Source organism: Pseudomonas sp. OV546 (genome assembly GCF_900116845.1).
Lineage (GTDB): Bacteria > Pseudomonadota > Gammaproteobacteria > Pseudomonadales > Pseudomonadaceae > Aquipseudomonas > Aquipseudomonas petroselini.
The window spans coordinates 1-110,794 of record NZ_FPCE01000016.1 but is presented as its reverse complement, the minus strand read 5'-3'; the positions used below and the strand labels follow the sequence as shown (position 1 = coordinate 110,794).

Sequence of the window (110,794 nt, the reverse complement as noted above, 5' to 3'; positions counted from 1 at the left end):
AAACGGCGCTCAGCTTAATGCCCCGCCGGCCATTAGCAAGGCGCATATACACAATTAGTGTTCACCTACACGTGTCAAAGTGTATCGTCTGGCTACTATTACCCCGATTCCGACGTTTTTTTCCGACATTTCGTGCCGAGTGATGGCACTTCGGCGATAGGACGGCGGTCATAGCCTGCGAACTTCATTAAGCACGTTTCCTCCTAGGGATTAAGTCATGCTCCGTTCCTTGCGCTGTGCTGCCTTACTGGGCAGCCTTTTTCTGAGTGCGTCAGCACTGGCCGTCGATATCGACCAAGCCAGCTATGGCTACCCTTTGACCAACCCATTTGAAGCGACTATCGCCACCACACCGCCCGACCTTCGGCCCAAATTGCCGAACGATGACGAGATCAACCAATCCGACTACACCTTGAACATGCGCCCCGAGCGCGAGTTCAGCCTGCCGGACAACTTCTGGGCGGTGAAGAAGCTCACCTACCGCATCGCCAAGCAGGATCGCGCCGCGCCGCTGATCTTTCTGATCGCGGGCACCGGGGCAAGATTTGACAGCAGCATCAACGAATACCTGAAAAAGCTCTATTACCAGGCCGGCTACCACGTGGTGCAACTGTCGTCGCCCACCAGCTTCGACTTCATCAGCGCCGCCTCGCGCTTCGCGACTCCGGGGATCACCCAGGAAGACGCCGAAGACATGTACCGCGTGATGCAGGCCGTGCGGGCGCAGAACGCCTCGCTGCCGGTGACCGACTTCTACCTCACCGGCTACAGCCTCGGCGCCCTGGATGCGGCGTTTGTCAGCAAGCTCGACGAGACCCGTCGCAGCTTCAACTTCAAGAAAGTGCTGCTGCTGAACCCGCCGGTCAACCTCTACACCTCGATCACCAACCTCGACAAGCTTGTTCAAACCGAAGTGAAGGGCATCAACAACACCACCACCTTCTACGAGCTGGTGCTGAACAAGCTGACCCGTTACTTCCAGCAAAAGGGCTACATTGACCTCAATGACGCCCTGCTCTACGACTTCCAGCAATCCAAGCAGCACCTGACCAACGAACAGATGGCCATGCTGATCGGCACCTCGTTCCGCTTCTCGGCGGCCGACATCGCCTTTACCTCGGACTTGATCAACCGCCGTGGCTTGATCATCCCGCCGAAGTACCCGATCACCGAAGGCACCAGCCTCACGCCGTTCCTCAAGCGTGCGCTGCAATGTGATTTCGATTGCTACCTCACCGAACAGGTGATCCCGATGTGGCGAGCCCGTTCCGACGGCGGCAGCCTCTTGCAACTGGTCGACCAGGTCAGCCTGTACGCCCTTAAGGACTACCTGCACACCAACCCGAAGATCGCCGTCATGCACAACGCCGACGACGTAATCCTCGGCCCTGGCGACCTCGGTTTCCTGCGTAAAACCTTCGGCGATCGCTTGACCGTCTACCCGCTGGGCGGCCACTGCGGCAACCTTAATTACCGCGTCAACGCCGACGCCATGCTGGAGTTCTTCCGTGGCTAAATATCTTCTGCTGCTTGCCGCCTTGATGTGCGCAGGTGTGGCCAATGCCGACAACAGCAAGGCCCATGAGCCGGTCAACGTGGGTGCCGACGGGTTCAAGGAACCGCTGACCAAGCTCAAGTTCAACCCGGGCCTGGACCAGCGCGAGTTCGAGCGTTCGTCGCTGACCGCACTCAACGTGTACGACCCACTGGAATCGTGGAACCGTCGCGTGTACCACTTCAACTACCGCTTCGACCAGTGGGTGTTCCTGCCGGTGGTCAACGGTTACACCTATGTGACGCCCAGCTTCCTGCGCACCGGCGTGAGCAACTTCTTCAACAACCTGGGCGATGTGCCCAACCTGTTGAACAGCCTGCTTCAGCTCAAGGGCCACCGCTCCCTGGAAACCACCGGGCGCCTGCTGGTCAACACCACTATCGGCATCGCCGGCCTGTGGGACCCAGCCACCGCCATGGGCCTGCCGCGCCAGAGCGAAGACTTCGGCCAGACCCTGGGCTTCTACGGCGTGCCCGGCGGCGCCTACCTGGTGCTGCCGATCTTCGGCCCATCGAACCTGCGCGACACCGGCGGTTTGCTGGTCGATTACACCGCCGAAACCCAGATCAACTTCCTCAACGTGGCCGAAGTCAGCTCCAACCACCCGGAAGTCTGGGCCCTGCGCGCGGTCGACAAGCGCTACCAGACCAGCTTCCGATATGGTCAGATGAACTCGCCGTTCGAGTATGAGAAGGTGCGGTACATCTACACGGAATCACGCAAGTTGCAGATTGCGGAGTAAACGCTCACAAAAAAGGCCATTCAATTGAATGGCCTTTTTTATTGCCGCCCGTATCAGGCCTTCAGCGCTTTCCACGCCTTGCCGACCACGCTGACCACCGCCAGCACCACCGCGCCGGCAATGATCCCCGCTACACCGTTCAGCAACGTCGGCACCAGCCACGCCGCCCCGCCCGCGCCCTGGCTGACCGTCTCGATCCAGTGATGCACCACCGGCACGCCATGGGTGAGAATGCCGCCGCCCACCAGGAACATCGCCGCTGTACCGATCACGGAGAGGCTCTTCATCATGTAAGGCGCCGCCCGCAGGATCGCGCCGCCGATACTGCGGGCCACTTGGCCAGGCTTCTGGGTGAGCCACAGGCCCAGGTCATCCAGCTTGACGATGCCAGCCACCAGCCCGTAGACACCGATGGTCATGACAATGGCAATGCCGGATAACACGACCACCTGCTGCATCAACGGCGCGTCAGCCACAGTGCCGAGGGTGATGGCGATGATTTCGGCCGAGAGGATGAAGTCGGTGCGGATGGCGCCCTTGATCTTGTCCTTTTCAAAGGCCACCAGATCGGTGCCCAGGTCGGCCACGGCCTCGACCAACTGCGCACGTTCAGCCTGGTCTTCGGTCTTGCTGTGCAGGAATTTATGCGCGAGCTTCTCGAAACCTTCAAAACACAGGTAGGCACCCCCGAGCATCAGCAACGGCGTCACCGCCCACGGCGCGAATGCACTGATCAGCAAAGCGGCCGGCACCAGGATCAACTTGTTGACGAACGACCCTTTCGCCACCGCCCACACCACAGGAATTTCCCGCTCTGCGCGCACCCCGGAGACCTGCTGGGCATTGAGCGCCAAGTCATCGCCGAGCACGCCGGCGGTCTTCTTCGCCGCCACTTTTGTCATCAGGGCAACGTCATCGAGTACCGCGGCGATATCGTCGATCAACACCAACAAACTGCTTCCTGCCATGAATCGGGCTTCCATTAGAGAGGGAGGGGCCGAGCATAGCGCGGTGCAACGCTTTACGGGCACATTGTTGAGGCTCGCGGATGGCCGGTGCTACCATGCGCAACCGCCTGTCCTGGCAAGGAAACCTCTGGTTTATGAGCACCATTCGCGAGCGCAACAAAGAAAAAATCCTGCGGGCGGCCAGCGAGGAGTTTGCCGACAAAGGCTTCGCCGCGACTAAAACCAGCGACATCGCCGCCAAGGCCGGGCTGCCCAAGCCCAACGTCTATTACTACTTCAAGTCCAAGGACAACCTCTACCGCGAGGTGCTCGAGAGCATTATCGAGCCGATCCTGGCCGCTTCCACGCCGTTCAATCCGGACGGTGAGCCTTCGGTGGTGCTGAGCAACTACATCCGCTCAAAAATCCGCATCTCCCGCGACCTGCCGTTTGCCTCCAAGGTATTCGCCAGCGAAATCATGCACGGCGCCCCGCACCTCAGTGCCGACCAGGTCGAACAGTTGAACGCCCAAGCCAAGCACAACATCGCGTGCATCCAGCATTGGGTCGATCGCGGCCTGATCGCGGCGATTGACCCCAATCACTTGATGTTCAGCATCTGGGCGGCCACGCAGACGTATGCGGACTTCGACTGGCAGATCTCGGCGGTGACCGGCAAGGCCAAGTTGGATGAAGCGGATTACGAAGCGGCGGCGCAGACAATTATCCGGTTGGTGCTCAAGGGATGTGAGCCGGACTGATAGACCGTGGCGTCTGTGCCAATCGGGGGCAAGTCGAATCGTCGCACCGCCCCTCCCACATTTGACGGTGTTCACAATTCAAGTGTGGGAGGGGCGGTGCGACGATTCGACTTGCTCCCGATGAGGCCCTAACAGTCAACGAAAAATCAAGCAGACACCCCCGCATCCGCCATCAACCCCACCCCCTCGATCGCCGTGATCGCACACTGCTCATCAATATCCGACGTATCCCCGCTGATCCCGATCGCGCCCAGCACCACGCCTGCCTGATTCCGAATCAACACCCCACCCGGCGCCGGCACCACGCTGCCCTGCCCCAGGCTGTTCAGCGCGGCGATAAACGCCGGGCGTTGCTGTGCGTCCAGTGCCAGCAGGCGTGAGCCCTTGCCCAGGGCAATCGCGCCCCAGGCCTTGCCAATGGCGATCTGCGGGCGCAGCAGGCTGGCGCCGTCTTCGCGCTGCAGGGTGATCAGGTGCCCGCCGCTGTCGAGCACCGCAATGGTCAGCGGCGCTGCCGACAGGGTGCGCCCTGCAGTGAGGGCCTGGCTGGCCAGTTGGGTGGCGAGTTTCAAGGTTAAAGCGCTCATGGTGCCGTCCTTCTTTTGTTATTGGGAATGCCGTGGCGGTCTGAATGATCAGATGCTTGATCAAACAAATAGAACACGATGGCTTTTAATTTTGTATACAATATTTTCGCACAAAGGCTCCATACGTCGAAAAAAGCCGTTCCGACGAACGCAAAGGCCAGTCTATAAAATGCATTGACCTATGCCGCTCGCCGTGAATACACTTTGGCCAGACACCACTTGTATACAATTACAAAACGCAAGAGGCACCAAAATCATGAGCAAAATGAGAGCAATCGAAGCCGCCGTCCTGGTGATGCGCCGTGAAGGCGTGGACACCGCCTTCGGTATCCCAGGCGCCGCGATCAACCCGCTGTACTCGGCCTTGCAGAAGGTGGGTGGCATCGATCACGTCCTTGCTCGCCACGTTGAAGGCGCCTCCCACATGGCCGAGGGTTACACCCGGACCAAGGCCGGCAATATCGGCGTGTGCATCGGCACCTCGGGCCCGGCGGGCACCGACATGGTCACCGGCCTGTACAGCGCCTCGGCCGACTCGATCCCGATCCTGTGCATTACCGGCCAGGCCCCCCGCGCCCGTATGCACAAGGAAGACTTCCAGGCCGTGGACATCACCAGCATCGTCAAACCGGTGACCAAGTGGGCGACCACTGTCCTGGAGCCGGGCCAAGTGCCGTACGCCTTTCAGAAAGCCTTCTACGAAATGCGCTCCGGCCGCCCCGGCCCGGTGTTGATCGACCTGCCGTTCGACGTGCAAATGGCCGAGATCGAATTCGACATCGACGCCTACCAGCCACTGCCCCTGGCCAAGCCGTTGGCAACCCGCATCCAGGTCGAGAAAGCCCTGGCCCTGCTGGACCAGGCCGAGCGACCACTGCTGGTCAGCGGTGGCGGCGTGATCAACGCCGACGCCAGCGACTTGCTGGTTGAATTCGCTGAACTCACCGGTATCCCGGTGATCCCGACGCTGATGGGCTGGGGCACCATCCCGGACGATCACCCACAGATGGTGGGCATGGTCGGCCTGCAAACCTCTCACCGCTACGGCAACGCGACCCTGCTCAAGTCGGACGTGGTGCTGGGCATCGGTAACCGCTGGGCCAACCGCCACACCGGTTCGGTCGAGGTCTACACCGAGGGCCGCACGTTCATTCACGTCGACATCGAGCCGACGCAGATTGGCCGCGTCTTCACCCCGGACCTGGGCATAGTGTCCGACGCCGGTTCCGCACTGACGATGTTTATCGAAGTCGCCCGCGAGTGGAAAGCCGCCGGCAAGCTCAAGGACCGCAGTGCCTGGCTGCACGACTGTCAGCAACGCAAAGCCACCCTGCACCGCAAGACTCACTTCGACAACGTGCCGGTCAAGCCACAGCGTGTGTATGAAGAAATGAACCAGGTGTTCGGCAAAGACACCTGCTACGTCAGCACCATCGGCCTGTCGCAGATTGCCGGCGCGCAATTCCTGCACGTGTACAAGCCACGCCACTGGATCAACTGCGGCCAGGCCGGACCGCTGGGTTGGACCATCCCTGCCGCTCTCGGCGTGGTCAAGGCCGACCCGAGCCGCAAGGTGGTGGCACTGTCAGGCGACTATGACTTCCAGTTCATGATCGAAGAACTGGCCGTGGGCGCGCAGTTCAAGCTGCCGTACATCCACGTGGTGGTGAACAACTCCTACCTGGGCTTGATCCGCCAGGCCCAGCGCGGGTTTGAAATGGACTACTGCGTGCAGCTGTCCTTTGACAACCTCAACGCTCCGGAACTCAACGGCTATGGCGTGGACCACGTCGCCGTCGCCGAAGGCCTGGGTTGCAAGGCCCTGCGCGTGTTCGAACCCGGCCAGATCGCACCGGCACTGCGCCGTGCCGAGGCAATGATCGAAGAATTCAAGGTACCGGTGATCGTTGAAATTATTCTGGAACGCGTGACCAACATTTCCATGGGCACCGAGATCAACGCCGTCAACGAATTCGAAGACCTGGCACTGGTCGGCAACGATGCGCCGACTGCCATTTCCCTGCTCGATTAAGGAGAACCTTATGCCGCGTTTCGCCGCCAACCTGTCCATGCTGTTTACCGAACAGGACTTCCTTGCCCGTTTCAAAGCGGCCGCCGATGCCGGCTTCGAAGGTGTCGAGTACCTGTTCCCGTATGAATTCAGCTCCGCCGAAATCAAGGCGCAACTGGACGCTCACGGCCTGACCCAGGTGCTGTTCAACCTGCCGGCCGGCGACTGGGCCAAGGGCGAACGCGGCCTGGCGTGCCACCCTGACCGGACCGAGGAATTCCGTGCTGGGGTCAAGCTGGCGATTGCCTACGCCGAGGTGTTGGGCAACACCCAGATCAACTGCCTGGCGGGCATTCGACCACAAGGCATTGATGACAAGACCCTGGAAAAAACCTTCGTCGCCAACCTCAAGTACGCCGCCGAAAAGCTGCAAGCGGTGGGCATCAAGCTGGTGATGGAAGCGATCAACACCCGCGACATTCCAGGCTTCTACTTGAACAACACGGCGCAGGCCCTGTCGATTCGCGAGCAGGTCGGCAGCGACAATCTATTCCTGCAATACGACATCTATCACATGCAAATCATGGAAGGCGACCTGGCCCGCACCATGGCCGCCCACTTGGAAGAGATCAACCACATCCAGTTGGCGGATAACCCAGGGCGCAACGAGCCGGGGACCGGGGAGATCAACTACCGCTTCCTGTTCGAACACCTGGACCGCATCGGGTACCCGGGTTGGGTCGGCTGCGAGTACAAGCCGTTGACCACCACCGAAGCGGGGCTGGGTTGGCTCAAGACCCATAACGCCATCTAACCAACACGACGCAACACCAATGTGGGAGGGGGCTTGCCCCCGATAGCGGCGGGTCTGTCAGTACTGTTTTACCTGACACACCGTCATCGGGGGCAAGCCCCCTCCCACAGGGGACCTGCGGTGTAATAACAAGAGGATTTTCGTCATGGCTAAAATCGGATTCATCGGCACCGGCATCATGGGCCAACCCATGGCCGCCAACCTGCAGAAAGCAGGTCACCAACTGTTCCTCTCCGAGCATCACGGCAAGGCCCCGCAAGCGTTGCTCGACGCGGGTGCCGTGGCCCTGGCCAACCCGCAGCAAGTGGCGCAGGAAGCCGAGTTCATCATCGTCATGGTGCCGGACACCCCGCAGGTCGATGACGTGTTGTTCCGCAAAGACGGCGTGGCTGCAGGCCTGTCGCCGAACAAGGTGGTGATCGACATGAGCTCGATCTCCCCCACCGCCACCAAGGCGTTCGCGGCGAAGATCAACGAGACCGGCGCGCAGTACCTGGATGCACCGGTGTCCGGTGGTGAAGTCGGCGCCAAGGCCGGCACCCTGAGCATCATGATCGGTGGTGAGCCGCAGACCTTCGAACGCGCCTTGCCGCTGTTCCAGGCCATGGGCAAGAACATCACGCTGGTAGGCGGCAATGGCGATGGCCAGACCGCCAAGGTTGCCAACCAGATCATCGTCGCGCTGAACATCCAGGCGGTGGCCGAAGCGTTGTTGTTCGCCGCCAAGAACGGCGCCGACCCGGCCAAGGTGCGTGAAGCGCTGATGGGCGGCTTTGCTTCGTCGAAAATCCTCGAAGTGCATGGCGAGCGCATGATCAAGGGCACCTTCGATCCGGGCTTCCGTATCAACCTGCACCAGAAGGACCTCAACCTGGCCCTGGCCGGCGCCAAGGAGCTGGGGATCAACCTGCCGAACACCGCCGGCACCCAACAGGTGTTCAGCACGTGCACGGCGATTGGCGGCGGTAACTGGGACCATTCGGCGCTGATCAAGGGGCTGGAGCATATGGCGAATTTTTCGATTCGCGATAAATAGCCCCTGATGAAATGCAATCAAAGTGTGGGAGGGGGCTTGCCCCCTCCCACACTTTGATCGCATTCCAAGCCTCACCTCTAATAACAAGAATCCCCCGGGAGCCCGCTTATGTCGGTCGATCCGCAACACCTGCTTCGCGAGCTGTTTGCCACAGCCATCGACGCCGCCCACCCCCGGCAAGTCCTCGAACCCTACCTGCCCGCCGACCGCAGCGGCCGTGTGATCGTGATCGGCGCCGGCAAGGCCGCCGCCGCCATGGCCTTGGTCGTGGAGAACGTCTGGCAGGGCGAAGTCACCGGCTTGGTGGTCACCCGTTACGGCCACGGCGCGCCCTGCCAGAAAATCGAAGTGGTCGAAGCCGCCCACCCCGTGCCCGACGCCGCCGGACTGGCCGTGGCCCAGCGCGTGCTGGCATTGATCAGCAACCTCGGCGAAGACGACCGTGTGATCTTCCTGCTGTCCGGCGGCGGCTCTGCCCTGCTGGCCCTGCCCGCCGAAGGCATCACCCTGGCCGACAAACAGGCGATCAACAAAGCCCTGCTCAAATCCGGGGCGACCATTGGCGAGATGAATTGCGTGCGCAAGCACCTCTCGGCGATCAAGGGTGGCCGCCTGGCGAAAGCGGCCTGGCCGGCGACGGTGTACACCTATGCGATTTCCGATGTGCCGGGCGACCAGGCCACGGTGATCGCCTCCGGCCCCACGGTCGGCGACCCGAGCACCTCGCAACAGGCCTTGGCGATTCTCAAGCGCTACCACATCGACGCCCCGGCTTCAGTGCGCAGCTGGTTGCAGAACCCGGCCTCGGAAACCGTCAAGCCCGGCGACCCGGTGCTTGCCCGCAGCCACTTCCAATTGATCGCCCGCCCCCAGCAATCCCTGGAAGCGGTGGCGGTAAAAGTGCGCCAGGCCGGGTTCAGCCCGTTGATCCTGGGCGACCTTGAAGGCGAAGCACGGGACGTGGCCAAGGTGCACGCCGGCATCGCCCGGCAGATCGTCCAGCACGGCCAGCCGCTGGCGGCGCCGTGCGTGATCCTCTCCGGCGGCGAAACCACCGTGACCGTGCGCGGCGATGGCCGTGGCGGGCGCAATGCGGAATTCCTGCTGAGCCTCACCGACAGCCTCAAAGGTCTGCCCGGCGTCTACGCCCTGGCCGGTGATACCGACGGCATCGACGGCTCGGAAGACAACGCCGGCGCGATCATGACGCCGTGCAGTTACCGCCGCGCCGAAGCGCTCGGCCTGTCGGCCAGCGACGCGTTGGATAACAACGACGGCTACGGCTATTTCGCCGCCCTCGACGGCTTGATCGTCACCGAGCCGACGCGCACCAACGTCAACGACTTCCGCGCCATCCTGATCCTTGAGACTGCCAAACATGACGCCTGACAAGAAGGTCAAAATCCTCGCCACCCTGGGCCCGGCCACCGACGGTATCGATGACATCCGCGAGCTGGTGGAAGCCGGCGTGAATATCTTCCGGCTCAATTTCAGCCACGGCGACCACGCCGACCACGCCCAGCGCTACCAGTGGATTCGCCAGGTGGAGCGCCAGCTGAATTACCCGCTGGGCATCCTCATGGACCTGCAAGGGCCGAAGCTGCGGGTCGGGCGGTTTGCCGAGGGCAAGGTGCAGTTGGTACGCGGCCAGGCCCTGCGCCTGGACCTCGACGAAACACCCGGTGACCAGCGCCGGGTCAACCTGCCTCACCCGGAAATCATCCAGGCCCTTGAGCCCGGCATGGACCTGCTGCTGGACGACGGTAAGGTGCGCCTGCGGGTGATCACCAAACACGCCGACGCCATCGACACCACGGTGCTGAACGGCGGCGAATTGTCTGACCGCAAAGGCGTGAACGTCCCACAAGCTTTGCTGGAACTCAGCCCACTGACCGCCAAGGACCGACGCGACCTGAGCTTCGGCCTGGAACTGGGTGTGGACTGGGTGGCGCTGTCGTTCGTGCAGCGCCCGGAGGATATCCGCGAAGCCCGTGAGCTGATCGGCGACAGAGCCTTCCTGATGGCCAAGATCGAGAAACCCTCGGCCGTGCAGCGCCTGCGGGAAATCGCCGAACTGAGCGACGCAATCATGGTAGCCAGAGGTGACCTGGGCGTGGAAGTGCCGGCCGAGAGTGTGCCGCAGATCCAGAAAGACATCATCAGCACCTGCCGCCAACTGGGCAAACCGGTGGTGGTGGCCACGCAGATGCTGGAGTCCATGCGTTTCTCCCCGGCGCCGACCCGTGCCGAAGTTACCGATGTCGCCAATGCCGTGGCCGAAGGCGCGGACGCGGTGATGCTGTCGGCGGAAACCGCCTCCGGTGAGTACCCGCTGGAGGCCGTGCAGATGATGAGCAAGATCATCCGCCAAGTGGAAAACGGCCCGGACTACCAGGCCCAGCTGGATGTCAGCCGGCCCAAGGCGGATGCCACAGTGTCGGACGCCATCAGCTGCGCGATCCGCCGCATCAGCAGCATCCTGCCGGTGGCGGTATTGGTGAACTACAGCGAGTCGGGCAGCTCCAGCCTGCGCGCGGCGCGGGAACGGCCGGTGGCGCCGATCCTCAACCTCACGCCGAACCTGTCCACGGCACGGCGCTTGAGCGTGGCCTGGGGCGTGCATTCGGTGGTCAACGACCGCCTGCGCCAAGTGGATGAAGTGTGTTCCACCGCGCTGGAGATCGCGCAGGCGCAGGGCATGGCGCAGCGTGGGGACACGTTGGTGATTACGGCGGGGGTGCCGTTCGGGCAGCCGGGGTCGACCAATTCACTGCGGATCGAAACCCTACTCTAATCCTCTGTGGCGATCCCCCTTAGAAACTCGACCCATGCACAACCAAACCTGCCCCGACTGGGCCGAAGCCCTGCTCAACGGCTTCAGCCAGATCTTCCTGCAACGCCATCCCCTGTGTGGCCTGCTGTGCCTGCTCGCCATCCTGATCGGCGCACCGGCCCTGCTGGGCGGGGCGCTGCTCGGTGGCGTGGCGGGCTTGCTCACGGCCCAGCGCCGGGGCTATCCCAAGGTTGAACGCCAGGCCGGGCTTTATAGCTATAACGGTGTGCTGCTGGGTGTGTTGATCAGCCAGCACTTCGCCTGGTCGGCGTTGTTGCCGCCGCTGATCCTGGCGTGCGGCGGCTTGAGTGCGATCCTGACGCGGCACTGGTTGAAACACGCCAGCCAGCCCGATGACTTGCCGGCCTATACCGCACCTTTTGTCGGCCTGGGCTGGTTACTGCTGGGCACGGTACCGCCGAGCACGTTTGCCGTGACCGAGTCGGACACCCTGGCCGTGCTCACCGCGCCCTTCACCGGCCTGGCGCAAATCATGCTGCTGGATCAGCCGGTGGCCGGTGCCTCGATTGCACTGGGCCTGTGGCTGGCCAACCGCCGCGCCTGCGTATGGGCCCTGATCGGCGCCAGTGCCGGCACGCTGCTCGCGCTGTGGCTGCAGGAACCCGCCAGCGCCCTCCTCGGCCTGCACGGCTATAACCCGGCGTTGGCCGCCGTGGCACTGAGCCAAGTGCGTCGCCAACCCTGGCTGCCGCTGCTCGGTCTCCTGCTGGCGATCCTCCTCACGCCAGGCTTTGCCGCCCTGCACCTGCCCGCGCTGACCGCACCGTTCATCCTCGCCTGCTGGCTGGTGCACGCAGGCGCCCGAGTGCTGCGCAAACCCCGCATGGACAGGCCCTTCGAATCCCCCTAGGCTTGCTCGATATTCGATTCGGGCGGGATTTATGGACAGCAACAACGACTGGCGCCAGCGGCTCTACGTCATGGTTTTTCAAAGTGACACGGTCGCCGGGCGGCGCTTTGACGGCATCCTGCTGTTGATCATCCTCGCCAGCCTGGTGATCGTGATGCTCGACAGCATCGACCAGATACACCAGAACTATGCCGATGTGCTGGCCTACATCGAGTGGGGCTTCACGCTGATCTTCCTGATCGAGTACGGGTTGCGCCTGTATTGCTCGCCCAAGCCGTTGCGCTATGCCTTCAGCTTTTATGGGTTGGTGGATTTGCTGGCGATCGTGCCCGGCATCCTTGCGCTGTATTACAGCGACGCGCAGTACCTGCTGATCATCCGCATCATCCGCATGCTGCGGATCTTCCGCGTGCTCAAGCTCAGCCCCTACCTCAAGCAAGCCAATTACCTGATGGCGGCGCTGCGCGGCAGCAAGCAGAAGATCGTGGTGTTCCTGGTCAGCGTGTGCACCCTGGTGACGGTGTTCGGCACCTTGATGTACGTGATCGAAGGCCCGGAACACGGCTTTACCAGCATCCCGAAAGGCATCTACTGGGCCATCGTCACGCTGACCACCGTGGGCTTTGGCGATATCGTGCCGAAGACACCGCTGGGCCAGGTGATTTCGTCGCTGGTGATGATCACCGGTTATTCGATCATTGCCGTGCCCACCGGTATTTTCACCGCCGAACTGGCCAGTGCCATGCGCGGTGAACAACTGCAAACCGACTGCCCGGTGTGCAAGAAAAACAGCCATGAGCCTAATGCGGCCTTTTGCTCGCGCTGTGGCAATGCGCTTTTTAAGAAAGTGGAATAAGCAAAGTGCGTTTTAATCTTTAAACGTCTATGCGGCGCCAGCTATAGTCGCTGGCAAATTGCCCTCACTCAATCGACAACCTTCTCGAACAACAAGGAATGAGCAGTGAAAAAACTCGTTAGCGCCTCTCTCCTGGCCGCCGGCCTTGCCCTGGCGGGCGCCGTCCAGGCTGCCCCCGTCACACTGCTCAACGTCTCGTATGACGTAATGCGCGACTTCTACAAGGACTACAACGCCGCCTTCCAGAAACACTGGGAAGCCGAGCACCCGAACGACAAGCTGACCCTGCAGATGTCCTTCGGCGGCTCCAGCAAACAAGCGCGCTCGGTGATCGACGGCCTGCCGGCTGACGTGATCACCATGAACATGGCCACCGACATCAATGCCCTGGTCGACAACGGCAAACTGGTGCCGGACAACTGGGTCACCCGCCTGCCGAACAACAGCGCGCCGTTCACCTCGGCCACCGTGTTTATCGTGCGCAAAGGCAACCCCAAAGCCCTGAAAGACTGGCCGGACCTGCTCAAGGATGGCGTGCAGGTGATCGTGCCCAACCCGAAAACCTCGGGTAACGGCCGCTACACCTACCTGTCGGCCTGGGGCTATGTGCTCAAGAACGGCGGCGACGAAAACAAAGCCAAGGCGTTTGTCGGCAAACTGTTCAAACAGGCCCCTGTGCTGGACACCGGTGGCCGTGCCGCCACCACGACCTTCATGACCAACCAGATCGGCGACGTGCTGGTGACCTTCGAGAACGAAGCCGAGATGATCGCCCGTGAATTCGGGCGCGATCAGTTCGAAGTGATCTACCCAAGCGTCTCCGCCGAAGCCGAGCCGCCGGTGTCGGTGGTCGACAAAGTGGTCGAGAAGAAAGGCACCCGCGTGGCCGCCGAAGACTACCTGAAGTACCTGTGGTCGCCGGAAGGTCAGGAAATCGCCGCCAACAACTACCTGCGTCCGCGTGATCCGAAAGTACTGGCCAAGTACACCGACCGCTTCCCGAAAGTCGACTTCCTGTCGGTGGAGAAGACCTTTGGTGACTGGCGCACGGTGCAGAAGACTCACTTCAATGATGGCGGCGTTTTCGACCAGATCTACAGCGGCCAGTAATTGATAAATGTGGGAGGGGGCTTGCCCCCTCCCACATTTGGCTCCGTGTTTTGGCCTCTACATCGGTGGTGTGATGCCACCCTTGCCGGCCGAGATGGCTTGGGCCGTGATAGTCCCATCCGCCCCCTGCGCCGCAAACAACACCACCTTCACGCCCGCCTTGAGCAAACTGCGATCCCCCGGCTCCAGGTTGACGATCGGCACATCCTCCGGCACGACGATCTTCTGTTCGCCGCCTTTGTATTTCACGGTCAACGTCCGCCCGTTGCTGACCACCAGGTCGCCGACGGTGCCGTTGGTCATGCTGCTGCCTTCTTTCAGATCAAACGCGCGATGCCCGTCGCCCGTACCGGCCATGGCCGGGGGGAACACGTGCACTTCCAGCGCGGTCAGGCTGCCGTCGGCATTGGGCATGGCGGCGGAGCCGATGTAGCTGCCGGGCTTGATCTCATCGATCTTGGCCAGGGTGACCGCGCGCACCTGGGTGGCCGGGGTGAGGTGCACGATAACGTCCTCGCCGCTGTTGACCTTGACGTGCATCGCATCGCCTTCCATCGCCGTAATGGCGCCGCGCACACCCACTCGTGGTGCGTCCGCAGCCTGGGCCAGGCCAACGGCCATGGCGGCGGCAAGCGTGGAAGCCAGGAGCATCTTGTTCAACGTGATTTTCATGACAGTCAATTTCCTGTTTCGGCAGTTGTGCCTGAATGTATCATCAGGCCTCGCGCAGAAAGTTAACGATTCACTCATCATTACCGGGCATGAGTGTTATCACTGCCGACGGCCTACCCCGGCTACGGTGTTGTCTTTAGGCTCGCCCCACTTTCCTTCGCTTTTATGAGAACACCATGAACGCTACTTCCCACGCTACAACCACCATGACCCGGAGCATGGTGATGCTGTTTGCGTTTTGCTGCGGCGCGATCGTCGCCAACATCTACTACGCGCAACCGATCATCGAGCTGATCGCACCGGACATCGGCCTCACGCCCGCCATGGCCAGCCTGATCGTCTCGCTGACGCAAATCGGCTACGCCCTGGGCCTGTTTTTCCTGGTGCCGTTGGGTGATCTGCTGGAAAACCGCAAGCTGATGATCGCCACCACCGTACTCGCTATCGCCAGCCTGTTGGGGGCAGCGGTCACCGAGCAGCCGAACCTGTTCCTGCTGGTGTCGCTGTTGATCGGTTTCAGTTCGGTGTCGGTGCAAATCCTGATTCCACTGGCCGCGCACCTGGCACCCGCCGAGTCCCGTGGCCGGGTGGTCGGCAGCATCATGGGCGGCCTGTTGCTCGGTATCCTGCTGGCTCGGCCGGTGTCCAGCGTAGTGGCGGACCACTTCGGCTGGCGCGCGATGTTCATGGCGGCGGCGGCGTTGATGGCGTTTATCAGCGTGGTGCTGCTGATCACCATCCCCAAGCGCCAACCCGACCACAGCGCCAGCTACGGCCAACTGCTGCGCTCTCTCGGCACTTTGCTGCGTGAGCAACCGGTACTGCGCCAACGCGCGTTTTACCAGGGTTGCATGTTCGCCACCTTCAGCCTGTTCTGGACCGCCGCCCCACTGGAACTGGCGCGCAATCACGGCCTGAGCCAAAGCGAGATCGCGCTGTTTGCCTTGGTCGGTGCACTGGGTGCCATCGCCGCGCCTATCGCCGGGCGCCTGGCCGATGCCGGCCATACCCACCGCGCTTCGCTGTTGGCCATGCTGTTCGCCGCGTTGAGCTTCCTGCCGGCCTTCGTGCACCCGCTGTACAGCGTGATCGGCTTGGCGGTGACCGGTGTGGTCCTGGATTTCTGCGTGCAGATGAACATGGTGCTCGGCCAGCGTGCCATCTACGCCCTCGACGCTAACAGCCGCAGCCGCCTGAATGCGCTGTACATGACCAGCATCTTCATCGGCGGCGCCTTCGGCTCAGCCATTGCCAGCAGCGTGTATGAACACGGCGGCTGGCTGGGCGTGATGCTGGTGGGCAGTGCATTTCCGTTGGTGGCGTTGCTGCGGTTCCTGAGTGCTTCGCGCCAGGGCACGGCCGCCACCGCTTGAGTGGTGGAATCAGGGCTGTTTTTTTCCAGCGGATGCCTGGCCGGACGACGACGTTAGCAGGCTCAGCAACTGCGAGAAGATCGCTAGCAATGTGACGACAAAGATGTGGATCACGCCAGCGGTACTGTCCTGCTTTTTATCCGGCAAGGGCGCGGGAGTGGGGGCAGGCGCCGGGACAGGCGCCGGTGTGGGAGCAGGCGCCGGCTTGGGCAAGGGTGAGACCTCCGGTGCCTGGCCGTCCCACCGCACATCGGCCGGCTTGATCTCGCCCTTACTCTTGACCAACAAGTCCGCAGTGCCCGTTCCTTTCAGGTCAATGGCCAGGCTTGACTGGCCCGTACTGGCATCCTGCTTAAGCACTGCTTCACCCGCTCGCCCAGTGAACCGATCGGTAAATACCAGGCCACGGACACCCGCGTCCTTCAACGCACCCGACACGTCGATTCTATCGGTACCGCTGGTGAAATCCTCGATCATGTCAGGCTGGTCCGGCGTGGAGTCACTGGCCTTGTCGTAGACAAAAGTATCCGCGCCACCCCCGCCTCTCAGGGTATCAGCCCCCCCACCACCCTTGAGCCGATTAGCGGCATCATTCCCCGAGAGCGTGTCCCGGCCGGCGCCGCCCATTGCATTTTCAATCGTGCAGCCCTTGGCAATCGACACATTGCCCTTCAACCCGCCCACATCGGAAAACGATTCGGCGTTCAGGTCGATGTTCTGGTCCTGGGCAAACCCGGAGAAATCCATCGTGTCGACACCCCCACCGTCCCACACACAGAAGACCGGTTTGTCCGTGGCGCTTTTGAGGCTAAACGCCTCCCTTTCGGTATTGGAATTGAATCCATAGGTGGTGTCGGTGTTACGGGTTTGATGGTTGGCACCGTACAGGCGTTGTGCTGCGGCGATATCGTCCATCATCGGCGCGGACGGGCTCTGGTTCTTGAAGTCATGGCCCTTCTGATTTTTCTCAGAAAAGTAACTCATGACAGTGCGCGCATGCGTATCCCCTGCGTAGGTCGCGCCAGTCTGGTAATTGGGGTTACCGCCGTTGTAGTCACCCGGATGATGCAGACCGATGGCGTGGCCTATCTCATGAATGGCAGTCAGCGAAAAGTGACTGCCCAATGCCGCTGAGCTGTTCCCGCCCTGTGTGCCAAGCGTGGCCGTGGTGTGAGGCGTGGCACGGTTCGGAGAGGTCGCGACACCACGATCGCTGCGTGGATTGTTGCGCACGTTGAGCGTGCCGTCCGAGCCGCCTGACTGCTCGCGAAAGTTGATATTGGCAACATCCTGCCAAGACTGCAGCGCCTGGCGGACGCGTTGCTGCTGCGGTTGAGTGAAACTGTTGTCTACCGTGTAATGCACATCGACGGTCGAATCATCATTACGGTCATGAAAGCGCAGGTTTTCCCGCGAGAGTTGTTTGGCTGCCTGGTCCGTTGTGTAGGCGGGCTTATTTCCAGCCCCCGCACCAAACGGGCCGGGGTCCGATACCGGCAGGTTATTAAGAGGACTCATACTGCGCAGGTCATAGTTATTCATTGTGCGGCGCCTTCAGTGTGAATAAAAAGAGCCGAATCAAGCCAATTCGGCGTTCGAGTAACCCAGAACGCCGGCCAACCGACCGTTGATCCGCCGTTCTAGAGATACGCTCGCACGCTGAAAAACTGGACACCAACGTAGATGTGGTTCTAACCGCAACACTTGCGCGGTTCGACATACGCGGCGATATAACTAAGCATTCATTTGCAATTTAAACACTCGACAACACAACAACCTGAACGGCATCACGTTGTTTTTGCAGGAAAAAAACAAGATCTAAAAAAACAGGTGTTGTTCAAGTACGCGGTTTTCCGAAGGGTGAGGACATACCTGTTCAACGTTCTTCAAGGCATCCAAAACGGCGCCGGTGGCCGCAGTGGGCGCCCCCGTCAGGACCGCACCAATTTCTCAAGCGCGGCATCGGCCAGGAATGAAGAACGGCTTTTGACCTTGTGCTCGCGCACATAACGGTCAATACGCTGGATGACATAACCGGGCAAGGTCACATTGACCTTCTCGGTCTTGCCCAAGTAGGGCGTGACGTCCAGCTCCAACATGCCCCAGCCCATTTCGGCGTAGTCTTCGTTCGCGTGATGATGGGCCACCGACGTTGGCATCGGAATCACCCCGCCCTCTGCGGCGATGGCTTGCAGCATGATGTGCGCGACTTCCACGGCGGCGTTGTAGGCCTCTTCAAAACTGTCCCCGGCGGTGACTGCGCCTGGGATATCGGGGATCTGGATACCGGTGGCGGTGAAGTCATCGCCCCATTCGATACAGATTGGGTATTGCATGAATGCTCTCCTTAAAACTGAAACAAACCGGCGCGTTTCCTGATGCTTCTGACGGTGCCCAGCGGCAGGTCCTTCTTGGGATGCGGCACCGGGAGGGTGTACGGGTTATAGCGATGGGTAAAAATGTGATGACTGCCGGTGACCCGATCCACTACCCAACCTGCCTCTTGCAGTTCCTTGATCAATAACCTGCTTTGCCCCCCAGCCTCCTTGGCTTGGCCTGAATAAAAGCAACCCTAGAGTTATCTTTACTCAAGCACAGAATACCTATCTCTGACTGACGGCTGTTTTACTGAATATTGAAAACCCGCCTGCTCAGGGCGGGAAACGCATGACAGCCGTCGTCCATCGCCTTAGGCTTGAGCGCCGCCACGCCAAGCAGGAACAGCCGATGGACCGCCTCACCGCTATGGAAACCTTCGTCCACGTGATCGAAACGGGCTCTTTCTCCGCTGCCGCCAAACGCCTGGGCATCGGTCAGCCCGCCGTCTCCAAAAGCATCGCGCAATTGGAAACGCGCCTGGCCGTGCGGTTGGTGCTGCGCTCCACGCGGGGCCTGACGCCCACCGAGGCAGGCCTGGCGTTTTTCGAGAAAGCCAAGCGCGCCATTGATGAAGCCAACGCCGCTGACGACGCTGCACGCGGCGCGGGGGCGGGGCTCTCCGGCACCTTGCGCATCAGCGCTCCGGTAACCTTCGCCCGGATGCACATCATTCCTCACCTGGGCCCCTTCCTGACGCAGTTCCCCGAGTTGAATGTGGACGTGGTGCTCGACGACCGTAGCCTCAACCTGATCGAAGAAGGCATCGACGTCGCCCTGCGCATGGGCAACCTGAATGACTCAAGCCTAACGGCGCGCAAGATCGGTGAATCGCCCTGCGTCATCCTGGGCACCCCGGCCTACTTCGAACGCTTCGGCGAGCCCGCCACGCCGGCGGATGTGCTGCAACACCAAGCCATCATCTACACCCGTGGCGAAGGCTCGCACTGGCGCTTTACCCAAGGCGACCAGGAATACCCCATCGTCGCCCATGGGCGCGTGCGCGTCACCGCGGCTGAGGGTGTACGTGCGGCGGTGTTGAGCCATTTGGGGCTGACGTTGTCGTCTACCTGGATGTTCGCGCCGGAGCTGGCCAGTGGCGAAGTGAAGACCGTGCTGGCCGATTGGAAGTTACCCGCGCGGGATTTATGGGCCGTGTACGCCACGGGCAGAATGGCGAGTGCCAAGGCACGGGCGTTTGTGGAGTATGTGGAGCAGTTGCTGGCTGAAACCCCATCGCCCTGACAATTTGGATCAGAGGTGGAAGCCAGTTCCACCTCAAAGCACGCGCCCATCCCAACCAATGGAAACATGCCGCGGCAACTCCCGGCGGTGCTCCAGCAACCACGCATCCAGCGTATGCCCCACATGGGTCAACACACCCAACTGAGCCCCTGTGTCCTCGATGCTCTGCAACGCCAGCGTCAGGTCATTGTGATTGCGCGGTGCCTGCGGTTGCGGCGGCATGGAGCAATCCAGTACCAGCACGTCCAGCGGTTCACGTTGCAGCCAGGCCTGGGTCGCCGGTGGCAGGCCGACGGTGTCGGTGAGGTAGGCGATGCGCCGCCCCTCGCCTTCCAGCAGGTAACCCAGGGTCGGCTTGGAATGCTGCAACGGCAACGCGGTGACGCTGAGTGGGCCAAACTGCCGGGTTTCGAATTCGCTGAATGGCTGGCTGAAATCCAGGATACCCGGATGCTTGTAGAGGTCGGATAAACCCTCCGGATCCGCAGGCCCGTGCACCGGGATCACCAGCCCTTGGCCCCAGCGCAGGTGCAGCAGGCCCTGGGCATGATCGGCGTGGTAGTGGGTTTGCAGAATCCCGTTGAAACTGCGCGGCGGGAAGCGTTCGGTGAGGTCGGGCAAGCCGCTGTCGATCAGCCAGCGCTGGTCGCCGCATTCGATCAGCGCACTGCAAGGTCGGCGGCGCAGGCTGGCATCGCTGCGCGCCAAACCGCACGCGGGGCACTCGCAGCCATACACCGGGACTTGCCGCGCGTCACCGGTGCCCAGCAAGGTCAGGCGCATGCCGAGTGCCCGTGGTCCAGGCAGCACAGCAGGCGTTCGACGGTATGTGCCAGCGGCCCGGAATTGTCCAGGACAAACAACCCTGCGCCATGACCGGCGATCAAGTCGGCCGTGAAGCGCGCATTGCGCGCCAGGCGCGCTTCAATGTCGGCCAACGCCTCACGGCCTCGTGCGATCAAGCGTTGGCGTAACACGGCCTGGTCAACCGTCAGCAGCAACACCAGCAACGTCGGGTAACGTTCGCGCGTCTGCGCCAGGTGCGCGCGGGAGCCGTTGACCAGCACGTCGTCACCCGCCGCCAGCCAGTCGTCGATTTCCCTGGGAATACCGTAGGACAAGCCATTCGCCTGCCAGCTGAGGGCAAACGCGCCCTCGGCCTGCATCGTGGCAAACTGCTCCGGGCTCACCCCCTGCGCCGCTTCACCCACCGCTTCCGCGGAGCGGGTGATAACGCGGCGCACGATGCGGCAACCGCGCTCGGCCAAACGGGGGCGTGCGGCATCCAGCAGGCTGTCCTTGCCCGAGCCGGAGGGCCCGATGAGATAGATCAACCTGCCTGCCATCAAAACACCCTCTTCGCTTGTCGCCATACTTGTTGCACTACAGGAAGCCCTTGGCGGCTGCGGGCTTGGACCAGGTCGGCGCGCAGGCCAATGGCAATTTCACCGCGATCCTTCAGGCCTGCCGCTTGCGCGGGCGCCAGGCTGATCATCTTGACCGCCCGCGACAGGTCGCCACCGTCCTGCTGGTCGGCCAGCACAAACGCAGCCTGCAACAGGCTCGCCGGGTAGTAGTCACTGGAAAGTATATCCAGCAACCCCTCGGCCGCCAGGCCCGCCGCGGCCACATTACCCGAGTGCGACCCACCGCGCACCACGTTCGGCGCGCCCATCAAGACTTTCATGTTCAGCGCCTGGCAGCCCTTCGCGGCTTCCAGGGTGGTGGGGAATTCGGCGATGGTCATGCCGTAGCGCGCCGACTCTTCCACGTGGGCCAGTGTCGCGTCGTCGTGGCTGGCCACCGACAGGCCACGCGCCAGGCAATGCTCGACGATGGCCGCGCGATAGCGATCGCTGTAGGCCAGGGAGTTGGCTTTTTGCAGCACGATGAACGCGTCCATGGTCTCGTCGTTCAGGTGGTACTTGCCCATGTAGTACTCACGGTATTTGGATTCGAGCACGAACTGGCGCTGGCCCGGCGAATGGTCCATCACCGACACCAGCCGCACCAACGGGTTTTCCACCAGGTCGCGGAACACGCTGAGGGTATCCGGGTGGCACAGCTCGCAACGCAGGTGCAGGTGGTGCTCGGCGCGAGTCAGGCCGGCACCTTCCGCCTGGGCAATGGCCTCGAGCATCGCCGGCAGCTTTTTCATGCGGTTGCCCTTGGGGTTCACGTCGCCGATGGACACCGCGTCGAACACCGTGGTGATGCCCGCCGCGATGATCTGCGCATCATGGCTGAGCACCGCGGAGGTCGACGGCCAGTCCACGCCGGGGCGCGGGGTCATGTGTTTTTCCAGGTTGTCGGTGTGCAACTCCACCAGGCCCGGCAACAGGCAATCACCGCCGAGGTCCTGGGCCTGGGGCAGCTGGCTGCGACCCTCGGCGAGGTCGACGATAGTGCCGTCGCGCAGCACCACCGAGCCCAGGAACATGCGATCAGCCATGACAATCTGGGCATTACTGAGGATCTGTTCAGCGGGCATGGGCGTATTCCTCTGCGGCGACGGACGTGGGGGTCATGTCGAAATGGCGGTCGGCGACCGCTTCACGGGCAGCACGGTCGTGGAAGATGCCGATCAGCGCGGCGCCCTCAGCCTTGGCTTCGTTCATCAGTTCCAGCACCACCTGGCGGTTGTTGTCGTCCAAAGACGCGGTGGGTTCGTCCAGCAGCATCACCGGCCAGGCCACCATGAAACCGCGGGCGATGTTGACGCGCTGTTGCTCGCCACCGGAGAACGTACCGGGTGCCAGTTGCCACAGACGCTGCGGGATGTTCAGGCGGGTCAGCAGGTGCTCGGCGCGGGACTGCGCATTCGCCTTGGACCAGCCGCGCGCCAGGGCCGGCTCCATCACCACATCCAGGCAAGCCACACGCGGGATCACCCGTAGGAATTGGCTGACATAGCCAAGGGTCTGTTGACGCACCTGGAGAATGTCACGCGGCTCGGCGCCGACCAGTTCCAGCCATTCACCAGCATGGCGCACGCGGATGCTGCCGCCCGCCGCTAGATAATTGCCGTACAAGGTGCGCAGCAAGGTGCTTTTACCTGCACCGGACGCGCCATGCAGCACCAGGCACTCACCGCTCTGCACGCTGAATTCCACGCCGCGCAACACGTTGAGCACCACGCCGTTCTGCTGGTGCAGGGTGAAGGTTTTCGAAAGGTCACGGACCTCGATCAAGGCATTTGTCATGGCTGCAATACCGAAGACACCAGCAGTTGAGAGTAAGGGTGCTGTGGATCGTCGAGGATCTGGTCGGTGAGCCCGGTTTCCACCACCCGCGAGCGGCGCATGACCATAAGGCGGTCGGCCAGCAGCCGCGCCACGGCCAGGTCGTGGGTGACGATCACCACCGCCAGGTCCAGCTCACGCACCAGGCCGCGCAACAGGTCGAGCAGGCGCGCTTGCACCGACACATCGAGGCCGCCGGTGGGCTCATCCATAAACACCAGGCGTGGGCTGGAGACCAGGTTGCGGGCGATTTGCAGGCGCTGCTGCATGCCGCCGGAGAAGGTGCGCGGCAAGTCGTCGATACGCTGGGGGTCGATTTCCACCTGGCTCAACCAGTCCAACCCGGCGCCGCGCAGTTGCTCATAGTTGCGCACGCCTTGGGCCATCAGACGCTCACCGATATTGGCGCCCGCCGACACGCCCATGCGCAGGCCGTCGCGAGGGTTCTGCTCGACGAAGCCCCATTCGGTCCGCAGCAAGGTGCGGCGCTCGGCTTCGCTGGCGCTGTAGAGGTCCAGCCATTCGCCGTCCTTGCTGCGATAGCCAATGCTGCCCGCTTGCGGTGGCAGACGCCCGCTCAACAACGAGAGCAAGGTGGATTTACCCGAGCCGGACTCGCCGACGATGCCCAGCACTTCGCCGGGGTACAGATCGAAGCTGACGTCCTGGCAGCCCTTCTCCGGGCCGTACAGCAGGGACAGGTCGCGCACTTGCAGTAGCGGTGCGTCGGCTTTTTGCTTCAAAAGAACCTGGCTCATTGGTTGTTCTCCAGAACCCGTTGGGCGCAATACCAGGTGTCGGAGCACACGAAACGCTGGGTCCCGGCGTCATCCAGAATCAGCTCATCGAGGAACGACTCATGGCTGCCACAGATCGCGCAGTTGTGCTCCCACTGCTGCACGGCGAACGGGTGGTCTTCAAAGTCGAGGCTGGTGACCTGCGTATACGGCGGCACCGCGTACAGGCGCTTTTCGCGACCGGCGCCGAACAACATCAGCGCCGGGCTCATGTCGAGTTTCGGGTTGTCGAATTTGGGGATCGGCGACGGGTCCATCACGTAGCGCTCGTCGACCATCACCGGGTAGGCGTAGCTGGTGGCGATATGGCCGAAGGTGGCGATGTCTTCGTAGAGCTTTACGTGCATCACCCCGTAATCATTCAGGGCGTGCATGGTGCGGGTCTCGGTTTCCGACGGTTCGATGAAGCGCAACGGCTCGGGGATCGGCACTTGGTAAACCATGATCTGCCCAGCCTGCAACGGTGTTTCCGGGATGCGGTGGCGGGTCTGGATCAGCGTGGCGTCCGGCGTGGCTTCGGTGGTGGCGATGCCCGCAGTGCGCGCGAAAAAGCGGCGGATCGACACGGCGTTGGTGGTGTCATCGGCGCCCTGGTCGATGACCTTGAGCACGTCATCCGCGCCGAGGATCGCGGCGGTCAGTTGCATGCCGCCCGTGCCCCAGCCATACGGCAATGGCATTTCGCGGCCACCGAACGGTACCTGGTAACCGGGGATCGCCACCGCCTTGAGCAACGCGCGGCGGATCATGCGTTTGGTCTGTTCGTCGAGGTAGGCGAAGTTGTAGGCCGTGTCATTCATGGCGGGAGCCCTCGGCGGATTGGCGCAGTTTGCGGATCAGCTCCAGCTCGGACTGGAAGTCCACGTAGTGCGGTAGCTTGAGGTGCGAGACAAAACCGGCGGCCTCGACGTTGTCGCAGTGCGCCAGCACGAACTCCTCGCGCTGGGCCGGCGAGACGATCTCTTCGTTGTATTCCCCGGCGCGCAACGAGCGGTCGACCAACGCCATCCCCATGGCCTTGCGCTCGGCATGCCCGAACGCCAGGCCATACCCGCGCGTGAACTGCGCCAGCTCAGTGGCCGAGCCAACGAACTGGTTGACCATCTCGCACTCGGTCACTTCGATGCTGCCCAGGCAAATGGGGAAGCCCAGCTCTTGCGGATCGATCCACACGTCCACATCGCCGATGCGAATCTCGCCGGCAAACGGGTGATTGCGGCCGTAGCCACGTTGGGTCGAGTAGCCCAGCGCCAACAGGAAGCCTTCATCGCCACGGGCCAGGGCCTGCAGGCGTTCGGCACGGCTGGCGGGGTATTCCAGCGGGTCGCGAGTGATGTCGGCGACCGTGGCGTTGTCGTCGACTTCGGGCTTGATCAGGCCTTCTTTGGCGAGCAGGCCGAGGACGCGTGGGCAGGCTTCCAACGTCGCCTCCGGCGTGGTCTGCGGCCCTGGATATTCACCTTCGGCCAGCAGCGCAAAATCCAGCAGGCGATGGGTGTAATCGAAGGTCGGGCCGAGCAATTGACCGCCCGGCACGTCCTTGAACGTGGCCGACAAACGCCGGCTCAGCGACATGTGCGCGGTGTCGATCGGCAGGCTCGGGCTGAAGCGCGGCAGCGTGGTGCGGTAGGCGCGCAGCAGGAAGATCGCTTCCACCAGATCCCCCGCCGCTTGCTTGATCGCCAGCGCGGCGAGTTCTTCGTCGAACAGCGAACCTTCCGTCATCACCCGTGCCACGGCCAACGGCAGTTGCTCGCGGATTTGCGTCACGCTCAGTTCCGGAATCGCGGTATCGCCACGGCGTTTTTTCGCCAGCAGGCGGTGGGCATTGTCGATGGCCTGTTCGCCACCTTTGACGGCTACGTACATCAGGCGTGCTCCTGTGCAATGCGGCTGCTGCGTGGCAGGCCGATCAAGTGGTGGCCGGCAGCGAACACAACGTCCAGCCCGCGGGGGAAAGCTTCGCGGCGCTGACGTTCGTGCCAGAAGTCTTGGGGCACCGGCAGGTGCACCTGGCGCTGGGCCTTGATGCCGGGGCCGCGCCACAGCAGGCCGCGACCGCCTTCCAGGTCGGTGAGCTGCACGAGCAGGGTGCAGGACTGATCGGGGTAGCGGTCATTGCCGTGGTCGAAGCCACTGAGGTCGAGCAGGTCCTGTTCGCCGAGCAGCGCGAAGACCGCGTCTTCGCGCTTCGACGTCAACGGGCAGCCGCAATGGAAGGCCAGGTTGGCGCGGATCAGCGGCGTTTCGAAGCTCGGCGCCAGCCATAGCGGCGTGTCGGTATCCAAGAGCGCCAGGCACAAGGCGTAGGTGGCGGGCGCCAGGCCGTCGAGGCGTGGCGCGCACGGCAGGTGCTGGATCAAACCGGGCTCGGCGAGGGCCTTGAGTGCGGCACGAAAACCGCGCTGGGCATCAAGGACCGGGTCAACAAACGCCGGCTGCAACAGTGGCGCACTCATCAGTTTTCTCCTCGTACGAGCGTGAAGAACTCGACCTTGGTGGCGGCGGTATCGGCTTCTTTTTGCGCACGGCGGGCGGCCTGGGCATTGGCCAGCGCGGTGATCAAATCGCTGAGCCAGCGGCTCGGTTGCGTGCCTTGCAGATGGGCATCGGCCAAGGCGGCCAACTCGGCATGGACCTTGTCGCGCCCGGCCAGGTAGCTGTAGCCGGTGCGGCCATCGGCCAGGCGCACCACACAGCGGGTCACGCTCATTTCGCCGACGTTGAACGGCGCGCCATTGCCGCCCATGCGGCCGCGCACCAGGGTCATGCCGATTTCCGGGGCGCGGATCAGTTGGTATTCGGCGTCCTTCAACGCGGCTTCGTGGGGCTGCAGTTCACTGAGCTGGGCGCGAGCAAGCACGCCGATCCAGTGTTGACGCGGGGACAGGCTCATCAAAGGCTCCATCAAGTCATCACCTGGTACTGGAAGCGATCCGAACGGCTGGTGGACTGCGCCAGCTCCACCGGGTGGCCATCGCGATCGCGGGAAAGGGTGAATACGGTGAGCGCCGGCAAGTGCCGGGGCATCATCAGCAGCGCGGCTTCGTCACGGTTGGGCAAACGCGCACCGATCAGGCTGTGGGTGCGGGTCAGCGGCAGGTCACGCTCGCGCAGGTAGTGGCGCAAAGACCCGCCGGTGTAGTCGGCCAGCAACGGCGCGCGGCTGGCGCAGTAGCGATGGCGGATCAGGCTGACGGGCTGGTGGTCGAGCTTGCGCAGGGTTTGCAGTTCGATCATTGGCGCCATCTCGGCGATGCCTAAGTGCTGCGCCTCTTCACGGCTGGCGTAGCAGTAGCGGCGCTTGAGCAACAGCGCTTCCACCCCTACGCCCTGGGCCGACAACGATTGGCTATAGGAGGTCTCGGCGCCCATCGGGTAGATGAGCGGGCGGTCGAGCACCTGGGTGCCCTTGCCCTGGCGGCGTAACAGGCTGCCTTCGAACACCAGCTCGTCGATGGCCCGGCGCAGGGTGTGGCGGTTGACGCCAAAGCGCTCGGCCATGTGCACCTCGCCGGGCAGGAAGTCGCCGGCCTGATAGCTGCTCAGTTCACGGCGCAGGATATCCGCGAGTTCGCGGTACACCGGCTCATCTTGTCTAGACAACTGCATGTTTAAAAAAAGCGCCGCGTGGGCACCCCTCCGACGTCAGATGAACTGCTTGCGCAGGCGTTGGGACAACACGTCGATAGCGCTCACCACCACGATGATCACCAGCAACACCGCGCAGGTTTGTACGAACTGGAAGGCGCGGATGTTTTCCCAGAGGATCACGCCGATCCCGCCCGCACCGACCATGCCCACCACCGTCGCCGAGCGGACATTGGCTTCGAAGCGGTACAGCGCGTAGCTCACCCACAGCGGCATCACTTGGGGGATCACGCCGTAGATCACTTCCTGCAGGGCGCTCGCGCCGGTGGCACGTACGCCTTCCACCGGGCCTGGGTCGATGGCTTCGACGGCTTCGGCAAACAGCTTGGCGAGCACGCCGGTGGTGCTGATCCACAGGGCCAATACACCGGCGAAAGGGCCGAGGCCGACGGCGACCACGAACAACATCGCGAAGACCATTTCATTGATGGAGCGGAAGGCGTCCATCACCCGGCGCAGGGGTTGGTGGACCCACCAGGGGGTGATGTTGTCGGCGCACAAGATGCCCAGCGGCACCGAGCAGACGATGGCCAACACCGTGCCCCAGAGGGCGATTTGTACGGTGACGATCATCTCCTTGAGGTAGGAGCGCCACTCGTGGAAGTCCGGCGGGAAGAAGTCGGCGGCGAAGGTCGCCATGTTTCCGGAGTCGCGGTACAGCGCCAGCGGGTTCATTTCCGCGCCGTGCCAGGCCCAGGCGAGCAAGACCAGGAACAGGCCCCAGCCGAGGTATTGCGGCCACGTGCGTTTGCCGACGGCTTCAGCGTGCAAGGTAGTCATGGGTCACTCTCGATCAATGTGTATGAGTGGGCTTTCTGTGGTGAGCCTGGCTTCTGTGGTGAGCGGGCTTGCCCCGCGCTGGGCTGCGCAGCAGCCCCAATGGCTCTGCTGTGAACCCGGAGGGGGACAAGCCCCCTCACCCCAAAAGCACTCCGCATACAGGCGGGGGATTAGCCGTTGACCGCAGTTTTCTTGTCCAGCTCGGAGATGCGCTGTTGCAGCTTCGCCAGATCGGCGTCGATGTCGGCGAGTTTCTTGGCCTTGTCGGCCGCGTCCAGCTTGCTGTCAGCGCTGATCGTGGTGCGCTGCTTAAACAGCTCCAGCTGGCGGATCGGCAACAGTTGGTCGTCGTTGGAGGCGAGGAACTTGCCCAGCTGCATGTTCTTCAGCACCGTTTTCTCTTCATCGGTGTCGCCATAGTTGGCAAAGAAATCGCGGATCTTGGTTTTCTCGCTGTCGCTCAGCGCCTTGCTCCACACCATCGGGTCGGCCGGGATCAGCGGAGATTTCCAGATCACCTTGAGCATCGCGGCTTTGTCGGGCTGGGTGACTTCCAGGCGGTCCCAGCTTTCGGTGTTGAAGGTGGCCACGTCCAACTGCCCCTTGGCCACGCTCAAGGCGTTGACCTCATGGCTGGAGTTCAGCGTGCGTTTGAACGCCGTGGCGGCGTCCACGTTGTTCTTGGCGAACACGTAGTAGCCCGGCACCAGGTAGCCCGAGGTGGAGTTCGGGTCACCGTTGCCGAAGGTCAGGTTCTTGGCATTCTTGAGCATGTCGTCGACGTTGTTGATCGGGCTGTCCTTGCGCACGATCAGCACGCTCCAGTAACCGGCGGCGCCGTTGGCGGCAGCGGTCTGGGCGAAGATCTCGCCGTTGGAACGGTCCACCGCTTCCATCGCGGCCTTGTTGCCCAGCCAGGCCACGTCGACCTTGTTGAAGCGCATGCCCTGGATCAGGCCGGCGTAGTCGGAGGCGAAGGTGGCGTTGATGGTCAGGCCGGTCTTCTTGTGCATGTCATCCAGGAACGGCTGCCAGATGCTCTTGAGGTTCTGCGAAGACTCGGTGGACATGATGCCGAAATTGATCACCTTGTCAGCGGCGTGGGCGTTGCCCAGCGCGACACTGGCCAGCAACACGGCAGACAAAAACACATGGCCGATACGGTTCAACATGGACGGGACTCCTGTGGGTCGTGAGTAGGGTTTCAAGCGCGCGCCAGGGCCAGCCGAGGGGGCGCTTCGGCACGGCGGGTTTGGTCGGAACACATCAGGCTGGTGTCGACGTCGGCACCGTATAAATCGTTGAGAAACTGGCTGCTCATCGAACTGCCCTGCCCGTCGAAATGAATGCGCCCGCCTTTCAGAGCCACGGCACGCGGGCAGTAACGCATGGCGTAATCGACTTGATGCAGGGTCACCACCACGGTCTTGCCGTCGCGGCGGTTGATGTCGGCGAGGATCTCCATGACCTTGCGCGCCGACTCCGGGTCGAGGGACGCGATCGGTTCGTCGGCCAGGATCACCTCGGCGCGCTGAGTCAACGCACGGGCAATCGCCACACGCTGCTGCTGGCCGCCAGACAAGGTCGAAACCCGTTGCGCGGCCAGATCGGCCAGGCCGACGCGCGCCAGCGACGCCATGGCAAACGCCTTCTCCTCGGCATTGAACAGCCCCAGGTTGCCACGCCAGCGCGGCATGCGGCCCAGGCACCCGAGCAGCACGTTGTCGAGCACGCTCAGGCGATTGACCAGGTTGAACTGCTGGAAGATGTAGCCGATGTCCGCCCGCAACCGCCGCACCTTGCCATTCAAGCGTCCACTGGCCTGCACCTCGCGGCCCAGCACCTTGACGCTGCCGCCGTTGCTCTTGTCGCAACAGGCCAGGCCCGCCAAATGGCGCAACAACGTGGACTTGCCGGAACCGGAAGCGCCAATCAGCGCGACCATCTCACCAGCGGCAATGGTGAATTCGAGGTCGACCAACGCGGGCTTCTTCGCAAAGGTCTTGTTCAAGTGATCGACATGGATAGCGTGCGTCATGGGCTTCTCTGTCTTGTTTGAACAGCCAGGGGATGGCTGCGGTTGAGTTCAAACGACAGTAGGCGCGGGAGGTGTCAGTGCAATTACTTGCACATGACTGGAGGGGGTCGGCTGGATGAAGGTTTTGTGAAAGGTTGGAATGTCACCGCACCCCCCCCTGTGGCGAGGGAGCTTGCTACCGCTGGGCTGCGAAGCGGCCCCAAAACCGAAGGGCGCGGTGTGTCAGGTGGATCGAACGTGACGGGATCGGGACTGCTGCGCAGTCCAGCGGGAGCAAGCTCCCTCGCCACAGGGGTCGGAGGTGTTTCAGTGAGATTCGAAGGGCGAAACAGTCGGAAGCCTCTTCAGTTCAAAACCCTCGAAAACACCCACATCGCGCTCGCGGAAGCTGTCCATCGTCACGGGTTCAAGGTTCAACGCCTGATTAAGAATCTGCGCCGTTTGCTGGGCTCGCAGGCGTGGAGAGACGATCAACACGTCGATGCCGCAGGGCAGATTCTTGCTCAGAGAGACGGCCTGTGCCCTGCCCCGCTCGGTCAATTCCGGATCGAGTGCGCCGAGGTAGCGGTGCTCGGCGTTGGCCCAGGTTTCGCCGTGGCGTATGACGTGGAGATGCATGAGGTCCGTCTCGTTGAAAGCGGCATGAGAAAATGAACAACGGCGCAAACTTCAACGCCTCCCTATATAGCTTCCCTGCAACTCAAGTGCGCGCACTCTGCGGTAATCTGCTGCGATAACTGCACGGTCCGCATGAACCAGATAGACAGTCCCTGGCTGACTGAAAACGTCATGGGTCGCGCCTATGTGCTCACCGTTCTCAACGTAAAAAGCCGCTTCATAAAAAGAATCCAGCTTGCGCAGCTCGCTCAGGAACTGGTCCTTATAGAAATAGCCTTCCAAGCGGTTGATCAGGCCAACATTATAGGTATGTTGCAACAGTTGATAATGCTCTCTTTTAACCAGCCGCTGCGTAAAACCTTCAGGTTCGACGATGGATAACACCACTGCATCAATCTGCCCAAGACCAGTGGTTTGCCTGGATACGCCCGGGCGAAGAATGCCATCGGTACGGGCTGCAATTTCCACCAATTTCGGCCCATCCTCGGTGAACATGACCTCCGCGTGGCTGGGTCCATTGTGGATACCCAAGCATCGCACTACGGCCCGAGTGTAATCCACCAATACCGAATAGACCGCCGAGTCGGGCCCGATTAACTCGTCAATGTCATAGAGGATGCCGCCCCCCTGCGTGCGCTGCTTTTGATAGCGCACGACTTCAGTGACTAGCTGTTGGCCGTCCAGGGAGACCATATTCACCACATACTCCAACCCGGCCAGGTACTCCTGAATCAAGACCTGGGTGTTTGGGATATTCAATCGGTTTGTCGTCCCCAACAGCTTTTTCACGGCGATCTCACAAGCGTCCATGTCCTCGCAAACAAACACCCCATCCGCTCCTGCACTCTCAAGGGGTTTGATTACCACAGGAAAACGCCCGTGGGTGTTGATCCAGCATTGTGCGAGGTCCCAGGTACTGGCGAGGAACTGTCGTGCGGCGGGTAATTGCGCCTGGGTAATGCACTGGATCATCTCGTACTTGTTTCGACGGGCATGGGTTTTGTCGAAGTCATTGCGATACGGCAGCTGCAGTCGCTCGTTCAACTGGTCGGCGAGCAGCACACCGGTTTCGGCACCGGCGATGATGAACTGAGGCTCGAAATGCTCGACACGCGCCATCGTCGCTGCGAGATCGATATTGACGATCATCTGGTCATACAGCGTTTGGTCGAAGCCCTTGTAATAGTAACGATCCAAACTGCCGGATGAGGCCACATGCATCAGCAAGCACCCCTCTTCGTTCAGTCGTTTCGCGACAAATTTACCGGATGAAAATCCGTCGACCACCACTACTTTAATCATGGTACCGCCCTCCTCATTGCGTACAAGGCCCGCCCCAACAGCAAAAGCACAATGATGCTGACGGCCGCAACACTTGCCACGGAAAACGCCACTCGGGCATCCAGGTACTGGAGTAACAGGACAAATACCGGAAGGGTCAGCAACACCAGAGATACGTGGATCGGAGTGAGGTAATAGATGGTTTTCTGGATCAAGTAAATCGGCAATAAATGGCCGATCACCACCAGGATCAACATGGGCAGAATTAACTCGCGATTAATGGAAAAACTTCCCCCCGCCACAGGAATTGCGATGACACAAACAGCGATCATGGCGATGTTTCTGACGGCCAGGATTTCATAAATGGCCCACTGCCGAGCAAACATTTTCTTTGAAAATACTGTGTACATGACAGTGCCCAGGGCACAGACGATAACGCTGAAGATCCCCAGTGACCGCTGGCCTACGGAGGTGGTGGATATACCGCTCTCCCCGGCAAAGGAGTTGAACAACATAACTCCAACTGAGAAGAGCACCAGGCCCGAGACCAATGCGTCCTCCAAAGCAATCCTGGCACCACGTTTGTCGAGCAGAGAAATAAGCAAAGTGAGTGCAGGGCCACAGGCGACCGATGCGACTCCGACGACTGCGGGCTCGAGATAACGGAGGGCGTAGAACAGTCCGCCCCAGTTAAGTAGCACCGAAACATTCACAACGATGATGCTCTTCCAATCAACCTTGATTTTTAAACTCAAGGACGCCGAATTTCGATGGATCGCACATGCCAGAAAAAGCACTGCTGAGGACATAAAGCAGTAGAAAATGACCACCACCGTACTGAGGGTTTGCGTGACGAATGCTACGTATACGTCGAACGCGGCGCTCAATAAGCAAAATGTTAATCCGATGAAAATGCCCTGCTTCAGCACGACGGCACACCTTTTTTTTCAGTTATTCAACCTAGCAAATCAGGTGTGGATTAAATACTGACCGAACAGCTAGGTAGGACCGGACACACACGCAAATACCGGACTATCCCTACACCTCAGCGCTCCCCAGGTAATCAATATGTGGAGCGAGCTGTACACAGGAGGCCCTGCCCTTCCAGGTTTCCACTCCCCGGTCGACCACCTGCGTACGACTCACTTTTTTCAACGCTTCCTAGGAGAGCCCCTACACAGATTTCGGGTTGCGTCCGATCAACCTCGCCGTTAACCTTCGCGGGTCGCTGCAAAATCAGCGAACGGGTGTGGTAGCCCGGTTCTTTCATAGATCCCCAAAACGCTTACGGGCGTTTTTTTGTGCGGGCTGCTTTGTGGCGGCTGTGCATGGGAGGCTTCGGCCTGCCGGGTTTCTATGACCGGTCTACCACCCCGTGTACAGTCGCCTCCTTACATCGTGTGGTAGCGAGATGGAGGTGCTCATTCATAGGAGCTTCGTCATGGAAAAAATCACGCCTGATCCCCCCATCCTCCTCGGATGACACGCCTCAAACTCCACCCAACCTCATCTTCACCGTCCGCCCCGGCCTCAGCACTGAAGCTGCCTTGAGCAATGCCAGCGAGATGTTGGAATCCGCAACCGTGTGTGCTTACGACTGTGCCGAGCATCTGGATGGCTCGGGCCGCAAGCAGGTGCTGGCAGTGGTGCAGATGATTGAGATTGCGCAGTTGTTGGTGGATCAAGCGCTGAATCGGGAGTGTCCAGTGGCCTGACAGCCGATGAGGTCTCCTGTGGGAACTGGCTTGTCGGATCGCCGCACCTCTGCGATGGCGGTTTAGCTGCAATTGATTCGGTGCCTGACACACCGCCATCGCGGGCAAGCCCGGCTCCCACAGGTGATCTTCATTGGCTTGGAGAAAGCGTTTCACTGGCAAGAAAAAGGCGACCCGAAGGTCGCCTTTTGTCATTGCGCGTACTGCTTGCTTAGCCCCGGTGGCACGCCCTGCACGTCGGTCTCTTCCCACGGCCCGTTCGGGCTGATCGACCGGCTCCAACCGTTGCTCCAGCGGTAGTAGGTGCGCTGGCGGTAGAAGGTGTCGGGCTGGTCTTCCAGCACGTACACCTGCATCTTGCCGTCCCAGTGGCTGGCCGCGCCCGGTGGTGGGGCGAAGGTCGGCGATTTGGTCGGCACGGGTTTCGGCGGCGGGGTAACCGGGCCGGAGGGTTTGGTGCTCGGCTGGGTCGATGGGCCTGACGGTGGGATGGTCGGGCCGGTGGGCCCGGGAGGTGGGCGGTGGACCGCACAGGCGCTCAGGCCCAGTACCAGGCTGAGCAAGGTGATGCGTGCAAATGCGGTCATAGGCGTTTCCTCGAGTTACTTGTCCGGACTGTCGATGGTCAGCTGCTGCAAGGCAGTGGTGGTGCTGGCCAGGGGTTGGCTGCGGCCGATCCATTCGCCAGTGGTCGGTTGACCGGCCCGGGATATGCGCGCAACCAGTTGGACTTCAGGGAAGTTGGACAGTTTCAACTGCGGCATCATCGCGTCGGCGTCGCCGAGTTCGACGGTGATGGGCAGTTCGGCGACGGTGACGCGCTTGGCGGCCAGCGGTGCCGGCGGGCCTTTCACGGCACGGGCGAAGATAAATACGCTGTCGGTGGGCAGCGCCTTGGCTTTCACGTCGGCGGACAGGTCCACGCGGACGTTCATCACGTTTTTTTGAGAAGCAACGGTGCCGCCACTCTCTTTGAGCTTCTCGGCAGCGCGGTCAATGCCACCTTGCAGCGCTGCGCGGGAGTTGTCTTGCGGCGGCAGCTGGGCCAACAGACGATTCCAGTAGTCGATAGCCTCTTGATAACGCTGGCCTTCAAAGGCAGCGATACCCAACAGGCCGAGGCTGGTGACTTCCTTTGGATCGAGCTTCAACGCCTCGTCGGTGAGCGCCTGCACCTTGGGCGACCACTGTTTGTTGTCAGCAAAATACTGCGCCTGGGCCCACTGGCCGAGTAGTTCCGGCTGGCGCCCGGCCAGCGCCACGGTGCGTTCGAACACCTTGGCGGCATCGGCGGAACGGTCCTGGGCCATGTAGGCGCGACCGAGGAAGTACAGGCCTTCCGGCGAGTCCGGTTGGGCAGCGGCGGCACGTTCCAGGCGGTGGGTCATGTCTTCCATGGACACCGGCGGCTGGGAGAATTCGCGGGTCAGTTCAACCTTGTCGCTGGCCCCGTAATGCAGGTACAGCGCAACCCCCAGGACCGGCACCAAGAACGCCGCCAGAAATGGCAGTGGCTTGCCCAAGCGCGATTCACGGGGTTTTTCCACGCCTTCCGTGTCAGCCAGTAATTCACGCGCCGCTTCGGCGCGGCCGGTGTCGAGTTGCGCGGCATTCAGTACGCCTTCGTCCTGCTGCACTTGCAACTCGGCCACGCGTTCTTGGTAGAGCGCCACGTTCAGCGCGGTGCGATCCTCTTCACGCTGGGCGCGGCGGCCGCGCAGGACAGGGATCAACAGGAAACTCAGGGCAATCAGAAGCAGCAAGCCAGCTGCGAGCCAGAAATCAATCATCAGTCTTGGTGTCCAGCAATTGGTCGAGGCGTTTGCGCTCTTCGGGGGACAGCGCGTCGGAACCATCGGTCGGCGCAGCACGGCGACGGCGCACGATCACCGCCATCACCACCACGCCCGCCAGCAGCAGCCCGGCGGGGCCGAACCACAGCAGCGCGGTCTTGCCGGTGAGGGCCGGTTTGTAGCGCACGAAATCACCGTAGCGGTCGACCATGAAGTCGATGATCTGCTGGTTGTCCTTGCCCTCCCCCAGCATGCGGAAGATCTCTTTGCGCAGGTCGGCGGCGATGGGTGCGTTGGAGTCGGCGATGTCCTGGTTCTGGCACTTGGGGCAGCGCAGTTCCTTGGTCAGTTCGCGGAAACGCTCGCGGTCCCCGTCCTTGGCGAATTCATAGGTGTCGATGGCGGCGTGGGCCACGCCGGCCAGTCCCAGCGCCAGCACCGCAGCGGCTAACAGACGCTTCATGGCTTGGCCTCATCGACCAGTGCCTGGTACTTGGCGGCCAGTTGCTCGCGCCACACCACTTCGTCGATCACGCCGACGTACTTGTCGCGGATCACGCCCTTGGCGTCGATGAAGAAGGTTTCCGGGGCGCCGTAGACGCCCAGGTTCAGACCGAGGTTGCCGTCTTCATCGCGGATATCCAGTTGGTACGGGTTGTGGAACTCAGCCAACCACTTCAAGGCCGCGGCATTGTCGTCCTTGTAGTTGATGCCGTAGATCACCACGCCCTTCTCGGCCAGCGTGTTCAGCACCGGGTGCTCGACGCGGCAGGAAATGCACCAGGTGCCCCACACGTTGACCAGTGCCGGTTTGCCCAGCAGGTCGGCCTGGGTCAGGGTCTTGTCGCCCTGCACCGTTGGCAGGCTGAACGCCGGGAACGGCTTGCCGATCATGGCCGACGGCAGCTCGGCCGGGTCCAGATAAAGGCCGCGATACAGGAACACCGCCACCACCAGAAACATCGCCAGCGGTACGACCATCAACCAACGCTTCATACCGCCGCTCCTTGCAGGCCGAGCGCTTCACGCACCCGGCTCTTGACCTTGACCCGATACCGTCGGTCCAGCGCGGCCAGCAAACCACCAAAGCCGGTAAGCAAGCCGCCGAACCAGATCCAGCGCACAAACGGTTTCACATGCACCCGCACCGCCCAGGCGCCCTCGCCCAACGGTTCACCCAGCGCCACATACAGGTCACGGGTGAAACCGGCGTCGATGCCGGCTTCGGTCATCATCGAACTCTGCACGGTGTACAGGCGTTTTTCCGGGTGCAACACGGCGATTTCCTTGCCATTGCGCACGACACGCACCGTGCCTTTGTCTGACGTAAAGTTCGGCCCTTCGAAGTGCTTGGCGCCTTCGAAGATGAAGTGGTAACCGGCCAGGTCCATGGACTCGCCCGGCGCCAGGCGCAAGTCGCGCTCGGCGCTGTTCTGGCTGGAGAGCACCACGCCAAGGGCGCACACGGCGATGCCAATGTGGGCGATCTGCATGCCCCAGTAGCTGCGGGTCAGGGTCGGGAGGCCTTTGACCAGGCCTTTGTGACGGGTCTTGTCGAAGATGTCGCGTACGCCGGCCAGCAACACCCAGGCGGCGAGCAGGAAGGTCGCGAGCACCGCCCAGTTGAAGTCGCCATAGGCAAACCCGGCGATCACCGCCAAGGCCACGCTGCCGAGCAACACCGGCATCAGCATGCCGGCCAGCCATTTCACCGGGGTGTCTTTCCAGCGCACCAGCATGCCCACCGCCATCACCACCATCAACAGGCCCATCAACGGGATAAACAACGCGTTGAAATACGGCGGGCCGACGGACAGCTTGGCGCCGCTCAAGGCGTCCAGCACCAACGGGTACAGGGTGCCGAGCAGGATCATCGAAGCGGCTACCACCAGCACCAGGTTATTGCCCAGCAACAGGGTTTCCCGCGACCACAGGTTAAAGCCGACCTGGCTCTTGACCACTGGCGCGCGCAACGCAAACAACGTCAGGGAGCCGCCGACCACAAACAGCAGGAAGATCAGGATGAACACGCCGCGCTCCGGGTCGGACGCGAACGCATGCACCGAGGTCAGCACGCCCGAACGCACGAGGAAGGTGCCGAGCAGGCTGAGGGAAAATGCCGCGATGGCCAGCAGCACGGTCCAGCTCTTGAACACACCGCGCTTTTCGGTGACCGCCAACGAGTGAATCAACGCAGTGCCGACCAGCCAAGGCATGAACGAGGCGTTTTCCACCGGGTCCCAGAACCACCAGCCGCCCCAGCCGAGTTCGTAATAGGCCCACCAGGAGCCGAGGGTGATACCAATCCCGAGGAAGGCCCAGGCGACAATGGTCCACGGCCGCGACCAGCGCGCCCAGGCCGCATCGAGGCGCCCGCCGAGCAAGGCGGCGATGGCGAAGGCGAAGGCCACGGAGAAACCGACATAGCCCATATAGAGCATCGGCGGGTGCACGATCAGGCCGATGTCCTGCAGCAGCGGGTTGAGGTCGTGCCCGTCCACCGGGATCTGCGGCAGGATGCGGGTGAACGGGTTGGAGGTCATGATCAGGAACAGCAGGAAGCCGATGCTGATCATGCCCATCACTGCCAGTACGCGGGCCAGCATCACTTGCGGCAGCTGGCGCGAGAACACCGACACCGCGAAGGTCCAGCCGCCGAGGATCAGCGCCCACAGCAGCAACGAACCTTCGTGGGCGCCCCACACAGCGCTGAACTTGTAGTACCAAGGCAACGCGCTGTTGGAGTTATTCGCCACATAGGCGACGGAAAAGTCGTCGGTCATGAAGGCGTAGGTCAGGCAACCGAACGCGAACACCAGGAAGGCACATTGGCCCCAGGCGGCCGGCTGCGCCAGGCTCATCCACAAGCGGTCGCCGCGCCAGGCACCGAGCAACGGCACCACGGCCTGAACGATGGCAAAGCACAGGGCGAGGATCATCGCCAACTGGCCCAGCTCTGGAATAAACAGTGCGGACGTCATGGCTTAGCCCTCCTTGGCAGGCGTTGGCGCGGATTGGCCGCTGTCTTTCAGGGCCTTGGTCACTTCCGGTGGCATGTACTTTTCATCGTGCTTGGCCAGCACTTCGTCGGCCACCACCACACCGTCAGCGTTGAGCTTGCCCAGGGCGACGATGCCCTGGCCTTCGCGGAACAGGTCCGGGAGGATGCCGCGATAAGTAATGGTCACGGCTTTGTTGAAGTCGGTGACGACGAAGGTCACGTCGAGGGAGTCGCCGGAGCGTTTGAGCGAGCCCTTCTCCACCATGCCGCCGGCACGGATGCGCGTGTCGATCGGCGCTTCGCCATTAGCGATCTGCGTGGGCGTGTAAAACAGGTTGATGTTCTGCTGCAAGGCGCTCAAGGCCAGGCCGACGGCAATGCCGACGCCCACCAGAATCGCAAGGATGATCAACAGACGCTTTCTACGCAGCGGATTCACTTTTCGGTCTCCCGGCGCAGACGTCGCGCCTCTTGTTGCAGGTAACGCTTGCGGGCCAGGATCGGCGCGGCGACGTTGAGGGCCAGCACCGCCAGGCAGATGCCATAGGCCGTCCACACATACAGGCCGTGGTGGCCCATGGCGAGAAAATCACTGAAAGAAGCAAAACTCATCCGCGCGCTCCCAGGCTGTTTTGCACTTCGGCCTTGACCCAACTGGTGCGGGCTTCACGTTTGAGCACTTCGAGGCGCATGCGCAGCAGCAACACAGCGCCGAAGAAACAGTAGAAACCCAGCACCATCAGCAGCAGCGGCGCCCACATTTCCACGGGCATCGCCGGTTTTTCAGTGAGGGTGAAGGTGGCGCCCTGGTGCAGGGTGTTCCACCACTCCACCGAGTATTTGATGATCGGGATGTTGATGACGCCGACGATGGCCAGCACCGCGCAGGCCTTGGCGGCACTGTCACGGTTGCTGATCGCGTTGCCCAGGGCAATCAGACCGAAGTACAGGAACAGCAGGATCAACATGGACGTCAGTCGTGCATCCCACACCCACCACGAGCCCCAGGTCGGCTTGCCCCAGATCGCGCCGGTGACCAGCGCCACGGCGGTCATCCACGCACCGATGGGCGCAGCGCATTGCAGGGCCACATCGGCGAGTTTCATCTTCCACACCAGGCCGACGATGCCGCACACCGCCAGCATCACGTAGCAGGACTGCGCCAGCATCGCGGTAGGAACATGGATATAAATGATGCGAAAACTGTTGCCTTGCTGGTAGTCCGGCGGCGCGAAGGCCAGGCCCCAGACCAGGCCGATGCCGATCAGCAACACGGCGGCGATGCTCAACCACGGCAGCAGTTTGCCACTGATGCCATAGAACCATTTGGGCGAGCCGAGCTTGTGAAACCAGGTCCAGTTCATTGCTGTTTCCATCACGGTTGCTTCTTGTCGTTGCAAGAAGCGTAGGGTCTTTACTGACTAAAACATAACGTCTTGGTCAGACCTCATTATTCGCCGACGCTGATCTTCAGGCCGGCCGCTATAGCAAAGGGTGTCAGGGTTACCGCCAGGGCGGTCAGGCTACCCAGCCACAAGAGGTAACCGGTCGCCGGCATGCCCATGAGCGCGGCTTGCAAGGCGCCGCTGCCCAGGATCAACACCGGGATGTACAACGGCAGAATCAGCAGGGCCAGCAATAGGCCGCCGCGCTTCAAACCCACGGTCAACGCCGCGCCCACCGCGCCCAACAGGCTGAGGGTTGGCGTGCCGAGCAACAAAGACAGGAGCAACACCGGCAGGCACTCGGTGGGCAACCCTAGCATCATCGCCAGCAACGGTGAGAGCAGCACCAGCGCCAGGCCGGAAAAAGCCCAGTGTGCCAGCACCTTGGCCAGTACCAGAAGTGGCAAAGGGTGCGGCGAAAGGACCCACTGTTCGAGGGAACCGTCTTCGAAATCACTGCGAAACAGCCCGTCCAGCGAGAGCAACACTGATAAAAGCGCGGCCACCCACACCAGTCCTGGGGACAAGGTTTGCAACAGTTTAGTCTCTGGGCCCACCGCCAACGGGAACAGCGCGATCACAATCGCGAAGAACACCAGCGGGTTGGCCAATTCGGCCGGACGACGGCACAACAACCGTGCTTCGCGGGCGACCAGCAGGGCAAACACGCTCATGCTGACCACCGCCCCAGGTCCAGATCACGGTAACCGATGGGCTTGCGATTGAGCGTGTGATGGGTGGTGAGGACAACCAGGCCACCCTGTTCGCAATGCTGGGCCAGGTGTTCTTCCAATTGGGCGACGCCTTGCTTGTCGAGGGCGGTGAAGGGTTCGTCAAGAATCCACAGCGGCGGGCCCGGCAGGTACAGACGCGCCAGCGCCACGCGGCGCTGTTGGCCGGCGGACAGGGTATGGCAGGGAATGTCTTCAAAACCCTTGAGGCCGACGGCGGCCAGGGCCTGCCAGATAGCGTCGCGGGAAGCAGGATGATGCAGGGCGGTGAGCCAGCTGAGGTTTTCTTCAGCGGTGAGCACGTCCTTGATGCCGGCGGCGTGGCCGATCCAGACCAGGTTGCGCGCCAGTTCAGTGCGTTGTGCGTTGAGGGGCTTGCCGTTTAACCGAACTTCACCCGCCGTCGGCTGCATCAACCCGGCCAGCAGGCGCAGCAAACTGGTCTTGCCGCTGCCGTTGGGGCCGCTGACCTGCACCATGTCGCCGTCGGCCAGGCGCAGTTCGAGGTGCTCGAACAGCAGGCGCAGGTCGCGTTCACAGGCAAGCGCTATGGCTTCAAGAAGAGGGCTGGTCAAAAGATCGCGGGCCTTTACGGTTCAAGTCGGCGGTGCAGCGGCCGTTAAAGAGAAATGCACAATAACGGCTTTGGCGACCGATTTTAGAGAGCTGGATCAAATAGTTGTGAGGTTTTTAGCGCTCTCTTTGCAGACGGGCGGCATTATACATGTGATGCCCTACTCTAAAGAGGGCAATTTCCCCAGAGACGACGCGCGCGATGACCGGTGAGATCAACCTTCCTACGCTTCCACCCGCCCCGGCAGCCGGGCCCGGCCCTGCGCCTGCAACCGGCGAGTTGCTGAAACTGCTGGAGCCGCAGATCGGCCTGATCGACCCTGGAAAAACCGCGAACGCCGAAGTCATCGCCCTTAAACAAGGCGGTGAAGCCTTCCAGTTGCTGCTCAAACTGACCCTTGAAGGCGGCCGCCAGACCCTGGTGCAGGCGACCAGCCCCCAGCCGCTGCCGTTGGGCAGCAATGTGGCGGTGAGCCAGACGTCTACTGGCAACCTGACCCTCAGCCTGCAGCAGGCCTTGAGCGCCAATGTCGCTGCCCTCACCCGTATCGACACTAACCAGATGCCGGTGGGCACGCTGTTGCAGGCCAAGGTGCTGACCACCCAGATGCTGCCCCAGGGCACGGCGCAACCGGCGATCTACCGCTCGCTGGTCACCGTGCTCAACAACGCCCTGGCGGGCGCGACCTTGACCGTGGAAAGCCCGCAACCCCTGCGCGTCGGCAGCTTGCTCAGCGCCGTGGTGCAGAACGCACAGACCCTGAGTTTTGTGCCGCTGAGCGGGCTCAAGGATCAATTGGCCGTCACCCAGCAATTGTCGACCCAGCAAAGCCGCCAAGGCTCGCTGGATGCGGTATTCACCGCGCTGCAGAACCTGCCCCGTGGCGACAGCACCTCCGCCGACCTGCGCGCCGCCGCCGACCGTCTGTTGGCCGCTTTGCCGGACTTGGCGCAAGTGAGCAATCCCAAGGTACTGGCGCAAGTCATCCAGAACAGCGGCGCGTTTCTTGAAGCCAAACTGCTTGCCGGGCAAAACCCACAGATCCCACCGCTGGACATGAAAGGCGCGCTGCTGCGCCTGGTCGCCGACTTACTGCCCGCCCTGCCCGCCAGCACCAATATGAATGCCATCCTCGCCGCCAACACCCTGGCCCAGGTGCTGCCCAACTTCGTGCGCAGCCCCCTGAACACCCTCGGCCAGGTCAGCGCCCGGCAGATACCCGCCGGTTTCCCGTTGCCCGAGCGGTTGATGGCGAAACTGGAAGGCGAAGGTGACCTGGAAAACCTGCTGCGCCTGGCCGCCGGGGCGATCTCACGGTTGCAGAGCCATCAGCTGTCGAGCCTGGAGCAGACCGGCACCACCGCCGACGGCCGCCTGCAAAGCACCTGGCAGTTGGAAATCCCGATGCGCACGTTGCAAGACATCGTGCCGCTGCAAGTCAAGTTCCAGCGCGAGGAACCGCCGCCGGATAAGGACCAACCCGAACGCAAGGACAAGAAGGACGCCAAGCAGATGCTCTGGCGCGTCGAACTGGCCTTCGACATGGAGCCGCTGGGGCCGTTGCAGGTCCAGGCGCAACTGACGCAGGGCAAACTGTCCAGCCAGCTGTGGGCGACGCGGCCGTTTACCGCCAGCCTGATCGAAAGCCACCTGGGCGCCCTACGCGAGCGCCTGGTGACGTCGGGCCTTAACGTCGGCGACCTCGACTGCCACCTCGGCACCCCGCCACGCGGGCCAAAAACCGGATTGGAGCAACGCTGGGTGGATGAGACCGCATGAAGAACGCCACCCCACCGCGCCAGGCGATTGCCCTCAAGTACGACGGCCAGCAGGCGCCGACCCTGACGGCCAAGGGCGACGATGCCCTGGCCGAAGCCATCCTGAAGCTGGCGCGGGAAAATGAAGTGCCCATCTATGAAAACGCCGAGCTGGTGAAGCTGCTGGCGCGGATGGAACTGGGGGACAGCATTCCGGAGGAGTTGTACCGCACGATTGCCGAGATCATTGCGTTTGCATGGACGCTGAAGGGCAAGTTTCCGGTGGGGTATGACCCGGATGCAGGGCCGGTGGAGCGCGACATCACCGAGCGCGGCGAAGATTACTGAGGCCTATGAAGACCTCAATGTGGGAGGGGGCAAGCCCTAATGCCAGTCAGCTGAGGGTGAGCACCGTACCTGTGGCGAGGGAGCTTGCTCCCGCTGGGTCGCGAAGCGGCCCCAGCTCTTTGTTTCAAAAGACTGGGACTGCCGCGCAGTCCAGCGGGAGCAAGCTCCCTCGCCACGGGTTACTTTTCGCTCTTGCTGCTTCTTAACTGACTGGCATTAGGGCTTGCTGCCTCCCACATTGGGATCAGCGGTCAGTTCAGGACTTCGCTTAGCGGGATGAAATTGACCCGGTCACCCCTCTCCAGCGTCGTGCCCTCCAACACCTCCACAAACCCCTCCGCCCACGCCGCACTGCGCAGTACGCCGGAGCTCTGGTTGCGGTAGATGATCGCCTTGCCTTGCTCGATACGGCCGCGCAGGTATTCGCGGCGGTTGCCGGGTTTGGGCCAAGTGAACCCCACCGGTACTTCAAAGCGCAGCGGCTCGACGTCTTGCACACCTTGACGGCGCAACAGGTACGGGCGCGCCAGCAGCGCGAACGTCACCAGCGTCGAGGCCGGGTTGCCCGGCAGACCGATCACCGGCACGCCACGGAAGTGGCCGAACGTCAGCGGCTTGCCCGGTTTGATCGCCAGTTTCCACAACGCCAGCTCACCCTCTTCACGCAGGGCGATGCCAAGGAAATCCGCCTCGCCCACCGACACACCGCCCGTGGACAGGATCAGGTCGACCGCGCCCAGGCTCGCCAGGCGGGTGCGGGTCTGTTCCAGGTCGTCAGGCAGGATGCCGGCGTCGATCACTTCACAGCCCAGGCGCGTAAGCCAGGAACACAGCACCCGTCGGTTGCTGTTGTAGATCTGGCCCGGCCCCAGCGGCAAACCGGGTTCGATCAACTCGTCACCGGTGGACAGCACGGCCACGCGCGGCCGGCGAATAACGTCAAGACGGTCATGCCCGAGGGACGCCGCCAGGCCGAGTTCAATCGGGCCCAGGCGCGTGCCGGCGGTCAAGACCAACTCGCCTGCGGTGGTTTCCTGCCCTCGGGGGCGGATGTTCTGGTCGACGTGCAGGGGCTCGGTGAAGCTCACGCGCTCGTCGGCGTGGACCACCGCGTTTTCCTGCATTTCCACACAGTCAGCCCCTTCAGGTACCGGTGCGCCGGTGAAGATGCGCGCGCAGGTACCGGCGGCCAGAGGTTCCGGCGCCTGGCCCGCAAAAATGCGCTGGCTGACCACCAAGGGCTCACCGGTCCAGTCCGACAGGCGCACGGCGTAACCGTCCATGGCACTGTTCGGCCACGGCGGCAGGTCAAGGGTGGAGACCAGGTCTTGGGCCAATACGCGACCGTCGCAGTCGGCCAGGGGCAAGGTATTGCGCTCGCGGATCGGCGCGGCCTCGGCCATCGCCAGCAGCTGTTGCAGTGCTTGTTCTACCGGCATCAGGGTGCCGGTCTTGCCAGGCTTACCCACGGGATTCACAAGGCTCGGCCTGTTTCAGGTGCGGCACGAAATTGCACGGGCGGTGGCGGTTGTCCAACTGCTCGGCGAGGATGCCGTCCCAACCGGTGCGCACCGCATTGGTGGAACCCGGCAGGCAGCACACCAACGTGCCATTGGCCAGGCCGGCCAGGGCGCGGGACTGCACGGTGGAGGTGCCGATGTCGGCGACGGAGATCTGCCGGAACAGCTCGCCAAAGCCATCGACCTGTTTGTCGAGCAGGCAACTGACGGCCTCGGGGGTGCTGTCACGGCCGGTGAAGCCGGTGCCGCCGGTGATCAGCACGACTTGCACCACGTCTTCGGCGATCCAGTGAGCGACCTGGGCGCGGATCTTGTAGAGGTCGTCCTTGAGCAGCACGCGCTCGGCCAGGGCGTGGCCGGCGGCGGTGAGGCGGTCGACGAAGACCTGGCCGGAGGTATCGGTTTCGAGGGTGCGGGTGTCGCTGACGGTCAATACAGCGATGTTCAGGGGTACGAAGGGCGCATCTGCCTTGGCGTTCATGGCACGGTCCGGTTGTCGAAGGAACAGCCCGATGTTATATCACAGGCCCCCCTTTTGCTGCCGCTGCGGAACCGCCATGCCTATCGATTCATCCCCTCTGCCCTGTTCGGTGTTGCTGCTGTCCGGAGGGCGCGGCCAACGCATGGGCGGCCAAGACAAGGGCCTGCTGGAATGGCGTGGCCAACCGTTGATCGCGCATTTACAGATGCTGGCGCGGCCGCTCACGGATGACCTGATCATCTCGTGCAACCGCAACCCGGAGCGCTACGCCGACTATGCCGACCAGTTGGTGAACGACGACAGCCCGGACTTCCCCGGCCCGCTCGCGGGTATCCGGGCGGGACTCGCCGCCGCACGTCATGAGCACTTGCTGATATTGCCGTGCGATGTGCCGCATATCGACGCCCCATTGCTCGCCGACCTGCGTGAGACGGCACGGCGCAACCCGCTGCTGCCGGTGATGGTGCGCCATGGAGAGTTCTGGGAACCGCTGATCTGCATCATCCCGACCCGCCTGCGGGCTGCGGTGGAAGACGCCTGGCATGCCGGTGAGCGCAGCCCGCGCAAGATCTTCCTGCAACTGGGCGGTGTGGGCCTGGAATGCCCGGCGGATGACCCACGCCTGGCCAACCTTAATACGCCGCAGCTGTTACAGACGCCGTCGGGCGTGTCAGAATGAACCTCGCTTAAGGAACTTTGTCGGCGCCCCGCGCGTCACAAGGTCAGCTATTAAAAAGTATTCTCTCGGAGACAATCTCATGACTCAACGGACCATCGCCGCTCTCATGCTTGCACTGGGCCTCGCCACCCTCGCCGGTTGCGCTTCGCCGACAGTGATCACCCTGAATGACGGTCGCGAAATCCAGGCCGTCGACACCCCGAAATACAACGAAGATTCGGGTTTCTACGAATTCGAACAACTTGACGGCAAGCGCACCCGCATCAACAAAGATCAGGTTCGCACCGTTAAAGACCTGTAAGTCTTAGCGTTTGCCAACAAGGCCCGCCTCGCGCGGGCCTTGTCGTTTCTGGCGGTTACCAGTCGAGGGTGATCCGGCTGCGAAAATGGCGCTCCTCGCCCGTCACAGGGTCGATAAACCGTACGCCCTGGGCCAGCAGCTTGAGCGGGTTGGCGTAGTCGTCCACAGCATCCTTGATGACGTCAGGGTAGAACGGATCGTTGCAAATACTCGCGCCGAGGGCAGTCATGTGCACGCGCAGTTGATGCTTCTTGCCGGTCACGGGGAACAGGCCGTAGCGCCATAGATCAGCCTTTTTTTCGCGCACTTCCACGGCCGTCTCGGTGTTGCTTGCACCAGGGCCTTCTTGCATGCGAAAGAACGGCTCGCCCTCTACAAGGCGGCTTTTATGCACCCTGGGGAACGTCAGGTTCGGCAGGGCTGGCGCGATGGCTTCGTAAAATTTATCGATCTGGCGTGTGGGAAACAGTTGCTGATAGGCCGAGCGGCTGGCCGGGTTGGCCGAGAACAGCACCAAGCCGGCCGTATGCCGGTCGATACGGTGCAAGGGCACCAGCGCCGGGTTGTCGAGGCGGCGAATCAGACGGCGCAACAGGGTTTGCTCGACGTATTCACCGGCCGGGGTCACCGGCAAAAAATGCGGTTTGTCGGCGACCACCAAGTGCTCGTCGGCATACAGGATGGTTTCCTGCACCGGGATCACCTTCTCGTTGGGCACTTCCCGGAAGTAGTAGATGCACAGGCCTTCCTTGTAGGCCAGGTCCAGGCTGATCGGGCTGCCGTTGATGTCCAGCACCCGGCCCCTGGCGATGCGGTCCAGCCAGTGTTCACGGGCGATCGCCGGGAAGTGCTCGCACAGGCAATCGAGCACTGTCGCCCAGGGGCCGGGCGGGAGGTACAAGGTGCTGGCTTGGTGCTGGGACGCGGAAAAACCGGATGTGGACATGAAATGCTCAAAGCCTGGGAAAACACGCGGGCATTATCCCGCATCGAGCGGGATTGAGCCTAGGGCCGATCTCAGGCCTTGACCAACTCCGCGCGCAGGAGCGGTGAGGCACTCGCGGCGTCGGTGAATTCCTTGAGCCAGCGCAGCACGTCCACCGCCTCCCAGCGGCCGGGGTCATACAGCGCGTATAACAAGCCTTGGTAACCCACCACGTCCAGCTGCTTGTGGTAACCGGCACGCTGGAACAGCGCTTCGATCTCGGCAAAACAGGTATTGAAATGCACTTTGTTGAACGGCGTCTTGCCTTCCGTGACCAGGCCATCGAGGCGCAGCTCGTTCACCGCATCGCGCACGACGTCGGCGGACATGCGATTGACGCTGCTTTTCAGTTGTTCGACATTCACCACGGGCGTTCCCTCTATTTCAATCGCTGTACAAACATACAGTAACGCAATATTTAGAAACCCGCCATCGGATAACACTCAGCGAAGGAAGGCCACCACCTGTTGTGAGTCAAAAGGCCAATCCAGTTCCGCCCCGGTGTCCACCCGGCGAAGCACCGGAATCCGCAGGCCATAGACGTCGGTCAGGTCGTCGGGATCGGTGATATCCACCAGTTCCACCAGCAACCCGTGTTCGACCAACGGCATGATTTCGGCCTCGGCAATTTCACAAAGATGGCAACCCAGGGTGCCGAACAACTGGCATTCAGGAAGCATGACGAAGGGTCCTGATCAGGAAGTAGGCCAACATTCTAAGCCCGCTGACGGCATGAAGCCCACCACCACAAAAACCCTGACCCAGGTCACCATGGCCTATAACTGATTCAGCGATTCTCGCGGCTTTTTGCCTGCCCCCTTGCAACGGAGATGCGTGTGTTTGCCAACCTGCTGATCATTCTGGCCTCATCCCTGGTGGTGATTGCGCTGTTTCGCCGACTGCAATTGCCGCCCGTGCTGGGCTACCTGTGCGTCGGCCTGGCCGTGGGGCCCACTGCGCTGGACTGGGTGAATGACAGCGAAGAATTGCCCGATCTCGCCGAACTGGGCGTGGTGTTCCTGCTGTTTTCCCTGGGCCTGGAGTTCTCCCTGACCAAGATGCTCGCCCTGCGCCGCGTGGTGTTTGGCCTGGGCAGTTTGCAGGTGCTGGGTTGCGGGATGCTGCTGGCGGTCTTGTTGATGAGCTTTGGTGTAGCGCCGGGTATCGCCTTGTTGCTCGGTGCAGGGCTGGCGTTGTCCTCCACCGCCATTGTCAGCAAGGAGCTGACCAGCCTCGGTGAAATCTTCAGCAGCCATGGCCAGAACGCGATTGGCGTGCTGCTGTTCCAAGATGTGGTGGCGGTGTTGCTGTTGACCCTGGTCCCGGTGTTTGCCGGCACCGGCGAGCAAGCCTGGTATTGGGCGCTGCCGTTGACCCTGGGCAAGACCGTGGTGTTGTTTGTCGGCCTGTTGCTTGCCAGTCGTTGGTTACTGCCGCGTTTGTTTCATGAAGTCGCCGCCTCCCATTCGGCGGAGCTGTTTGTGCTGCTGGCGCTGGTGATCGTTTTGCTGACCGCCTGGCTCACCCACCTGCTGGGGCTCTCCCCTGCTCTCGGGGCTTTCCTGGCCGGCATGTTGCTGGGAGAAAGCCACTACCGCCATCAAATCGAAGCGGATATCCGCCCGTTTCGCGACATTCTGCTGGGGCTGTTTTTCGTCAGCATCGGCATGCTCATCGACCTGCAACTGTTCGTCAGCCATAGCCTGCTGATCCTCGGCCTCACCCTCGCCCTGATGCTGATCAAAGGCTGCGTGGTCGCTGCGCTGGTCAAGCTGCGCGGCAGCGACGGTGAGACCGCCTGGCGCAGTGGCCTGGCCCTGGCCCAAGGCGGCGAGTTCTGTTTTGCCTTGATGGCGCAGATGCAGCAAAGCCGATTAATCCCCGATGAGTTCAACGGCTTGCTGCTCGCCGCCACGTTCTGCTCGATGCTGCTGACCCCGCTGCTGCTGCGCGCGGCACCGAGCATTGCCCTGCGCTTGCACCGCAAGCCCAATCAGCAAGTGCAACTGGAGGCAATCACTGCACTTAATGCTCAGTTGCATGGGCATGCGGTGATCTGCGGTTATGGCCGCGTCGGCCAGTCCATCGGGCGTTTCCTGCGCAAGGAGCAACAGGCGTTTATCGCCTTGGATGACGACCCGGAACGGGTACAGGAAACCGCCACTGAGGACAGCAGCGTCCACTATGGGGATTGCCGGCGTGGCGCCCTGCTCAGTGCCGTGGGCCTGGAGCGCGCGCGGCTGGTGGTGATCGCCGTGGACAACAGCGACGTCGCCTTGGTGGTGCTGAAGGAAGCACGTCGGATCAACCCGGACGTGCCGATCCTGGTGCGCACCCGCGACGACAGCCAGCTCGCCGAACTGAAAGCCGCAGGCGCCAGCGAAGTGGTGCCCGAGCTATTGGAGTCGAGCCTGATGCTCGCCTCCCACGCCTTGATCCTGCTGGGCCTGCCGGACCAACAGGTGCAGGCGCGGGTCGATGAGGTGCGGCAGAACCGCTACCGCCTGCTGCACGGTTTTTATGCGCAGCCGAACAACGAAGACGAGGCGCCGATCAATCCTGACTGACCGCGCCGATCTTGTGGATCGACAGGTCCGCGCCGTAATACTCCTCTTCCTGGCTCAGGCGCAGCCCGGTGACGCGCTTGATCACGCCGTACACCAGCAAGCCGCCGACCAGCGCCACGATCACACCGAGGGCGGTGCCGATCAACTGGCTGACCAGGCTGACGCCGCCCAGGCCACCCAGCGCCGTCTGGCCAAAGATGCCGCAAGCGATGCCGCCCCACACACCGCACAAACCGTGCAGCGGCCACACACCCAATACGTCGTCGATCTTCCAGCGATCCTGGGCGGCGATGAAACACCACACAAACAGGCCACCGGCGACGGCACCCGTGACCAGCGCGCCGACCGGATGCATCAGGTCGGAACCGGCGCAGATCGCTACCAGCCCGGCCAGCGGGCCGTTGTGCAGGAAGCCTGGGTCGTTGCGGCCAATGATCAACGCCGCGACCGTGCCGCCGACCATCGCCATCAACGAATTGACCGCCACCAGCCCACTCACGCCATTGAGGGTTTGCGCGCTCATCACGTTAAAGCCGAACCAGCCGACGATCAGGATCCACGAGCCCAGCGCCAGGAACGGAATACTCGACGGCGCGAACGCCACCAGGCGTCCCTCGCGGTAGCGCCCGTTGCGCGGCCCGAGCAACAACACTGCCGCCAGCGCCAGCCAGCCGCCCATGGCATGCACCACCACGGAACCGGCGAAGTCATGGAAGCTGGCGCCAAAGCGCGCGAGCAGCCAGGCCTGCAGGCCGAAATTGCCGTTCCACACCATGCCTTCAAAGAACGGGTAGATAAACGCCACGATCAACGCCGTGGCACACAATTGCGGGGCAAACCGCGCACGCTCGGCGATGCCGCCGGAAATGATTGCCGGGATTGCTGCCGCGAAGGTCAGCAGGAAGAAGAACTTCACCAAGCCATAACCGTGGTCGGCACTGATCACCGCCGCCGGTTGCATGAAGCTCACACCGTAGGAGATCCAATAGCCTATAAAGAAATAGGCCAGGGTCGAGATGGCGAAGTCGCTGAGGATCTTCGACAGCGCGTTGACTTGGTTCTTTTGGCGCACGGTGCCGACTTCCAGGAACGCGAAGCCCGCGTGCATGGCCAGGACCATGACCGCACCGATCAGGATAAACAGGGTGTTGGAGCTGTGGACGAGCGTGTCCACTGCACTTTGCAAATTTTCCATGGAGGTTGGCAGGCCTGCAATAAAGGCAAAAAGCACCAAAGCGGTTCAAGCCAGGGATGCGCGCACTAAATTGGCACCACCGGTCCCACCCCTCTTCAGAGGGTGTGAACCGCTTTAGCGCAGCGATCAACACAACAGGCCGTTGCCGACAGGGTTTTTCCGCGAGTTTCAGTTATTTAGGGTAAGGTTTTTCAAGGCATTGCCTGGGACCGCCCGGATTCAGCGCAGGCCTTGAGGCCTGCGCACCAAGGCAAAGCAAAAGCTGTACCACACAATTGCACTGAACCTTCACCGACGCCGGTGACTCGAAACCACTACGTACAGATCAGCCAATCACGGAGATAACCATGGCCAGAAGAACTGCAAAGACTGCTCAAGAAATACTGATGGCGGATTTTCAAACCCTGGTGACTGACACCGAAAGGTTGCTGGACGACACCAAAGTGCTCGCCGGTGACCAGGCCGATGAGCTGCGGGCCAAGATCCACGACACGCTGCTCCAGGCCCGCGAAACCCTGAAGCAAACCGAAGATTCGCTGCGCGAACGCGGCCAGGCGGCCGTCACCGCGACCGAAGATTACGTGCAGGCCAACCCTTGGCAGTCGGTGGGCATTGCCGCCGGTGTGGGCTTTCTGATCGGCCTGCTGGCCACAAGGCGCTAAATCATGTCTATCGGCGAAACTGGCTCGTCCACAGGGACTACCTCAAGACGTCTGGGCGCGGCCGTTCTGGGCTTGCTGCACAGCCACGTCGAATTATTTGGCATCGAATTGCAGGAACAGAAGGCCCGCACCGTCAGCCTGCTGCTGTTCGCCGGCTTGGCGCTGGTATTTGCGCTGCTGTTGCTGGTGGGGTTGTCGACGTTGGTGATGATCCTGGTGTGGGACACCGGTTACCGCCTGACCGGGATCATCTGCCTCTGCGTGTTCTACAGCCTGGCCGCGGCGTTCTGCGGGGTGCGCTTGAAGGCGGCGGTGTTCGATGAATCCACGCCGTTCCACGCCACCCTCGAAGAGCTGGCCAATGACCGGGAGCGCTTGTTGCCATGAGCCTGACTGAAATGCCTAAAAACACGTCGCGACGGGAAATGCGCAAGGCGTTGATTCGCCTGCGCATGGAAATGCACCGCCAGGAAATCCGCCACGAGTCCCAGCAATTGATGCTGCCTTTGAATAAGGTGCGCAACATGGGCCAGAACTGGCAGGGCAGCCTGGGCATCAAGCACGCGCCGCTGTGGGGCGTGGCGGCGGTGACGCTGATGGGCTTCTTGACCGGCAAAGGTGCCAAGGGCGGCGGTATCAGCGGCATGACCCGCCTGGTACGCCTCGGTGCCGGCTTGATCCCGCTGATCAAACTGGCCATGCAAGGCACTTCGCGTAAAAGTTGAAGCAGGCGGGCTGGCGCACGTTAAAGGTGAAGGCTGTACCTCTGGCTTAAAGGTGAATGCTGTACCTTTCTACGGCTTATCAGCCCTGCTGGCTGCATTCTTGCTAACAGAATCGGCCCGATCCTCGTTTTTGAGGGCCGGGCCTTTTTTTCGCCACCTCTCTTAAGGAGGCCCCGTGATCGACGGGCAACCGCTTGCCTGCTTCCAGCCGTTTATCGACACCGCCACCGGCCGCATCGCCGGCGTCGAGGCCCTGGGCCGTCTGCGCCAGGTCGACGGCCGCTTGCAGTCCGTGGGCCCGCTGTTCGCCGACCCGCGCACGCCAGGCGTGAGCTTGCGTCGGCTTGACCGACAGATCCGCGATAACGCGTTGAGCCGCTTGCATGAAGCGCCTGAAGACTGGTTCCTGAGCTTGAATATCTCGCCGCGCTGGATCAACCGTCTGCGCCCGGGCCAAGCGCTGCCGAGCCTTAAACAGATCCACAGTCATGGTGTCGACCCACGGCGGATCGTGTTCGAGATCACCGAACTGGGCGGTGACATCCAGCGCCTGGCCAACGTGGTCGCACGTTATCGCGAGGCCGGCGCGCGCATCGCCATCGATGACTTCGGCGCCGGCTACTCGCAGCTTGACCGGGTACTGGCGTTGCAGCCGGATATTCTCAAGCTGGACATGCGCCTGTTCCAGGAGGCTGCCCGCGGCGGGCCGAGCAGTGAAGTGGTGCGGGCACTCGCGCAAATGGCCGAGAAGACTGGCTGCTGGATCATTGCCGAAGGCGTGGAAACCGAGGCGCAGTTGAGCTTTGCCCTGGAGTGTGGCTCGCGCTATGTGCAGGGTTATCTGTTCGCCCAGGCGCAGTTGGACTGGTTCGCCGCCGACGCCTTCGTGCCGCGTTTCGCCCAGTTGCGCACGGCCTACGTCCAGCAAAAACTGGCTGAGCGCGGGCGCATCATGCAACTGCGCCAGCAACTGGCAGAGCTGATGAAGATCCTGCAGAACTGGGCCCTGGCACAGGCGCCGCTGAGCCAGTTGCCGCAACTGCCGGCTTTCCCCTGGCTGCTGCGGTTTTACCAGTGCGACCGACATGGCACCCAGCTGACGCCGAACTTTGAATGGCGCCAGGACGCCTGGCAGGCCGACAGCCGCTACCTGGGCCACAATTGGTCATGGCGCCCGTACTTCTACCACTTGCTGGCCGAAGGGTGGGAGGAGCGACGCCTGACCTTGTCCTCGACCTACCGCGACGCGACCACCAACCAGTATTGCCTCACGGCCGGACAATTCTTCGATAACGGTCAGCGTTTGCTGTTAATCGATATCGATGCGGTCGGGCTGTAGTTTTTCGCTTGCCCCGCCCACGCGGAACCGGGAAGCTGGCAGGGTCATTCACCGCACGGAGAGTAACCGCCTTGGATTGGCCCACCCTGCTTACCCGCGAACGTCTTGGAAAGCCCCTGCACAGCCCGGAAGAACTGGGCCGTAGCCCGTTTCACAAAGACCATGACCGTATTATTTTCTCTGGCGCGTTTCGCCGCCTCGGTCGCAAGACCCAAGTGCACCCGGTGTCCAGCAACGACCATATCCACACCCGCCTGACCCATTCACTGGAAGTCAGCTGCGTCGGCCGCTCGCTCGGCATGCGCGTGGGTGAAACCCTGCGTGGCGCCCTGCCCGACTGGTGCGACCCGAGCGACCTGGGCATGGTGGTGCAATCGGCCTGCCTGGCCCACGACATCGGCAACCCTCCGTTCGGGCACTCCGGCGAAGACGCCATCCGCCACTGGTTCCAGCAGGCGGCAGGCCGCGGCTGGCTGGATGACATGAGCAGTGCCGAGCGCAATGACTTCCTCAACTTCGAAGGCAACGCCCAAGGCTTCCGCGTGCTCACCCAGCTGGAATACCACCAGTTCGACGGCGGCACGCGGTTGACCTACGCGACCTTGGGCACTTACCTGAAATACCCCTGGACGGCGCGCCACGCGGATTCGCTGGGCTACAAGAAACACAAGTTCGGCTGCTACCAAAGCGAACTGCCGATCCTGGAACAGATCGCCCACAAACTCGGCCTGCCGCAGCTCGAAGAACAACGCTGGGCCCGCCACCCGCTGGTGTACCTGATGGAGGCAGCGGATGATATCTGCTACGCCTTGATCGACCTGGAAGACGGCCTGGAAATGGAGCTGCTGGAATACGCCGAGGTCGAGTCGCTGCTGCTCAACCTGGTGGGCGATGACCTGCCCCAGACCTATCGCCAACTCGGCGCCCAGGATTCGCGCCGACGCAAGCTGGCAATCCTGCGCGGCAAAGCCATCGAACATTTGACCAACGCGGCGGCGAGTGCCTTCGTCGAACAACAGGATGCCTTGCTCGCCGGCACCCTGCCCGGCGACCTGGTGGAGCACATGCATGGCCCCGCCAAACGCTGCGTGCTGGATGCCAAGGACATGGCGCGCAAGAAGATTTTCCAGGACAAGCGCAAGACCCTGCATGAGATCGGCGCCTACACCACCCTGGAAATCCTCTTGAACGCCTTTTGCGGTGCAGCCTTGGAACAACATGGTGGACGCACGCCGTCATTCAAGAACCGGCGCATTCTCGACTTACTGGGCAACAATGCGCCGAACCCACAGTGGCCTTTGCACACTTCGTTCCTGCGCATGATCGACTTTATCGCCGGCATGACCGACAGCTATGCCACCGAGATGGCGCGGGAAATGACCGGGCGTTCCAGCCCTCAATAACGAGCACGATCAAGCTGCCTGTTGCCTGAAAGGAATCTACCTACGAAGGGAACAGAGCGGCCTGATCGAATTCGCACAAGCACCCGATGAATAATCACGCACGCTCCGGGCGATCCAGGCGAACTGTTCCTACGCGCCCCCCATCGACGCTTGACTCACCGTGTGCCCCCCAAAATGCCCAGTTATCCGCTCCGTATCCTGTTGGTGGAGGATCATCCATTCCAACTCCTCGCCACCCAGTGCCTGCTCAGGAGCTTCGGCTTCGCACGGCTGACCCCGGCCGAAAACGCCGAGCAGGCAATCTGCTTGATGTCGCGGGCCGAGGTGCCCTTCGACATCATCCTGTGTGACCAATGCCTGCCCGATTTGCCGGGGCTTGAGCTGATTGAAATCGCCAGTCGCCGGCGCTTTACCACGACCGCCATCCTGCTGAGCGGATTGCCCGTGGTAGAGCTAGCCACCCTGATCGCCCAAGCCATGGATCGTGGCCTGCCACTGCTCGGCTATTTATCAAAGCCATTAAACAAAGATGAACTTGCACGCTTGATCTGCCCATTGCTCAGGTTACAAATGTAGGATTTTAAACATCATGATCCGATGAAATATGCCTGTACGATGCCCGTTAAATCCACGATAACAACCTTTAGCTCATTCACTTCCGAAGCCTTGTGATATCGCTTCACAAAGCCTTAGCAGATGGTAGGTATTTACCTTTTTTAGTGTAGGAATTTTCCTGTTTTGTACCTACTTGCCCCTGAGCTCATGCCCCCCTGTGCTCTTCTGAGCTAATGTGCCCGCTTTATTTGCACTTACACGGACTATGATCATGAACTCAGTTTTTATTATCGACGACCATCCGGTTATACGGCTTGCCATCCGGATGTTGTTGGAGCATGAAGGTTACAAAGTGGTGGGTGAAACGGACAACGGATGCGACGCCATTCAAATGGTCCGGGAATGCCTGCCTGACCTGATTATCCTCGATATCAGTATTCCCAAGCTGGATGGGCTTGAAGTGCTCTGCCGATTCAACGCAATGAATACACCGATGAAAACCCTGATCCTGACAGCCCAATCCCCTACCCTGTTCGCCACCCGCTGCATGCGCTCGGGCGCCGATGGCTACGTGTGCAAGGAGGGCGACCTGAGTGAGTTGCTGAGCGCCATCCGCGCGGTGCTGTCCGGCTATAACTACTTCCCCAGCCAGGCATTGACCACCAACGGTATAGACGGTGTGGAAACCCAGGAACTTGAATTATTCAAAACCGTCAACGATCGGGAACTAATGGTATTGCAATTATTTGCACAAGGTCGTACCAACAAGGAAATTGCCAAAGGCATGTTTCTGAGCAACAAAACAGTAAGCACTTATAAAAAGAGGCTGATGCAGAAACTTCAAGCCAAATCCTTGGTAGAACTTATCGAGATGGCAAAACGAAACGCGCTAGTGTGAGAAAGCGGATGCCCAGGCGTATAAAGGACTATCTGATTACATTGAGTGCCGGCTTGTGCTTCAGCACCGCCGTGCTCGCGAACCATCAAACGGGCCCGGAACACTTCACCTTGCTGAGCCGTGCAGGCTCCGTTCAACTGGAAACCCACCTGAACAAGGCCCAACGCCAATGGCTGCAAAACAAACGCGAGTTGGTGCTGGGCACCGCATCGCCTGACTATCCTCCCTTCGACCTTACGTCCAGTGGTCGCGACTATGAGGGGCTCACCGCCGATTACGCCGGCCTGCTCGCCAAGACGCTGGCCTTGCCGGTAAAGGTATTGCGCTACCCCTCCCGAGAGGCCGCCATCCGCGCCCTTGAAACAGGCGATATTGACTTATTGGGCACCTCGAACGGCTTTGAGGCGGCAAACCCGAACCTCACGCTCTCCGAACCCTATGCCGTTGACCAGCCGGTGTTGGTCACCCGCGAAGGTGAGACCCGCAGCCTGAATGATGGGCTGGCCGGAATGCGCCTGGCCCTGGTCTACCACTACCTGCCCCTGAGCGAGGTGGAAAAACTGTATCCGCAGGCGATCATTCGCGCTTACCCCTCCTATCAAAATGCGTTGAATGCGGTGGCATTCGACCAGGCTGACGTATTCCTCGGCGATACCATTTCCACCCATTACATGATCAATAAGGGCTACCTGAAAAACATCCACATGGCCAACTTCGGCAAACACGAGGCCTATGGGTTCAGCTTTGCCATGCCCCAGCACCAGCGCACGCTCTTGAGTATTGTCGACGCGGTGCTGACGGCCGTCCCTACCAATGAACGGGAAACCATCGCCAAGCGCTGGAGCGCCGGCAGCGACATCCTGTTGACCGACCAGAAGCTGCAACTGACTCAGCGTGAGGAGCGTTGGTTGAAGGACCACCCGGTGGTCAAAGTGATAGTGAACGAAACCTTCGCTCCGCTGACGTTCTTCGACGCCGAAGGCAATTTCCGCGGCATCACCGCTGACCTGCTGGAGTTGATCCGCTTGCGCACCGGGCTGCGCTTCGAGATCCATCGCGGGCGTGACCTGAGCGCGATGATCGAACAGGTGGACGCCGGTAAAGTCGACATGATTGGCGCAATCGTGCCCAGCGCTGAACGGGAAGCGCAACTGAACTTCAGTCGACCTTACCTGGAAAACTCCTATGTGCTGCTGACTCGCAAAGCAGCTGACGCCCCCTCGAACCTGGAGCAGATGGCCGGCAAGCGCCTGGCAATCACCCCGGGCAATCCTCTGGAATCCCTCCTGCGCCGCGACTTTCCAGAGGTCCAACTGGTCAAGGCCAGCGACACCTTCAGGGCCTCGGAACTGCTGGCCCAAGGGCAGGTGGAAGGCGCGGTGAACTCCCTGGTCGTCGCCAACTACTTGCTGTCGTCCTCGATGTTCCAGGACAAATTGCAGATCAGCACCAGTATCGGCACGGTTCCGGCCACCTTTGCCCTGGCGACGGCGCGCAGTGCCACCGAACTCAGCTCGATTCTCGACAAGGCCCTGCTGAGCATCGCCCCGGACGAGCTGGGCGTGATCAACAGTCGCTGGCGTGGTTACACCGCCGCCTCCGACAGCTACTGGCGCAACTATCACCAACTGATCACCCGCATCATCATCGGCACCGGGCTTTTGCTGCTGCTGTCCCTGGCCTGGAACGCCTACATGCGCCGCCAGATCAAACATCGCAAGATGGCTGAGCGAGCCCTCAATGATCAGTTCGAGTTCATGCGCGCGCTGGTCAACGAAACCCCGCACCCCATCTACGTACGTGACCGTAAAGGCCTGCTGCAGACCTGCAACGACAGCTACCTGCAGGTGTTCGACGTCAAGCGCGAGGACGTGATCGGCAAAAGTGCCCTCCAGATGAGCGAGGCGCTTGAAACGGACGCCGAGCAATACCATGCCGATTATCAGCGGGTGATGACCGAAGGCAACCCGCTGATCCTGGATCGCACCCTGTATATCCGTGGGCATAAACTGACGATCTACCACTGGATCCTGCCGTACCGCGACTCTACCGGGGAAGTACAGGGGATCATCGGGGGCTGGATTGACATCAGCGAGCGACGCCAACTGTTCGATGAGATCCGCGCCGCCAAAGAACGCGCCGACGAGGCGAATCGGGCCAAGAGCACGTTCCTCGCCACCATGAGCCATGAAATACGTACGCCGATGAACGCAGTGATCGGCATGCTGGAGTTGACCCTCAAGCGAGCCGACCAGGGCCATCTTGATCGCCCGGCCATCGAAGTGGCGTACAACTCGGCCAAGGATCTGCTGGAGCTGATCGGCGATATCCTCGACATCGCGCGCATCGAATCCGGCCGCCTGAGCCTGGCCCCGGAGCGCGTCAACCTACGCGAAGTGATCGAGTCGGTGGTGCGTGTCTTCGACGGCCTGGCGCGCCAGAAGACCCTCAGCCTGTCCCTTGAGTTCAAGCCCGACCGCGATGACACCGAAGTGCTGATCGACCCGCTGCGCTTCAAGCAAGTGCTGTCGAACCTGGTCAGCAATGCCATCAAGTTCACCGAGCGTGGCCAGGTAAACATCAAGGTGGAGGTATTGCCCACCGATGTGGCGCAACAGGTCGAGATGAAGCTGGTGGTCGAGGATACGGGGATCGGTATCAGCCGGGATGATCAGTTGCGCCTGTTCGAACCCTTTGCCCAGGCTGACAATTCCGGGCAGCTCGCCAGGAGTGGCGCCGGCCTGGGGTTGGTTATCTGCCGCAGCCTGTGCGCAATGATGGGCGGGCAACTGAGCTTGAGCAGCGTGCCTATGGTGGGCACCCAAGTGCATGTGAACCTGAAAATGGCGCGCCTGCAGCCGCTGCAGACAACGCATGAACCCAAGCCCGAGGCGCCGGCAACCGCGCGCGTACTCAATGTGCTGGTGGTGGATGATCACCCCGCCAACCGCTTGCTGATGTGCCAGCAACTGGGTTACCTGGGTCATCAGTTCACCGCTGCGCAGAACGGCGCCGCCGGCTTCCAGGCCTGGCGCCAGGAGCGCTTCGACCTGGTCATCGCCGACTGCAACATGCCCATCATGAATGGCTACGAGTTGAGTCGCTCGATCCGCGAATATGAACAGCGTGAGCAACGGGTGCCTTGCGTGGTGCTGGGTTTTACCGCCAATGCCCAGCCCGAGGAGAAACAACGCTGCGCTGAAGCCGGCATGAACGATTGCCTGTTCAAACCCATCAGCCTCACGGCACTGGAGCGGCAACTGGCGCAGATCGCCCCACAACCGGCCGCCCTGCACCTGGACCTCGGCAACTTCGAGGCCCTGACCGGCGGCGATCCTCAGTTGAGCTGGCGTTTGCTGGAGGAACTGCTCAGCAGCAGTCGACATGATCGCCAGGAACTGACTGCGCTGATTGGTGCCCACGCACCGCTCCAGGACATCATCGAGCAGGCCCACAAAATCAAGGGGGCTGCCCGCATCGTTCAGGCGACGCCACTGGCCGGACAGTGCGAAACCCTGGAACAGGCGTGCGTGCGCGGCGATGACTGGGCGCTAATCGAAACCGGTGCGAAAGCCTTGGAGAGGCTCATGCTGGAGCTGGAGAGGTTACTGCAAGGGCAGCTTCACGGCCTGGATGGCCGGTAAGGGGCGGATGCCGCCCCTTGCGTGATCAGCAGTCGGTCAAGCGCAGGAAAATCGCCGCCAGCTGTTCAATGCCCGCTTGATCCTGGAGGGTAAAACGCGCCAGCGACGGGCTGTCGAGGTCGAGGACGCCAACCAGTTTGCCGTCCTTGACCAAGGGCACCACCAGTTCGCTGTTGGAGGCGCTGTCACAGGCAATGTGCCCGGGAAACGCATGCACATCCTCGACCCGCTGGGTTTGCCGCGACGCCGCCGCCGCACCGCACACCCCGCGGCCAAACGGGATGCGCACACAGGCGATCTGGCCCTGGAACGGCCCAAGCACCAACTCTTCGTTGCGGTTGAGGTAGAAGCCGGCCCAGTTCAGGTCGTCCAGCTGGTTGAACAGGAATGCAGAAAACTGCGCACTGTTGGCGATAAAGTCGCGCTCATCGGCCAGCAGCGACTCCAGTTGCGCGCAGAGCATGGCGTAGCCATCCAGGCCAGTGCCGGCGCTGTGTAGATCGATCATGGTTGAAGCTCCAGCAATTTGAGACCCACCCAGTAACGGGCGAATTGGTAGGCGCAACGGCCGTTGCGATTGCCGCGACCGGTGGCCCAGCGCACGGCGAGGATGTCGAGGGCTTCATCGCGCTGCCACTGCAAACCGGCCTTGCTCGCCAGCTCGCCGATCCAATGCTCCACCACCTCCAGGAAGTGCTCCTGGGTGAAGGGGTAGAACGACAGCCACAAGCCAAAACGGTCGGACAGGGCAATCTTGTCTTCCACCGCCTCGCTGGGGTGCAGTTCGCCATCCACGCGTTTCCAGTTGTCGTTGTCACTCTGGTTTTCCGGCACCAAGTGGCGGCGGTTGGAGGTGGCGTACAACAGCACGTTTTCCGGCGCTTGCTCCAGGGAGCCATCCAGCACGCTTTTAAGCACGCGGTAATCGCCTTCACCGGCCTCGAACGACAGGTCATCGCAGAACAGGATAAAACGCTGCGGTAGCTTGAGCAGTTGCTCGACCACACGCGGCAGGTCGGCCAAATGATCGCGCTCGATCTCGATCAGACGCAAGCCAGCCTCGGCGTGGTGGGCCAGCAAGGCGCGGACCATGGATGATTTGCCGGTGCCACGCGAGCCCCACAGCAGCGCGTGGTTGGCGGGCAGGCCGTCGATGAATTGTTGGGTGTTGCGCGCCAGTGTTTCACGTTGCTTGTCCACGCCGATCAGGTCGGACAGGCGCATGTCGAGGCTCACGTCCAGTGGCAGCAGGAAACCACTACGGCCTTCACGCTGCCAGCGGGCAGCCAGGCACTGGTTCCAATCGATGGTTTGGCGGGGCGCGGGCAACAGCGGTTCCAGGCGGGCAAGTACTGCATCGGCCCGCTCAAGAAAGGCATTCAATCGAGAGTCCACGATTATTCCTCTGGCAAGTTCTTGCAAAAGATGGCGTATTGGCAGCCCTGCGGCAGACCGCACGAGGCTGCGTAAAAAAACGATTCATGCCGGGCAGGCCAGAGCGTATGGATGTTCAGCTATGCTTGCCGGGCGAAGGGAAACGTGAAGTGGTTCAACACTCGATGGATATCAAGTTCGCCCACCGCTTGTCTTATAAACAAGCCAGATTGACTGTGCTGGTCGGTTTCGTCTTGGGAACCTTGCTCAGCCTGATCCAAATCGGCATTGATTATGCCAGCGAAGACGCATCCATCAACCGTGAAATTCGCTCACTGATCGAAATCAGCCACAACCCCGCGTCACGCATCGCCTACAACATTGACGCCGAACTGGCCCAGGAACTGACCCTGGGCCTGCTGCACTCCCCTGCCATCATTCACGCCCAGTTGATCGACAACAATGGCGTGGTACTCGCCGATGTCGACCGGCCGCACAAGGAAAGCACCTACCGGCCCATCAGCGATTTCCTGTTTGGCGCCAACCGCCGGTTCGAAGACCGGCTGTTCCTCAGCCATATGCCCAACGAATCCCTCGGTGTACTGCGCCTGGACGTGGACACCTATGCGTTTGGCAGCCGCTTCCTGCACCGTGCCGAGATCACCCTGCTCAACGGCTTCGCCCGCAGCCTGTTGCTGACCGGCATCCTGCTGGCCTTGTTCTACGTGATGTTGACCCAACCGCTGGTGCGCATTATCCGCGAGTTGAGTCACCGCAGACAGGCACGCCTGGATTGTCCGCCCGGCCATGAACACGACGAAATCGGCGTGTTGGTGAACGTTGCCAACCAGCAATTCGAAAACATGGAGACGGAGATCCAGCAGCGCCGTCACGCCGAGGATCGCCTGACCGAATACCTGGGGCAACTGGAGGACATCGTCTCCGCCCGGACCCTGGAGCTCAAGGCCAGCAACCAGCAGTTGAGCCAGTCCAATGCCGAACTGGAAGCGGCGAAGATGCATGCACTGGGCATGGCGCAGGCGCGGGCGGCGTTCCTGGCCAACATGAGCCACGAGATCCGCACCCCGCTCAACGGCCTGTTGGGGATGATCGCACTGTCACTGGACAGCCCGCTCAATGCTGAACAACGTCAGCAACTGTCCATCGCCCATGACTCGGGCAAGGTGCTGGTGGAATTGCTCAACGATATCCTCGACCTGTCCAAGTTCGACGCCGGCCAGCTGGAGCTGGAGCGCATCCCGTTTGACCTGGGCTCACTGGTGGAAGACACCGCCAACCTGTTGTCGCAGAACGCGGCGCCAAGCGTCGAACTGACCTGCCTGATCGACCCGCAGTTTCCCGCCCAGGTCTTGGGTGACCCGACCCGTGTGCGCCAGATCGTCAGTAACCTGCTGTCCAATGCCTTGAAGTTCACCCGCTTCGGCCGAGTCGATGTACGCCTCAGCGCGCTGGAAGGCCGGGTGCGCATTGAAGTGTGTGATACCGGCATCGGCATTGCCCAGGAAGCCCAGGTGAAGATATTCCAACCGTTCACCCAGGCGGGCGCCGGCATCACCCGCCAGTTTGGCGGCACGGGCCTGGGCCTGGCGCTGACGCACAACCTGTGTGAAGCCATGAAGGGCCGCTTGAGCATCAGCTCGGAGGTGGGCTTCGGCAGCCAGTTCTGCGCCGACCTGCCGTTGCCGATCCATTTGCCCGCCGTGCAACCGACACCGCTCAAAGGTGAAGTGATCGCCATCACCAGCGCCGGCAGCGGCCTGACCGAACTGCTCACCACCCTGCTGCCCCACTGGGGGCTGACACCGCGCTGCTACCCGCGTGATGAAGACGTGAGCGGGCAAACCCCGGACCTGCTGATCACCGATTGCCCCGAATGCCTGTTCCGCCTGCGCCCTTCCATCAGCGCGCCGATCCTGCTGGTAACCGCCTATGGCAATTTCATGCCGGGCGAAGAAGTCGCGGCACTGGCCCCCTTGCAGCAACAGGCGCGCCCCTTGAGCCGCAACGCGCTGTATCAGATTTTGCAACGTAACCTGCGCAGCGATAACCCGCTGATCATCGACCCCATCCAGATGGAAGCCGCGCCCCTGGCGCACCGGGCGCGCATCCTGCTGGTGGAGGACAACGCGGTCAACCAACTGGTGGCCAAAGGCATGCTGAGCAAACTGGGGTGTGAGGTGATCGTGGCCGCCCATGGCGGCGAGGCCCTTAAGTTTCTTGAGGACCAGCGCTTCGACATGGTGTTGATGGACTGCAATATGCCGGTGATGGACGGTTACGAGGCCAGTCGGCAGATCCGTCGCAGCGGGCGCTGGCCAGACCTGCCCATCGTCGCCTTAACCGCCAACGCCTTGTCCGAAGAGCGCGAGCGGTGCCGCGCCGCGGGCATGAATGACTACCTGGCCAAGCCGTTCCGCCGCGAGGAACTCAGCGGCTTGCTGGAGCTGTGGGTGCCGAAGACGACAAGTCTCTGATCTGGCGAAGCAACTGGTCCAGGCCATCGCGCAACGCGTCGGCCTGGTTCAGGTCGATGCCGCTGTCGCACAGCAGACGGGTCTTGAGGCCAAAGGCCTGGTCGCGCAATTGCACACCGGTTTCACTCAAGCTCAGGTGCACTTCCCGCTCATCCTTGGCGCTGCGCTGGCGCCGCACCCACTGGAGTTGCTCAAGACGCTTGAGCAGCGGCGTCAGCGTGCCCGAGTCAAGCATCAGGCGCTCACCCAGGGCCTTGACCGTGGGTTGTGCCGGCGCTGCGGCATGCCACTCCCACAACACCAGCATCACCAAGTATTGCGGGTAGGTCAGGCCAAGCTGATCAAGCATCGGCTTGTAGGCGCGGGTCACGGCCCTGGAGGCGGCGTAGAGTTTGAAACACAGTTGGTGGTCGAGCGCCAGGGACACGGTCATTTGAGCAGGGCTTCGATCTCTTGGGTCAGGTCCTGCGGCTTGGTGGTCGGGGCAAACCGCTTGACCACCTGGCCGTCACGGCCAATCAAGAACTTGGTGAAGTTCCACTTGATGCCCTTGGAACCCAGCAGGCCCGGTGCCTGTTTCTTCAACTGCACGAACAACGGGTGGGCATCGCTGCCATTCACGTCGATTTTTTTGAACAGCGGGAAGCTGACGCCGAAGTTCAGCTCGCAGAATTCGGAAATCGCGCCTTCGTTACCCGGTTCCTGCTTGCCGAACTGGTTGCAAGGGAAGCCCAACACCACCAGGCCCTGGTCCTTGTACTGCTGCCAGAGTTGCTCCAGGCCTTTGTACTGTGGGGTGAAACCGCACTTGCTGGCGGTGTTGACCACCAGGATGGCCTTGCCGGCGAAATCGGCCAAGGTCTTTTGCTCACCCTTGATGGTGGTGCAAGGGATGCTCAGCAGGTTGTCGCTCATGGCAGTGCCTCGATAAGGGGGGAAAGAGGGATAAACATAGTAGGCAATTCAATTGTGTGCAATTTAATTGACTGAGCGAATGGCACGGTATCAGGTGGGAGCGGGCCCGCTCCCCCATTTTTCGATCGGGTTACAACCCGATCGCTAGCGCGGGACGAGGTCCAGGCACACCGAGTTGATGCAATAACGCAGGCCGGTCGGCGGCGGGCCGTCCGGGAACACGTGGCCCAGGTGCGCATCGCACTTGGCGCAGGTGACTTCGGTGCGGATCATGCCGTGGCTGACGTCGCGGATCTCGACCATCGCGCTGTCGGCGATCGGCGCGTAGAAGCTCGGCCAGCCGCAGCCGGAATCAAACTTGGTGGTCGAATCGAACAGCGGCGCGTTGCAGCAGATGCAGTGATACACGCCGTCGGTCTTGGTTGCGTTGTACTTGCCGCTGAAAGGCCGCTCGGTGCCCTTGAGACGGCACACGTTGTACTGCTCTGGGTCGAGCATTGCCTTCCATTCATCAACGGTTTTCTGCAGCTTTTCCATCGGTACACCTCGGCAATTGAAAAACCCTGATCTGTATCTTTTCCATAGATCAGGCGGCACGTATGATTGCGCCTCTTCAAAACGCCAGTCTGGCACCCGCGCTACCGGCATTCAAACGTATTTATGGGTGCGGCCTGCGCAGGATTCAACGTACGGTAGTGCCCACACCGTCTGGATCGTTCATTTTCAGGATCACATCGCCATGCAGGTCAGCAAATCGAACAAGCTCGCCAACGTCTGCTACGACATTCGCGGCCCAGTGCTCAAGCACGCCAAGCGCCTGGAAGAGGAAGGCCATCGCATCCTCAAGCTGAACATCGGCAACCCGGCGCCCTTTGGTTTCGAAGCGCCGGACGAAATCCTCCAGGACGTGATCCGCAACCTGCCCACTGCCCAGGGCTACAGTGACTCCAAGGGCCTGTTCAGCGCGCGCAAGGCGGTGATGCAGTACTACCAGCAGAAGCAGGTCGAAGGTGTCGGTATCGAAGACATCTACCTGGGCAATGGTGTGTCCGAGCTGATCGTGATGTCCATGCAGGCACTGCTCAACAATGGCGACGAAGTCCTGGTACCCGCGCCGGACTACCCGCTGTGGACCGCCGCCGTGACCCTGGCCGGTGGCCACCCGGTGCACTACCTGTGTGACGAAGGCGCCGACTGGTTCCCGGACCTGGCCGACATCAAGGCCAAGATCACCCCGAATACCAAAGCCCTGGTGATCATCAACCCGAACAACCCCACAGGCGCGGTGTACTCCAAGGAAGTGTTGCTGGGCATGCTCGAGCTGGCACGCCAGCACAACCTGGTGGTGTTCTCCGACGAGATCTACGACAAGATCCTCTACGACGATGCGGTGCATATCTGCACCGGTTCCCTGGCGCCGGACCTGCTGTGCCTGACCTTCAACGGCCTGTCGAAGTCCTACCGCGTGGCGGGCTTTCGCTCCGGCTGGATCGCCATTTCCGGGCCCAAGCACAACGCCCAGAGCTACATCGAAGGCATCGACATGCTGGCCAACATGCGCCTGTGCGCCAACGTGCCGAGCCAACATGCGATCCAGACCGCCCTCGGCGGCTACCAGAGCATCAATGACCTGATCCTGCCCCAGGGCCGCCTGCTGGAACAGCGCAACCGTACGTGGGAGCTGCTCAATGCGATCCCGGGCGTGAGCTGCGTGAAGCCCATGGGGGCGCTGTATGCCTTCCCGCGGATCGACCCGAAGGTCTGCCCGATCCTCAACGACGAGAAGTTCGTGCTCGACCTGCTGCTGTCGGAAAAACTGCTGGTGGTGCAAGGCACCGCGTTCAACTGGCCGTGGCCGGACCACTTCCGCGTGGTGACCTTGCCGCGTGTGGATGACTTGGACATGGCCATTGGTCGCATCGGCAACTTCCTCAAGTCCTATCGCCAGTAATGGAAACGGCGCTGTGCGACCGACAGTCGGTCGTACAGCGAGTATCTGGCAACACTTCTCTGCCCTTTCCTCGCTTCAACACTTCGCGGGACTCGCAAAAGCCACCCGCCCCCTATAATTACAGGGCTGCAAGGCACCGAAGAACCGATCAAGGGGCCTTTTCCCTCTCGGAAAATCCCTTCAAGGCTCTACGTTCTGGCTGTAGGACACAGTTTGAAATAGTCGCTCGGTTGAATCACCCCATGCCGCACCTTATATACCCCGCAGTACGCGACATATTAAGCATGAGGAGAACTCTACAACCATGATGCGCATCCTGCTGTTCTTGGCCACTAACCTTGCGGTCGTGCTGATTGCCAGCATCACCTTGAGCCTTTTCGGCTTCAACGGGTTCATGGCGGCCAACGGGGTTGACCTGAACCTCAATCAGCTGCTGGTTTTCTGTGCGGTCTTTGGTTTCGCCGGCTCGTTGTTCTCGCTGTTCATCTCCAAGTGGATGGCGAAGATGAGCACCAGCACCCAGGTCATCACCCAGCCACGTACCCGGCATGAACAATGGTTGCTGCAAACCGTCGAGCAGTTGTCCCGCGAGGCGGGGATCAAGATGCCCGAGGTCGGGATTTTCCCGGCTTATGAAGCCAACGCCTTTGCCACCGGCTGGAACAAGAACGACGCACTCGTTGCGGTCAGCCAGGGCATGCTGGAACGCTTCTCGTACGATGAAGTGAAAGCCGTGCTGGCCCACGAAATCGGCCACGTCGCCAACGGTGACATGGTCACCTTGGCACTGGTCCAGGGCGTGGTGAACACCTTCGTGATGTTTTTCGCGCGGATCATCGGCAACTTCGTCGACAAGGTGATCTTCAAGAACGAAGGCGGCCGGGGCATTGCCTACTTCGTGGCGACCATCTTCGCCGAAGTGGTGCTGGGCTTCCTGGCCAGCGCGATCACCATGTGGTTCTCGCGCAAACGGGAATTCCGCGCAGACGAAGCCGGGGCTCGCCTGGCGGGTACCGGGGCGATGATCGCAGCACTGCAACACCTGCGCTCCGAACAGGGCCTGCCGGTGCATATGCCGGACAGCCTGACCGCCTTCGGCATCAACGGCGGCATCAAACAGGGCATGGCTCGCCTGTTCATGAGCCACCCACCGCTGGAAGAGCGTATCGACGCACTGCGCCGTCGGGGCTGATGGCAAGGTGACACAAGGAGGGGCGATCTGATCGCCCCTTTTTTGTGGGCGCTCGCAATGGCCATAGGTATCCACACAATTTTGCAGCAACCAACACTAACCACGATGCGAAGCGAGCCGCTCTTGATCCTGATCTTGATCTTGATCTCGCTTTTGATCTCAGGCGCCCCGTCAAACACGCTGGCCGGAATTCGACAGGGATTTGGGGGGTAAACCGGCAGGGATGCCGGTTTAGCCGCCCCGCGCCATGGATGGCGCGGGGCGGCGGCCCCCCAAATACCTGTCGGATTACGGGCACACCGAGCGTGAGCGAGGTGCCGAGTGTTGGGGCAAAGCGTTTTGGGTTACTTTTGGCGCTCTTCCAAAAGTGACCCGCTGTAAAAGCGGAACCCACAGTGGCCGTTACCCAAATAACGGATATGTACCTGGTCTGATCCAACATCCTGGTCGTCTGCTAGCCCGCCACGGGAGCAAGCTCCCTCGCCACAGGTCCAGCGCCATACCCAGAGTGGTGTAGATACCGAGGCCCCGATGGCGCTGAATCAGTCACCTGATGAATCGACTGACACACCGCTATCGGGGGCAAGCCCCCTCCCACATTTGGATCGCGGCCTAACCGTTAGATGGTGGTCGGCTGTCAGGCAGCCGGCGGGAGCAAGCTCCCTCGCCACAGGTTCAGCGCCATACCCAGAGTGCTGTAGATACCGAGGCCCCAATGGCGCTGAATCAGTCACCTGATGAATCGACTGACACACCGCTATCGGGGGCAAGCCCCCTCCCACATTTGGATCGCGGCCTAACCGTTAGATGGTGGTCGGCTGTCAGGCCGCCAGCGGGAGCAAGCTCCCTCGCCACAGGTTCAGCGCCATACCCAGAGTGCTGTAGATACCAAGGCCCCGATGGCGCTGAATCAGTCACCTGATGAATCGACTGACACACCGCTATCGGGGGCAAGCCCCCTCCCACATTTGGATCGCGGCCTAACCGTTAGATGGTGGTCGGCTGTCAGGCAGCCGGCGGGAGCAAGCTCCCTCGCCACAGGTCCAGCGCCATAGCCAGAATTGTGTAGATACCGATGCCCGATAGCGCTGAATCAGACACCTGATGAATCGACTGACACACCGCTATCGGGGGCAAGCCCCCTCCCACATTTGGATCGCGGCCTAACAGTTAGATGGTGGTCGGCTGCCAGGCAGCCGGCGGGAGCAAGCGCCCTCGCCACAGGTTCAGCGCCGTCCCAGCGCCGCGCACGAACTGCCCCGGTCAACGCATAACCAGCCGATAGACACGCTCATCAAGCCGCGTAACCCCATCCTGCACAAACTTCCAACTCTCGCCCAGGATGTCTCGCGCCTCCAACACCTCCAAGGTCCATTTCAAACCAAACAGCACCGCTACTTCGTCATCCGTCACCGCAAACGGCGGCCCGGCCTTTTGGGTCTGGTCATAATCAAGGGTGACCAACAGCCCCTGACACCCTGGGCGCAGCAAAGTGTTCAGATGTTCGGCGTATTGCGCACGCATCAGCGGCGGCAAGGCGATCAATGCAGCGCGATCATATAGCGCGGTGCAGTCGGCCAGATCCTCGGCGCCCAGGGCGAAGAAATCGCCGCACCACACCTCAAGCAAATCCGCCTGGTAGACCGTGAAGGCACCGCGCCGGGTGATGTGTGGCGTCAGGCTCTGCTCGCTGAAAAACGTTTCGACGGCCTGCTCCGACAGTTCCACGCCCATGACGCGCAACCCATGACTGGCCAGCCACATCAGGTCCAGGCTTTTGCCACACAGCGGCACAAGCACTTTGGCGTCATCGGCCAGGGACAGATGCGACCAATGCCGCAGCAGGTACGGATTGACCTCGGGCAAGTGAAAGCCGATCTGATTGCGCGCCCAGCGCTCTTGCCAAAATTTAGGCTCCATGGATCCCCCCGGAAATTCGATCAAAAGGCACTAAAACTTATATTAGATTTAGATCAATGATCTGATTGAAGATGGGCCCATGTTAACGCTCAGGACCCCACTTATGCTCCCCAGCCTGTTTATCTCGCACGGTTCGCCCATGCTTGCCCTGCAACCCGGCGCCAGCGGCCCGGCATTGCAGCGTCTGGCTGCCGAGCTGCCACGGCCCAAGGCGATCGTGGTGGTGTCGGCACACTGGGAGAGCCATGAACTGCTGGTCAGCGGCAGCCCCGCGCCCGAAACCTGGCATGACTTCGGCGGCTTCCCTCGCGAACTGTTTGCGGTGCAGTACCCGGCGCCGGGCGATCCGCAACTGGCCAGCGAGATTGTCCAACTGCTGCACACCGATGGCCTGAATGCACGCATAGACGAGCGCCGCCCGTTTGACCACGGCACCTGGGTGCCACTGTCGCTGATGTACCCGGCGGCTGACATTCCGGTGGTGCAGGTGTCCCTGCCCAGCCGTATGGGCCCTGCCCTGCAGACACGCGTCGGGCATGCCTTGAGCAGTCTGCGTGAGCAAGGCGTGTTGTTGATCGGCTCGGGCAGCATCACCCATAACCTGGGCGAACTGGACTGGCACGCGGGGGCCGAAAGCATTGAGCCGTGGGCACGGGACTTCCGTGACTGGGTGGTGGATAAGCTGGCCGCCAATGATGAGGCTGCATTGCATGACTATCGCCGACAGGCGCCCCATGCGGTGCGCAGTCATCCCAGCGATGAGCACCTGCTGCCGCTGTATTTTGCGCGGGGCGCCGGTGGCGATTTCAGCGTGGCGCACCAGGGCTTCACGCTGGGCGCGCTGGGGATGGACATCTACCGTTTCGGCTGATGGAAATCGAACTGTGGGGCTTGCTCCCACCGTTGACCGAGTGCTGATCCAGAAATGCCAGGCAAAAAAAATCCCCGAACCAGTCGGGGATTTTTTATGTTCGATCAATCAGCCCAAGGGCGGATCAATCTTCGCGGTAGCGACGCAGCTTCAGCTGCTTACCGGCAACGCGGGTGTCTTTCAGCTTGGTCAGCAGTTTTTCCAGACCGTCTTCCGGCAGCTCCACCAGGGAGAAGCTGTCACGCACCTGGATGCGACCGATGGCTTCACGTGCCAGGCCACCCTCGTTGAGGATAGCGCCCAGCAGGTTCTTGGCAGCGATGCCATCACGCGCGCCCAGCGCGGTACGGCAGCGAGCACGGCCTTCAGCCAGTGGCACCGGAGCGCGACGCTCACGGTCACCGCGGTCTGGACGGTCACCGGTACGCTCTGGACGATCACCGCGTGGCGCGTTGTTCGGAACCAGTGGACGTTCTTTCTCGATGGCTGCCAGGGTCAGGGCCTGACCGTTGGTGGCTTTGCGCAGCAGAGCTGCAGCCAGGGCACGCGGGGTGCAACCGATATCGGCGGTCAGGCGGTCCAGCAGGTCGCCGTGGGTCGATTCAGCGTCAGCCACCAGTGGCGCCAGGCTGTTGGTCAGTTTCTTGATGCGCGCATCCAGGACTGCCTGGGCATCCGGCAGGCGGACTTCGGCAACTTTCTGGCCGGTTACACGCTCGATCACTTGCAGCATGCGGCGCTCACGTGGAGTCACCAGCAGCAGTGCACGGCCTTCGCGACCGGCACGGCCGGTACGGCCGATACGGTGAACGTAGGACTCTGGGTCGTACGGCATGTCAACGTTGAACACGTGGGTGATACGTGGAACGTCGAGACCACGGGCGGCAACGTCGGTCGCCACAACGATGTCCAGACGGCCATCCTTGAGGGAGTCGATCACGCGCTCACGTTGGTTCTGTGCGATGTCACCGTTCAGCGCAGCGGCTTTATAGCCTTTCGCTTCCAGGGCACTGGCCAGGTCCAGGGTCGCTTGCTTGGTACGCACGAACATGATCAGGGCGTCGAAGTCTTCGACTTCCAGCAGGCTCAATACAGCCGAGGTCTTCTGGTCAGCGTGAACCAACAGGTGAGCCTGTTCGATCGCGGTAACGGTCTGAGTCTTGGTCTGGATCTTCACGTGTTGCGGATCGCGCAGGTGGCGTTCGGCAATGGCACGGATCGACTGTGGCAGGGTGGCCGAGAACAGTACGGTCTGACGGGTCGGTGGCAGTGCCTTGAAGATGACTTCCAGGTCATCCATGAAGCCCAGCTTCAACATTTCGTCAGCTTCGTCGAGAACCAGGTGGTTCACGGTCGACAAGACTTTCTCGTCACGACGCAGGTGGTCGCACAGACGGCCCGGGGTGGCGACAACGATCTGTGCGCCGTTACGGATAGCTTTGAGTTGTGGGCCCATAGGCGCGCCGCCGTAAACGGCCACAACGGTTACGCCTGGCATTTGCTTGGCGTAGGTTTCAAAAGCGGTTGCTACTTGCAGCGCCAACTCACGGGTTGGCGCCAGGATCAGGGCCTGCGGTTCGCGCTTGGCAGGATCGATGCAATGCAGGATAGGCAGGGCGAACGCGGCGGTTTTACCGGTACCGGTTTGCGCCTGGCCAATCATGTCCTGGCCGGCCATGATGATCGGGATCGATTGCTGCTGAATCGCCGAAGGTTCTTCGTAGCCGGTCGCGATGACGGCAGCGAGAATGTTCGGGTTAAGATTAAAAGCGGCGAAGCCGCCGGTTTCCTGGGTCATGGGTCTGCCTCTAAGTGCATCCGCAAAGACCCATGCTCCAAAGCTGCGCATGCCGTGTTGAGACTCAAGAGTCGCCCTGGCTGCTTTGTCGGCGGGGATTTGCGAAAACGAATGAATGAAAAAGATTCGTCAAGGGAGAGTCCGCTGTGCGGACGTGCAGCCGAAGCTGACTTCGGGGAATTGCGCTACCTAAACGCGGCCCGGTTAAAGGCCGGCGCGCACTATACCGGAAATAGCTGAAAAAGGGAGCTTTTTTTATCGCAAAGCACTGATAAACCGAGCTGCGTCACAGCCTTTGCAGAGAACACCGGCAGGGTCTATTTTTCAAAGGCCCGGCCCTGCTGGTCATAACGCTTAAACGGTTCACCCGACCTTTCAGGCCCTTTGGTCTGAAACCCTTCCCCGCGCCCGAGGGCACCCCCGATGAATCCAGCCAGCAGCAGCCGCGTCAGCCGAGAACTCCAGGGCCATGTCCTGTTGCTGGGCCTGGACCGGGTGGCCAAACGCAACGCTTTCGACTTGGACCTGCTCAATGAGCTGAGCCTGGCGTATGGCGAATTTGATCGAAATGACGACGCGCGGGTGGCGGTGGTGTTTGCCCATGGTGATCACTTCACGGCCGGGCTGGACCTGGCCAATGTCAGCGGCGTGATGGCCGGTGGCTGGCAACCGCCGCTGGGTGGGTGTGATCCCTGGGGCGTGTTTGCCGGGCCGCGCGTGAGCAAACCGGTAATCGTCGCGGCCCAAGGCTACTGCCTGACGATCGGTATCGAGTTGATGCTGGCGGCGGATATCAATCTTTGCGCAAGCAACACGCGCTTTGCGCAGATGGAAGTTCAGCGTGGCATCTTTCCGTTCGGCGGCGCGACGTTGCGCTTTCATCAGGTCGCCGGCTGGGGCAACGCGATGCGCTGGCTGCTCACCGGCGATGAGTTCGACGCCCATGACGCGCTGCGCCTGGGTTTGGTGCAGGAAGTGATGGCCAGCGAAGACCTGCTGCCGCGCGCCGTCGAATTGGCCCACCGCATCGCCCGTCAGGCGCCACTGGGTGTGCAGGCCACGTTGATGTCGGCCCGGTTGGCGCGCATGGAAGGTGAAACCGTGGCGGCAGCCGCGTTGCCGCCGATGGTGGATAAACTGCTCAACAGCGAGGATGCCAAGGAAGGCGTGCGGGCGATGGTCGAGAAGCGGCCGGGGGTGTTCAAGGGCATTTGAGTTCAGGCAGTGATGGCCTCATCGGGGGCAAGCCCCCTCCCACATTCGACCGCATTCCAAACTGTGGGAGGGGGCTTGCCCCCGATGGCGTCGGTGCAGACAACTAAGTTGCCGGCCGAATCGCCTTGATCAACGGCTGCAACGAGTACCCCAACCGCGGCGCCAACGCTTCGGCACGGTCCGAGAGCGCCCCCCTGTCCAGTTCTTGGTCCAGCTCGGACGGCACCAACAGAATCACATTGCCCTCCTTCACCGGCAGTTCCCAATAATGGCGGTGGTACAAGCCACGCAACAACGCTGCGCCCAGCGGCTTGCCATCGTCGGTCGCCCACTGGTTGATCACCAGCCAGCCGCCGGGGTTGAGTTTCTTCTGGCAGTTCTCCAGGAACGTCCACGCCAGGTGCCCGACGCCGGGGCCGACATCGGTATAAAGGTCGACGAAAATCAGGTCGGCCGATTCGGCGCTGTCGAGTAACTCCAGCGCGTCGCCGACGCGGATGTACAAACGCGGGTCATCATCCAGCCCCAGATACTCGATGGCCAGGCGCGGCACATCGGGGCGCAGTTCGATGGCTTCCACATCGTCCAGCGGCAGGAACTTCAGGCACGCCTGGGTCAGCGTGCCGGCGCCCAGGCCAAGGAACAGCGCGCTTTCCGGCTGCTCATGGCACAGCGCACCAATCAGCATCGCGCGGGTGTAGTCGTACTCCAGCCAGCTTGGGTCGGCAGTGAACACGCAGCTTTGCTCGATGGCGTCGCCAAACTCGAGAAAACGGTAATCGGCCACTTCGAGCACACGGATCATGCCGAAATCATCATGGACTTCAGCCAGCAGGCGCTCGACACGCTCCTCGGTCATCACTACTCCTAACGGGTTTGCTACACGGCAAAGGCGCGATTGTCGGCGAACCGGCGGCAACAGGTCACGCACTAATTGCTGATAACATTGGCACCCGACCGTCAACCACCCAATCGAGTTCATGATGAGCCAACCCTGGAGCCCCGACAGCTGGCGCGCCCTGCCAATCCAGCAACAACCCCAGTACCCGGACGCTGCGCACTTGCTGCACGTGGAGCAAAGCCTGGCCAGCTACCCGCCGCTGGTGTTCGCCGGGGAAGCCCGCGAGTTGCGCCGCCAGTTTGCCGAGGTCACCCAGGGTCGCGCGTTCCTGTTGCAAGGGGGTGACTGCGCCGAGAGTTTTGCCGAGTTCTCCGCCGCAAAAATCCGCGACACCTTCAAGGTGCTGCTGCAGATGGCCATTGTGATGACCTTCGCGGCCGGTTGCCCGGTGGTCAAAGTGGGACGCATGGCCGGCCAGTTCGCCAAGCCGCGTTCGGCCAACGATGAAACCATCGACGGCATCACCCTGCCCGCCTACCGTGGCGACATCGTCAACGGTATCGGCTTCGACGAAAAAAGCCGTGTGCCGGACCCGGACCGCCTATTGCAGTCCTACCACCAGTCCACCGCCACCCTGAACCTGCTGCGCGCCTTTGCCCAGGGTGGCTTCGCCGACCTGCACCAGGTGCACAAGTGGAACCTGGACTTCATCGCCAACTCCGCGCTGGCCGAAAAGTACAGCCAACTGGCCGACCGCATTGACGAAACCCTGGCGTTCATGCGCGCCTGCGGCATGGACAGTTCGCCGCAACTGCGCGAAACCAGCTTCTTCACCGCCCACGAAGCGCTGCTGCTCAACTACGAGCAAGCCTTCGTGCGCCGTGACAGCCTGACCAACGACTACTACGACTGCTCGGCCCACATGCTGTGGATCGGCGACCGCACACGCCAACTGGACGGTGCCCACGTCGAGTTCCTGCGTGGGGTGAACAACCCGATCGGGGTCAAGGTCGGCCCGAGCATGAACCCGGATGACCTGATCCGGCTGATCGACATCCTCAACCCGGACAACGACCCCGGCCGCCTGAACCTGATCGCACGCATGGGCGCAGGCAAGGTCGGCGACCACCTGCCCAACCTGATTCGCGCGGTGCAGCGCGAGGGTAAGCAAGTGCTGTGGAGCTCGGACCCGATGCACGGCAACACCATCAAGGCCAGCAGCGGCTACAAGACCCGCGACTTTGCGCAGATCCTGGGCGAGGTGAAGGAGTTCTTCCAGGTGCACCAGGCCGAAGGCAGCTATGCCGGCGGGATTCACATCGAGATGACCGGGCAGAACGTCACCGAATGCATCGGCGGCGCGCGGCCGATCACCGAGGACGGTTTGTCGGACCGCTATCACACCCACTGCGACCCACGGATGAATGCCGATCAGTCGCTGGAATTGGCGTTTTTGATTGCCGAGACGTTGAAACAGGTGAAGCGCTGAGATTTTTAGTTGCCTTCAGGGCCTCATCGGGGGCAAGCCCCCTCCCACACGTGAATGTATTCACAGATCAAAATGTGGGAGGGACGGTGCGACGATTCGACTTGCCCCCGATGAGGCCTTAAAGACCAACATCCATGCTGATCATTGCCGCCCGCAACCGGTCGGCACTCGGCCTTTGGCAATTGAGCTGCACCTGTTCCAGCCCCAGCCAGTCGGCCATTTGCCGAAGGTTCTGCGCCAGCGCCAACATGCCCTCCTCATCCAACCCCGGCTCTTCCTCATGCACCGCATGCACGGCCAGGCGCCCACTGGCGCGTTCGGCGCGTAAATCAATGCGTGCGGCGATCCGTTCATTGTGCAGAAACGGCAGCACGTAGTAGCCGTACACCCGCTTGTCTTGCGGGGTGTAGATCTCCAGGCGGTAACGGAAATCGAACAAACGCTCGGTACGCGCACGCTCCCACACCAGCGAATCGAACGGCGACAGCAAGGCGCTGGCCGACACCTTGCGCGGCACTTTGGGCTCGGGCAGGCAGTAAGCCGGTTGTTTCCAGCCTTGTACCTGGCACACCTGCAGCTGGCCATCCTCGACCAATTCGGCCAGGCGATTGCGGCTGTCGGCGGGGTCGAGACGGAAGTAATCGCGCAAGTCCTTCTCGGTCCCCACGCCCAGCGCAGTCGCACTGTGCAACAGCAAGCCGCGCAGGGCCTCAGCTTCAGTGACCGTGGTTTGCAGGATATCGCCGGGAATGACCCGCTCCGGCAAATCATAGAGCCGCTCAAACCCACGGCGACCGGCCACCGTGACCAAGCCTGCGGCAAACAGCCATTCCAGCGCATGTTTCTCGTCGCTCCAGTCCCACCACGGGCCGGCGCGTTCCTCTCGGGTCGACAAGCTGCCCGCCCCCAATGCGCCCTGCTCCTCGACGGTCTGCAACACACGCTGAATCGTGGCCTGCTGCTCACGCCCGAAGCGCGCCATTTGCGAATAAATGCCCTGGCCCTGCTTGGCCCGCTCCATGCGCCAGCGCATCAGCGGGTACAGCGCCATCGGCAACAGCGACGCCTCATGCCCCCAGTATTCGAACAGCGAGCGCCGCCGCCCCTGGCTCCAAGCGGCTTGTTCAAGTATCAGCGGGGAGTAGTTGCCCAGACGGGAAAACAGCGGCAAGTAATGGGAGCGCACCACGGCATTGACCGAATCAATCTGCAAGACGCCCAGGCGCTCGATCATGCGGTTGAGGTGCGCAGCCTTGATCAGTGCAGGCGCCTGGCGCCCGGAAAAACCCTGGGCCGCCAGCGCCATGCGTCGAGCTTGCTTGAGTGAAAACGACAGGTCGGCGGGCATGGGGTTCTCCGTGGGGGCGCGCCGACCACCCTACTGCATCCGCGATCATTTGCGCAGCGGGTCTTGCCAGAAATGCAGGTGGCGGTCCTGCTCGACGTCGCCGCGATTGAGGCCGATGTCCTTGAGTGCATCATCGCTCAAGTTCGCCAGCACCTGGCGCTCCTCATGCAGCGCCTGCCAACGAGCCACCTTCTGAAAAAGCCCGGAAAACGGACGCTTCGCCATCAATACAAACCCTCGTTGACCTTTCATCTTCTCGCCCTCCAGTGGGGATGGCGCAAGTGTGTGCCTGGGCTTAAGATCAATCCAACGAATGTTTCTTATGCAATACATCTCGGAGATTGATCAATTGTCCGGCTACCCGAGCATCGACACTGAAGTGCTGCGCACCTTCGTCGCCATCGCCGACCAGGGCGGTTTTACCCGCGCCGGCGAACTGGTCAACCGTACGCAGTCGGCGGTGAGTATGCAGATGAAGCGCCTGGAAGAAGACGTGTTGCAGCGCAAGCTGTTCGAGCGCGACGGTCGCCAGGTGCGGCTGACGCCCGAAGGCCAGGTATTACTGGGGTACGCGCGGCGCATCCTGAAACTGCACAGCGAAGTGTTCAACACCCTGCGCGAACCGCACATGGTGGGGCTGGTGCGTATCGGTACGCCGGATGACTACGTGATGCGTTTCCTGCCGGGGATTCTCAAACGGTTTTCCAAGGCGTATCCACTCATCCAGATCGAGATGCACTGCGAGGCGTCGACGGTGCTGATGCAACGTCGCGACCTGGCCCTGACGGTCATCAGCCGCGAGCCCGGCAATGAAGTCGGCGAGCTGTTGCGTACCGAACGCATGGTGTGGGTGGCCGCCCCGTGCTTCTGCGTGGACGAGCACGACGCGCTGCCACTGGCGATTTCCGGGGTCGACAGTTTCTGCACCCAGTGGACCCGGGCAGCGCTGGACGCCGCCGGGCGCGATTACCGGCTGGCCTACCACAGCTCTAACGTGGCGGCGATTCAGGCCGTGGTGAGCGCCGGACTGGCCGTGATGGTCAGCATGGAAAGCCTGGTGACGGAAGACCTGCGCGTACTCGGCAGCGAAGAAGGTTTTCCGCCGCTGCCGTCGATGAATCTGCGCTTGCTATGCAACCCGGCAATGACCTCCCCCATCACCGAATGCTTGGCGGAGTACATCCTCGAAGGCTTCAGACTTTAAAGGTCAGCATCACTGCGCACACCACCAGGAAGCCGCAGAACAGACCGCGCAATATGCGCTCCGGCAGTGCATGGGCGACCTTCACGCCCCAACTGATACTGAGCAACCCGCCGACGGCCAACGGTACGCCGATCATCCAGTCCACTTCCTGGTGCCAGGCGTAAGTCACCAGTGTCACGCCGGTGCTGGGCAATGCCAACGCCAGGGACAAGCCTTGGGCAACCACCTGGGTGGTGCCGAACAGACTGGTCAGCACTGGCGTGGCGACCACCGCACCGCCCACACCGAACAAACCGCCCATGGAGCCGGAGGCGGCACCCAGCACCCCAAGCCATGGCCAGGAGTAACGCATCTGCGCGGTCGGCGGCGCGTTGCGGGTGAACATGCGCAGCAGGTTGTAGGCTGAAAGTGTCAGCAGGAAAGCGATAAAGCCAATGCGCATGGCCCCCGCGTCCAGGCCCACCGCCCAGATCGAACCCAGCCAGGCAAAGGTGAACCCCATGACGCCCAAGGGCAGCGCATGGCGCAGCTCAATGCGGTTGCGTTGGTGATAGCGCCACAGCGCCAGCATCACGTTGGGCACCACCATCACCAGCGCTGTGCCTTGGGCCAACTGCTGATCCAGGCCGAACAGCACGCCCAGCACCGGGATTGCTATCAGCCCGCCGCCAATACCAAACAGACCGCCCACCGTGCCGAGCGCCGCGCCCAACACCAGGTACATCACTAAATCCACCACCGTTTGTTACTCCGCAATCCCAAGCCTTGCATGCTACGCAGTCGGCTCTAGCGTGGAAACGCACAGCAACGCACAATGGCTGTGCCAATCTCGCATAAGCGGCTTTTCGATGAACCCCAATACCCTCACCGATCAACTGGGCCTGTTCCTTGATGTACTGGAGACCGGCAGCTTTTCCGCCGCCGCGCGCCGCCATCCGCTGACACCCTCGGCCGTAGCGCGGCGTATCGACAGCCTGGAAAGCTCGGTGGGCAGCCGCCTGTTCCAGCGCAGCACCCACGCGGTGGTGCCGACCCCGGCAGGCTTGGCGTTTGCCGAACGGGCGCGGCGGATTGTCAGCGAGTTGCAGCTGGCGCGGGCTGAGGCGGTGTCCCTGAGCCATGCGCCGGAGGGCCTGATTCGGGTGGACGCGCCCGCAGCGTTTGGGCGGCGGCACCTGGCGCCGGTGATTGCGGACTTCCTCAACGTGTACCCAGGCCTGGATGTGCACTTGCATTTGATCGACAGCTTTGTGGACATGCAGGGCGCGCACCTGGGCAAGGTGGACCTGGTGTTGCGCGCCGGGCATATCGTCGACACCCGGTTGATCGCCACGCCCTTGGCCAGCATCGTGCGCATCGCCTGTGCCAGTCCGGCGTATCTGAAAAGCCGTGGCACGCCACTTCATCCTCGGGAGCTGAGCGAGCACGACGGGCTCGACTGGGACGGGTTGGCGCCGATGTTCGCTTGGCGCTTCGAACTGGACGGGCGCCGCGCGACTTATCGCCCGCAACGCATCCGCATGAGCGCCAATAACGCCGAAGCCTTGCTGTCCGGCGCTCTGGCCGGGCTGGGTATCGCCCACCTGCCGACGTGGCTGGCCAGTGAGTACCTGGTGCGTGGCGAACTGCTACCGCTGTTTTGCGAAAACGGCCTGCCCAGTCCGGAGACCACCGGGATCTATGCGCTGCGCCTGGAACAACAACCCAATGCGCGCAGCCGGCTGTTGCTGGAATACCTGAAAACCCGTTTCAGCCCGGTGCCGCCCTGGGACCTGGCACTGCAAAGTGGCTTGGTCTGAGCGCTCGAACAGAATTATCTGGCGCATTAAAGATTTGCCCGCTAGATTCCAGCGTAGACACGCTTTTCGAGGTACCACCATGAGCAAAAACCCTGATCCCTGCGAATCACTGATGCTGGACAACCAGCTGTGTTTTGCCCTGCACTCCACTTCGCTGCTGATGACCAAGGTCTACAAGCCACTGCTGCAAGCCCTTGGCCTCACCTACCCGCAATACCTGGCCATGATGGTGCTGTGGGAAGAGGATGGGCTGACCGTCGGTGAAATCAGCAGCCGCCTGCTGACCGATCCGGGCTCGCTCACCCCCCTGCTCAAGCGCCTGGAAGCTGAAGGCCTGCTCAGCCGTACCCGCAGTCGCGAAGATGAACGGGTGGTCGTCGTAGAGTTGACCGACGCCGGCCGGGCCCTGCAGGACAAGGCCATGGGCATTCCGCAGTGCATACTTGGCGCCAGCGGCCTGGAGCTGGAGCAACTGCGCAAGCTGCAAGCTGATTTGATTGCACTGCGCAGCAATCTGCAGAACGCAATTTAGAACAGCAAAACCATGCAATGTGGGAGGGGGCTTGCCCCCTATAGCGGAATGTCTGTCGACAGCGATGTTGACTGAGCGACCGTCATCGGGGGCAAGCCCCCTCCCACATTAGTTTCTGATGCACGAAAATATTTTATAAATTTATCTTGCGCACTAAACATTAGCGCTATACATTCACCTCACCAACTACTTAGCGCGCAAATGTTTTGCGCTGCACACAAAGAGGAAAACACTATGCAAACACTCTATACCGCAGTCGCTACCGCCACCGGCGGCCGTGACGGTCGTGCTGTTTCCAGCGACAACATCCTCGATGTCAAACTCTCCACCCCCAAAGAACTGGGTGGTGCCGGTGGCCAGGCCACCAACCCTGAACAACTGTTCGCTGCCGGCTACTCGGCGTGCTTTATCGGCGCCCTGAAATTTGTCGCCAGCCAGACCAAACGCAAAATCCCGGATGACGCCTCGATCACTGCCCACGTCGGCATTGGCCAGATCACCGGTGGTTTCGGTCTGGATATCGACCTGCACATCAGCCTGCCGGGCCTGGCCCAGGACGACGCGCAAAGCCTGGTCGACGCCGCTCACCACGTCTGCCCGTACTCCAACGCCACCCGTGGCAACGTCGATGTACGCCTGCACGTCACCGTCTAAATGACCTTGGCCGCCCCTGGAGAAGAACATGAACACCATTGGTAAAGCGCTCGCCGGCACCCTGCTCGCCCTGTCCATCACCCACGCCTTTGCTGCGACCGGTGAGGTCGAGCACACCACCCAGGCGTTCCTGGATGTGTTGAACGCAGGCACCGGCAAACCGATCGAACAGCTGACGCCCAAGGACGCTCGTGCCGTACTGACCGGCGCCCAGGCCGGCGTGAAGCTGACCTTGCCCAAGGCGGATGTGAGCCAGAAGACCATTCAGGTCGATGGCAAGCCGCTGGACCTGACCATCGTGCGTCCGGCCGGGGTCAAGGGCACATTGCCTGTGTTCATGTTTTTCCACGGCGGCGGCTGGGTGCTCGGGGACTACCCGACCCATGAACGCCTGGTACGGGATTTGGTGGTGGGTTCGGGGGCGGTGGCGGTGTTCGTCAACTACACGCCTTCGCCGGAAGCGCATTATCCGGTGGCGATCAACCAGGCCTACGGCGCGACAAAATGGGTGGCCGAGCACGGCCAAGAGATCAACGTCGACGGCAAGCGCCTGGCGGTTGCAGGCAACAGTGTCGGCGGCAACATGGCGGCGGTGGTCAGCCTGATGGCCAAGGACAAGGGCACGCCGGCGATCAAGTTCCAACTGCTGCTGTGGCCGGTGACTGACGCCAACTTCGACACCGCGTCCTACAACCAATACGCCGAAGGGCACTTCCTCACCCGTAACATGATGAAGTGGTTCTGGGACAACTACACCACCGACGCCAAGCAACGCGCCGAGCTCTACGCCTCGCCGCTGCGGGCCACCCCTGACCAGCTCAAGGGCTTGCCGCCCGCGCTGATTCAGACGGCGGGAGCCGACGTGCTGCGCGATGAAGGCGAAGCCTATGCACGCAAGCTCGACCAGGCCGGTGTACCGGTGACCGCTGTGCGCTACAACGGCATGATCCACGACTACGGTTTGCTCAACGTCGTCAGCCAGGTGCCGGCCGTACGTTCAGCCCTGCTCCTGGCCTCGGACGAGCTGAAGCAACACTTGAAGTAAAAGGTAACGCCCACAAAAAAGCCCGACTCAAGGTCGGGCTTTTTTCGTATCGGCAGGGCCAGAATTACTTCTTGGCGCGACCTTTGTACGAGCCACCTTCGCGGGTGTCGATCTCGATCAGGTCGTCGATTTCGATGAAATCGGCGACTTGCAGTTCGGTACCGTTGCTCAGCTTGGCAGGCTTCATCACCTTGCCCGAAGTGTCGCCGCGAGCGGAACCTTCGGTGTAGGCCACTTTACGCACGATGGTGGTCGGCAGCTCTACGGAAACCAGGCGCTCTTCGAAGAAAATAGCTTCGCAGACGTCTTCCATGCCTTCTTCGATGAACGGCAGAACGGCTTCGATATCTTCAGCGTTCAGCTCGTACATGGTGTAGTCGGTGGTGTCCATGAACGTGTAGGTGTCGCCGCTGATGAAGGACAGGGTCGCTTCTTTGCGGTCGAGGATCACGTCGTCCAGTTTGTCATCGGCGCTGTAGACGATCTCGGTCTTGTAACCGGTCAGCAGGTTCTTCAGCTTGGTCTTCATGATTGCGCTGTTACGACCAGACTTGGTGAACTCAGCTTTCTGAACCAGCCAAGGGTCGTTTTCGAGACGGATCACTGTACCGGGTTTCAGTTCTTTACCAGTTTTCATTGCATATATCCGAAATTTGGATGGGATTTACAAAATTCAAGGTGGCGTATCATATCCAACTTTCATAAAACTGCACCAGCGCCGTCGCAAGATCGGCCTGCAAGCCCTGTTCCAGACACCATGTTTCAGCGTGCAGGCTCACCTCCGGCCAGTGTTCCAGCAGCCTTTTCCACGCTTGGGCCATATCGGCCTCGGTGTTCCAGGCTTGCCAGAGCCCGATCAGCGCCGCCCTTGCGTCCGGTGATAAGTCGGCGGTGTACAGCTCGAGGAACGCGTCGAGCTTGTCGAGATGGATGTCTTCGTCCTGTCGATAGATGTGCCACAGCAGCGGCCGACCGGCCCATTGGGCGCGCACGAACGAGTCTTCGCCGCGCACGGCGTTGAAGTCGCAGCACCACAACAGCCGGTCATATTGCTCTTGGCGGACGAACGCAATCACCTGCACCGTCAGTGCTCCGCGCTGGTGGATATCCCCCGCTGCCAGCCGGTCCAGGCCCAGCCAGCGCTGCACATCGCTGAGAATGCGCCCCTCGGGAACCAACAGATGAGTGGCACGCCCGTCCGTCGATAACATCTCCAGCCAACTGGCCAGCCCAGCATTTTCGTAGGCAAACAGTGAGATCAGCCGCGCTCCGGCTGTAGGAGACACGCCCAAGGCTTGCAGGAAATGTTGCTGCGCGCTGGCATCCTGCTGAAACGCCTGACGCTGCTCCAGCAATCCCGCCTCGCGCAGCAGGCCACCGGTGCCAGGCCTGAACCCAGGGAAGAAGAAGAACTTCTGCACCCCCTTGAATTTCACCGACGGCAGCTTGTGGCAGCCCACCACCCATTCTTCGGCACTGAGGTAATCCAGGTTCATCCACAACGGCACGCGCTCGTGGGCCGACATGGCTTCCATGTACTCAGGTGGCAACTGGCAGGCAAACGCGGCGATCACCACATCCGCCGCGGGCGCCGCCACCCATTCGGCCGGCCAATGGCGCACTTGCACGCCTTCCTGCCATTGCAGGTCTTGCCGCACATCAATGTCCGGGCACATGCGTTCGAAGGCGCGCAGGTCGTCGACCCACAAGCACACATCACAGGCATGCTCCACCACCAATTGCCGGGCCAGGCGCCAGGTCACGCCGATGTCGCCGTAGTTGTCGACGACGCTGCAAAAAATATCCCAGCGGGCTCTCATTCCGGGCTCCAACGTTCAAAGGCTCGATTGTCCGCATAAATGCACGGATGCAGAAGGCTTGATCGCGATTATTCTGCACAGTGGCTGTGCGACAATCGCCGCCACGCCGCAAATGCCCGCCAGGAGGCAATCATGTCCGATCGTTCGTTGTCGCTGTTCAAGCTCAGTGTCTCTATCGCGTTCGGCGTATGGCTGGGGTTTATCGCCATCGTGCTGACCACTTGGCTGGCCTCGCGCTACCTGTTCCCGCAGAGCCTGGCGCCGGTGGCCCAGGCGGTGCAGCAATTGGGCAAGCCTGCGGTGGTGGCACCGGAACCGCCGAATCGTATGTTCGAGCAATACCAGCAGAACCTGCAGAAGCAGGAACAGCAACAAAGCCTGGACCAGGCGCGCAACAATGCGCGCAACCTGTCCAACCCCAAATGCCAGTTCTGGCTGCAACAGGACCAGAACGCGCCCAACGAAAAGACACGTGCCAATGTCCTGCAATTCTGTGATTGATGACCATGAATAAACACGCCGTCCACCAGCTGATCCTGGAAAAGCTCAGCGTCGATCTCGACATTGCCCAACGTGCCGCGCAGACCGCCTACGAAACCGCGACCCACGAAGAAAATATCGCCGAAAACAAGTACGACACCTTGGGTCTGGAGGCCTCTTACCTGGCGGCCGGGCAAGCCAAGCGTGTCGAGGAGATCAAGCAGGCGTTGACGCTGTGCCAGGCCATGGCACTGCGCCCCTACGATGATCAGCGGGGCATAGCGGTCGGCGCGCTACTGGGTCTGGAAGACGAGAATGGCCGCCAGCAATGGCTGTTCCTGGCGCCGGATGCGGCGGGCTTGAAAGTGGACGTGGTCGGGCAACCGGTGACCGTCATCACCCCGCGCTCACCGCTGGGCAAAAGCCTGCTGGGCAAGTTCGAAGGGGATGAGGTGGAGATTCTGGTAGCAGGCGCTCGGCAACATTTCACGGTTACCGAGGCTAAATAACCCTAGGGCCGGGCTTACTGTGGGGAGGGCGTTTGCGCCCTCCCCAGAGTGTCAGTGAACCGGTAGTTCTACGCCGTCGAACAGCGCTTCCAGCTCCTGCTTGTTGTGGCACTGGATCGCCTTGGCCATGACCTCACGGGTGAGGTGCGGCGCAAACTTCTCAATGAAATCGCACATGAAGCCACGCAGGAACGTGCCACGACGGAAGCCGATCTTGGTCACACTGGACTCGAACAGCTCGCTGGCATCGAGCACCACCAGGTCTTTGTCGAGTGCGGTGTCGACCGCCATCTTCGCGACGATCCCGACGCCCAGGCCCAGGCGCACGTAAGTCTTGATCACGTCGGCGTCGGCGGCGGTGAACACCACTTTCGGCGTCAGGCCGCGATGGCTGAAGGCTTCGTCGAGTTTGGAGCGGCCGGTGAAGCCGAACACGTAAGTCACGATCGGGTATTCAGCCAGGGCTTCCAGGGTCAGCTTCGGCAGCTTGGCCAGCGGGTGCCCCTGAGGCACGACGACGCAACGGTTCCAGCGGTAGCACGGCATCATCACCAGGTCACCGAACAGCTCCAGGGCTTCGGTGGCAATGGCGAAATCGACGGTGCCATCAGCGGCCATCTCGGCGATCTGCATCGGCGAACCCTGGTGCATGTGCAGGGCCACGTCAGGGTACTGCTTGATGAAATCGCGAATCACCGGCGGCAACGCATAACGCGCCTGGGTGTGAGTGGTGGCGATGGACAGCGTGCCCTTCTTCTCGTTGGAGAATTCCTGGGCGATCTGCTTGATGCTTTCGACTTTGCGCAGGATCTCGCCAGCGGTGGTGATGATGCGCTCACCGGCCGGCGTGACACGGGTGAGGTGCTTGCCGCTGCGCGCGAACACTTCGACGCCCAACTCGTCTTCGAGCAGGCGGATCTGCTTGCTGATACCGGGTTGCGAGGTGTAAAGGCTTTGAGCGGTAGCGGAAACGTTGAGGTCGTGGTGCGCCACTTCCCAGATGTAGCGCAGTTGTTGGAGCTTCATATGTGTCCCTCAAAGCAGATAGACGCCACGGGTATCAGCGACGGTATATAACTATATTAAAGGTTTGATGGATAAATCTAGAACTTTTTATCGTTTTCACCCATCAGACGTCATCACTGCGTCGACGTTGCAACGAAGGCACCAGGTAAACCGGCACCGTAGACAACTGCAGCACCCGTGCAGCGGTGCGCCCCAACGGAGTAGCCGCTGCGGTTGCATGGCTATGACTGCCTACGATCAACAGATCCACGGAAAGTTTACGCAGTTGGTCGAGTATCACCTCGCACGGGTCGCCCTGGATCACCCGTACCGAACGAATCAACTTCAGGTCCTGCTCCCCATCCCCCAACTCTTCGCGAAAACTGTCCAGCATCCGCTGTTCGATCGTCGCCATCACCGTGGTCAGCCCCTGGCTCTGCCATTCACTCAGGGCCTGCTCATCAAGGTAGCTCTGCAGCACCGATTCGGCGAACAGCCCGATGGGCTCGACCACATGAATCACATACAAGTCCGCCTTGAACGTCCGCGCCAACGCCAGCGCATGCTGCATCACATAAGGCGCATACAGGCCGAGGTCCGTGGCGTACAGCATCGAACGAATCATAGAACCTCCTGGGCTGCCAGGATGGCGGAGATGAACTGAGCTTAGCAGCGCCCGGACGACTTGGATTGAGTTACATCTTCACCTCATTACTGATGCCATGGGGTACATGCCCGGTGGCCACAAACTCCCTGGCTTTCTCGCAATGACCGGCCTGATCATCGAAAAACACGTCGGCGGCGAACGCTTCCAGGAACGCGGATTTTTCCAGGCCGCCGAGGAACAAGGACTCGTCCAGACGTATATCCCATTCACGCAAGGTGCGGATCACACGCTCGTGGGACGGCGCCGAGCGGGCGGTGACCAGCGCGGTGCGGATGGGGCACGCGTCATCTGGAAACTCGCGCTGCAACAAGTTGAGTGCCGCCAAAAAACCTTTGAACGGACCGCCGTGCAACGGCTGGCGTGCCGACTCCCGCTCATTGGCCTGGAACGCTTCCAGGCCGCCGGCCTGGTACACCCGCTCCGACTCATCGGAAAACAGCACGGCGTCACCGTCAAAGGCAATGCGCAATTCTTCGCTGGAAGCGCGGTTCGGGCCGCCGGACAAAATCGTCGCCGCCGCGAACCCGGCATCGAGGGCACTGCGTACATCTTCAGCATGGGTCGAAAGAAACAGATGGCAACCAAAGGCGGCCAAATAAGGATAAGGACTACGCCCTCCTACGAAAGCGGCGCGGGAAATATCCAGACCGTAATGCTGAATAGAGTTGAACACGCGCAGGCCGGTGTCAGCACTGTTGCGCGACACCAGTACCACTTCGACCCGGGCACGGCCAAGGCTGGCATTCAGGCTCAGCAGCTTTTTGACCAACGGGAAGGCGTCGCCGGGCTCAAGGAATTCTTCTTCGTGTTCGATCTGGTACTGGCGGTAAGCCTCGACGCCTTGCGCGAGGTAGACCTTGTGGCTGTCGCTCAGGTCGAACAGTGCCCGCGACGAAATCGCCAGCACCAGTTTGTCGCCCAATCCTTTTGCCATGGTGTGTCCCTCGACTCAGCGGTTGTGCCGATCAATAAAACTCAAGGCCTGGTAAAGCGCCTGCATCCGCGGCAGTTCGCAACCGGCGGCTTTGGCGGCGGCGAGTGGCCGGGCATAGATCGCCGCCAGTTCCAGCGGGCGTTTATGCACGTGGTCGTGGTACATGCTCGGCAGGTAGTCGGCCATGGTTTCGGTCATGGTGAACATCTGCTCGGCGTAGCTTTGGGGAATGTCATGGCCACAAGCGTGGGCGCCCTGCACCACTTCGGCCATCAGCGCCTGGATCAGCTCACGACTGGACTCGTCCGCCATCATGGCCGTGGTGCCGGTGCCCAATAACACGGAGAGGCCGTTGTAGGGCACGTTCCACACCAACTTGTGCCAACGGGCCTGATGCACATTGGCCATGGCCTGGGACTCGATGCCGGCCTGATGAAACAGCGCCGCACCGGCTTCGACAATCGCCTTTTGCCCGGCGTCATCATTGGCCGCCGAGCCACTGTGGTAACCCAGGTTGACCCGGCCCAACGCCTGATGCTCGACAACGCCGGGGGCAGAACGGTGCACGCCGATGTAGCACAGGCCTCCCAGCAGGTGCAGCGATGCCGGCAAGTGTTCACGCAGGCTGTCTTCGACATCGAGGCCGTTTTGCAGCAATACCACCTTGGCATCCGGGGCCGCCACCTGGGCGAGGGTCGGGGCCAGCTCGACGTTGCCGGTCGACTTGGTGCCCACCAGCAGCCAGTCGCACGGCGGCATATCGGCAGCACGGGCGTACGCCTGCACCGGGTGCAGGTGCAGGGTTCCATGCACCGTGCTGTTCACGTGCAGGCCGTGCTCGCTGACGGCCGTGTATTCACTGCGCAACAGGAAGTGCACATCGAAACCGGCGCGCGCCAGCATCAAGCCGTAGAAACCACCGATGGCGCCGGTGCCGATGATGCCGATCCGTGGCGATTGGGGTGTAGCTGCTGTCATGGCAAATCCTCAGGTGGACGGGTGAGTGCCTGTTTTACGGCATCGAAAACGTCGTCACGCGTAAGACGTGTCTGTATCTGCCCGAGGAATTGACCCTCGCACACCACGAACAACGCCGGCAAATGAAAGATCTGGTAGCGTTCGACCGCACCGCCGTTGTGCCCGGCGTCCACCCAGCACAGCCGGTCCACCGGCAGCGGCCAGCCCGGTAATTGCTGGCGCGCCCAACGGCAACTGGAACACCCATGGCTTGTGAACACGACGAGCGAAATACCTGGCAATCCCAGCAATTGCTGGTCAATATCCAGGTCGGTCAATTCCAGTTCCTTCACTATACTGCTGCCACTGCCGTCAATTGGACGGTGCTCGGAGTCCGTGTACATGGGTCGTTTTTTACCTCACCCTGATGATGTCGCTGTCGAGTTAATCCAACGCCCCTCTCCCGCTGTCCCCCGCCAACGCCTGCACACTATCGGCCTGGGCGGTGTCGCCTGCAATTGGCCGCGTGCCTGGCGCGAGGGCACGGCGGTTGACCTGCATATCCCGTCCTTGGGCCCCAGTGCGCGTTATCCGGGTTATGTGGCGTGGTGCCGCAAGGTGGAAACCGGCTACCGCGTCGGCATTTCGTTTACCGATGAACATGCCTTGTTCGGTGCACGCATGGGTGAGCAAGCATGCCGGATAGAGCGTTACTGCCGCCAGCACGAAGATGCCGAGCCGACACCCCAGCAACTCGAAACCCTGGCCCGCGAGTGGGTATCGCGTCATGCCAGCGAGTTCTCCCATGAGGCATTTGTGGCGCCAGCGCTGGATTAAAGCGGGCTTTGCCCATTGTCGCGGGCCCGTGTTACGCGCTAAGGTTCCTCCCCCCTGCATCCAAATCATGCTGTGCTCCGCCGCACGGGGATGGCTGGCGGCCGGCACCCGTGACCCTGACGAGTAACACGATGGCTGATTTACCGATCAATGACCTAAACGTCGAATCCAACGAGACGCTGATCACACCCGACCAGCTCAAGCGCGAAATCCCCCTGAGCGACGCTGCCCTGCAGACCGTCACCAAGGGCCGCGAAGTCATCCGTGACATTCTCGACGGCACCGACCATCGCCTCTTCGTCGTCATCGGGCCTTGCTCGATCCACGACCTCAAGGCTGCCCACGAGTACGCCGAGCGCCTGAAAGTGCTGGCGGCGGAAGTGTCGGACACCCTGTACCTGGTGATGCGCGTCTATTTCGAAAAACCGCGCACCACCGTCGGCTGGAAAGGCTTGATCAACGACCCGTACCTGGACGACTCGTTCAAGATCCAGGACGGCTTGCACATCGGCCGTCAACTGCTGCTGGACCTGGCCGAGATGGGCCTGCCCACCGCGACCGAAGCCCTGGACCCGATTTCCCCGCAGTACCTGCAGGACCTGATCAGCTGGTCGGCCATCGGCGCACGCACCACCGAATCCCAGACTCACCGAGAAATGGCGTCCGGCCTGTCCTCGGCCGTGGGCTTCAAGAACGGCACCGACGGCGGCCTGACCGTGGCGATCAACGCGCTGCAATCGGTCTCCAGCCCACACCGTTTCCTGGGCATCAACCAGGAAGGTGGCGTGTCCATCGTCACCACCAAGGGCAACGCCTACGGTCACGTGGTGCTGCGCGGCGGCAATGGCAAGCCCAACTATGATTCGGTCAGCGTTGCCCTGTGCGAGCAGGCGTTGAACAAGGCTAAGATCAAGCCGAACATCATGGTCGACTGCAGCCACGCCAACTCCAACAAGGACCCGGCCCTGCAGCCGCTGGTGATGGAAAACGTCGCCAACCAGATCCTGGAAGGCAACCAGTCGATCATCGGCCTGATGGTCGAGAGCCACCTGAACTGGGGTTGCCAGGCGATTCCAAAAGACCTGGCCGACTTGCAGTACGGCGTGTCGATCACCGATGCCTGCATCGACTGGTCCGCCACCGAAAACACCCTGCGCAGCATGCATGCCAAGCTCAAGGACGTCTTGCCGAAACGCAAACGCACCTGACTTAACGCTGCGCACACAAAAACGCCGGGCTTAGCCCGGCGTTTTTCATGGTGCGGTGTATGGCTTACAGCTTCGCGGCATGGCGCTGGTGGCGCTCCATGTAGCGTTCAACATAGGAGCAGGACGGGATCACCGTATAGCCGGCCTCTTCGGCGAACTTCAAGGCCTCCTCGGTCAGTGCCGCCGCAATACCACGACCCCGCAGTGCATTGGGCACGAAGGTCCGATAGATATCCAGGGTCTGTTTCCCGAGGTCCATATAGGTCAGATAGGCACGATGACCGTCCACATTGGTCTCGAACTGATGACCAGCCTGGTCATGGTGGATGGACAACGCCTCGCTCATCACTACTCCTCGCGGGTCTTGGTTTCTGACCCCTACCTTACCGATGTTTTTCCGGCGAAGGAACATCTACGCCACCCCGTGCCGGTTTCGACAACGAGAAAACCTTGAGCGCTTACAACCAGCACGTAGGGAATAGTAGGCGCCAATCCCGGGATTGCTCAAGGCGCACTCGTCATCCCCTGCCGCTGGTGGATATAGAAAGGGCCCCCGATCAACCAACGATCGAAAGCCTGAACATTGCCGGCAGTTGAACCTTGAGACGAACAGGCGCTCTTAAAGTCACCTCTACATGCACAAAAGATGCAGAGCAACACAACGCCGTGCTGAACGGAAGTGTCAGCGCGGATATATAAAATTTCATCTGTTTACAGGGCTTAACACATGCGGGCCGGCCCTTTCAGCCTGGATCCAGTGTTCGCCTGAATGAAAAAATTTGGACAGTTTTTATACAAACCTCCAAAAGATTAGCCAAAATAGATTCGGCGCATGAATTTTTTTTGCTTCTTGCGCTACGTCAGTTTACTTACTACAAGTAATGGGTAGTATGTACGCCGGCTATTAGCTCACTCTGAGAAACTAGCCATCTAATAGAAAGTCCTTGAAGGGGAACACGATGAACAACGTTCTGAAATTCTCTGCACTGGCCCTGGCCGCAGTTCTGGCTACCGGTTGCAGCAGCGTCTCCAAAGAAACCGAAGCACGTCTGACTGCAACTGAAGACGCTGCAGCTCGCTCCCAGGCTCGTGCAGACGAAGCCTACCGTAAAGCTGATGAAGCGCTGGCTGCTGCTCAAAAAGCACAACAGACTGCTGACGAAGCTAACGAGCGCGCTCTGCGTATGCTTGAAAAAGCTAGCCGCAAGTAATAATCCCTCGGGATTGTTATCAAGCCGATCCATTTATGGGTCGGCTTTTTTATTGCCTGGGGTTTGATCACAAGCCCCAGTAGCAGGCTTTTTGTGGCGAGGGCGCTTGCTCCCGTTGACTGCGCAGCAGTCCCCGCTTTTGAGGACCCTTTAAGCAAGCCTGCTCGCCACAGTGATCTCGCGCCTATTGCAGCTCGATCGGAGCGCTTGCCGCGACCGAGGCTGCGCCAGGCACGCCGATTTCCGTCGGCAACCCATCTTCCGCCGCGACCACGTCACGCACCTGATCCCAGTTGACCCGCAGGTTGTTGGCCAGGTCTTCACGCTTGAGCAAGGCGTTGATCACCGCGGTGTGTTTGTCGACCACCGACGGCGTACCGTCATCGTTCAACGGCGTATGCGCTTCCAGGTACACCTTGCCGCCACTGCTGCCGAACTTGTAGGCATCGTTGATGATGCGCACCGATGTGCCCACCGGCACCATGCCCGCCATCTCCAGCACGTTGTTGTTGAACATACGGAAGCAACCGTGGCTTGTACGCGTGCCGATACCAAATTTCATGTTGGAGCCGTGGATCAGGTAACCCGGCGTGCCCAGGGTGAACTTGAACGGGCCCAACGGGTTGTCGGGGCCGGCCGGCACCACGTTTGGCAGCGGGTCGCCGTTGGCGGCGTGCTCGGCCTTGATCGACGCGGGCGGAGTCCAGGTCGGGTTGGGTGTCTTGGCAATGATGCTGGTGTGGGCGATGGGCGAACCCCAGCCTTCACGACCGATCCCCAACGGGAACGTGTAGACCACGTTCTGGCCCTTGGGGAAATAATAGAGCCGGTATTCCGCCAGGTTGATCACGATCCCTTCCCGAGGACCGGGCGGCAGGATGAAGCGAGTCGGCAACACGATCTCGGTGCCCGCCCCCGGCAACCACGCATCCACGCCGGGGTTGGCGGCGACCATCTCCGAATAACCCAGGTCATAGGTGGTGCCCAGGTCGGCAAAGGTGTCTTCGTACTTGGCCTTGATCACCTGGACCTGGCCGACGATGTCTTCACCCGGTGGAGGCAAAGGCAACTGCAAGGCTGAAGCGGAGCCAACCGCACAAAGTGCAGCGAGGGACAGGCAGCAGGTGACGACGGAAAGGCGCGACAACATCCGGAAAATCCTTCGCAGAACGACGGGTAGGTAAACATCGATTGTATACGTGAAGCGCGCTTCTAGCTGCCCCCTACAACTCGAAACGCAACTCCGGCCAGATCGGCGGCGTCCCGCGCTTCTGGGACTCCAGGATGGCGCGGCACAAAGGGCACAGGCGCTGGTCCTGGAAGATCGAACGATCCACCAGCGACCAACGCGGTTGCGCCGGCAATAGCGTGCCGCACAAGGTGCGATCGATGGTGCCGCCCAGTTCCAATTGACGCGTCACCAGATGCACCCGCACTTCCTGGCAGGCGAACAGATCCAGCTGCTCGTCCGGCTCGATCAGTTGATAGTTAAACAGGGACCAGGCAGGACGCGACATCGAGGGCTCCAAATCGGGGGGGCGCCACCTTAGCCGAAAGCCTGCCGGTAGAAAAGCGTCATAACAGTGGTTTTAGCGTCGGCCAGACATTTTCCAGCAACTTGCCCTGGGCGCCGACCGCCGGGTGCAGTTGATCCGCCTGCATCAGCTCCGGATGACCGCCCACGCCATCGAGGAAAAACGGTACCAGCGGGACGTTTTTTTCCTTGGCCAACACACCATAGACTTCGGCAAATGCGGTGGTGTATCGCGGGCCATAGTTGGGCGGCAGCTGCATACCCAGCAACAACACCTTGGCACCGCCGGCCTTGGACTGGTCAATCATCGATGCAAGATTTTGTTTCAATTGCGCCGGCGGTTGCCCGCGCAAGCCATCATTGCCGCCCAACTCGATCACCACCACGTCAGGCTTATGCTCTGCAAGCGCCGCCGGCAGCCGCGCAAGGCCTCCGGCACTGGTGTCGCCACTGATGGAGGCGTTGACCACTTTATCGTCGAAACCCTCCTGCTTGAGCCGTTGCTCCAGCAGTGCCACCCACCCTTTGCGGGTATCCAGGCCGAAACCGGCACTGATACTATCGCCAACGATCAGGACTGTACCCGCCGCTGCGTTCTGGGCCATGCACATCAAGGCCAGGCCAGCACTCAAAAACCACATTCGCATCGGATTCTCCATGGGCGCAAGCATTCTCACCGCGCGGAACCTTAGCAAAGTGGTTCCCAGCGCGGAAGGTGAACTGACTATCCTGCACGAACTGAGCCTGGAACTGAACAAGGGCGATAGCCTGGCTATCGTCGGCAGCTCCGGTTCCGGCAAATCCACTCTCCTGGGCCTGCTGGCCGGCCTCGACCTGCCCAGCAGCGGCGAAGTCACCCTCGCCGGCCAAGCCCTCAGCACCCTGGACGAAGACCAGCGCGCGCGCATCCGTGCCGAGCACGTGGGCTTCGTGTTCCAGTCGTTCCAACTGCTCGACAGCCTCAACGCGCTGGAAAACGTCATGCTGCCGCTGGAGCTGGACGGCCGCAAAGACGCCCGCGAACGCGCCCGGCACCTGCTGGAACGTGTAGGCCTGGGCCAGCGCCTGACCCACTCGCCACGCCAACTCTCCGGTGGCGAGCAGCAACGGGTGGCGATTGCCCGTGCCTTTGCCGCAGAACCGGACGTGCTGTTTGCCGATGAACCCACCGGCAACCTCGACAGCCACACCGGCGAGCGCATCAGCGACCTGCTGTTCGAACTCAACAAAGAGAGCGGCACGACCCTGGTGCTGGTCACCCACGACGAGCGCCTGGCCCACCGCTGCCGACGCCTGATCCGCCTTGAAGCCGGCCTGATGGTCGCGCCCCTGGAGCCTTGATGGCACGTTTGCCGCTGTTGCGTCTGTTCAGCCTTGCCATGCGCCAATTGCTGCGCGATGCCCGCGCCGGTGAATTGCGCGTGCTGTTCTTCGCCCTGTTGGTGGCCGTGGCCGCCAGCACCGCCATCGGCTACTTCGGTGCGCGCCTCAACGGCGCGATGCTGCTGCGCGCCACCGAATTCCTCGGCGCCGACCTGGTGCTGGAAGGCAGCTCGCCGGCCCGCACCGAGCAAATCCAGTCCGGCACCGAGCTGGGCCTGGATCACGCCCGCGTCGTGGAATTCTCCAGCGTCATCGCCACCGATAACGGCATCCAGCTCTCCAGCATCAAGGCCGTCAACGAGCAGTATCCCCTGCGGGGCCAGCTGAAAAGCGCCGCTGCGCCCTTTGGTGACGAGACGCCAGGCGGCGGCCCCAAACCCGGTGAAGCCTGGGTGGAGGCGCGGCTGCTGACGGCACTCGACCTCAAGGTCGGCGACAGCATCGATGTGGGCATGAAGACATTGCGCCTCGCCCGCGTGCTCACCTACGAGCCGGACCGCGCCGGCAACTTCTACAGCCTCACGCCCAGGGTAATGATCAACCTGGCGGACCTGGACGCCACCGGCGTCGTGCAGCCCGGCAGCCGCGTCAGTTACCGCGAATTATGGCGCGGGCCACAGGGCAGCACGGTGCTGCAAACCTACCGTGACCTGGTCAAGCCGGGGCTCGCCGCCAACCAGCGTCTGCAGGATTCACGGGACGGCAACCAGCAGATCGGCGGCGCGCTGGGCAAGGCCGAACGCTACCTGAACATGGCCAGCCTGGTGGCCGTGTTGCTGGCCGGCGTGGCCGTGGCCTTGTCGGCCAACCGCTTTGCCACCCGACGTTTCGACGCCAGCGCGTTGCTGCGCTGCCTGGGGTTGTCACGTCGGGAAGCCATGTTGCTGTTCAGCCTGCAACTGAGCGTCCTCGGCCTGCTGGCCAGCCTGACCGGCGCCCTGCTCGGCTGGCTGGCGCAGTTTGGCCTGTTCTACTTCCTCCACGACTTGCTGCCGGCGGACGTTCCACCCGGCGGGCTATTACCGGCGATTGCCGGGATCGGCACCGGGCTGGTTGCCCTCGCCGGTTTCGCCCTGCCGCCCTTGGCCGCCTTGGGTCGCGTACCACCGCTACGGGTGTTGCGCCGCGACCTGCTGCCGATCCCCTCCAGTACCTGGATGGTCTACGGCGCGGCGCTGTTTGCATTGGGCCTGATCATGTGGCGCTTGAGCCTCGACCTGGTGCTGACGTTCGCCCTGCTCGGCGGTGGCGTGGTCGCTGCGTTGGTGCTTGGCGGCCTGCTGCTGCTCCTGCTGCAAAGCCTGCGCCGCCTGCTGGCACGTGCCTCCCTGCCTTGGCGCCTGGGCCTGGGCCAATTGCTGCGTCACCCGCTGGCAGCCGCCGGTCAATCCCTGGCGTTTGGCTTGATCCTGCTGTCCATGGGCTTGATCGCCCTGCTGCGTGGCGAACTGCTCGACACCTGGCAAAACCAACTGCCCAAGGACGCGCCCAACTATTTCGCCTTGAATATCCTGCCGGCCGACAAGGAAGCCTTCGGCGCACGCTTGCTGGAAGTGCAGGCACAATCGGCGCCGCTGTACCCCGTGGTGCCGGGCCGCCTGATCAGTATCAATGGCGAACCGGTCCAGGAAATCGTCAGCAAGGACTCCAGCGGCGATCGTGCGGTACAACGTGACCTGAGCCTGACCTGGGCCGCCGACCTGCCGCCGGGCAACGCACTCACCGCAGGGTCGTGGTGGTCACAGCAACCCGCCGACGAAATCCCTGGCGTTTCTGTTGAGACCAAGGTGGCGGAAAGCCTCAAGCTCAAGCTCAATGACCACCTGGTGTTCACGGTGGGCGGCGAAAATCGTGAAGCGCGGGTGACCAGCCTGCGGACCATCAATTGGGATAACTTCCAGCCCAACTTCTTCATGATTTTCCAGCCGGGCACCTTGAAGGACCTGCCGACCACCTACCTGACCAGCTTCTACCTTGCGCCAGGCCATGACCAACAAATCGTCGACCTGTCCAGGGCGTTCCCGGCGGTGACCATCCTGCAAGTCGAAGCGCTGCTGGAGCAGCTACGCAGCATCCTCGCCCAAGTGACCCTGGCGGTGGAGTACGTGTTGCTGTTCGTCCTCGCAGCAGGCATGGCGGTGTTGTTCTCCGGCCTGCAAGCCACCCTGGATGAGCGCATCCGCCAAGGCGCGCTGCTGCGCGCACTGGGCGCCGAGCGCAAGCTGTTGGTCAAGGCCAGGCGTATCGAGTTCGGCTTGCTGGGTGCCGTCAGCGGGCTGCTGGCGGCGCTGGGCACCGAGCTGGTGACGTTCGTGCTGTACCGCTACGCGTTTGACCTGGCCTGGCACCCTCACCCGTGGCTGTTGCTGCTGCCGGTGATCGGTGCGGTGCTGATCGGCGGTGCCGGTGTGTTCGGCACCCGCCGCGCACTGAATGCCAGCCCGCTGACCGTGTTGCGCGAAGGTTAAAACGCGATGGGCCCGCATTCCTCACAGAATGCGGGCCCATTTCGCTCACTTCACGTACTCGATCCCGGTGATCCACCAGCACACGTCACCACTGGGGGTCTGAACGATGGCCTCATCGTCCACTTCCTTGCGCAACAACGCACGGGCCATCGGCGAATCGATGGAGATGTAGTCCATGCGCTCATAAATCTCGTCATAACCGACAATGCGAAAACGCTTGGTCTCACCTTGCTCGTTTTCGATGTCCACCCAGGCACCGAAGAACACCTTGCCCTCCTGCTCGGGCATGTACTCCACCACGCGCATGTCTTCCAGACGCTTGCGCAGGTAGCGCACGCGGCGGTCGATCTCGCGTAGCAGCTTCTTGTTGTACTGGTAGTCAGCGTTTTCGCTGCGGTCGCCCAACGAGGCCGCCCATGTCACTTTGCGCGTGGTGTCCGGGCGTTTTTCACGCCACAGGTAATCCAACTCCTTTTTCAGCGCTTCATGACCTTCTTTGGTAATCAGCTTGGTACTCAAACGCGTGCATCCCCAGGCATGTCCATAGGTACCGAGATACCTGGGTTTCACACCCGGGCCTCGGCTGGCTGGCCCTGATGATAAATGAACCCGTGAAAGTAGCCAGGCCAGTCTAGCCATCCAACGCCTGATCCAGCTCCAGCAGCATGCCCCGCAGGCTCTGGCGCAAGCCCGACACCTGCGACGTCATGGCCTTCAGGGCTTCAGCCCTCTGGCTGACAGCAAGCGAATGGTCATGGAGTTGAGTGGTGCGTTGCTCCAGTTCTCGAACCTTCTGATCCAGTTGACTCTGCTCTTGCTGCAATCGCGCCTGCCATTGCTCAAGTGCCGACTCCCGTTCGAGTGCTGCGCGTTTTTGCTGGGTCAGCTCCTGAGCGACACGGGCAAGGTTGGTCAAGGTGCTGTCGACTTCGAACAACGTACTGTGCTCGCCGGATGCAGGGAGATTCGATTGCGTCGGCGCATCAGGCTCATGCGGGATAGCAGGCACGGCCGGCGTCATGATCACGGGCGCTTCGACGCGCGCCTGCCGGGGCTCCTCAACAGGTTGTTCATGCACCGGCGGCCGGGAAGACTCGGATGCGCCCGCCCCTTTGGGAGGAGAAGTCATTTGCGACGAGAACCGAATGGACGGCACGATCACTGAAGCACTTTCGATCGCCGGTAGCGTTGGCGCCGACATGCCCAGGGTGATCACTTTCATCACCAACGCCTTCTTGATGATCACCGAATGATGATCCTCGGGCCTGGCAGGCGGCAGCTTGCAACCTTTCAAATCGAGAAAATGATAGGGCACCTGCGTTTCGGTAACACCCCCCGCCTTAATGCCCGACGCGGCCAACGTCAGTATTTGCTTAAACACATGCAAGGCTACTTGCAGATCTTCCTTGGACTCAACGCCACTCAAAAAATAGCGGTCAAGTTTCTTACGCAAGGCCGCGATATAAACCCTCGAACTTCCGGGCTCTACCTCTTCATCCAAACTATAAACAAGAAAATTGGAGGCCGCCTGACCTACAGCAAACCCACAGAGCAAGGCACCGTTAACCGGAGCATCCTGACCATTGCGTTCAAGAACAAGGGTACGTAGCAGCATCATGGCAATCAGGCCTCAATATGCGGGGCAGAAAGTTTACATAAACAACAAATAAACACTCGAAATTTGGACACTCTAAAACACCACCCATTGTTTCAGTGGCCCGCCTGACTCGCACGTAGGACTTCTCTTATTAAGACTGATCGACGTTCCCAAAAACGATCATTACCCGTACCCTTTTTTTAGCCCCCCTACGTCATGCCAAACTTATTCGGTAAAAAAATGATCGAAATAAGCAATCTGACAAAACACACGGGTAACACAACAATAATCAGTGACTTTTCATTCATTGCACACCCACAAGAATGTCTGGGGCTGTTCGGGCAAGACCCTATTGTCAAGACAGCCCTGCTCAATGTAATAGCCGGTTCAACGCAACCCTCCAGCGGCTCTATAAATATCCAAGGGTTCAACACACAAACCCACGCACTTAAGGCGAGGCAACTCGTCGGCTATCAACTGTCCAAGGACCTCGGCCATCCGACGATGTCCGTCAAAGCGTTCCTTGACTTCATCGCTGCCCTCCGTGGTTTCCACGGTGCCGAAAAGCGCGCCAGGTTGGAACAGGCTATCGCGCGACTGGAGTTGTTTGCGGTGCTCAACGCGCCGCTCGACGCTCTTTCCATCGGCTGGAATCGCAAAGTCGCCATCGCCCAGGCCATCCTGCATGGTCCTTCCCTTTTACTGCTGGATGAACCCACCGAAGGACTCGCGCCTGATCAGAGGCGTACATTCCAGGCGCTGATCCATTCATTGACGCAAGAAATGACCGTGATCATCGCCTCTCGCCACTGCGATGAATTGTCCGAGCTGTGTACCCGTGCCTTGGTCATTGCAGGCGATCGCCTGGTGGCCGATACCCCCCTTCCCGATCTACAGCGCGACTCGCGCCACTTCCAGGCCGTCACGCTCAGTGCCGAGACCCCGCTGGATTTACTCGCACTGGCCGTACTGCCAGGCGTAGCAGGCATCGAAGAGCACCGGCATGCACCCGGTACGGTGACCGTTCTCGCCATGCCGGGACACACCATCTATCCCCATATCAACACGCTGATTGCCAGCCGCCGCTGGAAAATCAATTCACTGAACCTGGAGCCAGGTCGCCTGAATGATGTGGTCCACCACCTGAGCCAGGAGGCGCCCCTTTGAAACTATTGCCCGTCATTTTAAAGCGTCAGCTCACCAGCTATGCGCGCGCACCCAGTACGTACCTGAGCATCGCCATCTTTCCGATGCTGTCGGTGGCACTGGGGTTCTACATAAGCCCGTGGCTGGAACAAAATGGCAGCGACCTGCAGGTGTTTTTCCAGTTCCATCCTTGGCTCTATCTGCTCCTGATTCCCGCCCTGGCGACGCAACTATGGTCGGATGAAACCAACGCGGGGTTTTACGGCCTGATGAAAACCATGCCCATCACGCTGTTTGAATGGGTCATCGGAAAATTCATCGCCGCCTGGCTCGTGGCAGGCACCAGCCTGTTGCTGATGTTCCCTCTCGTTATTATCGCCAACTATCTGGGTAAGGCAGACAACAGCGTGATCGCCTCGCAATTCTTGGCAAGCTGGCTGCTGGCGGGGGGCTACCTGTCCGCGGGATGTTTTATTTGCGCGCTTGTATGTCAGCGCACGGTCATTTTCGTACTGACCGTGGGTTTATTGCTCACAGCCAGCGGGCTTTCTTCTCTACTGGATGCGCTTGAGCACCAAGTGCCTATAGGGTTGGCCGACAGTTTAGTGTCCCTCAGTCCTTCCTGGCGATTCAGCAGCATCGACGATGGAAAACTCACACTTCACGACTTACTTTACTTCTTCAGCATGATCCTCGCCTTTCTCACTGCGACCACGGTCACACTCAACTACAAACACAGCTGAGAAGGGAAACCCTTAATGCGGTCCATTCTGCGAATCGGTATGACACTTACCGTTATCTTGCTGCTATTCCTGGCTTTTAACTTGGTTTGGATAGGTAAAATTCCTGATGCAAGGTGGGATCTTTCTCAACAAAAAGTTCACACTTTATCGCTGCCGGCACAACAACTACTCGCGACACTGGAAAGCCCAGTGGACTTATATTATTTCAATTCAAACAACCATCCGAAAAGAAGCTACGCCGTGAAACGCTACGGCAAACGGATTGAAGATCTGCTGAAAGAGTACGAGAAAAACGCCAAGGGCATGATCAACCTGCACGTTATTGAACCTGCACCTTTTTCGGAAGACGCCTACAAAGCCCGGCTATCGGGTCTCGACGACAACGCTGGATTTCTCGGCCTTATAGCCACCCGCGCCGGTCACGGCGTGCGACGTATTGGATCCTTCAGCCTCGACCGGGAGCCGTTGCTCGAGTATGAAATCAGCCATCTGCTCTATAAGTTGCAGCACCCGCAGCGCCCAGTGATTGCGCTGCTGTCGGGTCTGGCGATGGACGAATCTGCAAGTCGACTGCTGAAGGCGCTGCAGCATGAATTCGATCTGGTGAATCTGGAACCGTCCGCCGCGCAAATACCCGAAAACATCAACACACTGATGGTTGTGCACCCTCAGACGTTTTCTGAGCGAACCCTGTACGGGATTGAACAATTTGTATTGAGAGGCGGTAGGTTGATGATGTTTATCGACCCGTTGAGCGACCAACGCGCCAACGCCGGTCCAGTCAACACTCGGCTGGACGAACTGCTTGCCGCTTGGGGCATCCAGATGCCGGCGCACACGCTGGTGTTCGACTACCTCTATACGCCTTTGGAAACCCAAAACGCCCCCAATCAGGCCAGGTTGAACCTGCCCCGGCAGGCAATGAACCCAAACGATATCAGCACATGGAACCTCAATAGGGTGACCGCCTCGAGCAGTGGCGCCCTTATCCGACTGAGTAAAAGTCGAACGACCTTCACCCCTCTCCTGCAAAGTTCCGAGCAATCGGTGCTGCTGGATGCCACCAGTTTTACCAGCGCAGCCCCATTCGACGCATTGATTGAAGAGGCGGCGAGCAAAGAGCAACGCCATGTCATTGCCGCGCGTATCGAGGGACCGACCTATTCGGTATTTCCCGATGGCATCCAGGGGCAGCCGCCAGGTTTGCAGAAAGCGACGCAGATCCACGTCGTGGTCATTGCGGACACGGACATGCTCACGGATAAGGTCAGCGACTCGGCGCCAGACAGCAACGCCCTGTTTGTCCTGAACACATTGGATAACCTGTCCGTCCCCGACAGGCTTGCTGCGATTCGTCCTCGAGTGGCGCAGCAAATGCCGCCGACGGTACTGGAGAACATGCGGGAAGCCGCAAGACACGCCTATCGCTCAAAGGCCGGTGAACTGGAACGACGCCTGCTACGAACCGAGCAGGAATGGCAGCGGCTGACCCCTTGGGCAACGACCCTCGGCACTCAGGCCGTGGACACCACCACCCAACTACAAGCACTCAACAAAGAACGCCTGCGCCTGCCCATGGAGTTGCATGCCTTGCAGCACCAAGCGTATGCCCAGGTGCGTCGCCTGGAACTGGTCATCAAGTTGGTCGTGATCTTTGCCATACCGCTGACGTTATGCCTGATCGCCTGGACGGTCTTTCTACGCCAGCGCCGTCGTCGGCTGCAAGCCGGCAACGTGATTCACTGAGCGTTCAACGACGGGCTATCAGCCCCTGCCGGGCAACGCGGGTCAATTCGCGGATGACCTCATCGGCATCACTGGCGCTGGGGGCCTGGATAACCGCGAGGTCAAAACTGTTGCTGGCAAAACGCGCCAGGGAATCGCCGTCCTCGACAAACTGGATGAGGAACGCTGACGGTCGGCCTGTGCGACGCGGCCAACCATCCAGGTAACGCAACAGCGTCGGCTGGTGCTTGCCGCCCAGGAGAATTTTCGGATTGCGTTGAGTGAGGTCCGCAGTGATCGGAGCCAGGCGTATCAGGGGGCGTAATGCATTCATCGTGTCGTGTCTCTGCCTCAAAAGTCTGCGGGCAGGTGAGAGGCAACACCGAACCAGCGCTTTAGCGGAATTTCGAAGCATGGAGCATGCTTCTGTCGGGATCGATAACGATCACCCATGGCGCCCCGCAATTAGCTGTTTAAATCGGCGCATGAGCGGCATCCTAGAGAAGCCGGTGGGGCGGTGTCAAGAATCTCGAGCAACGAAAAGGCCCGCGCATGGCGGGCCGATTCAGGGTTCTGCAGAATGATCAGTGAGTGATGGCACGGTCGGCAGACAGCTTGCCGGCACCTTCCAGCAGCACCGCAAGCGAGCCGCCCAGCAAGGCCAGTGCGAACTCATAACCGTTGTTAGCCATGAACAGACCGTTATGGATATGCACCGAGAAAATCGCCACCAGCGACAGGATAGTCAGGCCCAATGCCGCTGGGCGAGCCAGCAGGCCGATGATCAGCGCCAGGCCCGCGAAGAACTCGGTACCGCCCGACAGCAGCGCCATCAGGGTACCTGGGGCCAGGCCGATGCTTTCCATCCACTGGGCAGTGCCCGCCAGACCGTAGCCGCCAAACCAGCCAAAGAGTTTTTGCGAGCCGTGGGCGGCGAAGATGATGCCGACCACAATACGCAAGAGGGTCAGGCCGTAGCCGGCGCGGGTAGACAGAATGCTTTTGATCAGTGGGCTCATGGTGATAATCCTTTTCTAAGTAGGGGTTGGTTGGCCGCTATATTAATCAGTTTAAAGAATGATAAAAGCCGAAAAAATGCCTGATTAATATCGAAATAACCGATTACTTTCGCGAGGCGATTTTCGGCGTCGGCGGCTCCAGGGACTCCCGTTCCCGGTCGAACGCCAAATAGTATTTGTTGACGCTATTAACATAGCTGACGCCGCCCATCCCTACTTGCTCCATGGCTATGCGTTCAACCTGGAAGAACCACTGATTGGGGTTGAGCCCCCGGCGCTTGGCCTCGGTGCGCATGCCCTGCACCCGCTCGGGCCCCATGTTGTAGGCCGCCAGCACAAAGGCCATGCGCTCACGCTCATTGAGCTTGGGGCTGGCGAAGAACTTGCGACGGATCATCGCCAAGTAGCGTGCCCCCGCCTGCACATTGCTATCGAGGTTCTCGATGTTGTTGACCCCCACGCGCTGCGCCGCCGACGGCGTGATCTGCATCAGGCCGGTGGGGCCACCGCTGTTGCGTGCACCCGGGTCAAGCGCCGACTCCTTGAAGGCCAGCGCAGCGAGGTTGAGCCAGTCCATGCCCTGCTCGCGAGCATGCTTTTGCAAGACGGGGCGCAGTTTTTCCAGGCGCTGGCGGTCGACGCGGGCCAGCGGGTTGCGCACCTGATAGAGGCGACGGTAGATACGCTGGAACGCTACGTCCTGATCGGAGGGGGTTCGATAGGTCTTGAGAAATCGATCGATGCTGGCCCGCAGCATCGACGCATCCTGGCGCACAAACCAATATTCGTCACCGGGTGCACTGACCACCACCTGCTTATCGAAACGCAATTTGGGCAGGATCTTCGACCAGCGCTCGGCAATCGGCTTCTCGACAATAGTCAGGTGGAAAATCCCCGCCTGAACCATCTCAAGCACATCCTCCACGGCCAGGGTCGGGTCGACCCATTCCACCTTGATCGGTGGCTGTTTGTGCAGGGCCAGCTTCTGGTTGACCTGGCTGATGGCATCCGCCGCCGCGCTGCCGGTGGTCAACGCCAACGTACGCCCGGACAATTGCTCCAACTTGGTGAACCGTCGCTCGCCCTTCACGCCTACCAGCCACAGCGGCACATCACTGGCAATCGGGTCGCTGGTGCTGATCTTGTGCACGGCCTTCACATCCAGCAATTCACCGGGTGCGACCAGGTCACCCTCGCCACGCGCCAGCGCGCCGAGCAACTGGTCCTTGGCCTTGGGAATGATCTTGAGGTTGATTTCCTGGCCATCACGGGCGTGGCCGTTGAGGTATTGCTCGAAGGCGCGCAAGCGATGGTATTCGACACCGATGGCCTGGCCCTGGACCTCGCCGGAACTGTTGCGGCTCTGGTTGACCAATACGCGCAGGGTGCGGCTCGAGCGAATCTCCGCCAGATCGCGAACCTTGCCGGGCTTGGTCACTTCCAGCGGCCCGTCCAGACGCGCGACCGCCTCCAGGGGCAGCCATAACGTCAGGCACAACATAAGCAACGCCGAGGGTCGGATCATCCGCTCTCCGGAAAGAATACTGGCCAACGCCCTCGCGAAAAATGAAGGCGTGGGAGTCAGAAACAGAGCGCTTAATGCGCAGACTTTGCGCGCAACGGTGGCACGGGCAAGGCGTTGAGCCAAACACAATGTCACTTGCGACGTTCAAAGACAGCTATAACTCGTTGTAGTTCTTCGATTTTCTTATAAATCTACAGCTCTGATATGCTTTCCGGCCGCAGGCGGAGATAGCACCATGCAACTCATTGATATCGGCGTCAACCTGACCAACCCCAGTTTCGACGAGAAGCACCAGGCCGTGCTCGAGCGTGCCTACGCCGCCGGCGTGCAACAATTGGTACTCACCGGGACCAGCGTCGAGGGCAGCGAACAGGCCCTGGAGCTCTGCATAAAACAGGATGAAAGCGCTCAACGCCTGTTCAGCACCGCCGGCATTCACCCCCACTCCGCCAGCGACTGGAACGGCGACAGCGCCCAGCGCTTGCGTGGATTGCTCGGTGAAAGCCGCGTGCGTGCCGTGGGCGAATGCGGGTTGGATTTCAACCGCGACTTCTCGCCCCGCCCCCAGCAGGAAAAAGTCCTGGAAGAACACCTGGCCTTGGCCGTCGAGCTGAAACTGCCGGTGTTCCTCCATGAACGCGACGCCAACGTGCGCCTGCTGGAGATCCTCAAGGGCTACCGCGACCACCTCACCGCCGCCGTGGTGCATTGCTTTACCGGCGAACAGCAAGCGTTGTTCAGCTACCTCGACCTCGACTTGCACATTGGTATCACCGGCTGGATCTGCGACGAACGCCGTGGGACGCACCTGCACCCACTTGTCAGGGAAATTCCCCGAGGCCGTCTGATGCTGGAAAGCGACGCGCCCTACCTGCTGCCACGCACACTGCGCCCAAAACCGAAAAATGGTCGCAACGAGCCCGCCTATCTGCCGGAGGTACTGCGCGAAGTCGCCCTGCACCGCAACGAAAACGTGGAAGACCTGGCCCAACACAGCACCGCCAGCGCACGCGCTTTTTTCGGTTTGCCTGCCACTGTTTGATGCGGCGCATTGACCCATGTCAAAACGGTTTTCCTGAGTAGCGGCACAATAATGGCACCTTGCCAATGCTGTTTCCGCTATCAGAGAAAACCTTCCATGGGTGCCTGGCTTAGCAATATCTCGCTGAAGTACAAATTCTGGGCCGTCAATGCGGTCGCCTTCATTACCACACTGCTGCTGGTGCTCTACGCCGTGCAGCTTGAACAACAGGCCCGCAGCACGGCGTCACACGCCTCGGTGCAGGCGCAAGCGCGGTTACTCAGCGCCTGGCCGGCGGACAAAACGCTGCCCAAGGGAGAGCTTTGGCTGACGTTCGCAGGTGGCCAAGTCCCACAACTGGCCGATCAAGACCTGTCAGCCCTGAGCAACGCCAACGGCTGGGTCGAACTCAATCACATGCCCCTCTTTGGCGAAAACCCACTGATGGGTGCCGAAGTGATCGCCCGCCCCGACGGGCAACACGTCGCCGTGCTCGCCTACGCCCCCAGCTTGAGCCAGGTGTTCACCGAACGCTTCGCCAACTACGCGGTGGCGGTGTTGATCCTGATGCTGGCGATGCTCGGTGCCTCGCAATTGCTGATCCGCTTTCTGCTCAGCCAGCTCAACACGCTAAAAGACGTGATGCTGCACGTGGAAAAAACCGGCGACCTGTCCGCCCGCGTGCCCTTGGCGTGCAAGGATGAAGTTGGCCAGATGGCCAGCGCCTTCAACGCCATGCAGGCCGGTTACCAGCGCGTGGTCAACACCGTCGCGCGTACCGCCCGGCAACTGGACGAGGGTGCTGCGCGGCTGGCCAGCAGCATGAACGAGGTGCAGCACGGCATGCTCGGCCAGCAAAGCGAAACCGACCAGGCCGCCACTGCCATTAACGAGATGACCGCCACCGTCCATCACATTGCCCAACATGCCGGCGCTACCCGGGATCTGTCGCAGACCGCCGACACCCTCGCCGGCAGCGGCCAGGAAGTGGTCACCCGTGTGCAACGCTCGATTGCAGGCCTGTCCACGGGGGTGCAACAGACGGCCGAAATGATCCAGAAACTCGCCGAGGACAGCCAGAAAATCAACGGCGTGGTCAGCGTGATCCACAGCATCGCCGAACAGACCAACCTACTCGCCCTCAACGCCGCCATCGAAGCCGCCCGCGCCGGGGAAATGGGCCGTGGCTTTGCCGTGGTTGCCGACGAAGTGCGTAACCTGGCCAAACGCGTGCAAAGCTCCACCGACGAAATCACCCGCATGGTCTCGGCACTGCAAGACGGCACCCGTGACGCAGTGGACTTCATGCAGGAAAGCTCGTTCAAGGCCGACGATTGTGTACAGCAAGCCCAGGAAGCCGGCGCCGCACTCGCCGAAATCACCGGCGCCGTGGCGCAGATGCGCGAAAGCAACACCCAGATCGCCGTCGCCGCCGAACAGCAGAGCCACGTCGCCGAAGAAATGAACCGCGCCGTGGTGAGCATACGAGATGTGACCGAGAACACCGTGCAGCAAACCGTGGACTCGGCGACCACCAGCAATGAACTGGCAACCTTGGCCGGGGAGTTGAGCAAGGCAATTGGGCAACTGAAGCTGTAGGACTGTTCAACCTGTAATCTTCTGCCTACACCAAAACCACGGTTTACCCGAGGTTTTGGCGAAACTTCCTAGCTTTACCCGCGAATAACGCCGACATCTTTTCCCTTTCAACCTCTCCAAAGTCTCTCGCCTGATCAATCAGCGCGAGGGACCGCCGATGCACTTCTCTATCCGTGCCCCACTGAATGGGGCCGTCGCATGATTCCGGTTATCGCCAAGTTCGTCCTGTCCCCCATGGATGACAAGAAGCCGGACGTCGACAGCGTTTTTCGTGACTTCCGCAATTGCCTGAATACCTTTGACGAATGGGCCGAGAGCTTCTGGAGCGGTTCGGCCCTGGAAGTGGAGCAGGTGTTCAAGGTAGGGGAAGAAGTTTCCCTCATTGCTCCCGTATCGTCCAAAAAACCAAACTCCACGGTTGCCCTCTGCAAGGCCCAGGGCTCGTTGACCCTGGTGCATATGTTCGAGAGCACGCGGTTCGTGCCGATCGGCAATACCCCGGTGATGCTGCAGGCCATTGCTCCTGACGGCAGCCCAATGGGCCCGCCGATCCATCGCACCATAGGCCCCAGTGGCATTCTCGAAGTCAGCGACTGCACCCGCGATCAACGCTACCAAATCACCTTTTACCCCAATGTCTCCAAGGATCATGTCAAGGCGCTGTACGCGTCTTATCAGTCGGTGATCGCGGGGCTGGAAATGGGCCTGCGTGATGAGTGGACGAAGACCTTCAAGCCGCAATGGAAAGACTTTGCCAGCGCCACGCCGTTCGAGCGCAGCGCGATGCAAGGCCTGGCGTTCTCAACTGGGATTGCCAAGGCGCTCTACAACCTGTGGGACAACCTCACCCAGTTGTTCGAGCTGCTGGCGGATATCAAAGCCAATAGCCAGAAGTTGCTGCAGTACGTCTCACAGGCCGAACTCGACGAACTGCTGAAACTGGGCAAAGACGCCATTGCCCATGGCCTGCTCGTGCTCAGCGATGAACCGCTTTTGTTTATCTATCTGTCGGCCATGGTCGCCTGGATACGCCTGCTGCCGCCGCCTGAGATGTACGAGCTGTTAGGCGAGATGACCGGCGAGGTACTGATCAATCTTTTCTTGATCTGGGCGACGCGGGGCATGGGGGTTCAGGTTCGCCTGGGCATGCAGGTGTTGGGGCCTATCAAATCGGGTAGAGCACGCAAATGGCTGGAGCGGCTGGCTGATCAAGTGGTCGGGCCTCGGCTGGAAGCGCATGTCGAAACGGCCAAGCCGTTATTGCTGGGCAGCGCGGGGACGCCGATCAAGACGATTCCGGATGTGCCGTTGAAGGCTGGGGATCAGGTGGTTGCCAACCCGGTGCCGGTGGTTCGGGACAAGGCCAAGCAGCGGACGGTGTTGGTGCGGCAGGAGCCTGTGGATGACGTGCCGGCTGTTGCTAAGAACCCGGCTGGAGAGGCGGCCGCGTCTTCGGACAAAACAGCCACTAACGGTTGCCCGGTGTCGATGGTCACCGGCGAGGAACTGCTGACGCTGACCGATGGGGCGTTGGACGGGGTGTTGCCGTTTGAGTGGACGCGCTTGTACCGCACCAGTGCGGTGGAAGTGGATTGTGGGTTGGGGTTTGGTTGGAGTCACTCGCTGGCGCATCGGTTGAGCGTTTCCGGCGACTCGGTTGTTTGGACCGATCATGAGAATCGGTCGACTGCCCTGCCCTTGCCTACGGTTTCTCGGCCTGCGATTACCAATAGTTTGGCTGAAGCGGCGATCTACTTGGGGGCTTCGCCCGATGAGTTGGTGCTGGCTCAGTCGTCACGGTTCTACCACTTTCGCGACGGTGTGCTGACGGCGATCAGCGATGCGTATGACAACCGGTTGCGCATTTCCCGCAATTATCTGGGGCAGATTGAGCGGCTGGATAACGGTGTCGGGCGTTCGTTGTTTTTGCGTTATGCGTCGGGGCGGATCGTTGCGGTGGATTATCAGATCCATCGGGCCACGGGTCTTGAGCCTTTTGTCTGGGTGACGGAACAGAACGTTGTTTCCTACGCGTATGACGGTGCTGGGCGACTGCTTTCTGCGACCAATGCTGTCGGTGAACGCGAGGTTTATCGGTACGACGAACAGCACGTCATTCTTGAGCGTGGTTTGGCCGGTGGGGCGAGCTTCTTTTGGGAGTGGGAACGGGCTGGTAAGGCGGCGCGGTGTGTGCGGCATTGGGCCAGTTTCTCGCAGATGGACACGCGGTATGCCTGGGATGACAACGG

The 110,794-nt window shown here is 61.2% G+C and carries 116 protein-coding genes; 51 read left to right on the top strand and 65 right to left on the bottom strand.

What is annotated here, in order from left to right; translation table 11 throughout:
• Nucleotides 1-217: 217 nt before the first annotated feature.
• Entirely contained in the window at nt 218-1,516 is a 1,299-nt protein-coding gene (locus BM403_RS27555) for a serine/threonine protein kinase (protein WP_046033851.1), read from the top strand.
• Entirely contained in the window at nt 1,509-2,297 is a 789-nt protein-coding gene (locus BM403_RS27550; RefSeq protein WP_012723080.1) for an MlaA family lipoprotein, read from the top strand. Before BM403_RS27555 ends, BM403_RS27550 begins: the two co-directional genes overlap by 8 nt.
• A 53-nt stretch (nt 2,298-2,350) precedes the next feature.
• Here BM403_RS27550 and BM403_RS27545 read toward each other — a convergent pair whose 3' ends face one another.
• Nucleotides 2,351-3,265: a DUF808 domain-containing protein gene (locus tag BM403_RS27545; RefSeq protein ID WP_093546145.1), complete on the bottom strand. Its 915-nt coding sequence runs from the start codon at nt 3,263-3,265 to the stop codon at nt 2,351-2,353.
• A 134-nt stretch (nt 3,266-3,399) separates the two neighbouring features.
• Here BM403_RS27545 and BM403_RS27540 point away from each other — a divergent pair, with 134 nt between their 5' ends.
• Nucleotides 3,400-4,005 (top strand): TetR/AcrR family transcriptional regulator, encoded by a 606-nt coding sequence (locus tag BM403_RS27540; protein ID WP_012723077.1) that lies wholly within the window; start codon nt 3,400-3,402, stop codon nt 4,003-4,005.
• Between the two features lie 146 nt (nt 4,006-4,151).
• Here the strand turns inward: BM403_RS27540 and BM403_RS27535 are convergent, their stop codons facing one another.
• Complete coding sequence (locus BM403_RS27535; protein ID WP_093546142.1) at nt 4,152-4,592, bottom strand: GlcG/HbpS family heme-binding protein; 441 nt, start codon at nt 4,590-4,592, stop codon at nt 4,152-4,154.
• A gap of 256 nt (nt 4,593-4,848) precedes the next feature.
• Here BM403_RS27535 and gcl point away from each other — a divergent pair, with 256 nt between their 5' ends.
• The 8 genes from gcl to BM403_RS27495 all read left to right on the top strand — a co-directional run bounded on the left by gcl (nt 4,849) and on the right by BM403_RS27495 (nt 14,123).
• On the top strand, nt 4,849-6,624 hold the full coding sequence (gene gcl, locus BM403_RS27530; RefSeq protein ID WP_012723075.1) for a glyoxylate carboligase: 1,776 nt from the start codon (nt 4,849-4,851) through the stop codon (nt 6,622-6,624).
• A 10-nt stretch (nt 6,625-6,634) separates the two neighbouring features.
• The gene (gene hyi, locus BM403_RS27525; RefSeq protein WP_093546140.1) at nt 6,635-7,417 is read left to right on the top strand and encodes a hydroxypyruvate isomerase; all 783 of its coding nucleotides are present in this window, start codon (nt 6,635-6,637) and stop codon (nt 7,415-7,417) included.
• A gap of 145 nt (nt 7,418-7,562) precedes the next feature.
• Nucleotides 7,563-8,453, top strand: a complete 891-nt coding sequence (locus BM403_RS27520) for a 2-hydroxy-3-oxopropionate reductase (protein WP_012723073.1) — start codon at nt 7,563-7,565, stop codon at nt 8,451-8,453.
• A 108-nt stretch (nt 8,454-8,561) separates the two neighbouring features.
• Nucleotides 8,562-9,842, top strand: a complete 1,281-nt coding sequence (locus BM403_RS27515) for a glycerate kinase type-2 family protein (protein ID WP_012723072.1) — start codon at nt 8,562-8,564, stop codon at nt 9,840-9,842.
• The gene (pyk, locus tag BM403_RS27510) at nt 9,832-11,247 is read left to right on the top strand and encodes a pyruvate kinase (RefSeq protein WP_093546137.1); all 1,416 of its coding nucleotides are present in this window, start codon (nt 9,832-9,834) and stop codon (nt 11,245-11,247) included. Before BM403_RS27515 ends, pyk begins: the two co-directional genes overlap by 11 nt.
• Nucleotides 11,248-11,281: 34 nt before the next feature.
• Nucleotides 11,282-12,157, top strand: a complete 876-nt coding sequence (locus BM403_RS27505) for an urea transporter (protein ID WP_093546134.1) — start codon at nt 11,282-11,284, stop codon at nt 12,155-12,157.
• Nucleotides 12,158-12,188: 31 nt separating this feature from the next.
• Nucleotides 12,189-13,013 (top strand): ion transporter, encoded by an 825-nt coding sequence (locus BM403_RS27500; RefSeq protein ID WP_012723069.1) that lies wholly within the window; start codon nt 12,189-12,191, stop codon nt 13,011-13,013.
• 105 nt (nt 13,014-13,118) lie between these two features.
• Nucleotides 13,119-14,123 carry a sulfate ABC transporter substrate-binding protein gene (locus BM403_RS27495; protein ID WP_033897617.1) on the top strand — a complete coding sequence of 335 codons (1,005 nt, stop codon included), beginning with the start codon at nt 13,119-13,121 and terminating at the stop codon, nt 14,121-14,123.
• Between the two features lie 57 nt (nt 14,124-14,180).
• On the opposite strand, the gene BM403_RS27490 is transcribed toward BM403_RS27495, so the two are convergent.
• Complete coding sequence (locus tag BM403_RS27490; protein ID WP_064052896.1) at nt 14,181-14,795, bottom strand: DUF5666 domain-containing protein; 615 nt, start codon at nt 14,793-14,795, stop codon at nt 14,181-14,183.
• Nucleotides 14,796-14,971: 176 nt separating this feature from the next.
• Here BM403_RS27490 and BM403_RS27485 point away from each other — a divergent pair, with 176 nt between their 5' ends.
• Nucleotides 14,972-16,168, top strand: a complete 1,197-nt coding sequence (locus BM403_RS27485; protein WP_012723066.1) for an MFS transporter — start codon at nt 14,972-14,974, stop codon at nt 16,166-16,168.
• A 9-nt stretch (nt 16,169-16,177) separates the two neighbouring features.
• Here the strand turns inward: BM403_RS27485 and BM403_RS27480 are convergent, their stop codons facing one another.
• The 3 genes from BM403_RS27480 to BM403_RS27470 form a co-directional block, all read right to left on the bottom strand.
• Nucleotides 16,178-17,710, bottom strand: a complete 1,533-nt coding sequence (locus BM403_RS27480) for a M10 family metallopeptidase C-terminal domain-containing protein (RefSeq protein WP_093546131.1) — start codon at nt 17,708-17,710, stop codon at nt 16,178-16,180.
• 389 nt (nt 17,711-18,099) lie between these two features.
• Nucleotides 18,100-18,504 (bottom strand): type II toxin-antitoxin system HicB family antitoxin, encoded by a 405-nt coding sequence (locus BM403_RS27475; protein ID WP_012723064.1) that lies wholly within the window; start codon nt 18,502-18,504, stop codon nt 18,100-18,102.
• A gap of 11 nt (nt 18,505-18,515) precedes the next feature.
• Nucleotides 18,516-18,689: a type II toxin-antitoxin system HicA family toxin gene (locus BM403_RS27470; protein ID WP_093546128.1), complete on the bottom strand. Its 174-nt coding sequence runs from the start codon at nt 18,687-18,689 to the stop codon at nt 18,516-18,518.
• 206 nt (nt 18,690-18,895) lie between these two features.
• On the opposite strand from BM403_RS27470, the gene BM403_RS27465 reads away from it, so the two are divergent.
• Nucleotides 18,896-19,789 (top strand): LysR family transcriptional regulator, encoded by an 894-nt coding sequence (locus BM403_RS27465; protein WP_093546125.1) that lies wholly within the window; start codon nt 18,896-18,898, stop codon nt 19,787-19,789.
• Nucleotides 19,790-19,822: 33 nt separating this feature from the next.
• Here the strand turns inward: BM403_RS27465 and phnP are convergent, their stop codons facing one another.
• The 16 genes from phnP to BM403_RS27385 form a co-directional block, all read right to left on the bottom strand.
• Nucleotides 19,823-20,572 carry a phosphonate metabolism protein PhnP gene (gene phnP / locus BM403_RS27460; RefSeq protein WP_093546122.1) on the bottom strand — a complete coding sequence of 250 codons (750 nt, stop codon included), beginning with the start codon at nt 20,570-20,572 and terminating at the stop codon, nt 19,823-19,825.
• Nucleotides 20,563-21,135 (bottom strand): phosphonate metabolism protein/1,5-bisphosphokinase (PRPP-forming) PhnN, encoded by a 573-nt coding sequence (phnN, locus tag BM403_RS27455; RefSeq protein ID WP_012723060.1) that lies wholly within the window; start codon nt 21,133-21,135, stop codon nt 20,563-20,565. Before phnN ends, phnP begins: the two co-directional genes overlap by 10 nt.
• Nucleotides 21,135-22,280, bottom strand: a complete 1,146-nt coding sequence (locus BM403_RS27450; protein ID WP_046035727.1) for an alpha-D-ribose 1-methylphosphonate 5-triphosphate diphosphatase — start codon at nt 22,278-22,280, stop codon at nt 21,135-21,137. The genes phnN and BM403_RS27450 overlap by 1 nt, the downstream gene beginning before the upstream one ends.
• Nucleotides 22,270-22,992, bottom strand: coding sequence for a phosphonate C-P lyase system protein PhnL (gene phnL / locus BM403_RS27445; protein WP_093546119.1), 723 nt, complete (start codon nt 22,990-22,992; stop codon nt 22,270-22,272). Before phnL ends, BM403_RS27450 begins: the two co-directional genes overlap by 11 nt.
• Nucleotides 22,989-23,789: a phosphonate C-P lyase system protein PhnK gene (gene phnK, locus BM403_RS27440; RefSeq protein ID WP_046035728.1), complete on the bottom strand. Its 801-nt coding sequence runs from the start codon at nt 23,787-23,789 to the stop codon at nt 22,989-22,991. The genes phnL and phnK overlap by 4 nt, the downstream gene beginning before the upstream one ends.
• Complete coding sequence (locus BM403_RS27435; RefSeq protein ID WP_012723056.1) at nt 23,786-24,628, bottom strand: alpha-D-ribose 1-methylphosphonate 5-phosphate C-P-lyase PhnJ; 843 nt, start codon at nt 24,626-24,628, stop codon at nt 23,786-23,788. Before BM403_RS27435 ends, phnK begins: the two co-directional genes overlap by 4 nt.
• Nucleotides 24,621-25,697 carry a carbon-phosphorus lyase complex subunit gene (locus BM403_RS27430; RefSeq protein ID WP_064052906.1) on the bottom strand — a complete coding sequence of 359 codons (1,077 nt, stop codon included), beginning with the start codon at nt 25,695-25,697 and terminating at the stop codon, nt 24,621-24,623. Before BM403_RS27430 ends, BM403_RS27435 begins: the two co-directional genes overlap by 8 nt.
• Nucleotides 25,697-26,287 carry a phosphonate C-P lyase system protein PhnH gene (gene phnH, locus BM403_RS27425; RefSeq protein WP_093546116.1) on the bottom strand — a complete coding sequence of 197 codons (591 nt, stop codon included), beginning with the start codon at nt 26,285-26,287 and terminating at the stop codon, nt 25,697-25,699. Before phnH ends, BM403_RS27430 begins: the two co-directional genes overlap by 1 nt.
• On the bottom strand, nt 26,287-26,724 hold the full coding sequence (gene phnG, locus BM403_RS27420; RefSeq protein ID WP_043205020.1) for a phosphonate C-P lyase system protein PhnG: 438 nt from the start codon (nt 26,722-26,724) through the stop codon (nt 26,287-26,289). The genes phnH and phnG overlap by 1 nt, the downstream gene beginning before the upstream one ends.
• Before the next feature lie 11 nt (nt 26,725-26,735).
• The gene (phnF, locus tag BM403_RS27415; protein WP_012723052.1) at nt 26,736-27,440 is read right to left on the bottom strand and encodes a phosphonate metabolism transcriptional regulator PhnF; all 705 of its coding nucleotides are present in this window, start codon (nt 27,438-27,440) and stop codon (nt 26,736-26,738) included.
• 36 nt (nt 27,441-27,476) lie between these two features.
• The gene (gene phnE / locus BM403_RS27410) at nt 27,477-28,259 is read right to left on the bottom strand and encodes a phosphonate ABC transporter, permease protein PhnE (protein WP_012723051.1); all 783 of its coding nucleotides are present in this window, start codon (nt 28,257-28,259) and stop codon (nt 27,477-27,479) included.
• Between the two features lie 170 nt (nt 28,260-28,429).
• Nucleotides 28,430-29,431, bottom strand: a complete 1,002-nt coding sequence (phnD, locus tag BM403_RS27405) for a phosphonate ABC transporter substrate-binding protein (RefSeq protein WP_093546113.1) — start codon at nt 29,429-29,431, stop codon at nt 28,430-28,432.
• Nucleotides 29,432-29,463: 32 nt separating this feature from the next.
• On the bottom strand, nt 29,464-30,297 hold the full coding sequence (phnC, locus tag BM403_RS27400; RefSeq protein ID WP_093546110.1) for a phosphonate ABC transporter ATP-binding protein: 834 nt from the start codon (nt 30,295-30,297) through the stop codon (nt 29,464-29,466).
• A 306-nt stretch (nt 30,298-30,603) separates the two neighbouring features.
• Nucleotides 30,604-30,915, bottom strand: a complete 312-nt coding sequence (locus tag BM403_RS27395; protein ID WP_250948540.1) for a histidine phosphatase family protein — start codon at nt 30,913-30,915, stop codon at nt 30,604-30,606.
• A 51-nt stretch (nt 30,916-30,966) separates the two neighbouring features.
• The gene (locus tag BM403_RS27390) at nt 30,967-32,217 is read right to left on the bottom strand and encodes an ATP-grasp domain-containing protein (protein WP_093546107.1); all 1,251 of its coding nucleotides are present in this window, start codon (nt 32,215-32,217) and stop codon (nt 30,967-30,969) included.
• A complete protein-coding gene (locus BM403_RS27385; RefSeq protein WP_093546104.1) occupies nt 32,214-33,125 on the bottom strand; it encodes a DMT family transporter in 912 nt (303 codons plus the stop codon). Before BM403_RS27385 ends, BM403_RS27390 begins: the two co-directional genes overlap by 4 nt.
• Before the next feature lie 618 nt (nt 33,126-33,743).
• Between BM403_RS27385 and BM403_RS27380 the strand changes: the two genes are divergently transcribed.
• The gene (locus tag BM403_RS27380) at nt 33,744-33,911 is read left to right on the top strand and encodes a DUF6124 family protein (protein ID WP_175538113.1); all 168 of its coding nucleotides are present in this window, start codon (nt 33,744-33,746) and stop codon (nt 33,909-33,911) included.
• 191 nt (nt 33,912-34,102) lie between these two features.
• Here the strand turns inward: BM403_RS27380 and BM403_RS27375 are convergent, their stop codons facing one another.
• From BM403_RS27375 to ccmA, 10 genes are all read right to left on the bottom strand, one after another.
• On the bottom strand, nt 34,103-34,498 hold the full coding sequence (locus BM403_RS27375; RefSeq protein ID WP_064052909.1) for a hypothetical protein: 396 nt from the start codon (nt 34,496-34,498) through the stop codon (nt 34,103-34,105).
• 15 nt (nt 34,499-34,513) lie between these two features.
• The gene (gene ccmI / locus BM403_RS27370; RefSeq protein ID WP_046035736.1) at nt 34,514-35,701 is read right to left on the bottom strand and encodes a c-type cytochrome biogenesis protein CcmI; all 1,188 of its coding nucleotides are present in this window, start codon (nt 35,699-35,701) and stop codon (nt 34,514-34,516) included.
• Nucleotides 35,694-36,167, bottom strand: coding sequence for a cytochrome c-type biogenesis protein (locus BM403_RS27365; RefSeq protein WP_065901641.1), 474 nt, complete (start codon nt 36,165-36,167; stop codon nt 35,694-35,696). The genes ccmI and BM403_RS27365 overlap by 8 nt, the downstream gene beginning before the upstream one ends.
• A complete protein-coding gene (locus BM403_RS27360; RefSeq protein ID WP_046035737.1) occupies nt 36,164-36,700 on the bottom strand; it encodes a DsbE family thiol:disulfide interchange protein in 537 nt (178 codons plus the stop codon). The genes BM403_RS27365 and BM403_RS27360 overlap by 4 nt, the downstream gene beginning before the upstream one ends.
• On the bottom strand, nt 36,697-38,685 hold the full coding sequence (locus BM403_RS27355) for a heme lyase CcmF/NrfE family subunit (protein ID WP_012723036.1): 1,989 nt from the start codon (nt 38,683-38,685) through the stop codon (nt 36,697-36,699). Before BM403_RS27355 ends, BM403_RS27360 begins: the two co-directional genes overlap by 4 nt.
• 3 nt (nt 38,686-38,688) lie before the next feature.
• Nucleotides 38,689-39,144, bottom strand: a complete 456-nt coding sequence (gene ccmE, locus BM403_RS27350) for a cytochrome c maturation protein CcmE (protein WP_012723035.1) — start codon at nt 39,142-39,144, stop codon at nt 38,689-38,691.
• The gene (gene ccmD / locus BM403_RS27345) at nt 39,141-39,317 is read right to left on the bottom strand and encodes a heme exporter protein CcmD (protein WP_003172771.1); all 177 of its coding nucleotides are present in this window, start codon (nt 39,315-39,317) and stop codon (nt 39,141-39,143) included. Before ccmD ends, ccmE begins: the two co-directional genes overlap by 4 nt.
• Nucleotides 39,314-40,069 carry a heme ABC transporter permease gene (locus BM403_RS27340; RefSeq protein ID WP_093546100.1) on the bottom strand — a complete coding sequence of 252 codons (756 nt, stop codon included), beginning with the start codon at nt 40,067-40,069 and terminating at the stop codon, nt 39,314-39,316. The genes ccmD and BM403_RS27340 overlap by 4 nt, the downstream gene beginning before the upstream one ends.
• Nucleotides 40,070-40,155: 86 nt before the next feature.
• The gene (gene ccmB / locus BM403_RS27335) at nt 40,156-40,824 is read right to left on the bottom strand and encodes a heme exporter protein CcmB (protein WP_012723033.1); all 669 of its coding nucleotides are present in this window, start codon (nt 40,822-40,824) and stop codon (nt 40,156-40,158) included.
• Complete coding sequence (ccmA, locus tag BM403_RS27330) at nt 40,821-41,456, bottom strand: cytochrome c biogenesis heme-transporting ATPase CcmA (RefSeq protein ID WP_093546097.1); 636 nt, start codon at nt 41,454-41,456, stop codon at nt 40,821-40,823. The genes ccmB and ccmA overlap by 4 nt, the downstream gene beginning before the upstream one ends.
• Before the next feature lie 200 nt (nt 41,457-41,656).
• Between ccmA and BM403_RS27325 the strand changes: the two genes are divergently transcribed.
• Nucleotides 41,657-43,234, top strand: coding sequence for a flagellar hook-length control protein FliK (locus tag BM403_RS27325; protein WP_093546094.1), 1,578 nt, complete (start codon nt 41,657-41,659; stop codon nt 43,232-43,234).
• Entirely contained in the window at nt 43,231-43,560 is a 330-nt protein-coding gene (locus BM403_RS27320; RefSeq protein WP_093546091.1) for an EscU/YscU/HrcU family type III secretion system export apparatus switch protein, read from the top strand. Before BM403_RS27325 ends, BM403_RS27320 begins: the two co-directional genes overlap by 4 nt.
• A 251-nt stretch (nt 43,561-43,811) precedes the next feature.
• Here the strand turns inward: BM403_RS27320 and glp are convergent, their stop codons facing one another.
• Both glp and moaB read right to left on the bottom strand, forming a co-directional pair.
• On the bottom strand, nt 43,812-45,038 hold the full coding sequence (glp, locus tag BM403_RS27315; RefSeq protein WP_012723029.1) for a molybdopterin molybdotransferase MoeA: 1,227 nt from the start codon (nt 45,036-45,038) through the stop codon (nt 43,812-43,814).
• Complete coding sequence (gene moaB / locus BM403_RS27310) at nt 45,022-45,561, bottom strand: molybdenum cofactor biosynthesis protein B (RefSeq protein ID WP_012723028.1); 540 nt, start codon at nt 45,559-45,561, stop codon at nt 45,022-45,024. Before moaB ends, glp begins: the two co-directional genes overlap by 17 nt.
• Before the next feature lie 76 nt (nt 45,562-45,637).
• Here moaB and mobA point away from each other — a divergent pair, with 76 nt between their 5' ends.
• Together mobA and BM403_RS27300 are read left to right on the top strand one after the other, a co-directional pair.
• The gene (gene mobA, locus BM403_RS27305; protein WP_046036480.1) at nt 45,638-46,240 is read left to right on the top strand and encodes a molybdenum cofactor guanylyltransferase MobA; all 603 of its coding nucleotides are present in this window, start codon (nt 45,638-45,640) and stop codon (nt 46,238-46,240) included.
• A 79-nt stretch (nt 46,241-46,319) separates the two neighbouring features.
• A complete protein-coding gene (locus BM403_RS27300; protein ID WP_010211805.1) occupies nt 46,320-46,541 on the top strand; it encodes a YgdI/YgdR family lipoprotein in 222 nt (73 codons plus the stop codon).
• A gap of 55 nt (nt 46,542-46,596) precedes the next feature.
• On the opposite strand, the gene BM403_RS27295 is transcribed toward BM403_RS27300, so the two are convergent.
• From BM403_RS27295 to BM403_RS27285, 3 genes are all read right to left on the bottom strand, one after another.
• Entirely contained in the window at nt 46,597-47,487 is an 891-nt protein-coding gene (locus BM403_RS27295) for a pseudouridine synthase (protein ID WP_093546088.1), read from the bottom strand.
• Nucleotides 47,488-47,558: 71 nt separating this feature from the next.
• The gene (locus BM403_RS27290) at nt 47,559-47,894 is read right to left on the bottom strand and encodes a hypothetical protein (protein ID WP_043205014.1); all 336 of its coding nucleotides are present in this window, start codon (nt 47,892-47,894) and stop codon (nt 47,559-47,561) included.
• A 75-nt stretch (nt 47,895-47,969) separates the two neighbouring features.
• Nucleotides 47,970-48,206, bottom strand: coding sequence for a glutaredoxin family protein (locus tag BM403_RS27285; protein WP_093546085.1), 237 nt, complete (start codon nt 48,204-48,206; stop codon nt 47,970-47,972).
• Between the two features lie 150 nt (nt 48,207-48,356).
• Here BM403_RS27285 and BM403_RS27280 point away from each other — a divergent pair, with 150 nt between their 5' ends.
• Complete coding sequence (locus BM403_RS27280) at nt 48,357-50,093, top strand: cation:proton antiporter (protein WP_093546082.1); 1,737 nt, start codon at nt 48,357-48,359, stop codon at nt 50,091-50,093.
• On the opposite strand, the gene BM403_RS27275 is transcribed toward BM403_RS27280, so the two are convergent.
• The gene (locus tag BM403_RS27275; protein ID WP_046036490.1) at nt 50,080-51,288 is read right to left on the bottom strand and encodes an ammonium transporter; all 1,209 of its coding nucleotides are present in this window, start codon (nt 51,286-51,288) and stop codon (nt 50,080-50,082) included. The two genes, BM403_RS27280 and BM403_RS27275, sit on opposite strands and share 14 nt — an antisense overlap.
• Before the next feature lie 347 nt (nt 51,289-51,635).
• Here BM403_RS27275 and BM403_RS27270 point away from each other — a divergent pair, with 347 nt between their 5' ends.
• The 8 genes from BM403_RS27270 to BM403_RS27235 all read left to right on the top strand — a co-directional run bounded on the left by BM403_RS27270 (nt 51,636) and on the right by BM403_RS27235 (nt 60,514).
• The gene (locus BM403_RS27270) at nt 51,636-51,950 is read left to right on the top strand and encodes an ElaB/YgaM/YqjD family protein (RefSeq protein WP_012723021.1); all 315 of its coding nucleotides are present in this window, start codon (nt 51,636-51,638) and stop codon (nt 51,948-51,950) included.
• 3 nt (nt 51,951-51,953) lie between these two features.
• On the top strand, nt 51,954-52,337 hold the full coding sequence (locus BM403_RS27265; protein ID WP_012723020.1) for a phage holin family protein: 384 nt from the start codon (nt 51,954-51,956) through the stop codon (nt 52,335-52,337).
• Entirely contained in the window at nt 52,334-52,675 is a 342-nt protein-coding gene (locus BM403_RS27260) for a hypothetical protein (RefSeq protein ID WP_012723019.1), read from the top strand. The genes BM403_RS27265 and BM403_RS27260 overlap by 4 nt, the downstream gene beginning before the upstream one ends.
• Before the next feature lie 175 nt (nt 52,676-52,850).
• On the top strand, nt 52,851-54,014 hold the full coding sequence (locus BM403_RS27255) for an EAL domain-containing protein (protein WP_012723018.1): 1,164 nt from the start codon (nt 52,851-52,853) through the stop codon (nt 54,012-54,014).
• A gap of 71 nt (nt 54,015-54,085) precedes the next feature.
• On the top strand, nt 54,086-55,417 hold the full coding sequence (locus BM403_RS27250; RefSeq protein ID WP_012723017.1) for a deoxyguanosinetriphosphate triphosphohydrolase: 1,332 nt from the start codon (nt 54,086-54,088) through the stop codon (nt 55,415-55,417).
• A gap of 174 nt (nt 55,418-55,591) precedes the next feature.
• Nucleotides 55,592-55,993 carry a response regulator gene (locus BM403_RS27245; protein ID WP_012723016.1) on the top strand — a complete coding sequence of 134 codons (402 nt, stop codon included), beginning with the start codon at nt 55,592-55,594 and terminating at the stop codon, nt 55,991-55,993.
• Nucleotides 55,994-56,243: 250 nt separating this feature from the next.
• Entirely contained in the window at nt 56,244-56,870 is a 627-nt protein-coding gene (locus BM403_RS27240; protein ID WP_012723015.1) for a response regulator transcription factor, read from the top strand.
• 8 nt (nt 56,871-56,878) lie between these two features.
• Nucleotides 56,879-60,514: a transporter substrate-binding domain-containing protein gene (locus tag BM403_RS27235; RefSeq protein WP_093546079.1), complete on the top strand. Its 3,636-nt coding sequence runs from the start codon at nt 56,879-56,881 to the stop codon at nt 60,512-60,514.
• Nucleotides 60,515-60,539: 25 nt separating this feature from the next.
• Here BM403_RS27235 and BM403_RS27230 read toward each other — a convergent pair whose 3' ends face one another.
• Nucleotides 60,540-61,022 carry a GAF domain-containing protein gene (locus BM403_RS27230; RefSeq protein ID WP_046036485.1) on the bottom strand — a complete coding sequence of 161 codons (483 nt, stop codon included), beginning with the start codon at nt 61,020-61,022 and terminating at the stop codon, nt 60,540-60,542.
• Entirely contained in the window at nt 61,019-61,909 is an 891-nt protein-coding gene (locus tag BM403_RS27225) for an ATP-binding protein (protein ID WP_012723012.1), read from the bottom strand. The genes BM403_RS27230 and BM403_RS27225 overlap by 4 nt, the downstream gene beginning before the upstream one ends.
• Nucleotides 61,910-62,073: 164 nt before the next feature.
• Here BM403_RS27225 and BM403_RS27220 point away from each other — a divergent pair, with 164 nt between their 5' ends.
• The gene (locus BM403_RS27220) at nt 62,074-64,383 is read left to right on the top strand and encodes a hybrid sensor histidine kinase/response regulator (protein WP_064052043.1); all 2,310 of its coding nucleotides are present in this window, start codon (nt 62,074-62,076) and stop codon (nt 64,381-64,383) included.
• Here BM403_RS27220 and BM403_RS27215 read toward each other — a convergent pair.
• The 3 genes from BM403_RS27215 to msrB form a co-directional block, all read right to left on the bottom strand.
• Nucleotides 64,337-64,816, bottom strand: coding sequence for a MarR family winged helix-turn-helix transcriptional regulator (locus BM403_RS27215; RefSeq protein ID WP_093546076.1), 480 nt, complete (start codon nt 64,814-64,816; stop codon nt 64,337-64,339). The genes BM403_RS27220 and BM403_RS27215 overlap by 47 nt on opposite strands.
• Nucleotides 64,813-65,298 carry a glutathione peroxidase gene (locus BM403_RS27210; protein WP_012723009.1) on the bottom strand — a complete coding sequence of 162 codons (486 nt, stop codon included), beginning with the start codon at nt 65,296-65,298 and terminating at the stop codon, nt 64,813-64,815. Before BM403_RS27210 ends, BM403_RS27215 begins: the two co-directional genes overlap by 4 nt.
• A gap of 144 nt (nt 65,299-65,442) precedes the next feature.
• A complete protein-coding gene (gene msrB, locus BM403_RS27205) occupies nt 65,443-65,835 on the bottom strand; it encodes a peptide-methionine (R)-S-oxide reductase MsrB (protein WP_012723007.1) in 393 nt (130 codons plus the stop codon).
• Between the two features lie 202 nt (nt 65,836-66,037).
• On the opposite strand from msrB, the gene BM403_RS27200 reads away from it, so the two are divergent.
• Together BM403_RS27200 and htpX are read left to right on the top strand one after the other, a co-directional pair.
• Nucleotides 66,038-67,249, top strand: a complete 1,212-nt coding sequence (locus BM403_RS27200; protein ID WP_012723006.1) for a pyridoxal phosphate-dependent aminotransferase — start codon at nt 66,038-66,040, stop codon at nt 67,247-67,249.
• Nucleotides 67,250-67,553: 304 nt separating this feature from the next.
• A complete protein-coding gene (htpX, locus tag BM403_RS27195; RefSeq protein WP_012723005.1) occupies nt 67,554-68,441 on the top strand; it encodes a protease HtpX in 888 nt (295 codons plus the stop codon).
• Between the two features lie 1,263 nt (nt 68,442-69,704).
• Here htpX and BM403_RS27185 read toward each other — a convergent pair.
• The gene (locus BM403_RS27185; RefSeq protein WP_012723004.1) at nt 69,705-70,361 is read right to left on the bottom strand and encodes a thiopurine S-methyltransferase; all 657 of its coding nucleotides are present in this window, start codon (nt 70,359-70,361) and stop codon (nt 69,705-69,707) included.
• 103 nt (nt 70,362-70,464) lie between these two features.
• Here BM403_RS27185 and BM403_RS27180 point away from each other — a divergent pair, with 103 nt between their 5' ends.
• Nucleotides 70,465-71,232, top strand: a complete 768-nt coding sequence (locus BM403_RS27180) for a DODA-type extradiol aromatic ring-opening family dioxygenase (RefSeq protein ID WP_012723003.1) — start codon at nt 70,465-70,467, stop codon at nt 71,230-71,232.
• Between the two features lie 124 nt (nt 71,233-71,356).
• On the opposite strand, the gene BM403_RS27175 is transcribed toward BM403_RS27180, so the two are convergent.
• Nucleotides 71,357-73,030: a DEAD/DEAH box helicase gene (locus tag BM403_RS27175; RefSeq protein ID WP_003233351.1), complete on the bottom strand. Its 1,674-nt coding sequence runs from the start codon at nt 73,028-73,030 to the stop codon at nt 71,357-71,359.
• A gap of 423 nt (nt 73,031-73,453) precedes the next feature.
• Between BM403_RS27175 and BM403_RS27170 the strand changes: the two genes are divergently transcribed.
• Nucleotides 73,454-74,245 (top strand): crotonase/enoyl-CoA hydratase family protein, encoded by a 792-nt coding sequence (locus BM403_RS27170; protein WP_012723002.1) that lies wholly within the window; start codon nt 73,454-73,456, stop codon nt 74,243-74,245.
• Nucleotides 74,246-74,348: 103 nt separating this feature from the next.
• Here BM403_RS27170 and BM403_RS27165 read toward each other — a convergent pair whose 3' ends face one another.
• Entirely contained in the window at nt 74,349-75,104 is a 756-nt protein-coding gene (locus tag BM403_RS27165; protein ID WP_012723001.1) for a spermidine synthase, read from the bottom strand.
• 124 nt (nt 75,105-75,228) lie between these two features.
• On the opposite strand from BM403_RS27165, the gene BM403_RS27160 reads away from it, so the two are divergent.
• Entirely contained in the window at nt 75,229-76,575 is a 1,347-nt protein-coding gene (locus BM403_RS27160; protein WP_012723000.1) for a class II 3-deoxy-7-phosphoheptulonate synthase, read from the top strand.
• Between the two features lie 118 nt (nt 76,576-76,693).
• On the opposite strand, the gene BM403_RS27155 is transcribed toward BM403_RS27160, so the two are convergent.
• Nucleotides 76,694-77,923, bottom strand: a complete 1,230-nt coding sequence (locus tag BM403_RS27155; RefSeq protein WP_093546073.1) for a winged helix-turn-helix domain-containing protein — start codon at nt 77,921-77,923, stop codon at nt 76,694-76,696.
• Nucleotides 77,924-77,968: 45 nt separating this feature from the next.
• On the bottom strand, nt 77,969-78,175 hold the full coding sequence (locus BM403_RS27150; RefSeq protein ID WP_043205011.1) for a DUF1127 domain-containing protein: 207 nt from the start codon (nt 78,173-78,175) through the stop codon (nt 77,969-77,971).
• A gap of 70 nt (nt 78,176-78,245) precedes the next feature.
• Here BM403_RS27150 and BM403_RS27145 point away from each other — a divergent pair, with 70 nt between their 5' ends.
• Nucleotides 78,246-79,127 (top strand): LysR family transcriptional regulator, encoded by an 882-nt coding sequence (locus BM403_RS27145; protein WP_093546067.1) that lies wholly within the window; start codon nt 78,246-78,248, stop codon nt 79,125-79,127.
• On the opposite strand, the gene BM403_RS27140 is transcribed toward BM403_RS27145, so the two are convergent.
• On the bottom strand, nt 79,117-79,866 hold the full coding sequence (locus tag BM403_RS27140; RefSeq protein WP_012722996.1) for a sulfite exporter TauE/SafE family protein: 750 nt from the start codon (nt 79,864-79,866) through the stop codon (nt 79,117-79,119). The two genes, BM403_RS27145 and BM403_RS27140, sit on opposite strands and share 11 nt — an antisense overlap.
• A 109-nt stretch (nt 79,867-79,975) precedes the next feature.
• Between BM403_RS27140 and BM403_RS27135 the strand changes: the two genes are divergently transcribed.
• From BM403_RS27135 to BM403_RS27120, 4 genes are all read left to right on the top strand, one after another.
• On the top strand, nt 79,976-80,926 hold the full coding sequence (locus tag BM403_RS27135; protein ID WP_049709297.1) for a LysR family transcriptional regulator: 951 nt from the start codon (nt 79,976-79,978) through the stop codon (nt 80,924-80,926).
• A 79-nt stretch (nt 80,927-81,005) separates the two neighbouring features.
• Nucleotides 81,006-81,458: a MarR family winged helix-turn-helix transcriptional regulator gene (locus BM403_RS27130; RefSeq protein ID WP_093546064.1), complete on the top strand. Its 453-nt coding sequence runs from the start codon at nt 81,006-81,008 to the stop codon at nt 81,456-81,458.
• Between the two features lie 234 nt (nt 81,459-81,692).
• Entirely contained in the window at nt 81,693-82,112 is a 420-nt protein-coding gene (locus tag BM403_RS27125; protein WP_093546061.1) for an organic hydroperoxide resistance protein, read from the top strand.
• A 28-nt stretch (nt 82,113-82,140) separates the two neighbouring features.
• Nucleotides 82,141-83,157: an alpha/beta hydrolase fold domain-containing protein gene (locus BM403_RS27120; RefSeq protein WP_093546058.1), complete on the top strand. Its 1,017-nt coding sequence runs from the start codon at nt 82,141-82,143 to the stop codon at nt 83,155-83,157.
• A gap of 64 nt (nt 83,158-83,221) precedes the next feature.
• Here the strand turns inward: BM403_RS27120 and BM403_RS27115 are convergent, their stop codons facing one another.
• Entirely contained in the window at nt 83,222-83,794 is a 573-nt protein-coding gene (locus BM403_RS27115; RefSeq protein ID WP_003172723.1) for an elongation factor P, read from the bottom strand.
• Nucleotides 83,795-83,843: 49 nt separating this feature from the next.
• Nucleotides 83,844-84,977 carry an elongation factor P maturation arginine rhamnosyltransferase EarP gene (earP, locus tag BM403_RS27110; RefSeq protein WP_093546055.1) on the bottom strand — a complete coding sequence of 378 codons (1,134 nt, stop codon included), beginning with the start codon at nt 84,975-84,977 and terminating at the stop codon, nt 83,844-83,846.
• Nucleotides 84,978-85,109: 132 nt separating this feature from the next.
• On the opposite strand from earP, the gene BM403_RS27105 reads away from it, so the two are divergent.
• Both BM403_RS27105 and BM403_RS27100 read left to right on the top strand, forming a co-directional pair.
• Nucleotides 85,110-85,478 carry a hypothetical protein gene (locus BM403_RS27105; protein ID WP_043205008.1) on the top strand — a complete coding sequence of 123 codons (369 nt, stop codon included), beginning with the start codon at nt 85,110-85,112 and terminating at the stop codon, nt 85,476-85,478.
• A gap of 5 nt (nt 85,479-85,483) precedes the next feature.
• On the top strand, nt 85,484-85,966 hold the full coding sequence (locus tag BM403_RS27100) for a GreA/GreB family elongation factor (protein WP_012722989.1): 483 nt from the start codon (nt 85,484-85,486) through the stop codon (nt 85,964-85,966).
• A 51-nt stretch (nt 85,967-86,017) separates the two neighbouring features.
• Here BM403_RS27100 and cysB read toward each other — a convergent pair whose 3' ends face one another.
• The 5 genes from cysB to BM403_RS27075 form a co-directional block, all read right to left on the bottom strand.
• On the bottom strand, nt 86,018-86,992 hold the full coding sequence (gene cysB, locus BM403_RS27095; protein WP_010211864.1) for an HTH-type transcriptional regulator CysB: 975 nt from the start codon (nt 86,990-86,992) through the stop codon (nt 86,018-86,020).
• A gap of 103 nt (nt 86,993-87,095) precedes the next feature.
• Nucleotides 87,096-87,596, bottom strand: a complete 501-nt coding sequence (locus BM403_RS27090; protein WP_093546052.1) for a universal stress protein — start codon at nt 87,594-87,596, stop codon at nt 87,096-87,098.
• Between the two features lie 70 nt (nt 87,597-87,666).
• Nucleotides 87,667-88,572, bottom strand: a complete 906-nt coding sequence (locus tag BM403_RS27085) for a 5'-nucleotidase (protein WP_012722986.1) — start codon at nt 88,570-88,572, stop codon at nt 87,667-87,669.
• 15 nt (nt 88,573-88,587) lie between these two features.
• Nucleotides 88,588-89,550, bottom strand: a complete 963-nt coding sequence (locus BM403_RS27080) for a putative 2-dehydropantoate 2-reductase (RefSeq protein WP_012722985.1) — start codon at nt 89,548-89,550, stop codon at nt 88,588-88,590.
• On the bottom strand, nt 89,547-89,933 hold the full coding sequence (locus BM403_RS27075) for a YbbN family protein (RefSeq protein WP_012722984.1): 387 nt from the start codon (nt 89,931-89,933) through the stop codon (nt 89,547-89,549). Before BM403_RS27075 ends, BM403_RS27080 begins: the two co-directional genes overlap by 4 nt.
• On the opposite strand from BM403_RS27075, the gene BM403_RS27070 reads away from it, so the two are divergent.
• Both BM403_RS27070 and BM403_RS27065 read left to right on the top strand, forming a co-directional pair.
• On the top strand, nt 89,932-90,366 hold the full coding sequence (locus tag BM403_RS27070) for a PilZ domain-containing protein (protein ID WP_012722983.1): 435 nt from the start codon (nt 89,932-89,934) through the stop codon (nt 90,364-90,366). The two genes, BM403_RS27075 and BM403_RS27070, sit on opposite strands and share 2 nt — an antisense overlap.
• A 131-nt stretch (nt 90,367-90,497) precedes the next feature.
• Entirely contained in the window at nt 90,498-91,574 is a 1,077-nt protein-coding gene (locus BM403_RS27065; RefSeq protein WP_010211874.1) for a 3-deoxy-7-phosphoheptulonate synthase, read from the top strand.
• A 64-nt stretch (nt 91,575-91,638) separates the two neighbouring features.
• Here BM403_RS27065 and BM403_RS27060 read toward each other — a convergent pair whose 3' ends face one another.
• Nucleotides 91,639-91,920, bottom strand: coding sequence for a GNAT family N-acetyltransferase (locus BM403_RS27060; RefSeq protein ID WP_003189869.1), 282 nt, complete (start codon nt 91,918-91,920; stop codon nt 91,639-91,641).
• 613 nt (nt 91,921-92,533) lie between these two features.
• Between BM403_RS27060 and oprI the strand changes: the two genes are divergently transcribed.
• Nucleotides 92,534-92,785, top strand: coding sequence for an outer membrane lipoprotei OprI (oprI, locus tag BM403_RS27055; RefSeq protein ID WP_003172710.1), 252 nt, complete (start codon nt 92,534-92,536; stop codon nt 92,783-92,785).
• A 184-nt stretch (nt 92,786-92,969) separates the two neighbouring features.
• Here oprI and BM403_RS27050 read toward each other — a convergent pair whose 3' ends face one another.
• The 3 genes from BM403_RS27050 to BM403_RS27040 form a co-directional block, all read right to left on the bottom strand.
• Nucleotides 92,970-93,935 carry a L,D-transpeptidase family protein gene (locus BM403_RS27050; RefSeq protein ID WP_012722980.1) on the bottom strand — a complete coding sequence of 322 codons (966 nt, stop codon included), beginning with the start codon at nt 93,933-93,935 and terminating at the stop codon, nt 92,970-92,972.
• Between the two features lie 73 nt (nt 93,936-94,008).
• Nucleotides 94,009-94,302, bottom strand: a complete 294-nt coding sequence (locus BM403_RS27045; RefSeq protein ID WP_043205006.1) for a hypothetical protein — start codon at nt 94,300-94,302, stop codon at nt 94,009-94,011.
• Nucleotides 94,303-94,360: 58 nt separating this feature from the next.
• Nucleotides 94,361-94,966 carry an arylesterase gene (locus tag BM403_RS27040; protein WP_012722978.1) on the bottom strand — a complete coding sequence of 202 codons (606 nt, stop codon included), beginning with the start codon at nt 94,964-94,966 and terminating at the stop codon, nt 94,361-94,363.
• A 10-nt stretch (nt 94,967-94,976) separates the two neighbouring features.
• Here BM403_RS27040 and BM403_RS27035 point away from each other — a divergent pair, with 10 nt between their 5' ends.
• Both BM403_RS27035 and BM403_RS27030 read left to right on the top strand, forming a co-directional pair.
• Nucleotides 94,977-95,660: an ABC transporter ATP-binding protein gene (locus BM403_RS27035; protein WP_005786391.1), complete on the top strand. Its 684-nt coding sequence runs from the start codon at nt 94,977-94,979 to the stop codon at nt 95,658-95,660.
• Nucleotides 95,660-98,170, top strand: a complete 2,511-nt coding sequence (locus BM403_RS27030; RefSeq protein ID WP_093546049.1) for an ABC transporter permease — start codon at nt 95,660-95,662, stop codon at nt 98,168-98,170. Before BM403_RS27035 ends, BM403_RS27030 begins: the two co-directional genes overlap by 1 nt.
• Before the next feature lie 45 nt (nt 98,171-98,215).
• Here BM403_RS27030 and greB read toward each other — a convergent pair whose 3' ends face one another.
• Entirely contained in the window at nt 98,216-98,689 is a 474-nt protein-coding gene (greB, locus tag BM403_RS27025; protein WP_012722976.1) for a transcription elongation factor GreB, read from the bottom strand.
• A gap of 112 nt (nt 98,690-98,801) precedes the next feature.
• Nucleotides 98,802-99,788, bottom strand: coding sequence for a hypothetical protein (locus BM403_RS27020; protein ID WP_046035039.1), 987 nt, complete (start codon nt 99,786-99,788; stop codon nt 98,802-98,804).
• Nucleotides 99,789-100,007: 219 nt separating this feature from the next.
• Between BM403_RS27020 and BM403_RS27015 the strand changes: the two genes are divergently transcribed.
• The 3 genes from BM403_RS27015 to BM403_RS27005 are packed head-to-tail and all read left to right on the top strand — an operon-like array spanning nt 100,008 to nt 103,402.
• On the top strand, nt 100,008-100,934 hold the full coding sequence (locus tag BM403_RS27015; protein WP_012722974.1) for an ABC transporter ATP-binding protein: 927 nt from the start codon (nt 100,008-100,010) through the stop codon (nt 100,932-100,934).
• On the top strand, nt 100,931-101,656 hold the full coding sequence (locus tag BM403_RS27010) for an ABC-2 transporter permease (protein ID WP_012722973.1): 726 nt from the start codon (nt 100,931-100,933) through the stop codon (nt 101,654-101,656). Before BM403_RS27015 ends, BM403_RS27010 begins: the two co-directional genes overlap by 4 nt.
• A gap of 15 nt (nt 101,657-101,671) precedes the next feature.
• Entirely contained in the window at nt 101,672-103,402 is a 1,731-nt protein-coding gene (locus tag BM403_RS27005; protein ID WP_093546046.1) for a Gldg family protein, read from the top strand.
• 4 nt (nt 103,403-103,406) lie between these two features.
• Here the strand turns inward: BM403_RS27005 and BM403_RS27000 are convergent, their stop codons facing one another.
• The 3 genes from BM403_RS27000 to BM403_RS26990 form a co-directional block, all read right to left on the bottom strand.
• Nucleotides 103,407-103,715 carry a hypothetical protein gene (locus BM403_RS27000; RefSeq protein WP_043205003.1) on the bottom strand — a complete coding sequence of 103 codons (309 nt, stop codon included), beginning with the start codon at nt 103,713-103,715 and terminating at the stop codon, nt 103,407-103,409.
• 250 nt (nt 103,716-103,965) lie between these two features.
• Nucleotides 103,966-104,400: a DoxX family protein gene (locus tag BM403_RS26995; RefSeq protein WP_046035042.1), complete on the bottom strand. Its 435-nt coding sequence runs from the start codon at nt 104,398-104,400 to the stop codon at nt 103,966-103,968.
• Nucleotides 104,401-104,503: 103 nt separating this feature from the next.
• Nucleotides 104,504-105,925, bottom strand: a complete 1,422-nt coding sequence (locus tag BM403_RS26990; RefSeq protein WP_012722969.1) for an MltF family protein — start codon at nt 105,923-105,925, stop codon at nt 104,504-104,506.
• Nucleotides 105,926-106,160: 235 nt separating this feature from the next.
• On the opposite strand from BM403_RS26990, the gene BM403_RS26985 reads away from it, so the two are divergent.
• The 3 genes from BM403_RS26985 to BM403_RS26975 form a co-directional block, all read left to right on the top strand.
• Entirely contained in the window at nt 106,161-106,967 is an 807-nt protein-coding gene (locus BM403_RS26985) for a TatD family hydrolase (RefSeq protein ID WP_093546043.1), read from the top strand.
• 96 nt (nt 106,968-107,063) lie between these two features.
• Nucleotides 107,064-108,545 carry a methyl-accepting chemotaxis protein gene (locus tag BM403_RS26980; protein WP_093546040.1) on the top strand — a complete coding sequence of 494 codons (1,482 nt, stop codon included), beginning with the start codon at nt 107,064-107,066 and terminating at the stop codon, nt 108,543-108,545.
• A 198-nt stretch (nt 108,546-108,743) separates the two neighbouring features.
• Nucleotides 108,744-110,794: RHS repeat domain-containing protein (locus tag BM403_RS26975; RefSeq protein WP_175538114.1), on the top strand; the 2,051-nt coding region annotated here is incomplete at its 3' end.

What these genes read in the sequence shown, in the direction of transcription:
- BM403_RS27555 (WP_046033851.1), top strand. Translation starts at nt 218, where the DNA reads ATGCTCCGTTCCTTGCGCTGTGCTGCCTTACTGGGCAGCCTTTTTCTG.
- BM403_RS27545 (WP_093546145.1), bottom strand. Translation starts at nt 3,265, where the DNA reads ATGGCAGGAAGCAGTTTGTTGGTGTTGATCGACGATATCGCCGCGGTA.
- BM403_RS27540 (WP_012723077.1), top strand. Translation starts at nt 3,400, where the DNA reads ATGAGCACCATTCGCGAGCGCAACAAAGAAAAAATCCTGCGGGCGGCC.
- BM403_RS27535 (WP_093546142.1), bottom strand. Translation starts at nt 4,592, where the DNA reads ATGAGCGCTTTAACCTTGAAACTCGCCACCCAACTGGCCAGCCAGGCC.
- gcl (WP_012723075.1), top strand. Translation starts at nt 4,849, where the DNA reads ATGAGCAAAATGAGAGCAATCGAAGCCGCCGTCCTGGTGATGCGCCGT.
- hyi (WP_093546140.1), top strand. Translation starts at nt 6,635, where the DNA reads ATGCCGCGTTTCGCCGCCAACCTGTCCATGCTGTTTACCGAACAGGAC.
- BM403_RS27520 (WP_012723073.1), top strand. Translation starts at nt 7,563, where the DNA reads ATGGCTAAAATCGGATTCATCGGCACCGGCATCATGGGCCAACCCATG.
- BM403_RS27515 (WP_012723072.1), top strand. Translation starts at nt 8,562, where the DNA reads ATGTCGGTCGATCCGCAACACCTGCTTCGCGAGCTGTTTGCCACAGCC.
- pyk (WP_093546137.1), top strand. Translation starts at nt 9,832, where the DNA reads ATGACGCCTGACAAGAAGGTCAAAATCCTCGCCACCCTGGGCCCGGCC.
- BM403_RS27505 (WP_093546134.1), top strand. Translation starts at nt 11,282, where the DNA reads ATGCACAACCAAACCTGCCCCGACTGGGCCGAAGCCCTGCTCAACGGC.
- BM403_RS27500 (WP_012723069.1), top strand. Translation starts at nt 12,189, where the DNA reads ATGGACAGCAACAACGACTGGCGCCAGCGGCTCTACGTCATGGTTTTT.
- BM403_RS27490 (WP_064052896.1), bottom strand. Translation starts at nt 14,795, where the DNA reads ATGAAAATCACGTTGAACAAGATGCTCCTGGCTTCCACGCTTGCCGCC.
- BM403_RS27485 (WP_012723066.1), top strand. Translation starts at nt 14,972, where the DNA reads ATGAACGCTACTTCCCACGCTACAACCACCATGACCCGGAGCATGGTG.
- BM403_RS27480 (WP_093546131.1), bottom strand. Translation starts at nt 17,710, where the DNA reads ATGAATAACTATGACCTGCGCAGTATGAGTCCTCTTAATAACCTGCCG.
- BM403_RS27475 (WP_012723064.1), bottom strand. Translation starts at nt 18,504, where the DNA reads ATGCAATACCCAATCTGTATCGAATGGGGCGATGACTTCACCGCCACC.
- BM403_RS27465 (WP_093546125.1), top strand. Translation starts at nt 18,896, where the DNA reads ATGGACCGCCTCACCGCTATGGAAACCTTCGTCCACGTGATCGAAACG.
- phnP (WP_093546122.1), bottom strand. Translation starts at nt 20,572, where the DNA reads ATGCGCCTGACCTTGCTGGGCACCGGTGACGCGCGGCAAGTCCCGGTG.
- phnN (WP_012723060.1), bottom strand. Translation starts at nt 21,135, where the DNA reads ATGGCAGGCAGGTTGATCTATCTCATCGGGCCCTCCGGCTCGGGCAAG.
- BM403_RS27450 (WP_046035727.1), bottom strand. Translation starts at nt 22,280, where the DNA reads ATGCCCGCTGAACAGATCCTCAGTAATGCCCAGATTGTCATGGCTGAT.
- phnL (WP_093546119.1), bottom strand. Translation starts at nt 22,992, where the DNA reads ATGACAAATGCCTTGATCGAGGTCCGTGACCTTTCGAAAACCTTCACC.
- phnK (WP_046035728.1), bottom strand. Translation starts at nt 23,789, where the DNA reads ATGAGCCAGGTTCTTTTGAAGCAAAAAGCCGACGCACCGCTACTGCAA.
- BM403_RS27435 (WP_012723056.1), bottom strand. Translation starts at nt 24,628, where the DNA reads ATGAATGACACGGCCTACAACTTCGCCTACCTCGACGAACAGACCAAA.
- BM403_RS27430 (WP_064052906.1), bottom strand. Translation starts at nt 25,697, where the DNA reads ATGTACGTAGCCGTCAAAGGTGGCGAACAGGCCATCGACAATGCCCAC.
- phnH (WP_093546116.1), bottom strand. Translation starts at nt 26,287, where the DNA reads ATGAGTGCGCCACTGTTGCAGCCGGCGTTTGTTGACCCGGTCCTTGAT.
- phnG (WP_043205020.1), bottom strand. Translation starts at nt 26,724, where the DNA reads ATGAGCCTGTCCCCGCGTCAACACTGGATCGGCGTGCTTGCTCGCGCC.
- phnF (WP_012723052.1), bottom strand. Translation starts at nt 27,440, where the DNA reads ATGCAGTTGTCTAGACAAGATGAGCCGGTGTACCGCGAACTCGCGGAT.
- phnE (WP_012723051.1), bottom strand. Translation starts at nt 28,259, where the DNA reads ATGACTACCTTGCACGCTGAAGCCGTCGGCAAACGCACGTGGCCGCAA.
- phnD (WP_093546113.1), bottom strand. Translation starts at nt 29,431, where the DNA reads ATGTTGAACCGTATCGGCCATGTGTTTTTGTCTGCCGTGTTGCTGGCC.
- phnC (WP_093546110.1), bottom strand. Translation starts at nt 30,297, where the DNA reads ATGACGCACGCTATCCATGTCGATCACTTGAACAAGACCTTTGCGAAG.
- BM403_RS27395 (WP_250948540.1), bottom strand. Translation starts at nt 30,915, where the DNA reads ATGCATCTCCACGTCATACGCCACGGCGAAACCTGGGCCAACGCCGAG.
- BM403_RS27390 (WP_093546107.1), bottom strand. Translation starts at nt 32,217, where the DNA reads ATGATTAAAGTAGTGGTGGTCGACGGATTTTCATCCGGTAAATTTGTC.
- BM403_RS27375 (WP_064052909.1), bottom strand. Translation starts at nt 34,498, where the DNA reads ATGACCGCATTTGCACGCATCACCTTGCTCAGCCTGGTACTGGGCCTG.
- ccmI (WP_046035736.1), bottom strand. Translation starts at nt 35,701, where the DNA reads ATGATTGATTTCTGGCTCGCAGCTGGCTTGCTGCTTCTGATTGCCCTG.
- BM403_RS27365 (WP_065901641.1), bottom strand. Translation starts at nt 36,167, where the DNA reads ATGAAGCGTCTGTTAGCCGCTGCGGTGCTGGCGCTGGGACTGGCCGGC.
- BM403_RS27360 (WP_046035737.1), bottom strand. Translation starts at nt 36,700, where the DNA reads ATGAAGCGTTGGTTGATGGTCGTACCGCTGGCGATGTTTCTGGTGGTG.
- BM403_RS27355 (WP_012723036.1), bottom strand. Translation starts at nt 38,685, where the DNA reads ATGACGTCCGCACTGTTTATTCCAGAGCTGGGCCAGTTGGCGATGATC.
- ccmD (WP_003172771.1), bottom strand. Translation starts at nt 39,317, where the DNA reads ATGAGTTTTGCTTCTTTCAGTGATTTTCTCGCCATGGGCCACCACGGC.
- BM403_RS27340 (WP_093546100.1), bottom strand. Translation starts at nt 40,069, where the DNA reads ATGAACTGGACCTGGTTTCACAAGCTCGGCTCGCCCAAATGGTTCTAT.
- ccmB (WP_012723033.1), bottom strand. Translation starts at nt 40,824, where the DNA reads ATGAGCGTGTTTGCCCTGCTGGTCGCCCGCGAAGCACGGTTGTTGTGC.
- BM403_RS27325 (WP_093546094.1), top strand. Translation starts at nt 41,657, where the DNA reads ATGACCGGTGAGATCAACCTTCCTACGCTTCCACCCGCCCCGGCAGCC.
- BM403_RS27320 (WP_093546091.1), top strand. Translation starts at nt 43,231, where the DNA reads ATGAAGAACGCCACCCCACCGCGCCAGGCGATTGCCCTCAAGTACGAC.
- moaB (WP_012723028.1), bottom strand. Translation starts at nt 45,561, where the DNA reads ATGAACGCCAAGGCAGATGCGCCCTTCGTACCCCTGAACATCGCTGTA.
- mobA (WP_046036480.1), top strand. Translation starts at nt 45,638, where the DNA reads ATGCCTATCGATTCATCCCCTCTGCCCTGTTCGGTGTTGCTGCTGTCC.
- BM403_RS27300 (WP_010211805.1), top strand. Translation starts at nt 46,320, where the DNA reads ATGACTCAACGGACCATCGCCGCTCTCATGCTTGCACTGGGCCTCGCC.
- BM403_RS27295 (WP_093546088.1), bottom strand. Translation starts at nt 47,487, where the DNA reads ATGTCCACATCCGGTTTTTCCGCGTCCCAGCACCAAGCCAGCACCTTG.
- BM403_RS27285 (WP_093546085.1), bottom strand. Translation starts at nt 48,206, where the DNA reads ATGCTTCCTGAATGCCAGTTGTTCGGCACCCTGGGTTGCCATCTTTGT.
- BM403_RS27280 (WP_093546082.1), top strand. Translation starts at nt 48,357, where the DNA reads ATGCGTGTGTTTGCCAACCTGCTGATCATTCTGGCCTCATCCCTGGTG.
- BM403_RS27275 (WP_046036490.1), bottom strand. Translation starts at nt 51,288, where the DNA reads ATGGAAAATTTGCAAAGTGCAGTGGACACGCTCGTCCACAGCTCCAAC.
- BM403_RS27270 (WP_012723021.1), top strand. Translation starts at nt 51,636, where the DNA reads ATGGCCAGAAGAACTGCAAAGACTGCTCAAGAAATACTGATGGCGGAT.
- BM403_RS27265 (WP_012723020.1), top strand. Translation starts at nt 51,954, where the DNA reads ATGTCTATCGGCGAAACTGGCTCGTCCACAGGGACTACCTCAAGACGT.
- BM403_RS27260 (WP_012723019.1), top strand. Translation starts at nt 52,334, where the DNA reads ATGAGCCTGACTGAAATGCCTAAAAACACGTCGCGACGGGAAATGCGC.
- BM403_RS27245 (WP_012723016.1), top strand. Translation starts at nt 55,592, where the DNA reads ATGCCCAGTTATCCGCTCCGTATCCTGTTGGTGGAGGATCATCCATTC.
- BM403_RS27240 (WP_012723015.1), top strand. Translation starts at nt 56,244, where the DNA reads ATGAACTCAGTTTTTATTATCGACGACCATCCGGTTATACGGCTTGCC.
- BM403_RS27235 (WP_093546079.1), top strand. Translation starts at nt 56,879, where the DNA reads ATGCCCAGGCGTATAAAGGACTATCTGATTACATTGAGTGCCGGCTTG.
- BM403_RS27230 (WP_046036485.1), bottom strand. Translation starts at nt 61,022, where the DNA reads ATGATCGATCTACACAGCGCCGGCACTGGCCTGGATGGCTACGCCATG.
- BM403_RS27220 (WP_064052043.1), top strand. Translation starts at nt 62,074, where the DNA reads ATGGATATCAAGTTCGCCCACCGCTTGTCTTATAAACAAGCCAGATTG.
- BM403_RS27215 (WP_093546076.1), bottom strand. Translation starts at nt 64,816, where the DNA reads ATGACCGTGTCCCTGGCGCTCGACCACCAACTGTGTTTCAAACTCTAC.
- BM403_RS27210 (WP_012723009.1), bottom strand. Translation starts at nt 65,298, where the DNA reads ATGAGCGACAACCTGCTGAGCATCCCTTGCACCACCATCAAGGGTGAG.
- msrB (WP_012723007.1), bottom strand. Translation starts at nt 65,835, where the DNA reads ATGGAAAAGCTGCAGAAAACCGTTGATGAATGGAAGGCAATGCTCGAC.
- BM403_RS27200 (WP_012723006.1), top strand. Translation starts at nt 66,038, where the DNA reads ATGCAGGTCAGCAAATCGAACAAGCTCGCCAACGTCTGCTACGACATT.
- htpX (WP_012723005.1), top strand. Translation starts at nt 67,554, where the DNA reads ATGATGCGCATCCTGCTGTTCTTGGCCACTAACCTTGCGGTCGTGCTG.
- BM403_RS27185 (WP_012723004.1), bottom strand. Translation starts at nt 70,361, where the DNA reads ATGGAGCCTAAATTTTGGCAAGAGCGCTGGGCGCGCAATCAGATCGGC.
- BM403_RS27180 (WP_012723003.1), top strand. Translation starts at nt 70,465, where the DNA reads ATGCTCCCCAGCCTGTTTATCTCGCACGGTTCGCCCATGCTTGCCCTG.
- BM403_RS27175 (WP_003233351.1), bottom strand. Translation starts at nt 73,030, where the DNA reads ATGACCCAGGAAACCGGCGGCTTCGCCGCTTTTAATCTTAACCCGAAC.
- BM403_RS27170 (WP_012723002.1), top strand. Translation starts at nt 73,454, where the DNA reads ATGAATCCAGCCAGCAGCAGCCGCGTCAGCCGAGAACTCCAGGGCCAT.
- BM403_RS27165 (WP_012723001.1), bottom strand. Translation starts at nt 75,104, where the DNA reads ATGACCGAGGAGCGTGTCGAGCGCCTGCTGGCTGAAGTCCATGATGAT.
- BM403_RS27160 (WP_012723000.1), top strand. Translation starts at nt 75,229, where the DNA reads ATGAGCCAACCCTGGAGCCCCGACAGCTGGCGCGCCCTGCCAATCCAG.
- BM403_RS27155 (WP_093546073.1), bottom strand. Translation starts at nt 77,923, where the DNA reads ATGCCCGCCGACCTGTCGTTTTCACTCAAGCAAGCTCGACGCATGGCG.
- BM403_RS27150 (WP_043205011.1), bottom strand. Translation starts at nt 78,175, where the DNA reads ATGAAAGGTCAACGAGGGTTTGTATTGATGGCGAAGCGTCCGTTTTCC.
- BM403_RS27145 (WP_093546067.1), top strand. Translation starts at nt 78,246, where the DNA reads ATGCAATACATCTCGGAGATTGATCAATTGTCCGGCTACCCGAGCATC.
- BM403_RS27135 (WP_049709297.1), top strand. Translation starts at nt 79,976, where the DNA reads ATGAACCCCAATACCCTCACCGATCAACTGGGCCTGTTCCTTGATGTA.
- BM403_RS27130 (WP_093546064.1), top strand. Translation starts at nt 81,006, where the DNA reads ATGAGCAAAAACCCTGATCCCTGCGAATCACTGATGCTGGACAACCAG.
- BM403_RS27125 (WP_093546061.1), top strand. Translation starts at nt 81,693, where the DNA reads ATGCAAACACTCTATACCGCAGTCGCTACCGCCACCGGCGGCCGTGAC.
- BM403_RS27120 (WP_093546058.1), top strand. Translation starts at nt 82,141, where the DNA reads ATGAACACCATTGGTAAAGCGCTCGCCGGCACCCTGCTCGCCCTGTCC.
- BM403_RS27115 (WP_003172723.1), bottom strand. Translation starts at nt 83,794, where the DNA reads ATGAAAACTGGTAAAGAACTGAAACCCGGTACAGTGATCCGTCTCGAA.
- earP (WP_093546055.1), bottom strand. Translation starts at nt 84,977, where the DNA reads ATGAGAGCCCGCTGGGATATTTTTTGCAGCGTCGTCGACAACTACGGC.
- BM403_RS27105 (WP_043205008.1), top strand. Translation starts at nt 85,110, where the DNA reads ATGTCCGATCGTTCGTTGTCGCTGTTCAAGCTCAGTGTCTCTATCGCG.
- BM403_RS27100 (WP_012722989.1), top strand. Translation starts at nt 85,484, where the DNA reads ATGAATAAACACGCCGTCCACCAGCTGATCCTGGAAAAGCTCAGCGTC.
- cysB (WP_010211864.1), bottom strand. Translation starts at nt 86,992, where the DNA reads ATGAAGCTCCAACAACTGCGCTACATCTGGGAAGTGGCGCACCACGAC.
- BM403_RS27090 (WP_093546052.1), bottom strand. Translation starts at nt 87,596, where the DNA reads ATGATTCGTTCGATGCTGTACGCCACGGACCTCGGCCTGTATGCGCCT.
- BM403_RS27085 (WP_012722986.1), bottom strand. Translation starts at nt 88,572, where the DNA reads ATGGCAAAAGGATTGGGCGACAAACTGGTGCTGGCGATTTCGTCGCGG.
- BM403_RS27080 (WP_012722985.1), bottom strand. Translation starts at nt 89,550, where the DNA reads ATGACAGCAGCTACACCCCAATCGCCACGGATCGGCATCATCGGCACC.
- BM403_RS27070 (WP_012722983.1), top strand. Translation starts at nt 89,932, where the DNA reads ATGGGTCGTTTTTTACCTCACCCTGATGATGTCGCTGTCGAGTTAATC.
- BM403_RS27075 (WP_012722984.1), bottom strand. Translation starts at nt 89,933, where the DNA reads ATGTACACGGACTCCGAGCACCGTCCAATTGACGGCAGTGGCAGCAGT.
- BM403_RS27065 (WP_010211874.1), top strand. Translation starts at nt 90,498, where the DNA reads ATGGCTGATTTACCGATCAATGACCTAAACGTCGAATCCAACGAGACG.
- BM403_RS27060 (WP_003189869.1), bottom strand. Translation starts at nt 91,920, where the DNA reads ATGAGCGAGGCGTTGTCCATCCACCATGACCAGGCTGGTCATCAGTTC.
- oprI (WP_003172710.1), top strand. Translation starts at nt 92,534, where the DNA reads ATGAACAACGTTCTGAAATTCTCTGCACTGGCCCTGGCCGCAGTTCTG.
- BM403_RS27050 (WP_012722980.1), bottom strand. Translation starts at nt 93,935, where the DNA reads ATGTTGTCGCGCCTTTCCGTCGTCACCTGCTGCCTGTCCCTCGCTGCA.
- BM403_RS27045 (WP_043205006.1), bottom strand. Translation starts at nt 94,302, where the DNA reads ATGTCGCGTCCTGCCTGGTCCCTGTTTAACTATCAACTGATCGAGCCG.
- BM403_RS27040 (WP_012722978.1), bottom strand. Translation starts at nt 94,966, where the DNA reads ATGCGAATGTGGTTTTTGAGTGCTGGCCTGGCCTTGATGTGCATGGCC.
- BM403_RS27035 (WP_005786391.1), top strand. Translation starts at nt 94,977, where the DNA reads ATGGGCGCAAGCATTCTCACCGCGCGGAACCTTAGCAAAGTGGTTCCC.
- BM403_RS27030 (WP_093546049.1), top strand. Translation starts at nt 95,660, where the DNA reads ATGGCACGTTTGCCGCTGTTGCGTCTGTTCAGCCTTGCCATGCGCCAA.
- BM403_RS27020 (WP_046035039.1), bottom strand. Translation starts at nt 99,788, where the DNA reads ATGATGCTGCTACGTACCCTTGTTCTTGAACGCAATGGTCAGGATGCT.
- BM403_RS27015 (WP_012722974.1), top strand. Translation starts at nt 100,008, where the DNA reads ATGATCGAAATAAGCAATCTGACAAAACACACGGGTAACACAACAATA.
- BM403_RS27005 (WP_093546046.1), top strand. Translation starts at nt 101,672, where the DNA reads ATGCGGTCCATTCTGCGAATCGGTATGACACTTACCGTTATCTTGCTG.
- BM403_RS27000 (WP_043205003.1), bottom strand. Translation starts at nt 103,715, where the DNA reads ATGAATGCATTACGCCCCCTGATACGCCTGGCTCCGATCACTGCGGAC.
- BM403_RS26995 (WP_046035042.1), bottom strand. Translation starts at nt 104,400, where the DNA reads ATGAGCCCACTGATCAAAAGCATTCTGTCTACCCGCGCCGGCTACGGC.
- BM403_RS26990 (WP_012722969.1), bottom strand. Translation starts at nt 105,925, where the DNA reads ATGATCCGACCCTCGGCGTTGCTTATGTTGTGCCTGACGTTATGGCTG.
- BM403_RS26985 (WP_093546043.1), top strand. Translation starts at nt 106,161, where the DNA reads ATGCAACTCATTGATATCGGCGTCAACCTGACCAACCCCAGTTTCGAC.
- BM403_RS26980 (WP_093546040.1), top strand. Translation starts at nt 107,064, where the DNA reads ATGGGTGCCTGGCTTAGCAATATCTCGCTGAAGTACAAATTCTGGGCC.